Below are 115343 nucleotides of genomic sequence, written 5' to 3'. Positions count from 1 at the left end.
AATTCTAGCTCGCACCCAATAGGCGCTAACACCGTTTACCGTTGTCTTGGCGGGAGTACCATTTAGGTTCGTAGGTGTCCAGGAAATAATCCTTCTGCCGGTGCCACTGGTAAAAATTCCAGTCGGGTCCATTGACTGCCATTGGCCGCCGTTCAAACGCGTAACTGTCGCTCCCTGCGCTACTGTATATCCGGAAGGAACCGGTTCAGAAAAAGTTAAAGTGGTCGCTGTCGGAGCGGAAGTTCCCAATCGGCGGTAAATCGGATCGGAATCGTTGTCGTCAATCATCACAATTTGATCCAGCCCAAAAACTGTTCCGCCTTCTGCCAGAGTAATCGCAAGAGAATTATTAACCGTATCCACTGACAAAGGAAGCGTCACTCCGGTCCTGGTTTGATAAAGATATGCGTCCCGGGGAGTAAATTCCGTCCAGCCGACTCCGGACTTATAGTATTCCCAGACATAATCGGCGCTGGCTACCATGGCCGTTCCAATATTGAATTCCAAAGCATAAGGCATATTACTTCCCTGATCACCAAAATAAACCGCGTCGTTCACTTCCGTGTTGGCGCCGTCATTAAAAATCGTCAAACTGGACGAATTGTTGTAATTGGAAGAATACAAAGGCGATCCGCCGTTATAATCGCTGTTATAAATATTGGTCATCGGAATCGTGCCGATCTCGGCCACTTCCATATTGGGCGTCGGCAGAGCGTTTCGGCCCCCGGCTCCGGCGTCAACCTTGGTTGTGGCTCCTGTCCAAACCGGCATCTGGTTGGCGTCATCCGTCCCGCCCAACTCAGTTGAGGAATAATTATTGTCCGCCAGCTGATTGGTCCCTCCGGCAACAGCCACCTGATCCAGCGGCTGCCAGTTGCCAACTACATCATCTTCCACATCCACCCAGGTATTGCCGGCATCAGTTGAATTATTTCCTAAATATCCAGTGTCAATATTGCCGTCAACATCCACTGCCAAATCACTTTTGGAAGTTCTGAAATCTTCCGAACCGTCGGCATAAAGCGCCACTCTTCCGGTACGGGTATTGCTTTGCGCCGGCGTGGATGCTCCGTTAAGGCCGGTCATTGTATAAATCCCGGCTCTTCTATCAGAACCAGTTGGCAGTTCAGTGGTCGGACCTTTGGCGATAAATGCGCTCTGTGCCACGGTATAGCCGGTTACCGCCGCCGCGGTTAAAGTTATGGTGGTAGAATTTTCAACCGCCGCGATAATTCTCGTTATCGGAACGGAATTGTTATCGTCCAAGACAATCGTGTCTCCGGGCATAAAATTAGTGGTGGAAGCTACGGTCAAAGTCGTAGTAGCCGCCGAGTCAACAGTCAAAAGCGTTGAAGCCGCGGGACTCACCGTGTCAAAATATATGTCGTGGCCAGAACTTTCCGGAATGGCTGCTCCGGATTTCCCAAGCGCCACCGATGCGTCCGAGTCAACCACAATTTTTCCGGGAATGGTAATCCGGTAATGCTTGTTGGTGCTGTTGTCTATCCCCAATTGCGAACTGGGAGTAACCAGCGCTGATACCCAGCCGCCGTTCTGGCTCCAGGCGGCAAAGTTGGCACGAGAACCGGCGCCGTCGCCCACCGCCGCTGCGTTGGTTCCGCTATATGCCATCGGCGCGTCCCAACTGCGGTCAATCGTCACCACATGCGATTCCTTGGTCGCCCAGTTGATGTCGCTGGTCAAATTGGATGAATCGCCGGAATCAGGATCGGATTTGCCGTTGCCGACGATAACAATATCACCGTCAGCCGGCGCGGTCGTGTCCGCGTCGCCATAAGCCACAAAGAAAATATGGCGGTTGGATAGATAAGGATAGTTGGTGCTGGAAGTGGCCGGCGACTGTGATTTAGCGTAAGCCAAATTAACTGAAGTAGTCCGCGCCAGCAAAGTTGAATTGGTTGGATTTTGCGGATGATTAAAAGTCGTCCAGCGTAAAACCGCTCCATTGGACGGTGCGGCCGAATTGGAAAGATGAGCCGAATATTCCGCCACATAAGCGCTTTGAGCGGTAGTATAAGTTCCGGCAGTAATCGCTGTTGATATTGTAATGCTGTTATTGCTGGTACAGCTTCCATCCGCCTGCGAAGTGGATACGACGCGGTTGGTGTTGATTGTTGTTGTGTTATTGTCCCAAACCACGATGTTATTGGCTGTTCCGGCTGTCGGCGCGCTGAATCTGCTTGAATCGGCCACGCAGATTTTAGTGGTTGAGGGCATATCCTGGGTAAAGACCTGGATTGCTCCCTGAATAATTCTTTGCTTCCAGGTGGTTCTGGCTACGGTGGCGTTTTTGGATTGGGTGTAGTTATTGGTGTTAGTCAGGTTGGCGGTTGTAGTAATGGACGGTCCGCTTAACGGACAACTGCCGTCTGAAGAATTTACTGAAAGAATAGTAAATTGAGCCGAAGCCGTATCGCTGTCCCAAACATCAATATATTGGTTGGCCGCAAAACCGGTGATTGAATCCACGCAAAGTTTGTTGGTTGTGCCGGTAATGTCCGAGGTCAGAGTGGTATAGACAGCGCTGTCATTGAGCCAGCTGGCGCCGGTTCCGCCATTAGTGGATGTAGTTAATTTATTGGTTTGTGTTCCGGAAACCGATCCAGCAACTGTCCAATTTCCATTGGCTGAAGAATAAGTGGCTGTCCAGTGTTCGTTTTCCGTTCTGCGCACTGTCGGCAATCCGATTCCCGGAACCGAATTAGCCGCCACCATCGCGCCGGTTGTCAAAACCGTATTTCCTCCCAAAACCACTGGCATAGTAACGGTTGGGGCGTTAGTTGTATCAAGATCATTGAAGCCGATTGTCCGGATCGTGCCGTTGATTGAAGGGAAGCCGTTGGACTGAGGCGCTTGCGCCCAAGTGCCAAAAACCGGAGTGCTGGCGCCCATGTTGATAATCCGGATGCCGTAATGATCGCCGGCCCCTCCGCCGGTTGTTACTGCTACCGGTGGATCAAAGCGAAAGTCAAAAGTTGCCCGCCCGAACTGACCCGGCGCCGCGTTTTCCCCGGAAAGCTCCTGATTGAACTGCCAGACCGTCCGGCGCAAAACTTGCGTGTCGGAAGGATATGTATAAGCGCCTTGGGTGCCGGTCACATAATTGGTCCAACCCCCGCTATACGTCGCTGAGGGAAAACGAACAAATTCAACCACCAAGTCCACATTGGAAAGATTGGTTGAAGTCAAATTTTCAAAAACCAGCTGGACCCCGTCCAAGTTTCCTGTGGCGCTTGGTTTAAAACCGATGAACTGGGCGGCCGCGTAAGTGGTTGTTGCTCCCATGGCCACATGGCCCATAGCGATTCCGCCAGCTCCCGGCTCGGTTCCCGCTCCCTGGCCCGGATGAATTGGATTGAAAGTGCCCGATTCCGCGTCACCGTTGACTCCGTCGCCGGAATGAGCCATGGAAGTATACCAGTCCCCGCTGGTTGACAAAGTCGTTGTCTGCTTGGAAACTTTGACTTTTCCAGTAAAAGTGGCCGCGTAAGAAGACTGCTTATGTAGTTGCGAATTAACAAAAAGAAAAAGTAGAATAAAAGCCGGAGTCAAAAAAATAATCGCCAAAACCAGCGGGAAGTGGCGCCGGCTAGAATCGCGGACAATGATCGCCCAATTTTTTATTTTACCGTAAATTTTTTCGCATTTTTCCTTGAGCATTGATTTTCATTTTTATTTCTCCAAACACGGCAAAAAATTAGCTGGCTTTAACAGTTTTGGTTGAAATTTCCATAATAAGGATTGGATTTGGCAACATAGCGGCGGATAGTTTCAATATCCGTTTCCGTGTAAAAACGCCAGCCCCGGCTGTCTTTTTGAGGCGGCGGAATTTTTCCTTCCCGCTCCCAGCGTAGAATAGTGTTGCGGTCGCGATCTATTATTTTCTCAATATCTTTTACTCTTACATAACCCATAAAAATTTGGTTTCAATTTAATAGCTATCTGAATAGACTGAATATATTCAAGAAAAAACAAATAAAAAAAACGGCTTTCACCCGTTTTTTTCCTGAAAAGCCGCTTTCGCGCCCCCTTTCAGTTATTTATAGTATATCATACTTTTTTTGTCTTGTCCAGTATTTGATCCTAAGTATTCCTAGCTAAATAGCTCTCATTTTTTAAATATCAAGCAAACTTGAGAATTTATACTTACGTTTTTATTATAATAAATTTGACCTTTTTCTACAACAATGTCTTCGCGCCTTTATTTTAGAAATGAGCCAAAAACGAGAGAGTTGTTTTATTTTGATTTCCTAAGTCCTGAAAACTCTAAAGAAATATTTTTAACTCCGGCTTTTCTGAAAGCTACCGTGGCGATATCATCTTGAACAGAAATCACAATCCCTTCGCCAAATTCATCATGTTTTACCCGGTCACCATCTTTAAATTTAGCTTTTAGTTTATTAGCTTCATTAGTTCCGCTAGAAAAATAATTTTTTATTTCCGCATCTTCAATAAGATGCGGCGGTATGTCGTCCAAAAACCGTGAGGGAAAATTAGCTTGAGTGGAGCCAAAAATTGTTCGTTCTCTGGCGAAAAGAAGATAAACCTTAACTTTTGCGCGGGTGATTCCCACGTACATCAGCCGCCTTTCTTCTTCCATCTCCTCTGCTGATAAAGTGCTTCGTGAATGCGGCAACAATCCCTCTTCCAGCCCGACGATAAAAACAAAAGGGAATTCCAGTCCTTTGGCGCTGTGAAGCGTCATCAGATGCACCGCGTTTTTGCTTTGATCAATATCTTCAGTGCTGGTCACCAGCGCCACTTCCTCAAGAAACCCCTCCAGCGCCGCTTCTCCTTTAAGATCGTCATATTTTTTAGCCACCGACAAAAGTTCCTGAATATTTTCCCAGCGTGTTTCTCCCTCCATTGTTCCATCCAAAAGCATTTTTTCATAACCGCTTTCCTTGATAACTTTCTCTATCAGGTCAGTCAGTTTTACTTTTCTGCTTAATTTCCTCATTCGCTTGATAAAATCACAGAACTTAACTACTGCATCCATTTTGGAATTAATTTGGGATTTGGAATTTGGGATTTGATTAGAAATTAGAAATTTGGAATTAGAAATTTGGAGACCCATTATAATTAAATCTAGACGATTTTTTTTAGCAATCGCTGACCAGTACTCCAGTGTCTTTTCTCCAATGCCCCTTTTTGGTTCATCAATAATCCGCTCTAGCGAAATATAGTCGTTGGGATTTTGAATGAGCCGCAGATAAGCAATAATGTCTTTCACTTCTTTGCGCTGATAGAATTTAATTCCGCCGACGATCCGGTAGGGAATGGATTGGCGCAAAAACATCTCTTCTAGCATCCGGGATTGGGCGTGAGTTCGGTAAAATACGGCAAAATTGGAAAATGAAAATTTTCCATTTTTGTCGTCCCGAGCCCTGTCGAAGGATCCCGAACTTTTTTCTCCGACTAATCTAATTATTTCCTCTGTCACAAACTCCGCCTCCTCCTTTTCGTCTTCCGCTTCATACACCGAAATTAAATGCCCGCCGGATTTTTCAGTCCAGAGTTTTTTGTCAGTGCGATTTATATTTTTTGAGATTACCCCATAAGCGGCGTCAAGGATCACTTGAGTGGACCGGTAGTTCTGCTCCAGAGCAATCACTTTGGCTTCCGGGTAGTCCTTTTCAAAACTCAAGATATTTCTGATATCCGCCTGGCGCCAGCCATAAATTGACTGCCAGTCGTCCCCCACGACGCAAAGATTGCGGTGCTCTTTCGCGAGCATATTCACCAGAACGTATTGAGCATGGTTAGTGTCTTGATATTCGTCTACCAGAACATAGCGAAAAAGTTTTTGATATTTCCTCAAAACATCGAGGAACTTTTGAAAAATTTTCACGGTAAGTGCAATAAGGTCATCAAAATCAACTGAATTGTTTTCCAAAAGCGTTTTCTGATATTCTTTGTAAACTTTCACTACTATTTCTTCGTAGTATCCGCCAATATTTTCTTCGTACCGGTCAACATCAACCAGTTCATTTTTCGCGCGGCTGATTGCATCCAGTAAAGTAAGAGGATTAAACTGATCAGTATTAACTTCCAGTGTTTTGCAAATTTTTTTCGCCAGAGCCAGTTGATCCTGATCGTCAATGATATTAAAAGAACTCTTGTAGCCAAGTTTTCCAATTTCCCGGCGTAAAATCTTAGCGCAAATGGCGTGGAAGGTTCCGACGTGGGGCAAAGCAGTTGTTAGTTGCCCGCTTGCCGGCGAGGCAGGTTGGTTGTCAGTTTTTAGTAATTTAATGATTCTTCCCCTCATCTCATCGGCCGCCTTGTTGGTAAAAGTTACCGCCAAAATGTTTTGGGGATTGATCTTTTTTTCTCTTATCAAATATGCCACCCGATGGGTGAGAGTCCTGGTTTTCCCCGATCCCGCTCCGGCGATAATCAAAATCGGTCCGTCGGTTGTCGCGACTGCCTCTTTCTGCTGGGGGTTGAGATTAGCCAAAATACCCTTCATAACTATGTTACATTAACACAATTTTTTAAATTCATCACTCTTTATTCATTATACATAATACATTATACTTGATACAGAATACTTTTAATGCCAGATTTAAAATTATGGCTAAGTTCTTGCCTAAAATTATTGACCGGATTGAAAACAGCCCCGTTACTTTCTGGTTCTGGCTGGCTTCTTTTTCAGCCATTATAATAATTCGAATTCTCATTGAAAACTGGCTGGAAGGTTTTCGCTCCCGATCCGGACTTTTTATTTTTTACGAGTTCACTCACACCTTCCTCTTCTTCCTGATCGCCTATCTGCTTTTCTTGTGGATTTTAAAAAGAATTTTATCCGCTGATTTTCGAAAAATTTCCAATGTCCTCCTTTGGGGATATTTAATTATTCTTACTCCTCCCATCGCGGACTATATTATTTCCCACGGAAAAGGATTCTGGAGTTTTTATGAATTCGACGGGCTCAAAGGACTGATAACTAGATTCTTTACATTTTTCGGCAGCACGCCGGAAATCGGAGTGACTTACGGAGTGAGAATAGAAGTAGCTATTGCCATACTCTTTATCGGCTTATACAGTTTTCTGAAATCAAAAAATATTCTAAAATCCTTGTTCCTTTTCCTTCTTTCCTATCTTGTCTTTTTTGTTTTAGGGACTTTTCCTTCCTGGATAACTATTGCTGTCAAGGGCTTTTCCAAAGGATTTTTAGCGGTTACGGATGTAGACGTCGCCCAGATGTTTTTGACGCCGGCAAGAATTTTTTCGCGGGAAATCCCTGATATTGTCAGTACCCTTAATATAAAGATGAGCTTGGTTTATTCCTTGGTTTTAATTGGAATTGTCTTGCTGGGGGTGTTCTTTGACTGGAAAAACAGATTTTTAGCTTTTTTGAAAAATGCCAGATTCCCTCAGCTCATCTATCACGGCGGCTTGCTTATGGTGGGAATGGGACTGGCAGTTATTTTTACTGATAGCTGGATCACATTTAATTTTTTTAATGTTTCCAGTTTTTTGGTTCTTTTGTCATCCATTTTCTGCGCCTGGCTAGCATCAGTGGTGATCAATGACATTCAGGATAAAGATATTGATAAAATAACCAACCAGACGAGACCGCTGGCCACAGGAACATTTACGCTGGAAGAATACAAGACCATCGGCTGGATTTTGTTTTTGGTTTCAATTTTGTTTTCCGCCATTGTTAATTTTAAAATCGCCTTGCTACTTCTGGTTTATCAAGCCATCGCCTGGTTGTACTCTTGCTGGCCCCTGCGGCTCAAACGATTTGCCTTTGTTTCGACCTTTGTGAGCGCCATTGCATCACTTCTGATTTTGTTTTCCGGTTTTATACTGGTTTCGCCTGAGCAGAATATAAAAGGCCTTCCCTTTTCCATTGTGGCGCTTCTAGTAATTGGTTATACTTTGGCGCTTCCCATCAAGGATTTCAAGGACGTTGAAGGAGATAAAAAAAACGGGGTGTACACCGTTCCCGTCCTTTTTGGCGAACAGTGGGGAAAAATTATCGTGGGCGCGGGAATTTTTCTTTCGTTCGTTTTGAGTGTGATATTATTTAACGAACCGCGGCTGTTCTGGTGGGCGCTGTTTTTCGGCGGTCTCGCCTTCTGGATAATTATTAATAAAAGTATAAATCCGCGGCGCCTGCCGTGGTGGATTTTGGGAGTAGTGGTTTTGTACGGAATGATAATGATGAAAGTAGTTTTCCTGTAGAGCTTCCTTAGAACAATCCCGCCAATTTCTTCCAATTTTCAACTGAAAGCTCCTGTGCTCGGACATTTGGCAAAAATCCGGTTTTTTTTATTTTTTCTTCCACTTCATATTTCCCCAGATGAAAACTGTTGGTCAAATTATTGGCAAGCGTTTTCCTCTTGGCGCAAAATCCCGCCCGCACTATTCTAAAAAATTCTTTACTCTCTAATTTTGATATTTGATTTTTGATATTTGATATTTTTATTACTGCGCTATCCACCTCCGGCACCGGATCAAAATTTTCCCTCCCGACTGTGAATAATAATTCCGGCTTTGCGTAATATTGAACCGCCACTGATAGAATGCTCATCTTGCCCGGCTGGGCGACAATCCGCTCGGCTACTTCTTTTTGAACCATCAATATCATTTCGCTCGGTGGATTATCAGCTTCCAGAAAAAGCCTAATGATCGGCGACGTAATATAATAAGGTAAATTCGCAATTACTTTGTAATTTATACGTTGTAAGTAGTTAGTTGTAAGTTGTTTAGTTAAATTAATCTTTAAAATATCTCCTTTCACAATTTCAACATTTTTGCAGTTATGTAATTTGTTACGTAACAAATTCACCAGTTTTTTATCAATTTCAACAGCGATAACTTTTCCCTCGTGTTTTGCCAATTCTTCTGTCAATATCCCTTTCCCCGGCCCGATTTCCAGAACAAAATCATCAGGCGTTAGACCTGCCGTTTTAATAATCTTTTTAACGACATCTTTATTAACCAGAAAATTTTGACCTAACTTGGTGGGCATATAATAACAAATGAAGTTCGTGTTACACAATACTGCGGCCGCAGTATTGTGTAATGCAATCTCCACGCGCCTTTTTATTTCTCAAAATTAATTTATGATCTCTTCCACTTTTACGGAAATTACGCCCTGTCCCAGCGGCGCGATTTTGGCAAATGCTACTTTGTCCAGATCAATAATGCGCCCATCTCCAAACGGACCGCGGTCGTTGATTTTTACAATTATTTGTTTCCCATTTTCTTTGTTAGTCACCCGGGCATAACTTCCTATCGGCAGCCAGGGGCTGGCGGCGAAAAGCCCGCCGCGAAAAGAATACCAGGTGGCTGTGCCAGTATGGGATTTGCCCACCTTCACGTATGTTCCTTGCACCACCATTTCCGAAACTGGCTCTTTTGTGATTTGTGTTTCCAAAAGTTTCCGGGAAATTTCCTGCCCATTATGAAACACAACTCGGTAGCGCAGTTCTTTTATTCCTTTCTCCCCTTTTTGGGTCACTTTTCTGGTCCGCCAGCTAAGTTTTTCATCTTCCTGTGTTATTGTTTTAAAGTTAATGTTCTCCTTTTTAACTTCTTCTTTAATAACAACCCGGGTAATTTTTATTTCGCTCCCGTCAGAAATTGGCGATAATCTAGTCGGAGAAGTAACATCATCTTCGCTTATACTTACTCCATTTTCCCAAAGCACTCCTTCAACATTTGCCAGTAAGGTATGACTTTCTATTTTCTTTTTATCCACGCTTATTACAACTTCTTTTCCCCGCTGAATAATTATTTTCAGTCCGGAAAATATTTTATTGTCCAGAGAAGGAATGATATTATCCCCTTCCTTGATGCTTATTTTTTGTTCCTCTAAAAATTCACCGACCGTGCCGGCTTGGGAAGAAATATTTTCAAAAACCAATCCGTCGTCATTAAACACTATCTTTTTATCAACATCTGAAAAATCCGGATTTTTTCCTTTGGCAAAGGTGCAACTAGCGATAATCCAAGACAATGAAACCGCCAAAAATGCGGCTTCAATTTGCCGTGCTAATTTTCTGTTTTCAATATTTAACATTAGATTTTAAGCAGTTCTTTAATCTTTTTAATCCGCGATTTTTCAGCGCTTCATTCAATAATCCAAGTCATCTTCATCATCTTCAGCTATGTTGGTCTTTTTATCAAGTTCCTCTTTCGGCTTCAACTTTATTTCCGGCAAATTATCCCACAAAAGTTCAAAAATAAGCTTCATAGTATTATAAATCTCCGCGCCTTCAATAATCAAGCCGGTTTCTTCCTTTGAAGACATTAAAGCCACTTTTTGATAGCCATATATATTTATTTCAATGGAAAACGGATATTTTTTAGGATTAATTGTTTTTGTCGTCCGAAGCTGTTCCCGGTCACGGGAAATTATTTCCTTGGTCAGAAATTCGGTGCCCGGCATAATTGCCCTAACACGAATCCCTTTTTTTGTTCGAGTTTTGAGATAATTATTCACCCAGTCCGTTCCTAAAACCTTTGCTACGTCTTCCGAGGCGAAAGCCAGCATTTCACCGGAATATTTTAGAGTATCAGCATAAACTTCTCTTAATCCCTCTTTTCCTTCGTAAAATCTTATTTTTGGCTTTACGCCTTTAATATTATATACCGACTTTAACTGGGGGAGTATTTCAGAAAACAAGCTTTCTTTTTCCTTTAACTTTTTCTGGATATTTTCCGGGTCTTCGCCGATAAAAAATCTTCTTCTGCCTTTCATAGTTTCCGAAATCAAGCCCAGCTTTTCCAGATCCAGCAAAATATCATATCCTGTCGTTCTTTTAATTTCTGCCTTTTTAGCAATTTCAATTACCGTCGCGCTTCCCAACTCCAAAGCCGCCAAATATACATCCGCCTTTTTACCTTCCAGCCCGAATTGTTTTAAAACACTTTTTATCTCCATTTCCTTTACATACTTTATAAACTTTCTACTTAATTATGTCGGCATTATCCGTCAACATTTATATTATATCAAACTGGCATAATTTGTCAATAATGGCTTTACTAAAGGATTATTTATTTAAGATTAGTAATTATTCTGATTTGCTTGACGCTTAATATTGACATTTCCATAATTTAGGAGTATAATGGGCTGTTAAGATGAGGTATCCGAATAGCCCACTACGAATGGGCACATACGAATACAAAAATCTTAACGCAGTTCTTTGATAAATCACCTCAGAAAAATATACCTATAAGTCCTTAACTTGTATAATCCATCTTTGATGGAAATATAAGAAAGGCAGGGATAAGGGGATTAAAATGAAGAAGAATTTGGAAGAAATAGTGAAAGAAATCAGAAATGATAATTGTATTGATCTTTGGGATTTAAATGATGTCTTGGATATTAAATGGAATCGGGAAGGTATTTACGACGAGAAAAAAGGCGATTGCAGAGTCACATTTGTTGATGATGGAATAGGATGTTACGAAGGAGATGTTCCCAATTTAATAAAGACGCTAGATAAAAAAGGCAAGGAATGGAAAGAGGAAGAAGAAGCGAGGGAGATAATTATTTTTCTAAAGAAAAAGTTTGGCATTTGTATTATCTGCAAGCACGGACTTAACTTATATCAAAAAGAGGATTGTGATAAGCATTGTTCCAAAATATTGAAAGGGGTGAAATTATGATAATTTGAGGCAAGAGGATTGAATCTGATTCTCTTGCCTCTCTTTTTAAAATCATTTTGTGAAAAGTGGTTTTGAAAAAGAGAAATAAGATAAAATTTGTTTACTGGATTTCTGCTTTCGCAGGAATGGCATATGAAATAAAGGAGGAATAAAAATGCCACAGTTGAAAACCAGGAAAATCCCGTATAACACTTCCAAAAACCTACCGTGGTATAATAAGAGGTGGAAAGGGATAATAGTCAACTTTCTTAACAATTTGTTAGGAAAGTAATAATAAGGTTTGAGGCAGTTCGCAACCGCGTTCTGCCTCTTTTATTTTGCTGAAACGCGCCTAGGATACCTTCTAAATATTCTAAAACCACCCAGGATTATTTAGCTTTAAAGCCGATCCGTTTATTTGGATTTATCTCTTTTTCCCGGGTGGCTATAAGTTTTTTAATAATATCAAAAATAACCTTGAATTTGCTTTCATTTTTTCTTTCCATTTCTTCAATTTTAATACGAAGTTCGCGGTTACTGATTATTATTTCCCTGAGCCGGGTAAAAGTCCGGATAATTTGTATGTTGGCCTGTATAGCCCTTTTGCTTTTTAAAACGCTGGAAAGCATAGCCACGCCTTGTTCGGTAAAGACAAAAGGAATATAGCGCCTTCCTCCGTAACTTGAGGTGCCAAAATGGAACCTCAAATTGTCAAACTCGTTTTTATTTAAGCGGAACATAAAATCTTCCGGGAAACGGTCAATATTTCTTTTAACAGCCCGGTTAAGAACTTTAGTTTCAACCTGATAAAAAGCGGCTAAATCCTTGTCCAGAATAACTTTCTTACCTCTTATGAGAAGTATTTTATTTTCAATGACTTCCTGTGGGATTATGCTTTTCATTTTTGTTTTATTAAAAATTAATAGTTTTACTCCGTCTTAAACCGATACTGTACCGCTTCGGCAATGTAGGCCGGCTGGATTTTTTCCACTCCGGCGAGATCCGCGATGGTTCTAGCGATCTTAATAATACGATGATATGCCCGGGCGCTCAAGTGCAGCGTGGTGACAGCACTGCGAAGGAGTTCAATACACTGATTGTCCAGAAGACAGAAGTTTTTTATCTGATTGGAACTCATTTCGCTATTAGTAATAATATCCAGATTTTTAAAACGCTTTTTTTGAACTTCTCTGGCTTTTTCTACCCGTTCCCTGATTTGAACACTGGTTTCTCCGCGGCCATCCTCACGCAATTTTTCAAACTTGAGCCGCGGTACTTCTACATGAAGGTCAATACGGTCTAAGATCGGACCGGAAATTTTTCGCTGGTACTTGATGATCTGCGCCGGGCTGCAGGAGCAGAGGCGCTCTGGATCAGTCGCGTTGCCGCACGGGCAGGGGTTCATGGCCGCGATCAAAGTGAAGCGAGCCGGAAATTCAAGCGATCCCTTGGCGCGAGATACTGATATCACTCCGTCTTCCAGCGGCTGGCGGAGATTCTCCATCACGTTTCGGGGGAACTCGGCGAATTCGTCCAAAAATAACACTCCCCGGTGGGCTAAGCTTATTTCACCGGGCTTGGGATAAGTTCCTCCGCCCACCAATGACACAGCACTCGCGCTGTGATGAGGAGAGCGGTAAGGGCGCTCGGTAATCAAACCACTGTTCTTGGACAACTTCCCCGCCACGGAAAATATTTTGGTGATTTCCAGCGATTCGGAAAAATTGAGGCGGGGAAGAATGGAAGGCATTGTCCTGGCCAGGAGCGTTTTTCCTGATCCGGGAGGACCGTTGAGAATCACGTTGTGGGCGCCGGCGGCGGCAATCTCAAGAGCTCGTTTAGCATGTTCCTGACCGTGGATGTGGGACATATCCAGCGGATATTCTTCTTTTTGAAATAATTCCTCAAAATTCACTTCCGGAAAAAAATCAATAATTTGCTCTCCGATAAGATGACTGACCAGAGAATAAAAATTATCCGCCGGAATAATTCTGACTTCCCTGACCACGCTGGCTTCAGGCGCGTTTTCTCGTGGAACATAAAGTTCTTTTATTCCTTTTTCTTTGGCAAGAAGCGCGATGGGAAGAGTTCCGTGAATCGGGCGCACTGTTCCGTCTAGAGCCAGCTCTCCCACAAACATTTTTCCTTTGAAGTCAAAATGGACCTGATTGGTAGCTAAAATGAGTCCAAGGGCAATGGGAAGATCATAAATCGGACTTAGCTTGGGAAGATCAGCCGGAGCCAGATTCACGGTAATCCGGCCGCAGCGATGAGCCGGCTTGAAGCCGCTGTTCTTGAGGGCCGAACTAACCCGGTCGCGTGATTCTTTGATAGCCGTGTCGGGGAGACCAACGATGGTAAAATTATGGAGTCCCTGGCCCAGAACATCCACTTCCACTTCTACAATTTCACTATCAAGGCCAATAGTAGCAGCGGAAAGTATTTTAGAAGGCATAAGCGCTGCGCTAAAATCAAAATGTAAAAATCAAAATTTAAAAAGGATAAAATTTTGCATTTTGATATTTGATTTTTGATTTATTATACATATTCTTCCTCCATTGACGCCTGAGCGGTCCTTGCTTTCTTTTTAACTTCTTCTGCATTTTTCCTAGCTGCTAAAGTAAACAAATAAATTGCAATGACTCCAATTGTCTCCAGTGGTAATACTTCTATCGCTGGGATAGACTCACAAATTGTAACTAGGATCAGGATTAGAAAACGAGTTATGTATCTTATAAGTGTTCGCTGAAAGACAGTGCGGTCTTTTTCTAGCGTATTGGAAAGAATCATCATGAAAAAAATAAAAATTGAAACGAGCCAAGTTATTACTGCTCCAACAGCAGGAATAAAACCAAATATAAGGTCTAAAAAAAAATCTTTAAAAATAGCTGCTGCGAGCGCTGCTGCGTAGACCCAGTCAGCAAATAAATTAAATTGGGAAAGTAAAGAAAACACTCCCCAGGGAGTGGCGGATTTTACCAAGGTCTTGGCTTCAGCCGCAATTTTTTTCGTATCCTGATATTTTTTTCTGGCTTCTGCCAAACGTCTCCTGTGATCATGCTCGGACATAAAGATAATTCAATATCTACATTTTTTCCTCGCCAAATTCTTTTTTGGCTTGCTCTATTTCCAGCAGCTGGCGTGGATCGGAAGTAATAATCTGATCCTCACTATAGGAAGCGATGATTTTAATCGCCACATGCTTGGTGCCGGCAAAAAATATTCCTTCCCCGACGTTGCTTTCCAAAAGCAGAAATTTCTCCTGATCGGTAAGGTAAAACGTCTCCACTACTGTTTCAATGGCCGCTGGCGACTGGCGGAGAAGCAACTGAATCGAGGAGTTGGTGACAATCGGCTTTCCGTAGCGGGAAGCCAAAAAGTCAGTAATGTCTTGAGTAATAGTGGTAAGTCCCGTGTAGTACTTGCGGCACCTTTTGGCAATGCCAAACATAAAAGAAGCGGCGTCTTCATTTTGCATCATTACCCAGGCCTCATCCACTACTACTAAACGCTTCTTTAGCTCCGAACGCATCTCATTCCAGATGAATTGTAAAACAACGTACATCGCCACTGGGCGAAGTTCCTCTTCCAAATCGCGAATGTTGAACACTACCAGCTGGTTGTCAATATTCACGTTGGTGGGATTATTGAGAAAGCCGGAAAAAATTCCTTCGGTGTATTTTTCAAGACGCATCGCCAGCGATTCCGCTCCCTCCATATTGCGCAGCACTTCATAAAGATCGGACATCGTCGGGAAAGAATTGGAAGTAAACGACTGGAAGTTGCTCTGGGGAGTAATGTCGCGCACCGCGTAGGTCTCTCGAATGGCTCGATCCAAAATTGAATCCTCTTCCGGCGTGACTGATCCGAGCATGAGATGAAGAAGACCGATAATATTAGCGATGGTATTGCGGATAACTCCTTCCGGATCTTCGTCTTCTTTGATTTTAGGAAGATCAAAGGGATTGAGGTGAAAATGGGAGTCCAAAGAAATTTTAACAAAGGTTCCGCCGACCGTTTCGCACAGATATTTATATTCGTTTTCCGGGTCAATAATCATCACGTTTGTCCCCAGCATCATCGAGCGCAGCACCTCCAGTTTCACGGAATAACTTTTCCCGGCTCCGGATTTGGCGAAAATCACCATATTAGCATTCTCCATATTGAACCGGTCAAAAAGAATTAAACTATTGTTGTGCCGGTTGATGCCGTAAAGAATTCCTTCATTGGAGGAAAGGTCGGAAGAAACGAAAGGAAAAGTGGTGGAAAGAGGGGAGGTATTGAGATTATTCCCGACATCCAGCTCGTCGTTAGCCAGCGGCAGCGTGGAAGAAAAGGCCTGTTCGGTTTTAAGTACCGCCGGCTTCACGTAAACCAGTTGCGCTTCTAAAATGGCCTCAATTTGCTGGCAGATCTTGCTTACTTCATCATAACTCTTCCCGTAAACGGTCATGTAAAGACCGAATCGAAAGAATTTTTCAGTCCCTTGCTGAAGCTTGTCGCGCAAGTCCTCAATATCCCGAAGGGCGGTTTCCAAAATCGGGTCGCGAATTTTTCCGGCTTCTTCCTCCAAGTGAATTTCTGACTGCACCCGGGTGGTGGATTTGCGCAAAGTTTTCAGGATTTCGTTGGTATCAACCGGATGAATAAACATGGCGATGTCCAGCGGAAAATCAATGTTGATAATCGGCGAAAACCAGCTAGTGTGAAGATAACGGGGGTAGGTAATGACAAAAAGTGTTCGGGTGTAGGTCTCGCCAATTTGGATATAGTTGGCATTAATCTTCACCGCCGCCGGAGCAATCAAGTCCTTAATAGTTGCCTCTCCTGCTTGATAAAGTTCTTCGCTTTCCAGCAGTGTGTCTTTTTCTTTTTTATTTTTTCCCAGATCAAACATAATTTTATTTTCCTAGTTCAATATTTTCAATCTCCCGGACGATTGAGTTGGTATAGATTGTTGGATTATAGGAATTATACAGCAGCTCAATTACCTCTTCAGTACCCAGAGGAGTAACTTTTACTCCTGTTCCGCTCAGCCCGGCAACCACGTGATCCACTCTTTGCCACAGCTGGTTTTCGTATGTCTCAAAAAGTTCTCGCTTGCGCAGTATTGACTGTCGAGGGTTGAACATTGAAGTGAGTTTCCGGAAAGGCCCTCCTTCTTTTGTTTCCACTGGAGAAAAGGGGATCACGATATAGAAAAACTTGGACATTATATTGGAGACCTCGGTGAGATTTTTAATGAAGTTTATGTATTCGGAAATCTGGAGCCGCAATAATTCATTCGTCTGCTGACTTTCTTTATCCCCTAAAAAATCCAGATAGGGACCAATATTGAGCCGTCGGGAACTGACAATAATCTGAACAGGGAAATCCAGAGAATTAAGGAAGTTTTGATATTGGCCGACGATTGCGTCCTGCTCTTCCGTGGACTTAAGCTCGAAATTTATGGAAGAGACCAAAAGAATGGCCCTCAAAGACCCGTTTTTAAGAACGATAACTCCGTTTTTAATCTCTTCAACGTCCACGTACTTTTGCGTGCTGGCTCCACTCCCGGCGGTTAATTTTTTCGAATGTAGTAACTCCATAGCAATATTAAAAATCAAATATCAAAATGCAAAAAGATAAAAAATTGAAATTAAGAGACCTTAGAACTTAAAAATTTTTTAATTTTGATTTAGAATCTTGATTTTTTCATTTTGATTTTTGATTTCTCTTTATTATCTCCATAATTTTTTCATTCCGTTCCCTGCCCTCGCTGTCCAGCACTCGCGCTAACGCTTCTATATTTTCCGGATTGAGCATTTTCTTTTTTTCTTTTTCCATCGTAGCAGGCGTTTTTTTCTTTCCTGCCTGAGATGCTATTTTATGAGGAATTCTTTTCCACACATACACCTTGGGGCGGAAAAGGAACAGTAAAGAAAAAAGAATAAATCTTATTAGTGGCTGGTTATAGGGGCGATAAAAAGCCAAAGCCATAAAAAGAGCAACTATCGGAACAGCGGAAACAAAAAAAGCCGGTTTTTCAAGTATGTTCCAGAGCACTAGCAGTACCGCGCCCATTCCAAACATCCAAAGAAGCTGCTTGGCCGTGAAGGGACCGGCCACTTTGTCTTCCACATCAATAAATTGGGGAACATTGAATAGCATTGGTCTAAATTCTTTGCGTTAAAAAATATTGATTAAAAAAACAAGGCAATTTGTCTGATAATAACCAGCGATGCCAGCGCCACGGCAATTCCAATTAGGGAAAACTTGAAAATCTTTTTGCCTGCATCAATTCGGTCCTCGTTTCCCGCTGCGGTGAGATACATAATTCCCCCAATTATCATCATAATGAGCGCCAGAGCCCCGACAATTCCCAGAAGAAAATTCAGGACACTAAGAGCTATTTCGGCAATGCTTTTCGCCTGTTGTAACTCCGGTGGCTGATTTGTCCATCCTAAGATGCTTGATATTTCCTTTAGGAATGTCGGTGCCGCAATTCCAATAGCTAGTCCGATCATTGAGGCAAGAATGGCTTTCTTGGCGGTTTTTATCCGATCTTCGCTCCCGCCCGAAGTAATGTAAAACACCGCCCCGATAATTATGAAAATAATAGAGATGACTACAATTACTCCTTGAAGGGAAGCCATTAAGCTCGCTAAAACTTCCTGCACCGTGTTGAACCGGAGAGGATTGCAAAACTCTATTACATTTCCTTCCGCCTTGCATTGGGCTAAAGAAACAAAAGGAAAAATTAAGGCGAGAATAACACTGGCAGTCGCTATTAAATAATATTTTTTAAAATTCATAGGGAATTAGTTGATATTAATAATTATTAGCAATAAAGAAAAATTACTTTCTCATTAGCTGGCTCACTCGCGTTTCGGCCAGCTCCAGCGCGTCGCGGACAGTCATCTTTCCCCGGTTAACCGAATCAATGGCTTCGGCCAGTATTGTTTCAATGGCTTCCGGTTCGGTTTGATACCAGTTTTTGGCGATTAAATTGCCATAAACAAAGGAGCCGAGAATTGGGTCGCTTTTTTGTTTTTCAATAATGTCCCTTCGCGCCGCCGGATTTCCGGTTTCTTTCAGGTATTCAACCACCGGATCAATGCTGACGGGGAATTCCTTGCTGTTTCCGGTGATGCCGTTTACCAGAGTAATTTTTCCGTTGTTTCTTATCGCCAAAAATTTCAAAAATTGCCAGGCCTCATGAATACGCACTTTGTTGTCCGGCACCACTTCTTCACTTCCTGTCAATTGCGGATTAGAAGGAGAAGAAATTATTTTATTTTTAGCCACCGCCAGCCCCCAGTAATTAGCGTAATTGACCGGAGGGGTTCCCTGGAATTGAGGAACGGGAGCAACAGCAAAATTCAGCTTTGAATTTTTGCTTTTGATGGTCGGATAGTGCCAAGAATAGTTGATCATCATCGCGGCTGTTCCTTCAAAAAAAGAATCAATGGAATAATGCATCCGCGAATTCCAGCCGTATTGGGGCGAGCTGGAGCGGGCAAACTGCGTGTAAAAATCAAATGCTTCTTCTCCCGCTTGAATGGATTTTTCGCCAACGGTAACAGGATAGCCAAAGGCAGCTTGAGTTCTGTCTTCATTGATCATTTGGGCACCTTTTTGCATCATTATCAAACCCAGAACATCGGTGGACCGATTGATATTGTAAGCTGTTCCCAGAGCCGCTCCCTGCTGGACGATGTTTCCAAACTGATCGATTTTGGTAAGCCGTTTAACATCTTCTACTAACTCTTTCCAGGTGGCAGGAGGGGAGGTAATTCCTTCCGCATTGAATAAATCTTTATTATAGTAAAGTGCCAGTGAATCAACGCTTAGCGGCACGGCGTATACTTTGCTTTTGTCCAAAAAATCATTAGCGGCTACATCCACAAAATTTTGACGAAATTCCTGCTCTCCCAGAAGCCAATCGGGAGCCGGCTCGACTTTATCAGCAAAAGAAGGAAGCCAAGTATTGTGGAAGAAAAAAATGTCCGGCCCCTGTCCGGAAGCCAGAGCGTCAAGAAGATCTCTCTTGTAATTATCCGCCTCGAACTTGCGGTATTTTATTTCACCGACAAAAGGATTTATTTCCCGGTATGCTTGGGCAATTTTTCCATAGGCATCGGAGTTGTCAAAAACGCCCCAGATTTCCAGATTAACTTTATAAACGGTTTCCTTTTTCTTCAAGCAACCCGAGAAAAAAAACAAAGAAGTAAGGACTATGAAAGCTACCAGTATTTTTATTTTTGATTGCATCGTTTTTAGAACGAAAATGTTAAAGAGTTACTATCCGCATTTGCTAATTTTTTGGATTAGATGCTTTAGTGCTTTGCTAAAACCATCGCGTAATGAAAATTGCCGGCTTCCAGCACTTTCTCAATGGAAAATTTATGCTTTCCTACCGTCTTCGACAATGTCTTCAGTGACACTCTCAATTTTTTATCCGGCCCGATTGAAAAATCTTTATCATTCCATTCCACTATCAGTGTTTTTCCCTGGGGTTTTAGCACCCGATGTACCTCTTCAATAATAGCTTCTTTTTGCTGGTTTTGAAAAAGAATATCTTTCAGCACTACCCAGTCAACGCTTTCTTTATCGAGTTTCGATCCCTGCTTGTTTTCCAGATTCACCCGTCGGGTAATAATATTGGTGATTCCCATTATCTTGGCCCGGCTTTCCACCGCCTCCAGCGCCTGCGGCAATACATCTAGACAGTACACCTTCCCTTCTTTTCCTATTTTTTGAGCGAAAGGTATTGAAAAATATCCGGCTCCGCAACCAAAGTCAGCCACCACATTTCCCGGAACGACATCCAGTTGTCTGATAATAGACAGGGGGTTAATAAATCTCTCAATTGCGGAAGATCCGGTTTGCATAAATTAGCACCACTTAAAAAATAGAGGTAATCATTATTTCCCAGATATTATCAATTTTACAACAAAAAACAAAAATGGCAAAATGATCCCACTAGGCGGGATCATCCTGAATCTGCTATTATATAATTGGAAGAGTGGCCGAGATTCAATAAAGGAAGCGGCCTCGCCCCGTAGAGAAGCGGGGGGTTGGCAGAGTGGTCTAATGCGCCGCACTCGAAATGCGGTTGGGGAGCAATCCCCTCACAGGTTCAACTCTTATACCCTTCGCTTTCTTACGGGGTCGAGAAAAAGCCGTAAGGGAGCAATCCCTTTGTGAGCCCGCCCCGCACCAAAATTTTGGCGGGATGCCAGAGTGGTTGAATCCCGCACCAAAAATTGGTGCGGGACACGTAGGCCTGCTGCGTCCCGCATATAGTGGAAGGATGCCAGAGTGGTTGAATGGGCCGCACTCGAAATGCGGTGTCTCGGAAACGGGACCGTGAGTTCGAATCTCACTCCTTCCGCTTTGTGCGGGAACTCGAAATCAGGTGTATCCGAAAGGGTACCGGGGGTTCGAATCCCTCTCCCGCCGCAAATTTATAAAATTTTTATAGGTGCGGGGTGAAAATCTCACCTCTTTCGCTTATATAACTCGCCAGCCAACGGCTGGTCCACCTTTGGCGGAAAATGCGGTTTCCCGCCTAGCGGATTACGGGTTCAACTCCTGTACCCTCCGCTTTCTTACGGGTTCTAGAAAAACCGCCATTTGCCTTTTTTTCTTTACACAAGGGGAAATAAATGCTAACGTGAAATAAGCTCTAGTTATCAAAAACGTTATGAATGACTGGGTCCAATCCAATATAACAATACTGATAATAAGCACCCTGTCTTTGGGAATTCTTGCCATTGTCTTTGGCATTTTTAACCTATTACAAATAAGATCAATAAACAAAAGAAGTGAATTATTTTTCGCCGGAAAAGACGGTCAAAACCTGGAAGCGCTTATCGCCAGTCACTCAAAATCCCTTAAAGAACTGGACAAAGAAATTCAGGAACTTTTCGAAATATCAAATAAAATCAACGCGCTTTCATTTCGGGGACTGCATAAAATAGGAGTGATTCGTTTTAATCCTTTCAAAGATATAGGCGGAGATCAGAGTTTTGCTATTGCGCTTCTTGATGGAAAAAATTCCGGCATTGTAATTTCTTCTCTTCATACCCGGGAAGGAACTCGGGTATACGCTAAGCCCGTTATCAGGGGAGAGTCCAAAAAATATCCGCTGACGGAAGAAGAAAAACAAGCGATAAAAATCGCCAGCCCGATTAAAGAAGAAAAAGTTTAGAATTATGGAAATTCAAAAATCAACAACTGAAAAGACGGTAAGAATTCCGTCATCGGTTACAGTCAAGCGCTTTAGCGAGTTGCTGGGATTCCCTGTTTCCCGGATTATTATGGAACTTTTGAAAAACAAAATACTGGCGACCATCAATGAGGAAATTGACTTTGAAACAGCCAGTATTATTGCCCAGGATCTGGGGTTTAAAACCGAAGAAGACCTGGAGTCCTCCGCCGCCGATGTAATCACTCTTGAAAAACTGGTTGAAATCTGTCGCAAAGAAAAAGAATCGGGAAAAAATCTCCAGCCGCGCCCGCCGGTGGTTACCATATTAGGACATGTGGATCACGGAAAAACGACTCTGCTTGATACAATCCGAAAAACTAACGTGGTGGCCGGTGAAGCCGGAGGAATTACCCAGCATATCAGCGCTTACCAAGTAAAGAAAAAGGGGATTACCATCACTTTTGTTGATACTCCCGGGCATGAAGCATTCTCTGCCATGCGGGAGCGCGGCGTTAGCATCGCGGATATCGCCGTCCTGGTGGTGGCCGCTGACGACGGAGTCCGCCCTCAAACCAAAGAAGTCATTGAATACCTGAAAGAAAAAAAGATTCCAACAATTGTCGCTGTTAACAAAATTGATAAACCAGGAGCTAATATTGCGAAAGTGAAGCAGGAATTGGCTGACAATGGAATTCTTCTTGAAGAGTGGAGCGGGGAGATTATGAGTGCTGAAATCAGCGCCAAGAAAAATATTGGCATTGACGAACTTCTGGAAAAAATTATTCTCCTGGCTGAAGTTGAGGATTTTAAAGCTGATTCAAAGCGTGATGGCCTAGCTGTTGTCCTTGAAGCTCATCTTGACCCACAAAAGGGTCCCGTTGCAATAGTCCTGATTAAAACAGGAACGCTTAAAATCGGTCAGGACGTTGTGGCTGGAGGAAGTTTTGGACGAATAAGAAAAATGGAGGACTATATCGGAAGAAACATTATGAGCGCCGGACCGTCAACTCCAGTTATGATCATGGGGCTAAATTCCACGCCCCAGACCAACGATATTCTTCAGGTAATGAGCGGGAAATCAGCAGCGCGGCTTAAATCAAAGGAATTGGCCGGAAAATTGATAAGCGATAAAGCCAAATTAAAACAAGAAAGGGAAGAAGCCGGAATAAAAAAACTCAACCTGGTTATTAAGGCCGATGTCCAAGGGTCGCTTGAAGCCGTTGAACAAATTTTGAAAGCAATTAAATCAGAAGAACTGTCAATTGAATATATTGGTACTGGCGTGGGAAATATTACTGAATCGGACGTAAAATTAGCTGAAAGCGCCAGTGCTATAATTTATGGTTTTAACGTAGAAGCCACTCCAGTGGCAAAGCGCCTGGCCGAAACCAGCGGCACGGAGATTAAGTCCTTCAAAATTATTTATGAGCTTGTTCAGGACGTAAAAAACAAAATGGCTGATATGCTTCCGCCGGAAGTTATCCGGGAGGACTTAGGAAGGTTAAATGTTTTAGCAATTTTTAAAACCGGCAAGCGCGACATGATCGTGGGAGGAAGAGTAACTGAAGGGAAATTAATAAAGGGCTCCCTGATTGAAGTAAAAAGAGACGGCGAAATAATTGGAAGAGGAAAATTAGCTAATCTTCAGCAAAATAAAGCGAACACTGATGAAGTCAGTCAGGGCAATGAATGCGGAATCACTTTTGAAGGAGACGTGAAGATTAAAGAGGGAGATGCTTTGATTGTGTATAAGGAAGAGGAGAAGAGAAGAACGCTTTAACCGAAAAAATCAAAATCCAAAGTTTAAATTTCAAATCAAACTCAAATGAAAAAATTTTAAAAATTTGGATTTTTAAATTCATTTGAAATTTGGATTTTGAAATTTGGATTTAATTTTATGTCTCATCGCCTTGAAAAAATAAACAAACTAATTAAGCGCCAGGTGGCTGAAATTATAACCCGGGAACTTGACCTCAAGCCCGGGGTCTTTGTCACTGTGGCTAAAGTTGACACTACTCCTGATCTCCGCTATACTCGGATATTCGTGAGTATTTTCCCCGAGCGCGAAGCTAATTATGTTATGGAAACGCTTAAAAAAGAAATGTACCGCCTTCAGGGCGTTCTTAATAAAAAGCTTTCCACAAAACCGCTTCCACGGATTGAATTCCAACTCGACAAAACCGAATCAAAAGCCGACGAGGTGGAAAAAATACTTATAGAATTAGAATAGTGAATTTTTAATTTAGAATTTTGAATAAATAATATTCTTGATTCATAATTCGTAATTCCCATTCTTGATTCTAAATACTGAATTCCAAATTCTGTAATTTTATGCACAAATTCGCCCGTGAATTTAATGCCTTGCGTTACGTCATTAAAAAATCCAACAAAATTCTATTAGTTGCCCACTCCGGGCCTGATGGAGACACAGTGGGATCTGTCCTGGCGTTAAAAGAATATTTAAAAGACAAAAGGAAGCTGGCTGACATTGCCTGTTTTGACCCGCTTCCTCCTCTTTTGGGATCTGCCTTTCCTTCACAATTTGAATATCCGGACCATCTCGATCTTAAATCCTACGAAACGGTTATCGCTGCAGACAGCGTGGAAAGAGGGTTCGATAAAATCAAAAATCAACTTCTTCCAAACCAAGTTATAGTTCTTCTCGACCACCATCCCGACATTACTCTCAAAGGAGATATTAATATTATTGATTCTTCTTATTCTTCGGTATGTGAAATAGTTTACGATTATCTTGAATTCACCAATGAGCAAATAAGCAAAAACATTGCCGCCTCCCTAATGCTGGGAATCTTATCCGACACGGGAAACTTCCAGCATTCCAATACGACAGCCCGAGTGATGGAAATTGCTTCTTCCCTGATGAGAAAGGGAATTTCTTTATCCAAAATTATTGATGCCGCACTAGCCAACAAGAAAATTTCCACTCTCAAACTATGGGGGAGGGCTTTTGAAAAAGCTAAAATCAACCCTAAAAACGGGATGATAATTACCGCTCTTACCAAAGAAGATATTGAGGGATGTAATGCCTCCACAGATGATATCGCCCAGTTAGCGTCTATTCTTAACACCGTGCCTGGAACAAAATTCTCTCTTATACTTTCTGAACGCGAGAGTGGAGTAATCAAAGGGAGCTTGCGCTCGGAGGATTATAAAGGAGTGGATGTTTCTGCTATTGCCCGGCATTTTGGGGGAGGTGGGCATATCTTAGCCAGCGGATTTGAAGTGAAGGGTCGCATAGTAGAAACCGACAAGGGCTGGGAAATTATTTAAAAATTGTGGAGATTTACCCCGCACCATTTTCAGCACAGATTATCAATTATGAAAAATCAAAGGCGAAGCCGTTTTGTCCAATAAACTTATTATTAAGAAATAACTTTATTGAAAAATGGTGCTGGGGCGGAAAACGGATGGGAAATAGTGTAATCTCTGCGAATTACTAAACTGTACGAACGTACGAATAAATCAGAAATAATGTATAATACAATCATAGTATCTGTAGATTTGTAGCAAAATTTGTAGATTCGCGGGGGAATATTTATGAACATTGGCGCTCATGTTTCAGTAGCAGGAGGAATCCAAAACGCACCAAAAAACGGGCATAATTTGGGTTGCGAAGTTATTCAGATTTTTACTCGCCCGCCACAGGGAGGAAAAGCGCCAATACTCACAAATGAAATTTGTGAACAATTTAAAATTCAAAAATTAAAATTCAAAATTAAGGAAGTTTATATACATACTCCTTATTACATTAACTTAGCTTCACTCAATAATCGCATCCGTTATGGTTCCGTTAAAACTATTCGCGACGAATTGGAAAGAGGAAATATGCTGGGCGCTAAATTCGTAATGACTCATATTGGCACCGCCAAAGAGCTAGGACAAAAAGAAGCAATCAAAAAAACTATTGAGATGTTAAAGAAATCTTTGGAAGGTTATGACGGAAATACAAAATTACTTTTAGAAAACAGCGCTGGAGCAGGAGAAATTATCGGAGATAATTTACAAGAACTGGCAGAAATTATTAAGGGCGTAAATAGTGTTACTATCGCAGGTATATGCTTGGATACTCAACACTCCTTTGCATCAGGATATGATTGGACTGATTTTGAAAACACTCTCAAAAGAATAGACAAAGAACTGGGGATGAAAAATATTAAATTAATCCACGCCAACGATAGCCAATCGGACTGCGGATCCCAAAAAGACCGTCATGAACATATTGGAAAAGGCAAAATTGGCTTGGAAGCATTTAAAAATATAGTTTCTTTCGCCAAGAAAAATAGCATGGATATGCTCTGTGAAACCGAATGGCCGGGAGTGGAAGAAGACATAAAGATTTTGAAAACATTAAGAGATAAATAAAAAATTAGTATATTCGTACAAATTCGTAATTAGTAGAGAATTTCATGAAAATTGCCATTATTTCCGACATTCACAACAACATAACTAACCTTGAAAAAGTTTTGAATTATTGCAGGGATAACAATATTAAAAAAATAATCTGCTGCGGGGATTTGGCTTCAATGGAAACGCTAGATTTTTTGAATGATAATTTTTCGGGAGAAATTTATTATTGCTTCGGGAATATGGATGATGGGCAGCTTAAAAATTATGACTTCGACAAGAAGTATAAAAATACCTGGATTTTTAAAGATTATGGCGAAATAGAAATTGAAAATAACCCCATAAAACCAGGCGGTCACGGGGCAAGAAAAATTGCTTTTACTCATTACACCGAAACTGCCAAAGAGCTTTGCCAAACTGGCAAGTATGATTTTGTTTTTTACGGACATACTCACAAACCGTGGGAAGAAATTATAAACAATTGCAAAATGCTCAATCCTGGAAACGTGGCTGGAGAAATATACCCACCGACGTTTGCAGTGTGGAATACTGACAATGATAAATTTGAATTAATTCGCATTCACGATCTAAATTAGATTGTCATTCCGGACCTGATCCGGAATCTAATTAGATCCTGAAACAAGTTCAGGATGACAAAAAGGAAACAAGAACAACTAAACGAACTCAATGACCGCATGATGAAATGCAACCAGTGTATTTTACGTGAAACCTGCCGGGTGGTTGTTCCCGGCGAGGGAAACGCTGAAGCCGAAATTATGTTTATCGGTGAAGGACCAGGACAAAGGGAAGATGAGTTGGGAAGACCATTTGTCGGAGCAGCCGGCAAATTTCTGGATGAACTATTAGAGACAATAGATATAAAAAGGGAGGATACTTATATTGCTAATATAATCAAGTGTCGCCCGCCGGGAAACCGCGATCCCCTTCCGGAAGAAGTGGAGGCCTGCTGGTCGTGGCTTGTGGAACAAATTAAAATAATTGATCCGAAATTAATTGTGCTTCTAGGAAAACACGCGATGGAAAGATTCTTGCCCAATCAAAAAATTTCCCAGATTCACGGAAAAGCGCTACGAAGAAATATCCCTGAGATTGGCACATGGGTCTTTTATGCCCTCTACCACCCCGCCGCTGCGCTCTATAACGGCGGAATGCGAAGCGTGTTAATCGAGGACTTCAAAAAAATTCCTAAAGTTCTGGAAATGGCAAAGAAACCGGAAGAAAATCCGGCGGTTGAAAATATGAAAATAGAGCCAGAAGAAGATAAGCAGGAAAGATTGTTTTAAATACTCTTCAAAAATTTCTCTATCGTTTTATATCTCTCTTTAAATATCAGATACAAAGTATCTGGTTTTTCTGGTTCGCCTATCAATATAAGCGGTTTGCCTATTCCATAAGCAATGCCAGCTTCAATATGTGCGGAGTTTCCGCCCGGAAGAAGCATAATAACTTTTTCACAATCCTCTAGTCCTTTCATGTCTCTTTTAAAAGTGTATAACAAGTATTACCTTTTTCTTTTAATTTTCGAGTGAGATATTCTACCTGTTCTTTATTTCTGAATTTCGAGATTATTGTATAATTGGTCATAATTTTGGTGCCCGGGGCGAGACTCGAACTCGCACGGATTATTCATCCAAGGGATTTTAAGTCCCTCATGTCTGCCGATTCCATCACCCGGGCTTGGACAAACCATACTATAATTTTGAGGTCCGGAGCAGATTTGCACTGCTGTAAGAGGTTTTGCAGACCTCTGCCTAACTTCTCGGCCACCGGACCTTATAACAAATTTATACCAACAAGCCAAAATTAACAAGGTAATACAAAAACACCCTCGGAAAATCCTTGGGTGTTTTTGCTTGTTAGTATGTCATTCCCGCGAAGGCGGGAATCCAATTTTCTAGATTCCGGGTCAAGCCCGGAATGACATTTGGATGGATTAATCCACCACTTCCGCTTCGAGATGCCTTCTTCCAAAAGCGAAAGCTTGAGATTTAGTTTCCATATAAATGTCAAAATGGTTACTCTTGATCGCTCCCCCGCGATCTTCGCAGACATAAGTTCCGTATCCTTCAATTTTAACTTTTGTTCCGAAAGGATACTGCGGAGGACAGGCAAGGGTTCTTTTTCCTTTAACCTTAAGGCCGCTCGCGGTAATCCCGTCCGATTTTCCACACTCGTCAGCGGCGGCAGTATAAGCCGAGAAGTTTCCAGTAAATTTTTCTTTAGGAAGATTGCTTTTCAGATGAGCTTGCTTTTCTTCCCACTTGGAAAGTTTTTCTTCTCTTTTAATTTCTTCTTCGCCTTTCACTGGTTTATAGCTCTCGGAGTTATATGGAATATTATTTTTGCTTTCAACAAAACCGTTATTAAGTTGTATATTTTTCTCAACCACAAATTCTATTTTTGTATTAGTATTGATTGGTTCCTCTACTATGGTTGGCGTTCCGAAAGTCAGCCCGCCAGCAATCGGCAGAGTGGCGATTATACTAATAAGTTCCATAAGCTATCATTAATTGTTAAGGCACGTTTTTCAGAAACTGCCCTGCCCTGAACCTTCTGTGGTTTAGGGGGCTGGCAAATAGCCCAAACAAAAAAGGCATATTATGCCAACCTACCATGCTAGCAGATTGCAGGCAGAAAGTCAAGCTTGGAAAACCAAAAAATCCCTTAAATAAGGGATTTTGGTCTAAATTTGGCTTATTCTAGGAAAATATTCGGGGTTGAAATAAGCCAATTTTTCAGAGAATCTTTGAGCGGGATATGAGAATCCCCGCCTGCCAAATGCCTGAGCGGATGATGGGAATCGAACCCACGCTTCAACCTTGCCCCGCACTAAAATCTGCACAAATAACGGAGCGAGAAACGGGAATTGAACCCGCGTTTCTTGCTTGGGAAGCAAGTGTAATGCCACTATACTATTCTCGCACAAAGTGCGGTGCAGATTTAGTGCGGGGCTTGGGAAGGTTATGCCTGCCCCGTATTAATTTGTCGTAAGGCAAGTTTAGTACTGGGGCACTACCACTATACTACATCCGCATTTGGAGCAATGGCAGGCAGGGAACCCACGTCTCAACCTTGGGAAGGTCGTATACTGCCACTGTACTACGGTCGCAATTAAAGGTTTAACCGCACTAAGTTACGTTTTGACTCATTTTAACACAAAAAGAAAAATTCCTCACCATTTGAGGAATTTTTCTTTTAGAGCGAGTGAGCGGAATCGCCCGGTACTGCTAAAGAATGCCGGGCGCTTAGCACCCTTCAGCGGTGCTGCAGCGAACCTAAAATTGAGCGGAATACCGGAATCGAACCGGCGCCATCACCTTGGCAAGGTGGCGTACTACCACTATACTAATTCCGCTTTCTTAAGTTTTGCATTTTGATTTTTAAATTTTGAATTTTTTATGTGGGTCCGGCAAGATTCGAACTTGCGACCAACCGGTTATGAGCCGGCCGCTCTAACCGCTGAGCTACGGACCCTAACTACTAATACTTAGTAGTAACATTACTGTAATTAGCATTCCTTAATCATATTAGTTATAGTGGAATGCTTGGCGTTGTGCTTGGGGACAGGATCGCCCCAATCATTCGACGGGGTAAAAACTGCCGACATAAGTTTTCAGCTTGCCCCATACTAAATTTTGCCTATTGTGCCAGGCCCCAGAATCGAACTGGGGACGCAAGGATTTTCAGTCCTTCGCTCTACCACTGAGCTAGCCTGGCAAAATTTTAAAAAACATTATTAGTGGATCCTGTAGGACTCGAACCTACGACATCTTCGGTTTGCCCCGCACCAAATTCTAGTGGGCAATGTAGGACTCGAACCTACGACATCTTCGGTGTAAACGAAGCGCTCTAGCCAACTGAGCTAATTGCCCTTAATTTTGGTGCGGGGTGAATAAGCGAAGCGCTCTACCAACTGAGCTAAGGATCCTTCAAGTGCGGATGAGAGGATTTGCCCCGAACTATGTCGCTTCGCTCCAAATACGGGGTAAAAACCTCTAGGGAGATTACTCCCACATGCACCTCAAGTTTACCCCGTACTAGTCCACCCTGGACTTAGTACTGGGGCATATGCGCCCCGCACCAATTCCTGTGTGGGGACGGAGGGACTTGAACCCTCACGCTCTTGCGAGCATAGGTCCTCAACCTATCGCGTATACCAATTCCGCCACGTCCCCTTTCTTCAGAACACAGAAATTGATGCGGGGTAAATATACCGGGTTCCCTGACCGCCCGCTTCTCCATAGCTTTAGCGAGACAAGCAGGCAGGCACCACATCCGCAAATCTTAGTAAAGTGAACAGTTAATATGCCGCTTTGCGTCTTGGGCGCTAAAAACTATTTTTCTTTGTGCTTCTCTAAAGGAAGTTTGGCTTCTGATTTTTCAGTATTGTCCGGTTTCTTCTCTTCTTCCTCGCCCTTTGCAAACTCTGACAATTCCTTGTATTTCATTCTGAGCGACTTGGCTGACCGCTCCCGCAGATAATACAATTTTGCCCTTCGCACTTTTGCTTGCCTTACCACTTCAATTTTTTTGACTTGCGGAGAATAGACAGGAATGATCAATTCTACTCCCACGCCTTCTGAAACTTTGCGCACCCTTATCATTGGCGAGGAACTTTGCTTTCCTTTAACCGAGATAATGATTCCTTCAAAAACCTGGACTCTTTCTTTCCCTCCTTCAATTATTTTACGATGCACTTTAATAATATCTCCCGCTCGCAGAACCGGCATCTTCTTTTGACGGGAAACTTGATTAAATTCAATTATTTTCTTATCCATATGGTAATTATAGTTAATTTTTACTTAAATTAAAAACAAAGTTTTTTGCCTTTTTGTCCAGTTTTTTCATACTAGCTTTTTATTTTCCCTTCGTCAAGAAAACCCAGAAAATCCGCAAAATCCTTCGGTGGCCTGGCGCTGAATTTATATTTTTTTCCGCCCAAGTCAAAGATGAGCTGCTGGGCGTGAAGCAGTTGCCTAGTCATTTTAAAGCTAAGCTTTGCCGGGAAAAGCTTAGCTTTTTTTAATTTATATAACTTATCTCCCACAATCGGATGGCCGATGGAAAACAAATGCACCCGAATTTGGTGCATCCGGCCGGTTTTGGGAGTAACTTCCAGTAAAGAGTAATTATCAAACTCTTTTAGTACTTTGTATTCAGTTATAGCTTCGCGAATTTTCGTTTTAGTTTTCCTTCCGGCAATTACCTGCTTTCTATAAGTTTTTGCTCGAGCAATCGGTTTTTTGATAACTCCTTTTTTATCCTTTAAGATTCCGCGGACGATTGCTAAATATTTCTTATCGACTTTACGCTCTTTAAAAATTTTCTTTAACCCTTCATACGCTTTCATATTTCTCGCAATAACCATTACGCCCGAAGTGTCTTTATCTAGCCGGTGAATAATTCCGGGGCGCAGATGCGCATTTTTAGAGTCATCATGGATATTTTTTATTTCTGTAAATTTTGCCAGCAATCCGTTTGCTAAAGTATCATTTTCATTTGATTTTACGGGGTGGACACTCAACCCTGCTGGCTTATTGATCATAATAATGTCTTCATTCTTATAAATAACGCTGAATTTTATATTTGAATTGGAAATTAATTTTGATTTTTGATTTTTAATTTTTGATTTAATAATGTCTCCTTCTTTCAAAACATAGCTGGACTTTACTTTTTTGCTGTTCACCAGAATATTTCCGGCTCTGATATTTCTGATAATTTCTCCCCGAGAATACGAAAAAAATTCCCGCTTTAGGAATTTATCAAGGCGCTCTCCGCTGTTTTCTTTTGTGACGGCAATATATTTTACAGTCATTGCTGTTTTTAGTGGCGAAAAATAACAGTCACTTTGGCGCTTTTGGCTTGAAAAAAATCCTTGCAAAACTCCGCTGATTTGTAAGGCGGATATTTCCCGCAGCTGAAAATATCCAGATACACCGCGTTGGACTGGTTGGCAAAATGACCGGAAATAAGTGATGTCTCAATCAGCTGCGTCATTGAAAATCCGGCCACCCGCTGGTTCTCACCGAAATGAACCACTTGTATTTCTCCGAAGCGTTTCATACCGATTAAATCACAGAGTTTGGCGACAAAGTCCTTAATTTTTTCGGCGTTGCGAATAATCTCCGGATTGCATTCTTTAAGATCAATGCTGGTAAGCATGCCCCAGGGATTTTCTTTTTCATATTTTTCCAAAATTTCCTGATCGTTTGCCATTTTTATTTCTTTTAAATATTGATTTCATTATTATAACTTAATTTTTGCATTAGTCCAGCTTATTTCGTGCCTTGGGAGACCCCGCTAAAAATCAACGGGCAGGGATTCGAACTCTCAATTTCTTGCGGGAGTCCCGCCTAGGCGGGATGCGTCTTTTATTTTGTGGGCGAGGTGGGATTTGAACCCACAAGGGATTACTCCCATAAGGTCCTAAACCTTACGTGTATACCATTCCACCACTCGCCCACCAGCTATAATGGGTTAAATCTGCCAACTTGCTCCGCACCAGTCCGCCAGCTGGCGGACTGGTGCGCGGGTTTCACCACATCGGCCTATAAGCCATTAACCAGATTCAATAAATCAACATTACTCGGCTCCAGCCGTAAGGCCTCAGTAAAATATTTTTTTGCCTCTGTCTTATCTCCTTTTTGATAGTAAACAATTCCTAAATTATAATATGTCCTTGATTTATTGGAATCAACCGCTAGTGCCTTCTGCAAAACTCCAGCAGCATTGTCGAAATCATTACAGCCGGCATAAATTCCCGCCAAATTATAATAAGCCGGCAAAAAATAAGGATTGAGTTCAACGGACTTTTGATAAGCCGCTAGCGCTTCATCCAATTTTTGCATATCCCAATAAGCGTTGCCCGTGTCGTACCAGGGCTGAAACAGCCGATTGTCCAGTGCAATGGCTTTTTGATAAGTTCCGATTGCCTCTTCGTGCCTTCCCGCGCCATCGTAAGCCATGCCTAAGTTAGTGTATACCCGGGCAGACAATCCGCCCAGCGAAACATTTTTTTCGTAAAACCTTATCGGATTGTTCCAGTCGCGGTTGCGGACAATTGTTCGAATACCTAAAGCCAGGATTCCGACAGTAAGTAGTGCCACCAGAAATATCCGAAAGGAATTAAATTCAGTATACCGGATCATTGTCGCCAGCGGCAACACGAATACGGCCAGTAATCCAATCATGGGAAAATACAGCCAGTGTTCGTAAAGAAGCCCCTGAATGGGATAAATGTGAAAAGAGGGAGAAAGAGCGACCCAAAACCAAAGCATTCCAAAAGCAAAAATTTTTTTCCTTCTGAAAGAATAAACTATTCCCGCCAATGAGCTAATTACAATAATTAAACCGGATATCACGTAAGAGTTCCAAAAAGATGGCGGAATACTGATTGATTTTTCCATATAAAGTTTAGCCGGCCAAAAGAGAAGTCCGGCATACACTGCTATGCCCTGGCAGTAAGCCAGAAATTTTTCGTACCAATTCTGCGCTCCGATATTGTTGGGCTGTCCCAGATCAAAAACATCCGCGAAGTGCAAAACTGTCATTCTTAAAATAAGATAGAGGACGGCAATTCCGGTGTAGGGTAAAATGTTGATAATTTTTTTCTTCCAATTTTGAAGAAGAGGTTCAGGATAAAGAGTGACGTAATACAAAACCAGAAGAGCCGGCAGTACTATTGCCCGTTCTTTAGTTAGGAGCGCAGCCGAGAAAAAGACAATTGACCAGAAATAAAACTTGAAAGCTGCTTTTTCGGCAACATACTTGTAAAAAAACAAGAATGCCGCCAGCATCAGAGCCGCATGCATCGGATCGGCCCGGCCGGCGACATAAGTAACTGCCTCCGCCTGCAGAGGATGGGCTAAAAAAATCAGCGCGGCGATAAGTGAAGCCAGTTTGTTTTTAAACAATTTAAAAATCAGCCAATACGCCAAAACAGCGGAGAGAATGTGCCAGAATAAACTCTGAAGATGATAAAAAAGGGGAGTAAGTTTTCCTATTTTGTAATCCAGCGAAAAAGAAAAAAGGAGAAGCGGACGCCAGTAATTGTCGCGGATTCCCGATCCGGCGGTAAGATTTTCTGAAAAGTAGTTGGGAAGATAATTCCAGCTTTTGACATAGGCATTGTTGACAATGCTGTCATAATCATCCCAGAAAAGCTGGTTGGTGAAAGTATTAATGTAAAGTATCAGACCGACAGTAGCGAGAATAACGGCTACTTTCCAAAAAGAGAGTCCCTCAATGTAATTTATTAACTTAATCATTTATTTAAAAGCTCGCTAAATTCTAATTTTATTCTACCGGTCTTAATACCGAAGCAATTCGCTCTGCTTCCTCTTTAATAATCGCGCTCTCATATTCTCCGTGATGGCGCTTTGCTTCTCCATAGGTTTCTTTTTTCTGGTCCAGGTGAATATTGATTATCAGATTGCCTCCGACAACGCGGGTGAAGATATGAAACCTCGGGTAGCCCGAAGAAGACAATGGACGGACGAAGCCCATTTCATCCTCTTTACGGCTCTGAAAAATATATCCTGCCCGCCGCAAGAGATCCGCGGGATTGCCTCTAATATTTTTAATTTCAATTTTCACTTTAAAATAGTAAAAGGGATAATTTGTTTTGTAAGCATTTGGTCGGGGCACTGGGAATCGAACCCAGTCTTTACGAACCCGAATCGTACGTACTACCGGTATACTATGCCCCGTCGACTATTTACAGGTTTTAATTTTGCGATTTACACGACTATTTAACCCAATACTTATTTTTTATTTCCTTGTCTTCCTCTTCTTTTTTCTCTTCGATCTTAACCTTTGCCATGTTTCTTAACTTTTCCAAGTCCTTTTTATCCAGCTCTTTGGCACGGGACAGCAAATAATCCCGATTATTTTTAGAAGCGTCCTCAATCACTTCAGAAAGCAAAACGTCAAGAATCGCTCCGATTTTCGGTCCGGGTTTTAGTTTTAATTCTTTCATCAAATCATTGCCGTTGATTTTCAACATTTTCACTGAAATGGCGTCCTGAGAAACTTTCTCAATCATATATTCCAAGTGGCGAAGCTTATACGGCTTGGCTTTCGGCACGCCCGAGCCCAATCTGTCGGAAATTCTAAGATCAATCAGATCTTTCATGTTTTCCAAGCCAACTTTTTGAATTAATTTTCTAACAGAGCTTACTCCGACCTCATCGGGATTATAGTAAAACATGTGATTATCCACGAGAAGTTTTACTTTTTGAATAACTTCATTAGAAAAACGCAGGCGTGTAAGAATTTTTTCGGCTACTTTGGCTCCAACATGATCATGGTTATAAAAAGTTGCGTATTCGCCTTCGCCTCTTTTGGTTTGAGGCTTGGAAATATCGTGAAGAAGCGCCGCCAATCGCACTTCAAGTTTGGCAGAAGGGCAATGTTTTAAGGATAAAATACTGTGTTTATATATGGTATAGATATGATGGCGATTTTGTTTTATCCCCACGCCTTTTTCAAGTTCTGGAATAATATAATTTAATAATCCTGTTTGATGAAGCATGTCAATTCCCTCAGCAGGCCCGCCTGCAACGCTATGCCAGCCTGTAGCAGATGCAACGCTTCTGACGGGCGCAGCATTGCGGGCAGGACTATCAGACAAAATAATTCTTGCCAGTTCGTCTTTAATTCTTTCCAGCGTAATGTGTTTGAGATATTTGGCGTTTTTCTTGATCGCTTTTAGGGTTTTTTCTTCTATCTTATAGCCCAGTTCCGCGTGGAACCTTACTGCTCGCATCATCCGCAACGCGTCCTCGTCAAACCGCTCATTAGGATCGCCCACCGTGCGGATTGTTCTATTTTTTAAATCACTCTTCCCGTCATAGGGATCGATAATTTCATAATCAGTATTTTTGATTTTTGCATTTTGATTTTTTATTTTTAACGCTATCGCGTTAATCGTAAAGTCCCTTCGACTCAAATCTTCCTTTAGCGTCTTGGCAAACCTGATTTTGTCCGGCCGGCGCTTGTCGGAATATTTTGATTCAATGCGGTATGTAGTAACTTCAATAACATCATGATCGCGATCTGGGTTTCCATTCTTAATAAACGGCTTTACTTTTACGCCGACTGTTCCAAATTCATTTTCATAAAAACTGTCCGGAAATGATTTTAAAATTTCTTCTGGTTTCGCATTAGTCGTTACATCCCAATCTTTCGGTTCCTTTTCCACGATCAAATCCCGCACGCACCCGCCTACGATATAGGCCTCAAAATCTGCGGCTTCAAGTTTCCGCAAAACTTCAATTACTTCTTTTGGAATTTTTTTAATCACAGAATTATTTGGTGCCCCCAGCATGAATTGAACACGCATTTATCCCTTAGGACGGGACTGTTCTATCCGTTGAACTATGGGGGCTAATGTTTTAATTTATTAATTTATTTACAGTTTTTTCAATTTCTTCACACCAATTGTGTCCAGCGTTTTCAACTTCAATAACCGTAATATTTTTTGATCGCATAAATTCTACGGCTTTCTGATCACAGAAATAATTATCATTTTTGCCTTTAATCACAACTAACTTGTCTTCTGGTATATTATCTAAAACCTTTGAAAAATCCACAGAGAGCAGTTTTACACATTTTATAATTTCAGTAATAAACCTGAATGGATTTTTTGTAAACTTCTGGCGCTCTAAAAATAAACCTTCTGACAAAATAAATTTAATCCATTTACCAAGCCATACGAAAATATTTCTTTTTGGAAGAGGCGGATTAATCAAAATCAGCTTCCCACTTTTATTCCATTCACGCAAGGCTATCAGAGCACCCAAACTTAGACCAATTATATAATCGATTTTTTCAGATTCGCTGCTTAATTTACTTACTTGGATAGTAAGATCATCATATTTTCTGTATAATTTTAAATCGGTCATCCAGCCGGAAAGTAATAAAATTTTTTTAAGCATATTTTAAGAGTGGACCGTACCGGGTTCGAACCGGTTGCCTCTTCCATGCCATGGAAGCGCTCTACCAATTGAGCTAACGGCCCCTTTAACTTATTCTCTGAATTCATAATATCATACCAAGCGAAAAAAGTTAGTCAATAAAAAAACCGGGTTGCACTATTGAACTCACAGCGCACCCCGGTCAAGCGACTTACAAATCTTCTCCGCTGGAAGCATTTCGATACTCTTCCTTGAGAGTCTCAAATGTTTCCTTAACAGAGATAATTTTTTCCGCTTTCCATGCATTTGATCCGCAGAAGGCGAAACCATGGTTAAGGTTTCCTTTTTTCGCACTTATTAGAGCATAGGAAATGCAATAGGGACTTTTTTCTAATTCGCATGTTTTCAGGCAGTGGAAAAAGCATCTGAAAGGTTTCTTTTTGCCCGCACTGACATCATCAAGAAATTTATTTCTAATTGCTCTTCCTGGCATCCCTACGGGGCTTTTGATAATTGTTATATCGTTTTCCTTGGCATTTATATACGCCTCTTTAAACCTGATATTTGCATCACATTCATGCGTAGTGACAAATCGCGTTGCCATCTGCACACCCGAAGCTCCCAACTGGAAAAATCTATAAATATCTTCTCCTGTGTAGATTCCTCCGGCGGCGATTACTGGAATAGGCCTGCCATATTTTTTTTCATATGGCTTTATCGCCAGAATCACTTCCGGGACAAGTTTTTCTAATGAATATTCAGAGTTGCTAATCATCTGTTCTTTGAAACCGAGATGTCCTCCTGCCAGCGGTCCCTCCACAACAACAGCATCGGGAAGATATTTGTATCTTTCTGACCATCTTCTTATGATAATATCAATTGCCCTACCAGAGGAAACAATCGGTACCAGCTTTGTTTTCGCAGTGTTCTGCAAAAATTCAGGCAGATTTAGCGGCAACCCGGCTCCGGAAAAGATAACATCTATACCCTCCTCAATGGAGGTTCTCACCAGATCGGCGAAATTAGTCAATGCCACCATGATATTGACACCGAGGATTCCTTGTGATAATTCTCTGGCTTTTCTAATCTCTTTTCTTAACGCCCTGACATTGGCTTCCAGGAAATTTTTGAAAAAATCAGGTTCATTCATTCCGATCGCGGGGGTAGCAATAACGCCAATTCCTCCTTCACTGGCAACTGCCGATGCCAGACCAGACAAGGAAATTCCCACACCCATCCCACCCTGGATTATTGGCAAATTGGCGATTATATCGCCAATTTTAAGTGGTTGTGCTTGTGCCAAAATAGATGACATTTTTCACCTCCTTTTTTATTTTTTAAATAACTGTCAAAAACATTCGTGCAAACATTTTTTCTTTTAATTAATATAATACACCTTTAGGCAATATCGTCCAGTATATAGTATAATTAACGGTGATATGAATTTATTGAACTTCATCTGGATTAAATTCAAGACTAATCCAGACATCTGGTTTTTTTATGGTTTCTTAATTACCCTTACACTTTCAGTCAGGAAAGTGATTCTTTTCTATCCGATTAACGGCCAATTTAACGAATATACCGGAATTTACCTTTATTTAAGCGATATTTTTCTTTTCTTTACTTTGGTAAGTTGGGGAATTTTGCTATTATACAACAAAAATGGCAAATTGTCAATAAACTCCACTCTCCCGTCGCCTTTTGAAATAAATGTTCCACGCCCGCCTGCCCCGAAGGATATCGGGACATTTCGGGCAAGTGGAACATTTTTAAATCAATTATTGCTATTTATCCCTCTGGCACTGGTAATTTGGTCTTTCACCTCAATCTTTTGGTCCCAAAATGAGACCATTGCCTTATTTCGATCCTTTAAGTTACTAGAAATGTATTTCCTCTTTTTTTTTATTGCCTTAAGAATTGTTCCACATGGAACAATTATAAATAACAAAAATAGCTCCAACTCTCTCCTTAATTTTTTCAAGATAATAGTAATTATAGCTCTATTTCAGTCAATCATGGCCATTTTGCAGTTTGTTCTTCAACACTCCGTCGGATTATTTTGGCTTAAAGAAAGCATTATATCACCGTACTTGCCAGGAGTAGCCAAAATAATTCTGGGGGGGGAGAAATTCATTCGGGCTTATGGATTATTTCCACATCCCAATATCTTGGGAGGATTCCTAATTTTTTCTATAATTCTTACACTCTTGTACCGAAAAATGTTCCGCGTGGAACAAATTGATATTTGTCATTCTGAGCGGAGTGAAATCAAGTTAGATCTCTCGCCTCGTCCGCCTTTGGCGGACAAGCTCGGGATGACACTATTTTTAGCCACTATTATCCAAATAGCGGCATTAATTCTAACCTTCTCGAAGTCAGCCATTCTTGGGTTATTTATCGCTCTTTTTTACCTTATTTATAAGGGAAAAGACGATCTTATTCCAAGAAAGTGGCTTGAAAGAGCGTTTATTTTTCTAGCAATTGTTTTCCTTGTTTTTCTAATCTTAAAACTGGACATCAACTCCTTCTTCACCCAGAGCTGGGAGGAAAGATTGTTCTTTCTCAATGTTTCACGTGAAACATTTCTTTCTCATCCTCTCTTGGGAGTCGGAATGGGCCAATTCGTTCTCAATTTCCCGGAATTCACTGGCATCCAAACTTGGCAATTTCAGCCGGTGCATAATGTTTTCCTGCTAGTATTAAACGAGCTAGGATTAGTCGGACTGAGCTTATTCGTATGGTTTATTTGGAAATTAATGCGACATCTCAAGAGTGTTCCACGTGGAACGCTATGCGGAGAACTATCTCAGACAGCCAGCGTCTTGTTTCTTGCTTTTATTGTAATTATGCTTTTTGATCATTATCTCTGGGATATCCAGCCGGGGCAGATTTTGTTCTGGTTGGCAGCTGGGTTACTGGCGGGAGCAAGGAGGTATAAGCTTTGACAGAGTATGTAAATTATTGTGTAATATTTAATTCCCCCTGCCAGCCATACTTCTTTTAAAAAGCTAGAGGAATTACTCTTGCTTTTTTTCTTACTTGACTTATTATTGCGCACAGAGGAGGTGGGAATATGATTTCCGAAGAAGAGCACCTTGAAATGTTTAAAAAAACTTATCTTCCGCGAAAGACACTCGTGAGATTCTCTGTTTCTAGCCGGCAGATTGTAGCTCTTTCTACCATGGAAGACTGGAATAAGGCCTATGACAAGATACTAAAAATAGAGGAGCAATTGCAATGGCCGGTGCTTCAGAGATTAAAAGATCCCCAATCAGAGATTTACGAAGATGTAGATAAGAGGCGCCTTAAGCCATTTATTCGTTCCATAAAGGAGGAAGAGGAAATCAGGACAGCTGGCTACCCGAAAATGAAGGATAAAATGAAAGTTCTTATCCGAGACAGAGTCAAAATCTACAAAGAAATTTTTGATTTTTCTGATGAGGACCTGAAGTATTGCGCGCGGATGGCAAAAAGGTACGAAAAGAGAGTTGCCAGAAAGAGAAAAAAAAGGATTTGGAAGATAGGCATCGCGGTGAGCGTTGGTGTTGCCGCTGCTGGAGTAGGAACAGGGATATACTTCCGCAAAAAACACAACAACAAAAAATGATCCCCGCCTAGCACTTATTCAAAAGGCGGGGATTTTCATTTCTTTTTAAAACTTCTTGTTGTATAATTTCACTAGTGATATAATAAAGGCGTGAAATTAAATCACACCAAAATAACGCTTCTGATATTTGCGGGGTTGTGCGTTGCCAGTTTCGCGTTTTTTACCGTGGCTCAGGAAAATTCGGGAAGCGCTAAAAACATTTTTCAGGACTCTGATCAGGATGGATTAAGTGATGAAGAAGAAAAATCCTATGGAACTGATCCTTTTAATCGCGACACTGACGGTGATGGCTATTCCGACGGTACGGAAGTAAAAAGCGGCTATGATCCCTTGAAACCAGCGCCGGGGGATAAAGTAGTGATAAGCGGCAAGCAACAAGCGGTAAGCAGTAAGCAATTGGAAAGCAACAGCAATGAAGAAAGTGGCAACATAACTGCTACTAATGAGGAAAAAAATTTGACCGAGGAACTTTCCCAGCAGATCGCTGCTTCAGTGAATAATCTTACCCCCGAAAATCAGGAAATTACTCTTGAAAATATTGACGCTATCATTAATAATGCTCTTCAGCAAAATACAAACGAGTTAGATCTTCCGGAAATTGATAAAAGCACAATTAAAATAAAAAAACAAAACTATTCAAAGCTTTCTGAATCGGCGCGTTTGGAAAAGGAGCGTCAAGACGCTCTTGAATACCTGACGGCACTTTCTTATATTCTCGTTAACAACTCTCCGGAGGAAATAAAATCACCAGACGATCTAAATGAAGCATCTAGTGCGTTTTCTTCCAAAGTTACTTCTGCTATTTCATCTGGCAACTTTTCCTATCTTGACTCCTTGGTTAAAAAGGAATCAGAAGTCCTGGAACAACTCGAGGAGGTTGAAGTCCCGGCCAATCTTATTGAAATTCACAAACGCGGCCTGCAACTAGCGCTTCTAGCGCCTCAATTGGAACAAGAAGTGAAACCAGAACAGGATGACCCCGTGGCCAATATCGTTTCTCTTTCTAAGATAGGCGGATTTATGGAATTTGTTAGCCAACTTTCCGGAGATGTTCAGCAAAAATTAAAAGATTACGGGATTAGCGAAATTCCTATTGAATTATAAAAAATTCTCTGCTTATGCAGCCAACGAACAAAAAAGTAAAAGGAGCAGCTGTTGTTTTTGTCCTAGTCCTCGCTTCTTTTTTCTTTGCTTTTAATAATGTTCCTCGAGCACAAGCTGGCGTTTGGGGAGAAGATATAGCAGCCGCTGTTTTGAAGCAAACTATGGAGGTAATCCAGCGCGAGATTGAAGGGGCAATCTTGGGATCTTTAAAAATGACAGCTCTTCAGATGATGAATACCCAAGTGGGAAATCTGATTGGGGGAACCGGAATGGGAAACGCGATGTTTATCACTGACTGGCAGCAGTTTCTCTATACTAACCCCGCGAGAAATACCGAGTTTTATCTTAACGACTTTTTCACACTTACTACCGGCGGTAGGTCATCAACATCCAACTACTGTCCCGCCAATTATACTTGGGATGCAGAGGGAAATGAGTGTATATCAAACCAATCAATGTGTAAGAATGAAGGTGATAGCTGCTCTGCTTCCAGTGAATGTTGTAGTAATAATTGTTCATTTGATCAAGTTACGGGAGCGGGAGAATGCATCGGTACGGGTTCGGGAGGAGGAATAGGGGGCGGTTCTGCTACCGGAAGCTATTTCACTTATCTCGAGAATCAAGCCAGGCAAGCCACGATGGGAGGCGGAATTCCACAGGTCACTTTGCAAGAGTACACGTCTGATCCATCTCAAATGTTTGCCCAAGGCAACTGGCGGGCCTTCAGTGCCTTTATCTCTAACCCCGCCAATAATCCCTTCGGATATTCTTTAATGGCTCAAGCTGAATACCAAAGAAAACTGGAGGAGGAAAGAAAAAAAGCGGAAATTCAAGCGATTGCTTATCAGGGATATCTGGCTAGGACCTCCGGAGGAATGGTAATTACTCCCGGAAGCACCATAAAAGATATTCAATCCAACGTCCAAGACTTGGGGAATAAAATTATTGCCGGTACTACTAATCCGGCTGAACTTTTAGGGGCAATAGTGATGTCAACTATCAATCGAGTCATAACTACCACTATCCGCAGCGGGGTGGGTATGGTCCAGACCCAAATTAACCGGGAAATTCGCAACGTTGACGCTAATATGATGAATCAAGTTAGAAATACAATGAACCAACAGGGACCGGGGTCGTTGTTTAAACCGAGATATTAATTGATTTGTTACATTGCTAAATTGCCAATACAAAAAATCGCCAAAGGTGGCGATTTTTATTTTGAGTGGGCAATGCTGGAATCGAACCAGCGACCTCCCCGATGTTACATCGGGGCACTCTAAAATTGCCTATATATAAACAAGTGGGCTTGTGCAGACTCGAACTGCAGACCTCTTCGATGTCAACGAAGCGCTCCCCGCCCGTACCGAACGACGGTACGTTCGGGCGGGTAACCAACTGAACTAAGTGGGCGACACAGGACTTGAACCTGTGACCTTCACAATGTCAATGTGACGCTCTAACCAGCTGAGCTAGTCGCCCTTTTATTTAATATTTTCTTTAAAAATCTTCTTCCTGCTGCAGTTTTAAAATAAACTTCTCTTCTTCTCACTTCTTTAAAGTTTTTGTATTTTTCTGTGTAAACAATTTTTAACTCGTCCATCTTTCTTGTAGTTTTTGTTTTGCCCTGTTTATGTTCATAGAGTCGGCGCTTAATATTATTTGTAACACCTTTGTAAAATTTTCCTTCTTTGTCTTGTAACACGTATACGGTATACATAAATATAGCACTCCCCGCCCGTACCGAACGACGGTACGTTCGGGCGGGTAACCAACTGAGCTAATTGCCCGATTTACTTAAACTTTTCATCGCTCTTAATATGAATTTCTTTACTAATCTACCAATTCCTGTTTTGTAAAATCTTTCCCTGTTAATGTTACATGTTTCATGCTATATGTTCCATGATCTCACGCTTCTCCCGCGTCCAAGACCTTTTCTGCGGTTTTTACTGTTTCTTTTTCAGTTACTTCTTCCTCAACTTTTACTGAAGCAATTTCTTTGAAAAACAGCACCCAGGCGACCTGGCGGAAGGTCTCAAAGATCGACTGCAGGAGCAAAACGAGAGCCAGAAAAACCAAAGACCCCAGAATAACGGTCAAAATAACGCCAATTTTAGCCAGAATTAGATAAGCCGCAAGTCCGATTATCAGGAAAACCAAGACCAGCGTCAGAAGAAGAAGCATCGCAGCAATACCTATCGCGAGTCCGATAGGGATGAAAATCAGCATCATAATAACACTCGGCCAGATATTGCGGCGAAAAAGCTGGTAGGCGTTTTCCAGTGAAGACCTAACGCTAAGATTGGAAAGGACTAAGTAAATATATGCGTATTCCTTGATAAAAGAGACCAAAATTGCCAGCGCGATAATCAGAAGAACTGCCAGAAATCCTAAAATCACAGCTAAGATATAGGACTTAAGATAGATAAGAAAAGCCACTGGAGAAAAAAGAGTGATTATTATCCCGATCAGAAAGAAGGCAATCAGAAAACCAGTAAGGAATATCTTCCAAAAATATTTTTTTCCTTGAAGAAATCCCTCTTTAAAACTAAATGCTTTCCCTTTTTCAATTTCCGCCGCTCCCTTAATTAGTCCCGCCCGGCTGATGATTTTTAAGACAACTATCACGAGCATTAGAACTATCATAAAAAGCAGGCCCGCCAGCAGCCATTCCCAGTATCCAGCCATAAAATCGTTAAAAACACGGATAAATTCCTCTTCCTTTTTGCTTTCCTGATTGTTCCAGTTTAAAGGAAGATTAAAATTCACTCCGCCTTTTCCCAGAGCCAAAAAAAATCCAAACCACCAGAGATACCTGTTGCTCCAGGTAATTTTCCAGGACTTTTTAAGTATTTCCAGATAGTTTATTTTCTTCATGGTCCTGCTTTTAAATTTTTCTAATTCATTTTGATTTTTTGTCCTTCCGGTGGCTGTGCTTTTACTTCTTCAACTTTTTCAGGACTCTTTTTGCTAACTAATTCGGAAAATTCATCCTTCTCAATTGTCTCTTTCTCAAGCAGAACTTTCACGATTTTTTCCAAAACATCTTTCTTTTCTTTGATAATTCTGTCGGCGGTTTTTTGGGCATCATCAATCAGCCGGGAAACCTCCTTGTCGATTTCCTGGGCTGTGAATTCGGAGTAGTCCCTTTCCTCGCCCAGTTCTTTTCCGAGAAACACCAATTCTTCTTTTTTGCCAAAGGTTCTTGGTCCCAGCCGACTCATTCCATAGCGAGTTACTAAGTTTCTGGCCAGATGCGTTGCCCGTTCCAAATCATTGGCCGCTCCGGTGGTCACATCCCCGAAAGTCAACTGCTCACTAACATATCCTCCCAGAAGGGTTGCTAGTTCATCGGCAAAGTAGGCGCGGGAATAAAGCCGCTTATCTTCTACCGGAACTGCGAGAGTATAGCCCCCGGCCTGGCCGCGCGAAATTATGGACACTTTTTGTACCGGGTCAGCATTGGGAAGATTGGAGGCAACCAAAGCATGTCCGGCTTCATGATAGGCGATAATTTCTTTCTCTTTTTTGTTGATGACTCTACTGCGGCGCTCCGGCCCCAGAATTACTTTTTCAATTGATTCAGCCAGTTCCTCCATTCCGATTTGTTTTTTTCCACGACGAACAGAAAGAATGGCCGCTTCATTCACCAAATTAGATAAATCCGCCCCGGAAAAGCCCGGTGTGCGCTCGGCTAAAATGCGCAGATTTGCTCCTTTTTCCAGAGTTTTATTAGCCGTGTGGATTTTGAGTATTTCCTCTCGTTCGGAAATATCGGGAAGGTCCAGAATTACCCGCCGGTCAAAACGCCCAGGCCGCAGGAGTGCCGGATCCAGAACATCCGGTCGGTTGGTGGCCGCCACAACGATGACGCTGGTGTCGGTCTCAAATCCGTCCATCTCCACCAAAATTTGATTGAGCGTTTGCTCTCGCTCATCATGGCCTCCGCCCAGTCCGGCTCCTCGGTGTCTTCCTACCGCGTCAATTTCATCGATAAACACGATGGAGGGAGCATTTTTCTTGGCTTGCTTGAAAAGATCTCTTACCCTGCTTGCCCCTACTCCCACGAACATTTCTACGAACTCCGAACCGCTGATATTGAAAAATGGCACTCCGGCTTCCCCGGCCACGGCTTTAGCCATTAGGGTTTTGCCTGTTCCCGGCGGTCCTAAAAGCAGCACGCCTTTAGGAATCCGTGCTCCGATGGTCAAGAACCTTTTGGGATTTTTAAGAAAGTCAACGATTTCCTTTAGTTCTTCCTTGGCTTCCTGGGCGCCAGCTACATCAGCAAAGGTCACCCGTTTCTTTTTGTCTTTGGGATCAATCATCCGCGCTCGGCTCATTCCAAAAGAAAGGGCCTGGGTATTTCCCCTTTGTGCCTGGCGCATCATAAACCAGATAAAAGCGCCGATAAGAATAAAAGGGAGGATAAAAGGCAAAATGGCACCAGCCCAGAAGGCCAATGAAGAGACCTCCTTCACTTTTATTTCCACTCCCTTGAGCTTTTCTTTATCGACTCCGTAGTTAGCCAGCGATTCCGTGAGCGATGCTTCTGATTCCTTGGTAGCTTGTTCTTTGGTCCCGTCCTGAAGTTCGATATTCAGTTTGCTTCCGTCAACAGTAATGCTTTTTACTTTACCGTCATTGATCTGGTTAACCAGATCGCTCAAAGCGACATTGGCCGGTTTTTGGGCCGGAGTGCTATAAAGAATCAAGAGTCCCGAAACAAAAAGGAAGACAAGAATAATAGAGATAATGTTTTTGAGTAATTTATTCACACTCGTATAAGAATTACAAATTTCGTGACGCTCGCCAAAGATGGATTCTCTTTGGCGGAAATGTACGAATTAGGAATTCTCAAGTTAAACGATTAATGGTTAGCTTATCACCAATTCTAGTAATTTTCAAGCCCTTAAGTAATACTATTTGGGATTTACTTTTATTGCTCTTGGCAACTTTAATAATTTCGTCCAAGTGGGTTTTTTCTATGTCTTTTAAGCTTTTTTTTTCTTTTTTGATAGCTTCCAGAATTACTCTTTTTTGCAGGGCGGGATGAAGTTTCAAGATTTCGCTGATTTTTAAATTTCTATGCTTTTTATAATATCCTTCCGCCATTTGAGAAATCAAATCATAATCCTCGGCAATGTTGAGAGAAGATTTATACAAAGTTTCTTTTATACTGGGATTATACTTTTTTTCCAGAAGCGGGATTAATTCGTTTCTGATTTTATTTCGCAAAAATGGGATTTCTTTGTTGGTTTTGTCGGTTCGGTAGTTTAACTTATTTCCCTTAAGATATTCTAAAATTTCCTTCTTGGTAATTCCTAAAAGCGGGCGGATAATGTTGCCTTTCTTAAATTTCATAGAAGCTAATCCCGCCAGTCCCGAGCCTCTGATAATTCTCATAAGATAAGTTTCCGCCTGATCGTCGAGCGTATGACCAACAGCAACTAAGTCAAAATTATTATCCTTCCGGATTTTCTCAAAGAAGTTATACCGGATATTCCTAAATATTTCTTCACTGTGTTTTCCCTTAATAACCGGCTTATAAACAACTAATCTTAACTCATTCCGCAAAGCATATTTCTCTACCAATTTCTGGTCTAAATCACTATCTTTCCCCCTCAAACCATAATTCACATGGGCAATAATTAATTTAAGATTATATTTCGGCGCTAACTTCGCAAAAATATCAAACATCGCCACCGAATCCGGCCCGCCTGAAACACCCAAGACAATCTTTGATCCTTTTTGCCAAAGATCATATTGATGGGAGATATTTTGGAATTTTTTAATTAGATTCTTGCTCATTAATTTCGGTTATAAGAAATGATTTCCAGTTTAAATTTCTAGCGATCGCTAGAAAAGTAAGCTGAATTGTTACCGACTAATAAGGAGGATGGTTTATTTGACATGATTTTTGATAATCTCGGCGGTTTGAGCAATGGCTTCGTCCAGTTTTCCTTCTTCATTTACCACTTTGTAATCATAAATATCTTTGTGCTTCATCCACTGCTTAGTATATTCCATCCGTTCCTTAATATATTCCTCCGAAACCCCGTCGCGGCGGCGGATGCGGTCTTCGAGGATTTTGAGATTGGAAACTGTAATAAAAATCACCGGGATTTCCGGGAAAAGATTTTTGGCGGTAATTACTCCTTGATATTCAATTTTCCAGATTCCAACTCTTCCGGAATTTTTGACCCTTTCCAGCTCCTTTTTTTCTGTCCCATAAAAATTATTGTTATACTCCTTGGCATATTCAATAAAGTCCCCTTTTCCTATTTTTTTCTGAAACTCATCCCGGGAAATGAAATAATAAGGTTTACTCTGGGATTCGCCGGGACGCATCAAGCGCGTGGCGGTAGTTATTACCCGCTCAATGGGAAAATATTTCTTGAGTCCGGAAATTATAGAGTCCTCGCCGGCACCGGAGGGACCGGAGATGATGAAAAGGTTGAGTTTTTTACCGGTTGTTGACATATTTTTATACCCGTGCTAAATTATGAACTCGCACAACGACTGCGAAAGGAGGGAAAATGTCCAAAAATAAAAATAACAGAGAAGTAACTAAAGAAGAGGTTATTAGTTACCTTTTAAAAAGCCCGAAAATTATTTCTGTTGAATATAAGGATGGAGAGTTTCATGTTCTTACAATTAAGGGTTCTGCAGTATTTACTTTAAATTTCGTAAGAGAAAAAGGGCTGGCTGGTGTTGCATAGAGCTGGAGAATAATAATCTTCAGCTCTTTTGTTTTTTATAAAGAATTTTCAAACTCTTTCAAAAAATTTAAAAGCATTGTCTTTTTGGGAGGATTTGTTTTTCCTAGCCCATTTAGAATTTGTAAAAAAATATCAATTACAAATTTTTTTCCTAAAACACTTGTTAGGGTTGTATTTGAATTTTCTTTTTTCTTCTCCAGATATTCATTCCATTTTCTTCCCAGATAAATCTTGTCGCAATGAACAAAAACCAGATCGGCTTTTTTATCAAATTTGATCTGAGCATCGTTTCTGTATTCTTTTTTTGCAAAAGGTGGTAATTTTTCTCTTTTACTTGATACTTTTTCGGGGTTGCTTGATGTGGTAAGCTGAAGCGCTGTTGGATCTGTTATTTCGTCTCCCCTAAAATTGAACCAGACGTCCGACTTACCCTTTTTATCCTCATTGTCTGTTCCTAATTCTGCCGACTTGATAAATGGAGCTTCCTTCAATAGTTCCGCAATAATCATTTCTGCTTCGTTACCAAAGCTTTTCTCATATTTTTTGAGCCTTGCTTTTTCTTCATCTTCCTTTTCTACAAGTCTCTCGGCATCATAATAATTTCTCGCTTCGTCTTTCTTTATTTTTTCCTGCATTTTCGCGGCTTCTTCATAAGCTTTTTCGTAAGAATATTTTTCCATAATGGTTTTGTGGCTTAGGTTTAGCTATTTACTATATTATAACCAAAAATGGACGCCGGCGTCCATTTTTGCAGAATTTTTACTCTTTTTTGTCCTTATCCTTTTCTTTCTTTTCCTTTTTCTCTTTACTTTTCTTTTCTGCTTTTTTAGTTAATTCTTCTGATTTTTTATCAACCGGCTTTTTTTCTTCATCCTTTATAAACATCAACCCCATTCGATGCTCTTTGGGTTCAATAGAAAGAATTTTCCAGCTGTAGCTCTCGCCGGTTTTGAGGACTTCCTCCATTTTTTTGTCGGGGACGGCTTCCCGGAATTCACTGATGTGAGCCAAGCCATGGATGTCCTTGTCAAGATAAACAAATGCCCCGAAAGGATTTATTTTGTCCACTTTGCCCTTAACCACATCTCCCGCTTTGTATTTCTTTTCGATCTCGCTCCAGGGATCTTTTTTGAGCGCTTTGAGGGAAAGAGAAATCCGGGTATTGTCAATTCCGATAATCTGGGCTTCTACCTGATCGCTGGTTTTGACAATTTCCCGGGGATTGTCAATAAGCTGCCAGGCCAGCTCCGAAATATGAACCAGCCCTTCTAATTTATCTTTTTCATTTTCAGAGTCCTTTTTAGAGGGGGGAAGAAATTTCACAAAAGCACCGAAATCAACCACGCCACTGACTTCTCCGGAAATTACATCGCCTACTTTGAGTTGAGAAATTACCTCATGCTCTTTTTCGCTTAATGCCGCTTTTTCGCTTACAATTAATTTTTCCGCCTCGCGATCGGCATCAATAATCCTCACTTGCATTTCTTCTCCTATAAGTTTTTTGAGCAATTCCAGTATTTTATTTTTGTCGCCATCCTCAACTCGAGGATAGTGCTCGCTGGAAAGCTGTGACACCGGAAGAAACCCGGCAATGCCGTTTACCTCCGCCATCAATCCTCCTTTATTGGCATCGAGTATTTTCGTAATGATAATTTCCTGGGTGTCACGCTTGGATTCAAGATCATCCCAAGCCCGTTCATAAGAGGCCTCCCGGATGGAAAGCTCAAGAAACCCGTCTTCATTCTCAAGATCCGTAAGCGTCGCGCTAACAACATTCCCTTTTTTCAGTTTAGAGGTCACGCTTAAGCCATCCTTAACTTCTTTTCCCAGCACAATCCCAGTCCCCAGCGGTCCAAGATCAAGCAAAATGTGATTGGACGATACCTCAATTACTTTTCCCTCAAGAACATCGCTAATTTTGGGAATTCTTATGGGATACTTTTCCAAAAGATCGCCCATCGGTGAGCCGCTTGCTTCAGACACCTCAGCTGTTTTGCTCTCCTTTTGCTCCGGCAAGGCGGATTTTTCTTCTGGAATTCTGTCAACTTCTTCCGCCAGTTTGTCTAAAATATCTTTGCTTTTTTTATTGTCTTTTTTCATAAATCTAAAAAATATCAACGCCGACACTAACTATTAAGTCAATAATTAAGAGGGCGAGATATAAAACAAAAATTTCCCTTAAAATAAAGGAAATTATTAAGAAAAATGAGGATCTTAATTTATCCTCTATTCAATTTTCTTAATAATTACTACTAGAGAGAATCATATATTAATTACCTATTTTTGGCAAGAGCCGTTTCGACAAAACAGTTTTTTTGTGATAAACTGCTTATGTATATTAATTAAGAATAAATTAATAATTCGTATATTTGTACGTTATTCGCCTGCCTGCCGGCAGGCAGGTAATTCGTAAAGAAATCGTGAATATCCAATATTACGGCCATTCTTGTTTTAAAATAACAACCAAACCAGCAGGAAGAGCCACTGAAGATGTGGTCATTTTTACCGACCCTTTTGATCGCTCCATTGGACTGCGGTCACCTCAGGGGCACGCGGATATTGTTTTTGTATCCCATGATCATTACGATCATAACAATACTTCTGCACTTAAGAATGGCCCGCTTGTTATTGATCTTCCGGGGGAGTATTCAGCCAGAGGCATAAACGCTGTTGGGATAGACACATTTCATGATGAAAAGGGAGGAGAGGAAAGAGGACACAGTACTGTTTTTGTTATTGAATCGGAAGAAATGAAAATCTGCCACTTGGGGGACTTGGGAACCGATCTTACTTCGGAACAGCTTGAAGAAATTGACGGAATAGATGTCTTGTTTATTCCAGTGGGTGGCAAAATCACTCTTGATGGCAAAAAAGCGGCAGAGTTGGTAAGAAAAATTGAGCCAGCAATTGTTATTCCGATGCACTACAAAATCAAGGGTTCGGCCATTGATATCGCTGACGAAAAGAAATTCTGCGCTGAAATGGGAAATTGCCCCAGCCAAAAATCAAATAAACTGTCTTTTAAGAAAAGGGATTTGGAAGAGAAAAGTATGGAAGTGGTGATAATGAGTGTGGAGTAATCTTTACTAATTACTAATTTAATACGAATATACCAATATCCAAAGATAAGTTTAATTGCTTCACTTAATTTTTGGTTAAAAAAATTCGTATATTAGTACTAGATTCGTAATTCGTAAAGATTTTATTCTAATGTCTATTTCTGACAAAATTGAAAATATCCGCCGTCAACCTGAGCATATTCGGATGCGCTATGTCCTGGGCGGCGTGGTGATTGTTATGGTTTTTATTATTATCATCTGGATTTTTTCCCTCCAGGAATCCTTCAAAAACGCGATGCCTGAAGAAAAAAATTCTTCCGGTCTCCAGAGCGACTGGAATAATGTCCGGGAGGAGCTGCCTTCGCTTCAAGATTTTATCGGAGAATCCGAAGGTGACCTTCAGCAAAATGCCTCAGAGGAAGGAACAATTACTCAGCCAGAATTGGCGCCTGAAAATTAAGACGCCAATACTTTTTCCTAATTAAAGTTTATGGAACAGAAGAAAAAGGAAACCATCCATCCCAGAGAGATAACTGAAGAAATTCAGCAATCATATTTGGATTACGCCATGAGCGTAATTGTTTCGCGCGCCCTGCCGGATGTCCGCGATGGGATGAAACCGGTTCATCGCCGCATTCTTTATTCCATGTGGAACAGCGGCCTCCGGCCGGGAGCTAAATTCCGAAAATCCGCTACCGTTGTGGGAGAAGTTATTGGGAAATACCACCCTCACGGAGACGTGGCCGTTTACGATTCAATGGTCCGCCTGTCCCAGGATTTCAATATGCGCTACCCGCTAGTCTGGGGACAGGGAAACTTTGGGTCTCTGGACGGAGACAGCGCCGCCGCCTACCGCTACACTGAAGCAAAGCTTGCGCCCATTGCCGAGGAAATACTTTCTGACATTGAAAGAGAGACAGTTGATTTTGTCCCCAATTTTGACGGCGTTCATCAGGAGCCGGTAGTTCTTCCGGCTAAAATTCCCCAGCTCATTCTTAATGGAACGATGGGAATCGCGGTGGGAATGGCAACCAGCATTCCTCCCCACAATCTTTCTGAAGTCGTAAGCGCTTTGATTTACCTTATTGATAATCCGGAAGCCGGCACCGAGGAACTGATGAAATTCATTCAGGGACCTGATTTCCCCACCGGGGGAATAATTTACAACGCTAAAGATATTAAAGAGGCCTATTCTACTGGAAGAGGAAAAATCATTACCCGGGCCAAGGCTGAAATTACCGAAACAAAAGTAGGGAGTTTCCAGATCATTGTCAGTGAAATAACTTATGCTACTAATAAATCAGTCCTAATAGAAAAAATTGCCCAGTTAACAAAAGACGGAAAAATTCAGGGAATTAAAGACATTCGCGACGAGTCCGGCAAAGAAGGAGTGAGAATCGTGGTTGATCTGAAAAAAGATGCTTATCCTCAAAAAGTGCTGAATTCGCTTTATTCAAACACTGATCTTCAGAAAAATTTTAACGTCAATATGCTGGCGCTGGTTGAGGGAATTGAACCAAGAGTGATTAACCTGAAATCGATTCTCTCCTTTTTCATTGATCACCGCCGGATTGTAATAACCCGTCGAGTCAAATTTGACCTGACTCGAGCCAAGGAACGCGCTCACATTTTAGAAGGACTAAAAAAGGCGCTGGATCATATTGATGCTATTATTAGCACCATCAAAAAATCAGCTACCCGGGAAATAGCCCACCAGAATTTGATTAAGCGATTCCGTTTTTCTGATCAGCAAGCAACGGCCATTTTGGAAATGAAACTTCAAACACTGGCTGGGCTGGAGCGTCGCAAAATAGACGATGAGCTCAAAGAAAAGAAACAGCTCATTGTCCAATTGGAGGCACTTCTTAAAAGCCCGAAAAAAATCTCGGAGACCATAAAAAAGGAGCTAGGGGAAATTCAGGAAAAATACGGCGACGAGCGAAAAACAAAGGTGGTTCGCTCGGGAATCGGCGAGTTCAAGCAGGAAGATCTGATAGCCAATGATGAAGCGATTATTACTTTGAGCCAGGATGGCTATATCAAGCGAATGAATCCGGGCGCGTACCGGGTGCAAAAACGCGGCGGAAAAGGAGTGATTGGAGCCACCACCAAAGAAGGAGATGTCATCGAACAGGTTACCAGTGTGATGACTCACGATAACTTAATGTTTTTTACCAATACCGGAAAAGTGTATCAAACCAAAGCATACGAGATTCCGGAATCAACACGAACAGCCAAGGGCCAGGCGATCGTGAACTTTTTGCAGCTTGCTTCGGATGAAAAAATAACCGAAATGATCCCCTATAGCAAAAGCGACAATTACAAATATTTCTTTATGACCACCGAGCACGGCATTGTTAAAAAGATCCACCTCTCCGATTTTGACAATGTACGCCGCAGTGGGCTTATTGCTATCAAACTCGAAAAACAAGACACGCTGGGGTGGGTAAAGGCAACGACCGGAACGGATGAAATTGTCATTACCACCTCTCACGGCCAAGCTATTCACTTTAAAGAATCGGATGTGCGGCCAATGGGGCGAAATGCTTCCGGAGTACGGGGAATTAAATTAAGAAAGGATGATTTAGTCGTCGGCATGAACGCGGTACTTAAAGGGCAAAAAGGGAATCAACTTCTGATAATCAGTGAGAACGGATTTGGCAAAAGAACAGATCTCAGATCTTATAAGGTCCAGCGCCGGGGCGGCTCGGGAATCAAAACCGCTAAAGTTACTACCAAGACCGGAAAACTAGTCGGGGCTAACATAGCTAACGTAGATGACATTGAAGGAGATATGATTATTACTTCGGAAAAAGGCCAGATAATCAGAATTCCTCTCAAAAGCATATCGGTGCTGGGAAGAGCCACTCAGGGAGTGCGGATTATGCGCCCAGAGGCGGGAGACAAAATATCGGCGGCGGCAGTGCTGTAATTTCTCTACGAATTACGAATTAGGTACGAATATACGAATAATTATCAACTAAAAAACTATGAATGAATCAAAATTTTTTGAAGGCCAAAAAGAAAACAAAGAAATTGAGGTTTTAAAGGAGGATATGATAAGATACATTAGGGGATTGAAAACTCTGGAAGAATTACTAGACGCCCAAGAAAAGATAGGAGTGGCAATTGGCGATGAGGGTGAAGCTGATTATGCCGAAAAATTAAGGGAGGCACTGGTTGGTTTTATAAAAGAAACCGAATCGCTTTCAGAAGTAGAAAAACAGCATATGAAATTGTTCGCAGCAGAAAGAACTGAAGAAGGTGGATAATAAGATTTTTTTGAAACTAATAATTTACTAGCAAACACTGGTTTCGGGAAACCCAAGCGAGTGTTTAGCCAAAAACTATGGCGTTAACGCATAAGCAAAAAGAAAGAGTGACTAAAGAGGTAAAAAGGCACGAGAAAGATTCCGGCTCGCCGGAATACCAAATTGCGCTTTTTACCGCAAGAATCAAGCGCCTGACTGAACATCTCAAGAAAAATAAGAAGGATTTCCATTCCCGCCGGGGACTTTTGAAAATGGTGGCCAAAAGAAGAAAATTAATGGAGTATTTAAAAAAGACGAATGAAAAATCATATAAGAAGTTAATTAAAAAACTAGAATTAAAATAAATGTCCAAATTTAAAGAACAAAGGGTTGGAGTTCTCGTTGACATTCAAAATATGTACTATAGCGCCCGGGTGCTTCACGGGAAAAAAGTGAACTTCAAAAAAGTACTGGAGGAAGCGGTTGGTGAGCGCAAACTGATTCGGGCAATTGCCTACGGAATAAAAACTGTCGAGGGTCAGGAAGAGAAATTTTTCGAAGCGTTAACAAAACAGGGATTTGAAGTAAAAACAAAAGACCTTCAAATTTTCCCCGGAGGCCAAAAGAAGGGCGACTGGGACGTTGGCATCGCGGTGGACGCGATTAAGCTTTCTAAAAATCTGGATGTTATTATTCTAGTTTCTGGAGACGGAGATTATCTTCCGGTAGTAGAATACATTCAAAATACTCTCAGTTGCCGAGTTGAAGTCATAGCTTTTAAAGAATCTGCTAGCACCAAACTCATCGAAAAAGCGGATGAGTTTACCAATCTTTCGGAAAGTAAAAAGAAGTTTTTGATATAGATTTTATGAAAATAATCGGCTTTAATTCCGGTGTTCTTCATCACACTTTCCACCCGATATCCAAAGAAATGCTGGATATTATCAGAAATACAGGGGCAAACGCGGTCGAGTTAGGATCAGACCAGGCAGAACAACTCAAAGACCTTGAAGTTTCGGACTTTCAAGGCTTTTCTTATATTTCAATTCACGCTCCCAGTAATGTCATATATGGTCAAAACCAGGAAGCCGTCAAAGTACTTGATTCCATTCAGGAAGCGCATGAGAGGTTTTCTTTCAAATGTGTGGTTATCCATCCGGACCGAGTTGATAACTGGGATATTTTTGACAACTATAATTTTCCGATTGCAGTTGAAAATATGGATTTTCGCAAAAATTTCGGAAAAACAGTCAAAGATGTAAAACAAGTCCTTGAAAATAACGATTATGGCTTCGTTCTTGACTTAAATCATTGCTATTCAAACGACAAATCGCTGAGATTGGCTTGGGATTTTTATAAGGCCTTCAAAAACAGACTATGTGAGATCCATATAAGCGGCTTTCAAAAATATCACGAACCGCTCTTCAAAACTAGGCAGAATAAAATTATCAAGATGCTTCCGAAAAAAGAAGTACCGATAATAATTGAAAGTGTTTGTGACGATATGAAGGAGATAAAGAAAGAATTGGAATATGTCAATTTATTTTTTGACAAAATTATCAAAATAAGCTAATGTTTTAATACTTAACAAATTTATTAAATAGTCCTTTGCTGGTGCGTTAGGTAAGCTCAAAAATGAGAGTTTAATTAGCATAAATGTCACGCTGAACTTGATTCAGCATCTAATTAGATTAGATCCCGGATCAAGTCCGGGATGACAAATATATTAAACCTTCATTTTTGACTTTACTTCAAGCGTCATCAGCAGAAGAGCTGATACGTTCTATATGGAGCATAAAAAATGGTCTCTCCAGATCGGAGGGCGAATCTTGGAAATTGAAACCGGATTGCTGGCTAAACAAGCTAACGGCGCGGTAACTGTTCGCTATGGCGACACGATGGTGCTGGCCACGGCTGTAATGAGCAAGGACGCCGCCAAAGCCAGTGATCACTTTCCGCTGATGGTTGACTACGAAGAGCGTTATTACGCCGCCGGAAAAATAAAGGGCTCAAAATTCATCAAACGCGACGGAAAGCCATCAGACGAGGGAATTCTCACCGGTCGCGTAGTAGACCGGACTATCCGCCCGCTTTTTGATATGCGAATGCGAAACGAAGTTCAAGTAATAGTGACTGTTCTTTCCATTGATGGTGAGAACGATCCGGATATTGTTGCCGTCATTGCCGCTTCGGTCGCTCTTTCTATTTCTAACATTCCCTGGAATGGTCCGCTAGCTGCCGTGCGAATCGGGAGAATAAATGGAGAATTTGTCCTTAACCCGGTCAACGGGGAATTAGCCGAAAGCGACCTGGATCTCGTTCTTTCCGGAACTAAAGAAAAAATAAACATGATTGAAGCAGGCGCCAAGGAAGTTCCCGAGGAAGAGATTGTCAAGGCCTTCCAGTTTGGTCATGAAGCCATTCGCAAGATCGCTACCTTTATTGAAAACATAGCCAAAGAAGCGGGAGCGCCAAAAGCCAAACTAGTGCGGCTGACTGGAACTCCTGAATTTGAGGGTAAAGTCCGAGATATTCTTTTCAAAGAAGGAATTGCCGAAGCGCTTTACGAAAAAGATAAAAAAGTGATGGAGGAAAAAGTAAGCGCTATCCGGGAAAAAGTATTCACCTACATTAAAGAAAGCAGTTCAGCCAAAGGCGGGGAAAACAGCGAAAAACTAGGAGAAATTGCCGACTGGGTTTTTGAAGAAGCAGCCGACGAAATTGTGCACCAAAATATCCTGGAAAAAGAACTGCGGCCTGACGGCAGGAAACTGGATGAAATCAGGCCGATTGACTGTCAAGTCGGGATTTTGCCCCGCACTCACGGATCGGCGCTTTTTTCCCGGGGAGAGACCCAGGCGCTTACTGTCACCACTCTTGGCTCTCCCGGCGACGAGCAGCTTATTGATTCAATGGAGGCCGACACTAAAAAAAGCTACATTCACCATTACAACTTTCCGCCCTATTCCACCGGCGAAATCAAAAAGATGCGGGGAGTAGGAAGACGGGAAATTGGACATGGGTTCCTGGCTGAAAGAGCGCTCTTGCCAGTGATCCCTTCCAAAGAAGAGTTTCCTTACACTATTCTTCTGGTTTCTGAAATACTCTCTTCCAACGGATCTTCCTCAATGGCCGCCACTTGCGGATCCACTTTGTCCCTGATGGATGCCGGCGTACCGATCAAACGGCCGGTGAGCGGCATTGCGATGGGAATTATTGTTGGCCATGACGGCAATTTCAAAATACTGACCGACATTCAGGGTCTGGAGGATCATTTTGGCGATATGGATTTTAAAGCAACTGGAACAGAAAAAGGCATCACCGCGCTCCAGATGGATGTTAAGGTGGATGGCTTGACAGTGGAAATGCTCGAAGCTGCACTGAATCAGTCCCATAAAAACCGAATGGAAATACTTAAAAAAATCACCGAGACAATTTCAGCTCCCCGCAACGAAATGTCCCAGTACGCCCCGCGCATCATTATTATGAAGATTAATCCGGAAAAAATACGAAACGTCATTGGCGCTGGCGGCAAAATCATTAACGAAATTATTGAACAAACTGGAGTGGAAATCGACATTGAGGACGACGGGTCGGTTTTTATCACTTCACCTGACGAATCATCTTCTAAAAAAGCCCAAAAATGGATTGATAATCTCACTCATGAAGTCAAGCCTGGAGAACTCTTTAATGCCCGGATTACCCGAATCATAAATTTTGGAGCTTTCGCTGAGATTTTACCGGGCCAGGAAGGGTTGATTCACATTTCCGAACTAGCTGATTATCGGGTAAACCGCGTGGAGGACATAGTTCAGATAGGTGATGTTGTTCCAGTAAAAGTAAAAAATATCGACGAGCAAGGAAGAATCAATCTTTCACTCAAAGACGCTACCCATACTATGAGATAGTTGACAATGTCTTGGCAATAAAACATTCTTGTTGTAAAATAGAAGCGGAGATGCTTCTATTTTTATTTTTAACAGCATAGCAAATTTTATGTTCGGTTTTAAAAATAACAAAAACAATTATCAGCCCGTCAGTCCCGACATTCCAAAAAGGGGATCTGGCACGGCCGGCGAGGACTTTCCGCTTCATACAATGCAGGATGATCTTAATGCTATTGAAGGATTGACTGCTCCACCAGAAGAAGCAAGGCAATATAGCGACCCGGAAAGAAAAAAAGATTTTTTCGCCCCTCCCAAGCGTCACAACTCGGCAGAGTACAGGCCTGATACTTCTCAATCCTCCAGCCCTTTTTTAAATGTTCCTCCCTCTCCCAAATTCTACTCTCCGGCTTCTCGTCCAGACGATCTTTCTAAAAAAAGCGGTCCGTCTCTTCCGCGCCGGGAATCTAAAACACCGGTTGAGCAATATCCAAAACGCGGTTTTAATTGGAAAAAAATACTTTTGGTTAGCGCTTTAATTATTTCCTTTCTTGCTTTGGCTGCCGGAGGATACTATTTCTGGTTGACCAGAAACGCGTCTGCCCCAGCTCCTACTCCCGAAGCAGTTATTCCTTCTCCCGCTGAAGAGCCGATAGCGGTTGAAAAAATCGAAGAAAAATTTTCAGCGGAGAAACCTAACTATCTTTCCATCGACACTGAAATAGCCACTCCTGAAACACTTAAGCAAACACTTGCTCAAACTGCTTCTGAAATTAAAAAATCAGAAACAACTTCTCCCATCGAGTTTATCATTACTGACAGCAACAATAACCCCATAGTGTTTCATATCTTTGCTGTTCTTTCGGGACTCAAGCTCTCTCCGGTATTAAGTAACTTAGGAGAAGAATTTTCTCTTTTCTTTTATCCCGATTCGGAAAATGTTAGAATAGGAATAGCAGCAGATCTTAAAGACAAGGGAAGAGCCACTGCCGCGATGAAGAACCAGGAAAAAACACTTATCAATGATCTCTCTTTCCTTTTTCTCGATGCTGTCCCGCAGGAAAAAGACAAATTATTCCAAAGCAGCACATACAAGGACTTCTCGATTCGTTACGCCAATCTTAATCCAGAAGAGTCACTTTCTATTGACTACGCTGTTACCGCCGACCAATTAGTTATTGGAACAAGCAAAAATACCATCCGGGCGATACTGGACAAAATAGCTCTTTAGAGCCCTTCGGAAAAGTCCAAGAAAAAGGCTCAGAAAAACAATAGTTGCTTAAAATTCTTAATAACCTGTTGATAACTTGTCAGGAATGCGGCTTATTTTCCACACTTTACCTAACTAAGCCGGAAAAAGTAAATCACTTTTCTGAATGCCGTATTTATTTCTTAGGACAATTTGGGATAATACCGAGATGTTTTCTTTCCGATTAAACGCTAAGATTAGCCAAAAATTTCTTAGGGAGAATTGACTCTTAGTTTATTTTCTGCTATAATAAGGACAGGTTGTACCTTAAAAAGCCCTAAAAACGAATGGTGGAAGCATTTCCAATCACAATTTCCCCCTATTTGTGATTGGAATTCTTCTACTGTTCAAGTCCTAGTCCCCAACGAGTGACTGTCTCTTAAGGTAGTTACCCGTCGGGACTAGGCGCTTGCTATCTGACAGCAAGACCCTAAAACAAAAACAAAAAAACTTTTTTAAACAAATACAAAAAATAAAAAAGTTTGTTCTTTGATAAAAGGCTAAAAGCCAGAGAATAGTAGAGGAAAGACATTACTAAGTCAGAAGTGGATGTCATGGGGTATTGTACAAAATACACACCCAAAGAATGCCATTTTATGCCTCTCACCCGGCTAAAAGTGCTCTTGGTGTGTTGACAATACAACAAACACCGGGCGCTCTCGCTAAAAAATTATATTTTTATGGGCGTTAGTAGCGCCCGGTTCCCAATATCTATCAGTCAATAACTAAAGTTATTGTTTGATAAATATTGGGAAAAAGAACACCAGCCAAGGGTGTTTTTTGTTTTTTCTGCTATAATCTGATTATGAAGCTTTTATTCTGGAAAAAAGAGAAATTAAATACCGGGCAGCTGGGCGAAAAAATTGCGGCAGAATATTTAAAAAACAAAGGATACAAGGTTCTGGAAAAAAATTTTAAAAATCCTCTCGGGCGAAGACTTGGTGAAATTGATATTATTGCCAAAAAAAACGGCGAGATCGTTTTTGTGGAAGTAAAAACGCGGGAGCTTTCCGCTGGCGATAAGTCGCTTCCCGAGGAAAATATTACCAAAGCCAAGCTTCACAAATTAAACAAAATCGCCTTGTTTTATATTAAGCAGGAAAACGCCTGGGATAAGCCGTATCATTTTGACGCTCTTTCCGTTTGGATCGGAGAAAACCGAAAAGCATTTAAAATAAGCCATCTTGAAAACATTTTTATCTAGACAATATCACTGTTTACCAGTACAATAAAAACAAGACGGAATAATTTTCCATCTTTTAATTTTCTAACAATCTTTTGCTATGGCCATTGACCCTCAAATTCAAACGGAACTGAAAGAAAAGCTTCTCAAAGAAAAAAATCGTCTTGAAAACGAGCTGAAAAACTTTGCCGCCCCTACCGAAGTTCCTGGGGACTATAAAACCAAATTTAGCGATCTTGGCACCGATGTGGATGAAAACGCGTCAGAAGTTGAGGAATACACTGATAATTTAGCCCTGGAGAGCACTCTTGAAAAGCGCCTGAAAGATGTAGGCGACGCTCTGGCACGAATGGAAGAGGGAACTTACGGAACCTGCGGCAATTGCGGTCAAGAGATAAACATCGAGCGACTGCGGGCTTATCCCGCCGCCAAGACATGCATCCGGTGCAAGTAGGCATTATGGACCCTGAAATAAAAACCAAAAAAATACTTTTTGCGCTGTTGTTTTTTGCTCTAGTCCCTCTCGACCAGTTTTCTAAGTATCTAATCCGCCAAGGGGGCGGATTTTATATTTGCAACATAAATATTGCCTGGGGAATAAAAGTACCCGAGATTTTATTTTGGCTTTTTTGGCTTTTAGCAATTACTATTTTAATATTTGCCTTTATTAGCAAAAAATCTGTGATTCATAATTCATTATTCATAATTCCTGTTCTGGCCGGAGCAACTTCTAATATCATTGATCGCATAATGTTTGGCTGCGTTATCGACTTCATTGACCTTAAGTTTTGGCCGGCGTTCAACCTGGCCGACAGCTTCATCGTCCTCGGCGGTATTTTGCTGCTAGTAAAATACTTGAAATTATAGTATGATAATAACAGGATTGATTTTTTCTCGATTAACTTACATTAGATTTAATGAGAATCATCGTAAATAACAAGAATTTACTGATAACTATCGCCGTGGCTTTAATTTGCCTGATTTTATACAGTGTTTTCCCCACTCAAAATATCTTCCAGCAGATTGTCTCGACCATGGCATTTCTCTTGGTAATTCCGGTATTATATATTAAAATAATACTAAAAGGGTCGCTTAAAAAGTTTGGTCTTCAGACAGGAGACAGGCAAAGAGGTATTTTGTGGATGGGAATAATGCTACTGGGCTCACTTTTGACTTTTTACATTCTCTTCCACTACACTAATCTCCCACAACATTACCATCCGCCTCGCTTGATAGCCGAACGATTTGTGTTTTTTATCTCGTATGAACTTCTCCTGGTTGGGTTGTTCGCAGCGCTTTACGAATTTTTTTTCCGGGGGTTTATTATGCTGAGATTGTCGCGGGCAATAGGATACTGGTCGATTGCGGTGCAATTTGCCGTGTTTCTGACTTTTTTCCTCCTGGTTGGCGGACTTGACTGGTCAACCACCCTTTATGTTATCGTTTCTCCTTTTGCTGGAATTGTCGCTTATCAGAGCCGTTCAATTTTTTACTCCTTCGGAACCAGCTTATTTTTTATCATCATCGCCGATGCTTTAGTTATTGGCCTCGCAAAATAATGAAAAAACAAATATTAAAGATCATAAAGAGAATTCTTTTAGTCCTCACGGTTGCCGCTGAAGCAGTTTTTCTTAGCGCTTTTCCCGCTTTTGCTTTGTCTATTCCTTCTCCCTCCTCGGTGGCTGCCGAATTAGAAAGGCGTTATCATCTAAACCTTGAAAGCATTCAGAATCAGGGAGAAAATTTTAACGTGTCCGACCAGAAAAAGAATGTTCCGGAAGTAATGCTTTTTTTTAATCCTGCTGATCCCAGGCCGGGGGAAAAAATAACCGCCGAAGCGCTTCCCCAGTATTTCAACATTGCCAAAGAACAACTTTACTACACTTGGTATTTGCGCCACAGCGGCTGCGGCCCCACCGACTCGCCCAGCTCTGAAACAAAGAAGAAATGCGATGCTGACGGGAATGGAAAGATAACTGTCAATGACTGGAAGGTGGAAGCGATGCGCTATATCACCAATAACGGCTATGATACAACAAGGGCCGACTACAGCTCCGATGATGATAAAGACGGCTATCTTGCCCGCTGGGGAGGTGCCAATAAAAACGAAGAAGAGCAGGAAGATGAAACAGCTTACTGCTACATTCACGATTTCGTAAGTGGTATAAACTATGAGTTAGCCGAAACCTCCAATACCAGCTTTACTTGCCCTAGTGGCACAGTCGCCAAATGCGTAAAAACTGAAACTCTTAATTGCGATGATGGGGCAGGCAACTACATTGAATACAAAACCTGCAATGATACTGAAACAGCTATGACTTGCGATCCCTCCACTCAAATCCCCGTCTGTTCTTCCGGCGACCCATTATGTATCGACACTGACAATCTTGAAGGAGAGTGCAATGATATGCCCGACCCTAATCTTGACGCTTGCAGTTCTTTTGGGTTTGAAACACCAACTTGCTCTACTGGAGAATCATCCAGTGTATCTAACAAGTGCTATGATCTTCTTCCTCATCATCTTTTTCCCGACTATAAGGGAGATTTAAACGATGAGAAAGTAGGAGATAATGATTTCAAAGAAGAGGAAGAGGAATTCTGGTGGACTAATCCTCACGATCCGGACACGGCCGACAACGGCAACCGCGACGAAGCCAATGCTGTCGGAGTGGGCCAGTTTACTTTCACCTGGAATTATGACGACAGAGATAAGGTCGGAGTATTGGTAGAAGGGACTTCGATGATTCCCGCCAAACACGACGATTCGTCTTTTATGATTATGTGGGCGATGCCTAAAAACGACTGCTCCATTCCGGACTCAAGCAAATCGTACTATTACGAGAGCATAAAAGGATACAACGTGAAAATTCCGGCTTTTGATCACGATGACTATGAGGATTTTTTCAATGACTGCCTAGAAGATAATCTTGTTGATCCCAAAGAAGGGCTCCAGCCGAAAAAATTGGATGTTTCCCTGTCCTATTCTCCGGAAAATCCGATAAATGACTCGAGCGGTGACGAAATGGGAGACGTAGTAAATACTCAAGCAACCATTGCCAATGCTGATCAGGAAAGCCAGCAACTACTTTATACCTGGAAGATAGCTATTAGCAAGACAGGATTTCCTTCTTCCAATCCCGCCGACTGGCAAACTATCTGCGAAGGTGGGGATGAAGAAGAGTGTATTTTAAAAACTACTCCTCTTAAGGGAATTAATATTCCTTCATTAAAGTTTAAACTTGATCTTACTGATGACAATGTCTTTTCTGGCGACGGCTATGGATACTTGAAGGTCTCCGTCGTAGTTAATGAAAATTATCCTTCTTCGAAAGAAAGCTTGGATGAAAACACAACCCGGGAAGGAAGAAGCGATGTTATCATTAAGGTCTTCACTACCGATCAAAAGATTCGGGCTTTTTCCCCGGTGGATACGAATTTTTCCGCTACTGGCGGACCCTTAATACTAAACGAGGGTAATGAAATTTGCACCAGCCGCGAAGAAGCGGCCGTCTGCTACGTCCTGAAAAACGAGATTATCGGACTTAAAGTTGATAAAGAAAATCTTAAAAACTTTTCCTGGACAATTAACGGTCAGACGCTTTTCTGCGACTCCACTAATATTTCAGAAAAGAATTGTCTTGCTTCTGAACAGCAAGAAATTAATTTCTTCCCGGCCACTGGCGACCCGGGCGACAAATATACTATTGACGTTACCGCCAATGACGTGGAAACCGGCCAGACAATTCATTTGACTCGGGTTTTTCAAGTTATCGACCCTTTCGTGAAAATAATCTCTACTAATGAGCAATTCTGCTGGCCAAAATACTTAGGAATGTATATTGACCTGGATGGTAATCAATTTCCTGATTCCAGTGAATCAGTTTTCCAAACACTCACGGGAAACGAAGTAGGACTTGAAGCCGAGTTCCATCCTGCCTGGTTGAAAAACTATATTGGGAAAGGGGTAAAGACCGAATGGACAATTGACGGAGCACTTTTTAGCGATTTAACAAACTCGGCTGGATTAAACCTCACGGCGGAAAAAGAGGCCGGAGATGTTTATAACATCGGACTGAATACTTTATATAAGACATCAAACGACATAAGAAAAGCGCTCAACAAAATCTGGAATATTTCCCAGTTTGAGTCCACGGAAAAATATATGCCGGTTTCGCTTCAGGTTGAAGTTGCTTTATCCAGTGAAGAAGAAGCACTGACTTTAAAAAATAGCGGTAAGTTTCTCGCTGGCCTTCTTTCCCATCTGCCAACCCAGATTATGTTTCTGCTAAGAATTATTCTTACCATCGCCATTATTCTAATTACCACGGGAGTTGTCTTTGCTTTCATTCCTGAGACCTATCGGCCTAAAGAAACTTCTTATGAAAAAAGCTAATTCTTACTTACCTTTTTTTATCGCTGGTTTCTTACTATTGGCTGTTTTTTGTATTTCTTTTGTTTATCAGACAGCAGCATATGAATATACCCCGATGGAAAAAATCCCAGGATTTGAGACCGCAGCCACTACTTTTCCCAGCTACATTCTTTCCATTACCAAATTTGCCATCTGGACGGTCGGGATCGCCGCGCTTCTAATGATTACTATCGGCGGGTTTATGTATATGACCAGCGCCGGTAACACCTCCCGGATGGAATCGGCCAAAAAGGTGATTTTTGATGCTCTTTTTGGTTTGCTTATTGCTCTGGCTGCTTGGCTCTTACTTTATGTCATTAATCCGGATTTGGTTAAGATAAATCTCACCTTGAAAGCAGTAGAATTGCCAAAGCCAGCTCCGCCCGCACGACCGCCCGGTGTTTATCCTCCTCCGGTACGTTGTGCGCCCCTATCTACTGGCCCTTGTTCAGTAGAAAATTTAAGAAATACTTGTTTTGCTTCTGTAGCCGAGCAAGCCTCTGGTATCTGCAATGCAGAGAGTGGTGGAATAGAACGGAGGGCTAGTGGAGTAGATAGATGCCAGCCGGGCAACGAGGTAGTTTCTTGGGGACTGTTTCAAATAAATATTAGTGCTAATCCTGTCGCTGGCCTGAATTGCCCTTCAGCTTTTAGTAACCCATATACAGGTCGTAATCATAACTGCACTGTCACGAATCAAACTTTATACCAGCAGTGCGTCGCCGCCGCTCAAACAGCCAGCACAAATATTCAAGCAGCCTGTTCAATTTATCAGTCAAGCGGCTGGAGAGCCTGGGGCGCTAATAGTGTTTGTAATTTCTAAAATTCTTTTATATATGCTTACAAAAAAAACAATGCTCATTACAATTATAGTGATTTTGACGGTAGGAATATTTGCTTTTTTTATTCTTAGGGAAAGATATGGCCCGGAAAAGATAACAATAAAAACTGAACAAGGCGAAGTCAAAATAACTGATATAACCGAAAATCCTGTTGAAAAACTTTCAATGGGCGGTGTCACTTTTCAATCAACTGAAGATTTTTTAATTGAATATTATCCCGGGGATCAAGGTTTTATTATAGCTCTGCTTAACAAAGATACTGAAAAAGCCCAGATTGCGGCAGAGCAGGAATTTTTAAGAGCTCTTAAAATTAATAAAGAAGACGCATGTAAGCTCAAAGTTTCTATTACTGTACCATATACGGTCAACGAAAAATTTGGAGGCGGTATTTATAAGCTAAGTTTTTGCGAAGGAGGACAACTTCTTAAAAACTAGTTAAGCTTTAAATATAAGATGGCTAAAAAGGTTTTTATAATTTCTTTCGTCGCTCTTCTTGTCATCCTCCTCTTCTGGGGGGTTTATAATTTTGCTTTTAAAGAGAAAAAAGCCGGCTCTCCAGAGATTGTTAAAAAGGAAGAAAAAGCCGCTCCGGAGAAAAAACAAGAAAAGTCAAAGGAAAAAATCTATCCTCTCACTGACGAAGCGGTTATTTCCCCGACGATAAGCAAAGATGGTGAGCATATCACTTATTACACCCGCTCTAATGGAAACGTTTATGAAGTTACATTAAAAGGAACTAATAAAAGAATGACCTCAAGCGAAGATCTCAAGGGACTGGAAAATGTTTTTTGGTCACCGGATAAGAATAAAGTGATTTCGGTGTTTAACAAAGAAGGAAAAACTATCTTTTATCTCTACGACTACACTACCCAGGAAGGAAAACGGCTTAAAGATGGAATTGACAGTATTGCTTGGACTAATCTGGGCGATAAAATTATCTACAAGCATTTCAATTCTCAAACAAAAAAGCGGAGTATTAATATTGCCAATCCTGACGGAAGCAACTGGGAAAAATTGGCAGACACTACACTTCGCTTTATTTCTCTAACACCTGTTCTCCAGACCTCCCTAATTTCTTTCTGGAATGCTCCCAATGGTTTTGAAGAAACATCTCTTCAGATTGTGGGAGTGACTGGTGGAGAAACAAAAACAATCTTTTCGAAAAAATTCGGAGCGGATTACCTTTGGTCCCCCAATGGAGAAAAGGCCCTAGTTAGCTCCGCTGAAGCGAAAGGAAGCTCAAAAATAATGCTCGCTGTAATTAATAGCAACGGCGGAGGATATCAAAACCTTAGTATTCCAACACTCACGTCCAAACGACTATCAAGAAAAAAAGGTTACAACTAAAGATACTTTCTGGAAAGTAGACATGTCCACCGGGAAAAAGGATCGAATTGTTGAACTGGAAGATATGAAAGGAAGCCTTGATGCTAGCCATCTTTTTCTTTCTCCTTCGGAAGAAGAACTTTTTTTCATCAACCGGATTGACGGGAAGCTATACGGAATCAATCTTTAAGAAGTTTGGGCTAATAGCTTCGGATTTTTCAGTTGGCTTGCTACTATTCTCAGAGAAAATATTATCCAAAAAATAACAGCCAGATCATTTTTCCAGTAGGGCGTGTCAATGAAACCGTGAATTAATATATAAAGCATTATTCCCAATAAAACAGCTTCTATTAAAAATAAGCTGTTTTTTTCATTTTTTAATGTTTCATGCATCCACTTAATAATTAAAATTAAAAACCCGATAAATCCAAAAATCCCGCTCTGAAGCCAAAAAGCAAGATATAGGTTAAGGGGTTGGGGAACCGCCCATTCAAGATAGGGTGGAAAATATTTTTGATATTCCAGATAAATATTTTGAAAATTTCCCGGTCCGATCCCCCAGATAACATTATCTTTAAGAATCTTCGTCGCTGATTGCCAGATGATGACCCTTGATTCCAGAGAAGATCGGGAAAAGTTTTTGAGATTTTCCATTTTTTCAGTGTTCCACTGGCTCATAATAATAAGTAAAATAATTATTGCTCCAATCAAAACAAATTTTTTGCTTAATTTTCTTTTGCCAAAAAGCGCCGTGATAATTAAACTCAAAATCACCGCTACCCACGCCGCATAGGAATAGGTGAGGTACAAGCTAGACAGAATAATTAAAAAGGAGATTGTATTAAAAAACAGCGAGTGGTAGCTTTTGCCTGTATATGCAAGTAAGCGCATCTCTTTGTAAGATTCACCCGTTAGTTGAGAAATTGTATTTTGAATTAAGTAGATTCCAATTATTATTCCCGGCGTCAGATACATCGCCAGATGATTAGGCGAAAGATAAAGGGCCTTGAGCCGGCTGTCGTAAGTTACATTTCCTTGAAAATAATAAATTAAACTGATTGCAGCTACTCCAAAAATGCCTAAATAAAGCCATTTTAAAATATTTTCTAAATCTTCTTTCTTCTTTATTTCCTTGATTAAAACCCAAGAAAAAACAAGTGGGATAATAAACCATCCCTTGATTATTCCGAATCCGATTCGGTAATGTCCACTCACCACCGTTGATATAAAAAGTCCGGCAATTACCAGCAGTATTCCAAAAAAATAAACTTTGTTTTGCTTGTAAAATTCTTTGTAATCAATTTTTTGCTTGCTCAAAAACGCCGAAATAAAAACCACCAAAACCAAAATTTCCAGCAAATTAGTCGGGATGCCAAAAACAGAAAACCTGATCAGATAAGCCGGAATTAAAAGTATTGTCAGCGGAATCAATATTTTATTTACTTTTGCAGCCATATTTTAATCCGGTCATCCGGTAACACTATGCCGCGGCCGCAGTATAGTGTTACCGGAATTATTCGAAGCAGATAAAGCTATTATTACTAAAAGCAGGGGCAGAACTTGCACTGAATAAAGCGCGGTGTCAAAAACTGAATGGATTGAAAAAATCACAAGTCCCGCCGCACTCCCTAGATATAAAATATTATCTTTTGATTTTTTCACAAAATCTTTAATTGAAAAAACGACCAGCAATATAAAGATTATGGCATTGATAATTCCTGTTTCCGCCGCGATGTCAAGATATAAATTATGAGCGTAAATCGGCTTCCGGTAGGGAGCGCTGGGCTCAATTTCATAGGAATAATTGCCGATTCCCACTCCCAGCGGATTATTTTTGATTACTTTAACCGCTTGATTCCAGTTTTCAAATCTTACCTTGTTTGAGCCCTCAACAGTGCTGAAGCTGGTAATGGCCCGCTTCCCGATTGGCGTGAGCGCCAGAGACGCCAAAACAATCAGTGTCAGCACAAGAGAAGCTAAAAGTTTTTTAGCCGATATTTTTTTATTGACAGCAAAATATAAAACTATAAAAATCAGGCCGGCAGCCAAGCCGATATACCCTCCACGGGAAAAGGTAAGGAGATTCGCGATTAAAATTATTAAAGAAAAAAATAAATAAATATTTTTTTTAAAAGCATAGTATAATCCTATTGCCAAAGGTAGCGAAAGCCCTAAATAAAAAGAAAGCATATGCGGATCGGGAAATGTCGAAAAGGCCCTTAAAAAATCTTTCCCGGAAACATTAACCAGCCAGCTGGGATATTCTAAAACAGCATGAGTAAATGATTTTCCTAAAAACAGAGGTGTTACGTAATTTCTCCAAATTGCAGCAGTATTATCCAGCCCAATCATAAATTGCAGAAGAAATTGAATTATGCCAATTACAGATGTAACTCCCGCGCCCCAGACGAGAAATTTGATAATTTTGACATTCAGATATGTCATTCCGGCCCCTGAGCCGGAATCTACGCCATTTATTTCTGGATTCCCGCTTTCGCGGGAATGACATTGAATAATACTGGTTACTACAAAATAAACCGGAAAGATTGAAAGCAAGAACAAAAGTTTCCGGAATCCCCAATCCTGATTATCTGCCCAAAATAGTGAAAGGCCAGCTATGAACAAAAAAAATATGATTAAAACCGTCTGTATTTTCGCTGGAATAAAAATCCGCCGGTTTTTGAGACCTGAAATAATCCATAATAAAGCCAGGATTGGGATTATTACCCTTACTGAAGCAAGGTCAATTCCTTCGCTGGGATTTAAGGCGATTTGAAAGGGAAGATAGAGGCAGAACAATAAAAGCAGTTTATAAACCATGTAATAATCCTCGCATACTTCGGGCTTTGTTGCAAAAAGAAAGAGGCAAATTTACATAAATTTGCCTCTTATTGACTAATGAGCCATTTTCTCAAAAAATATTTTTGAGATTTATAATAATAGCATTTCTGTGCCTTTCTGTCAAGTGAAAAACTCCTGCCGCCAAAATGCTTTATGGCAAAATTTGGATAGTATAAAACTTTATATCCAGCTATTCGCACCTTTTTGCAAAGATCAATATCTTCAAAATACATAAAAAATTTTTCATCGAATCCGCCGAGTTTTTCAAAAACTTCCCGCCGGATAAACATCGCCGCGCCGCTCACCCAGGCACATTTGATTTTTTTAGAACTTTCCCAAATTTTTTTGTCGCGCCTATAGCCCAAGTTATTTAATATAATGCTCCAAACGGTTACTTCTTTCCCGGCGCACCACCATTGAACTTCATTTTTATCGCTTAATAATTTCGGCCCAATGATTGCCAATTTGTCATTTTTATCAAATTCGTCCAGCAGACTCTTAATATCTTCTGAAATAACTTTCGTATCTGGATTTAAAAAACATAATATTTCACCTTTTGCTTCCCTCGCACCAATATTATTTGCTGCTCCAAAACCAATATTTTCCTCGCTTTTTATAACTTTTATTTCATTTGCAAGCTTAGCTTCTAAGTTGCCATTGTCATTATTCACAACAATTATTTCATAATCCACACTTAAAACTTTTTCTTTAATTGAAGAAATACAATTTTCTAAATATTTTTCACTTTGATAGTTGACGATAATGAAAGATAAAACCATATAATATGTCATTCCGGCCTCCGAGCCGGAATCTAGAAAATTCTCTAGATTCCCGCTTTCGCGGGAATGACATTTTTAACTAACATTTTTATAATCACCGTACGCCCTTTGAACAACTTCAGCCAAATTATTTTTCCTGAATTTTACATCCAGCTGATTTTTTATTCTTCTTAATGCCGTGTAAAAACTTATCCACGGCTTTAAAATCACCGGCGCATTTTTTTTGAAGAAAATTATTCCGGAAATCACCAGCCAGTAAATTTTATTTTCTAGGTTTCCTTCACTTTTCTCATAGTGGTAGACCTGGACCTGAGGAATCACCATAATTTTAAATCCTTCTTTTCTTGCGCGCAGGCAAAAATCAGCGTCTTCGTAATATAGAAAAAATCTCTCGTCCAGAAGCCCGATTTGGCGAAAAATCTCTTTTTTAACAAACATGGTACAGCCAGAGATATACTGGGTCTCATAGGGCTTATTTGAAAGGGGCTCGAAAATATGAACCGTTTTCATTGTCAGCCACTTTATTTTTCCTCCCGCAAACCAGACTGAATAATGGTCTTCTTTAATAATAAGAGGGCTAAAAATTCCGGCATTAGCACTTTGTTCAGCTTCTTTAACTAGTATGCGCAGAGTGTCTTTTTCCACTATCGCATCGGGATTGATAAGAAAAATATAGTCCGCCATTTTTTCCAGCGCATAGCGGATTCCGACATTGCTTCCTGCCGCAAAGCCGAGATTGGCGCCGTTTTTAATAATGTGGGCGCGCGGAAAAAATGTTTTTGCCGCTTCCAGCGATCCGTCAGTTGAATTATTATCAACCAAAACTACTTCAAAATTCTCGTATTCAAGCTGAAAAATGCTCGCTAGGCATCCTTTGAGGGTAGAGCGAGCATTGTAATTAAGAATTATAATAAATACCTTCGGCTGTGCCATAAATTTACACTACTACTTCCTTGGAGGGAATTTGCGGTTCCCGGCTAATAATACTGCTAATCTCCCGGATGGTAATCGTTCGCGTGATCCAAAGCGCGACTGCATAAACAAGAACGCTTAGTACCGCTCGAATAATAAAAGTCATGTCCTGAAGTAAAAACAAAACCGCTCCCATCGCCAGTCCAGCAACAATAATTCTTCCCAGATGTTCACCCCGGGGACGATAGTCCAATCTTCGCACCACTGTGTAAGACGTAAGAACCACTACCAGAATTTCCGTCATCGCCGAAGTGACAGCCGCTCCGGTATAGGAGTAAAGGGGAATAAGTATCAGGTTTGTTCCTACATTTACCACCGCGCACAGTATCAGAATCTTCATAAGCGCTTTTTGCAAATTCCCCGCGATAAGAATGGTATTAAAAAAGTTACCGAAAAAGATGCAGGCCAGCGCTATAATGAGAATGCGAAGTGTCAAAGCCGACTCGGAAAATCCTGCTCCGCCGATAAGCTCAATAATGTCATCGGCCAAAAAAAAGGTTCCAATAACCAACGGCACGACCAGCAAAATAAATAATTTAAAGGTTTTATTGGACACATCTTCAAAACGCCGGCGGTTGGAAAAAATAGAGTGTGACATAATGGGTAGAATTAGTCCGATAATCATACCGGGAAAATAGCTTATGTTTTCAATAATTTTATAAGCGGCATTATAGATTCCAACGTCGGCGCTATTTCTAAGTATCGACAGTAGAATTGTATCGGCTTTGAAATAAACAAATGCGACGAAAACAGAAATTCCAACTGGAAGTGACTCGCGAAGAAATTTTTTCCAATAGGTAAAATCGAAAGAAAGACGAAAAGTCAGATAGCGGCGACTCAAAAGAAAAACCAGCGTAGAATTTACGATCATGCAAAAAAGGATTGACGCGATCACAACCAGAAATCCCAGTCGGTAGTGAACTGCCAAAACAACCACGCCTAATTGTACCATTTTTCCGATTAGTTCCGCCGTTGCCACTTTGTCCATCGCCAGGTTTTTCTGAAATATCCCGTTGAGCACCATGTAACTTGAGGAAAAGAAAAAGGCCGACGCGACTAGAAGTATTCCCATCTTCACTTCCTGAGGATAGGGGAGCAGCAGTACAATCAGCGGGGAGAGGAGCGCTATAAAAAATGAGCTCGCAATGCGCAACGTCACCACATTACCCATAATTCCTCGCTCATCAGCATCAGAACGGGAAATCTCCCTAGTAGCCACTGCGTACATTCCCAGATCCGCTAAAGCCCCAAAAAAAGCGAAAAACGCGAGCACTGTCGCGTAATTTCCAAATCCTTCTTTCCCTAGATAGCGGGTAATGAATCCTATTCCTACCAAAGCCAGTCCGGTTGAGATGATTTTAGCTACAACATTAAAGAGAATATTGTAAGCAATTTTTCGCGCGATAGCCATAGGACCTTTTACTTGTTTTTCTAAAAGGATGTTTTTGCCGGTTTTATTGCCACTTTCCGGTTTTCTCCTTCCCCGATGCTCTCGGTAATAACCTTTTCGTTGTTGGCCAGTTCCAAATGAATAATTCTTCTTTCGTAAGCCGACATTGGCCTCATAATTACAACCCTTCCTTCCGTCACAGCTTGTTCTGCCGCTGCATGCGCCTGTTCAATAACCGATTGATTTTTCTGCTGGCGGTACGAATTAACGTCTAGAATAAACCTTATCTTCTCATCTGTTTTCTTTCTCACTAACAGCCGGATGATATGCTGAAGCGCCTGAAGATTAACCCCGTACTGCCCGATAAGAAGATGGGAGTCCTTATCAACAATGATATTACAGATCAGATTTTCTTCATCGTCCTTTCCTATTTTTTCAATTTCCACTTTAGGATTAAATCCCATTTCTTTTACCAGCTTCTCTGCTGTTTGTTTGATAATTTCTTGAACTTTTTTTTCCATTGAATTGTTATATTTAAGCGTTAGGATTGTTTTTTCTCCTCACGGGAAATAAACACTTGCTGAATAATCATAAAAATCGTTGAAACAAGCCAATAAAGGGCAAGTCCAGCCGCAAATTTAATTCCAATAAATAGCGTCAAAAGAGGGCCAAGATAGAGCATTTGTTTGTTCATCATTTGAGTAAAATCCGGCCGGGAAGAATCGCTTTTTTCTTTTTCCGGTTGTTTTTTCATCAGCATTTTTGTTTGATAAAATTGGGCGGCCGCTGCCAGAATCGCCAAAATTATGCTGGGCCTTGTTAAATCCACGATTCCCAAAAAGAAATGCTTGATTGCCCCGGGGTTATTGACAAAAGAATACAATTCTTTTTCTTCTACGGCAAAAGCGGAATTGGAAATAGTTATAAGAATCCGGTAAATGGCAATCAAAAAAACCAGCTGGATTATCAATGGCAAACATCCGGAGAAAGGATTGGTTTTATTCTTTTTGTAAAATTCCATTACTTCTTTGGTTTGCTTTTCTTTGTCGTTTTTATGCTTTTGCTGAATTTCTTTAATTTTTGGCTGAAGTTCTTGGAGGCGTTTTTGTGATTCGATCTGCTTTTTATAAATAGGAATAAGAAGCGTCCGAAGTATTAGAGTGAAAGCTATTATAGCCACTCCAAAATCCTGTCCGGGAAGAACATTATAAAGAGTAATCAGAATATTATACAGAGGTTGATAAAAAATGTCGTGAAAAATTGCGCTCATTGTTTTTTATTTTGCCTTTATTAAGCCACTTTTTTCCAATAATTTTTTTACTGCCAAATCGACTTGTTGAAATTTGCCGATCCTTTCTTTTCCTTTATAAAACACTACAACATCAAATCCGGGTTTTATTCTTTTTAATTGTCGGGAAAAGGCTTCTCGCAGTAATCTTTTTATTTTATTTCTTTTAGCCGCTTTTTTCGTTGTTTTTTTTTCTATTAAAAAACCTACTCTTGTCTCTTTCTGGCTGTTTTCAGTCGCTTTCAGAGTAATGTCTCCAAAAGAAAAAAAGGTTCCTTTTTGGTACACCCTTTGAAAATCATCTTTTCTGGTCAATCTGTTTTTGGCCGGGAGCATTCTTTTTTGGGGACTATAATTTAATTCACATTTCCAAATTTTAGTTGCGCTAAGGAGTCAACTTCTTTCTTTTTTTTCTTCTTCTGTTTTTTAGAACTTTTTTTCCCTGTTTAGATTTCATCCTTTTCAAAAACCCGTGTCTTTTTTTTCTTCGCCTTTTTTTGGGCTGATATGTTCGCTTCATCGAGATTTTACCCTTGAAAAATTATAAACGACAGCTATAGGAAAGTTTATCAGCAGACCCGGAAAAGTCAATACATCATTAAGTGATTACGAGAACCCGGAATCTGATATCTTATTCACATATTATAAACAAGTTTATGAACTAATTTGACTGGTGTGAACAACTTGACCGTGATATACTTTCTTGTGCATAATACAATCGTGTTTTCTAAAACATATGACTAATGAAGAGTTATGGCAAGCTGCCTTAGGTGAAATAGAGCTTTCTATTTCTAAAGCAAATTTTGTCACTTGGTTTAAAAATACCACTATTCTTTCTAATGAAGGCGGCCGGGTGATCATTGGCGTTCCTAATGGGTTTGCTAAAGAATGGCTGGAAAATAAGTATTACGCTTACGTTCTCCGCTCTCTTCGCAATTTGCAGCAAGATATAAAAGAAGTCAGTTGCGCTGTTTATAATTTCCAGGGAACTTCTCAGAGTCCTGTAAAAAATGTAGATGCCGTCCAGATACCAAAGCAGAGCAAAAGAATGTCCGCCTCTTTGTCAGATTCTTATGATATCCACCAAGATAGCAGCTTAAATCCTAGATATTTATTTGAAAATTTCATTATTGGAGAAAGTAACGAGCTGGCGCGTGCTGCTTGTTACGCAGTTTCCCAAAACCTAGGAAGGGCTTACAATCCTCTTTTTATTTACGGCGGGGTGGGCCTGGGAAAAACCCATCTTCTTCAATCAATTGGAAATGAGATTATAAAAAAAGACGACCACAAAAAAATAAAATACATAACTTCTGAAAGATTTGCCAATGAACTTATTGAATCAATAAAAAACCAAAGTATTGCCCAGTTTAAAGCCGATTACCAGAAAATTGACTTGCTAATTATCGATGACATTCAGTTTCTTTCTGGGAAAGAAAAAACCCAAAATGAATTTTTCCATATTTTTAACGTTTTATACCAGATTAACAAACAGATTGTGATCAGCAGCGACCGACCCCCCAAGGCCATACCCACCATTGAAGAGCGTTTGCGGTCCCGCTTTGAAGGAGGTATGATAGCCGATATCGGAAAGCCAGATTTAGAGACAAGAATGGCTATTTTAAAGGCAAAATCAGCCGAGCGTGACATTTACCTGGATGACGAGACAATCAGGTTTGTCGCCGAGAACATTAAAAGCAATATCCGGGAGCTTGAGGGAGCACTAAACAGAATTATTGCTATCAGTGAGTTCAATAAAAAACCCCCTTCTTTGAAATTTGTTCGGCAGTCCCTTTCAGAAATAATCACCAGCGGCAAAAAGAAGGGTGTACAACACAAACATATTATTGACGCCGTTTCAGAATTTTATGGCATTGACGACAAAAAGCTCATTATCAAAGGAAGAAAAAAGGAAATTGCCCGCGCCCGCCAAGTTGCTATGTATCTGATGCGAAGCGAGCTTAATACTTCTTATCCTAGCATCGGAGAGCGGTTTGGTGGCCGCAACCATACCACTGCCCTTCACGCGTTTGATAAAATATCCAGAGAGGTAGAGGAGAATGAAAAGCTCAAAGAGGAAATAGAAATTATAAAAGAAAGGATTTATAATATCTAGCTGTGGATATTATGTGTACTAATACGGATATTCCTTTGTATTTCCCTTGAATATCTATTCAATTAACCTGTGAAGAAGGAATGTCGTAAATTGTTTATTTAAATTAAGAAATTATTTTCTCCTAATTTATAAACTTTTTCCCACAAAAAATAATTCTATTAATAACCTATTTATCCACAATTTAAATATTAAAAAATTGTTTTTACTAAAGCAAAAAATAATAAACATCTAATTTTATTCTTTTTATAGTAATAAATATAATCTAATTTATATAATATAATAATTTTATAAACATATGAAATTAATTTGCACTCAGGAAAATTTTAAAAAAGCGATATACAACACAGAGCGAGTAGTGGGAAGGCAAATAACCCTTCCAATTCTGGAAAATATTTTATTGGAGACGGAAAAAGGCATGTTGAAAGCTTCAGCTACTAATTTAGAAATTGGAGTATCATTAAAAATAGGAGCAAAAATAGAAAAAGAAGGAAAAATAACAGTCCCAGCTAAACTTATTAGTGGGTTTGTCAGTAATTTGCCGATTAGTGACACTATTTCCTTGGAAGTTAAAAATTCTATTTTAAAAATATCTAGCGGAGAGTATGACGCTCAAATTAAAGGACTGGGCGCCCAAGAATTTCCCATTATTCCTGAATTAGAAGGAGATTTTCTATTTTCTCTCCCTGCCCAGAAATTAAGGGATATAATTTCAAAACTGCTTGTGTGCGTTTCAATCGACAATGCCAGGCCGGAACTTACCGGAGTGAACGTGCTATTTTTTGAGAAGGAGATTCATTTAGCCGGCACTGACAGTTTTCGCCTGGCCGAAGCTATTCTTCCCGTAAAGCAGGAAAAAGACGGAAAATATCCGGTATTTATGTCCAAGGTGAATTCACTCATTATTCCGGCTCAGGCCTTTGCGGAAGTATTGCGGATCATTGGCAACGAAACCCAGGAAGTAAAAATTGCTATCGGAGAGAACCAGATTTTCTTCCAGGTTGATTCCATTAAGGTTGTGTCCCGTCTTATTAACGGGAAATATCCGGAATACAAACACATAATTCCAAAAGAATTCGCTACTCGGGCGTATCTTGGTAAAGAAGAATTATCCCGGGCGGTAAAAGTAGCCAGTATTTTCACTCACGGCAAATCCGGAGAGGTAAATTTTAAAATTGATTCCAAAAACAAAAAAGTCGTTATTCAGGCGCAATCAGAAGAAGCGGGAGAAAATAAAAGTCAGTTGCGCGCGGAAGTATCCGGCCCGGATCAAGAAATTGTATTTAATCCCCGTTACATCCTGGACGGAATTAATTCCATTAACACCTATTCTTTGGCGCTTTCCGTTAATAATAATTCTTCACCTGCTCTTCTTCAAATGATGGGTGATGAAACAAAAAAAGCCGTGAAAGAATACGCCTATGTAGTTATGCCAATAAAAAGCTAGCGCTATGAAGAGAATAAAGCTTTTATTGAAAGGTAAAAAAACCTCGGCCAAAGTAAATTTAGATGACAAAAGCATTTTCTATATTTTCCGACAAGTGGTTCAAAAAGAATATGGTAGCCGAGGCGTTGAAAATGTAACTCCCCAATTTTTTAAGAAAAAAACACTTTTTCTCCAAGCCAAAAACTCAAATTGGGCCAATGAAATCTGGATGAACCGGCGCGACATAATCAGGAAAATAAATAAAGAAATAGGAACAGAAGAAGTCGAAGAAATCAAAATAAAAAATTAAAGGAGCCTAAATAATTAAAACTGTAATTTTTTGCAAGTGTATATTAAGCTATAAATTTTAATTTTCAAATTCGATTTTTACTTTTAAATCTTGAATTTGAGGGAAATGTTATGCCTATTAAAAAATCAGCTAAAAAATATATGCGGGTTACTGGCCGGAAAACTGAAAAAAATAAAAAAATAAAAGGGATTTTAAAAAATGCCATAAAAAGAACAAAGGAAGCTGCCGAAAGCGGAAATAGTGAAGAAGCAAAGAAATGGTTAAAAATTGCCGTCAAAGCCCTTGATAAGGCAGTACAAAAAAAAGTTATTAAAAAAAATACAGCCGCCCGCAAGAAAACGCGGCTTAATAAACTGGTAAAAAATATGGGGGAAAAGTAAATAATTAACTGTATTAAAAAAAATTGGCTCCAGGGTCAATTTTTATTTTTCATGTTCTCGCGTGGCAGTCAAATCTCCATTATTAACCTGTCCAGTTCTACTTGGATATCTTCAGCTCTACCTGTCTTTAATTCCTCGTCTGTTTTTTGAAGTTTTTGATAAATATTTTTAAGTTTCTGGAGAGTAAAATTTTTGAGCTGGGGCAGGGTTTTTTGGACGACAAAAGGGTGGAGTTTAGTAATTTTAGCCAGTTTGTGTTTTTCTGCCACTCCTTGCCAATGCAGCTCACCGATTTTCAGCAGATTCCTAAACTGATAAATATACATAGAAAAGACATAAAAAGGATCCTCTCCGCTCTGAAGCTGTTGGTGAAGGAGCTTCAAGGCCTTTTTTTTATTTCCCTCTGAAGCCGCCTCTATAGTATCAAATATGTTAATATTAATCTTTGAGGTTACTAGAAAATCCACGTCTTCCTCAGTTATTTTTCCTTTTTCTCTGAAGCTCGCTAGTTTTTTGAATTCACTGCTGATTTGGAAAAGGTCGTTTCCGGTATAAGCGGCGATTTTTTCCAGGACTTTTCGGGAGATTTCCAGCGCCGGATTCAGTTCTTTCAGCTGATCAAGCATCCAGCGGGCAAGAGAAGCACCTTCTAATTTAGCGAACTTTTGCGTCTGCGCATTTTTTTTCAGAAACTGAAATAAAACACTTTTGGCATTGGGAATTTCTTTTTCCCAGAAAATTAAAACAATGTCTTTGCTCCCGAGAAGGGATTTTTTTGACCGCAGAAGATTGAGTATCTCTACCTGCTGATCTTTTCCCAGTTCAGAAATAAGATTTTTTATTATAACTAAATAAATAGAGGAAAAAAGCCCTGGGGAATTAATCAGGTCGGCCAATCTAACTTCCCTGTTCTCTTCAGCATCAACCACGCTAAGGCTGGCCTGGGCTCCGTACTTTGTAAGAAACCTGTTTTTTAACTCATCTAGTTTTTGGCGGGAACGAAAGGCATCCTCGCCGTAAAGAAAAATTATCATGAAATATGAAACCAAAACATGAAACCAATTATTGTGTTACATGTTATATGTTGCGTGTTATATGATTACTGAACTGGTTCCCATTTCAGTCGCTGCCCCGGCTCTAAAATTTCCACCCAAATTTGGCCGGGAACAAATTTTATTTCCTGGCCAGAAGTGTCATAGAAGAATAATTTACTGGCAATGTTTCCCTTGTCTTTTTTCCAAGTTCCCCGGTATTCTTTTCCGTTGAAATAATAATAAGCGTCTCCGGAGTCGGAAGTGTCCATCCAAGGATCACCCAGCTGGACATTATTATATTGGCCTTCAATCTGGGATGATTGGGCAAATAAAACCGCCACATTTTTAGGAACTATTCTTTTTCCATTATTACGATCAGTATCAAGAACATTCCCCCAGGTCCTCAAATAACTGTTTGCGCTTCTATCATAGTCATATTCAACGGCGAAAGGACCGGCAAAGGCCACTCTCAAGTGCCCGCCGCTTGGCCTCTGATCTATCGGGGGCTCAGCCTGGTGAGGATAACCGGAAAATTTATTCTCCAGGCGGTATTGGTAATATTTTACCCCTTCAATAAGCTTTGAAAATTTTGCGTACCCAGTATCCACTCCCCGCATCGTTCCATTAGCTTCTTTTCGATAGCAGAATCCGAGCCGAAGACCTGGTTTGCCGGCGTCATCGTTGCAATTAATCTGATCAATAACCCCATTGTTTAGTTGTTCCTTAAACCACTCCAAATCCGATCTTCCCCAATGGACAAAAATAGCATCCAGTCCTTTAGCCAGATGGACAAAATCGTGCCGGGCGCTTCTCATTGAACCAACGTCATCCGGGTCGTTGCAGACGTAAACTCCCATAAGGCGGGTTATTGTCGCTGTAATAACCGGCATTTCAATGACCATGTCCGCATCGGATAAGCCGGCAGCCGGGCGGGCGGGAACATCAGCTGGCTGCATTACGGCGATCGGCCGGCGATTCCAATTGTCGCAGGAAAGTCCGGAAATAGGGCTAACCGGACCCTGATTGGCAGAGCCGGCGTCCGCTTCTTGCTGATCTACTTTAATTTGTTTTACCTTGCTGGAACGAATCATTTTCCGCCCCACTGTGGCGTAAGTAATTAATCCAGCGACCAGAATGGCGATGAGAGCGATAACTATTTTTTGCTTTTTACTCATGATTTTCTTTACGAATTACCTGCCCGAAATGCTTCATTGTTGAGTTGCCATCGTTAGTTATTTTTTCGGAGCAAATAATTTCATTAATCCCGCCATATAATTAATTTTGAAGCAGGCGGGCGAATTTTATACGAATATACGAATTTAATCTCTTAATTTTCTTTCTAAAAAGAAAGAGAGGATAAAATATTCGTATATTTGTATATTAGTAAATAATTCGTAATTAGTAACCAGTTAATGTTGACACCGGGGACAGTAAAAGGCACTTCTTTGCCCCATTCTTATCCGTTTTACCATTGTACCACATTTCCGGCAGGGCTGTCCTTCGCACCGGTACACCCGGAGAACTTTTTGGAAACTTCCCGGCGCCCCGGAAGTGTCTCGATAATCAGAATCAGAAGTTCCCCTTAGTTTTATAGCTTTTTCAAGCACTTCTTTAATGGAATTATAGAGCTTTGTTCTTTCTTGAGAGTTTATATTTTTTGCTAATATTACCGGCAGCATCCCGGCCTCATAGAGAATTTCTGAAGCGTAAATATTTCCAATCCCAGAAATTAAACGCTGATCCATTAAAATATCACGGATTTTCTTGTTCTGTTTTTTATCCAGTAAAGCATTAAAAAATTTTTGAGTAAAGCCTGGACTTATAATATCAACTCCCAGTTCTTTGATTTCTTTAATTTCCCTAAGTTTTCCGGTATCAACTAATAAAATTTTCCCGAATTTTCTAAGATCCGAGAATTCCAAAGTTTTAAGTTTTGCGTTTTGGGCTTTGAGTTTCCAAACGTGGTGAATATACAGGTTTACTTTTTCCCTAAAATATTTTTGATTTTTGATTTTTGATTTTTGATTTTTAACCAGTAGGTGCCCTGTCATTTTTAGGTGAATGTAAATTGTCTTTCCGCCGGAAAGATCAATAAAGATATTTTTCCCGATTCTTCGCGCCCCTAAAATTTTTCTTCCTTTAATTTCTCTTGTAAAATTCTTAACCGATTTATTTTTAATTGCCTTCGGCCAGTCAGTCCAAAAGCCGACGATCATATCGCCTTTAATTTTCTTATTAAGATCAGTAATTATTGTTTGGACTTCAGGCAGCTCCGGCATATGCGAATTTATATACGAATTAAATTCGAATTACAATCCAAATTCGTATCTTAATTTGAATATAATTCGAATCATAATTTGCATCAGATTTCTCCCCAATTATCTCCTATTTTCACTTCAGCAACTAAAGGAACTTTCAACTGATAAACATTTTCCATAATCTCTTTTAATCTTTCGGCTACCTTTTCGGCTATTTCTTCCTTGACTTCCAGCAGTATTTCATCGTGAATCTGGAGAACCATTTTTACCCCCGGATCGTTTTGGTATTCCTTGTATATATTGATCATTGCCAGCTTCATAATGTCGGCGGCGAGCCCCTGAATCGGCATATTAATAGCCATACGTTCGGCGGCCTGTGCCACTTGAAAATTGGGAGAGTTAATTTCCGGGATATAGCGCCGGCGTCCCAGCTGCGTTTCCACATATTCATTTTTCTTGGCAAATTCTTTCGTCTCTCTTATGTAGGCAGCCACGCCGGGGAATTTTTCCATATAATCATCAATGAACTTTTTGGCCTCATCTCGATCAATTCCCGCTGCCTCCGAAAATCCAAAGATGCTCATCCCATAAATAATGCCGAAATTAAGGGCTTTAGCGCTGCGGCGCATCGTTTCGGTTACCTGGGAAGGAGAAGTTTTAAAAATTTCGGAAGCTGTCGCGCGATGGATATCTTCTCCCCGGGCAAATGTCTCAATCAGCTTTTTATCGCCGCTGACATGAGCGACCACGCGAAGATCGATTTGGGAATAATCGCCGCTTATCAATCGGAAGCCATGTTCAGTGACAAACGCGGTGCGAAGAATCTGTCCCAAATCTGTTCGGATGGGAATATTTTGCAGATTAGGATCTGATGATGAAAGACGGCCAGTCGCCGTTACCGCTTGGTTAAAAGTGGTATGAAGGCGGGAATTTTTATCAACGAGGTCCGGCAGAGTGTCGAGATAAGTAGTTTTCAGCTTAAAAAGTTCCCGGTATTCTTCAATTTTTTCGATTATTTTGTGCTTGGCGCGGAGCTTTTCCAGTTCCGCGGAAGCAGTAGAGTAACCAGTTTTGGTTTTTTTGATATCTTCGGCCGGAAGCTTTAATTTGGAAAATAATACTTCAGACAACTGTTGGGGAGAGTTGATATTAAATTCACCCTCGGCCAGCTTATAAATGCTTTTTTGCAGATTTTCGATTTTCTGCTCGATGTTTTTGGATATGCCTTTAAAAATTATGGTGTTTAACTTTACGCCGTTCATTTCCATGTGGGCTAAAATTTCAACGAGCGGCATTTCAATATTTTGGAAGATGTTTTTGAGATTGTTTTCGTTTCTCTGGGCAGTGCTTATTTTTTCCAGTTTTGGCTCGTAAATTTGCTTGAGCTTGAAAATGTAATCGGCAGCCTGGCAGATTTTCTCGGCTATTTCTTCCTTTGAATCTATTTCTAGTCCCAACTGGCCCTTTTTGCCGCGAGCCGTTATTTCTTCCCCTAATTCCTCCAGAACCAGATTTTTAAATTCAATTTTTCCTCCGGGAGCAAGAACGTAAGCCGCCAGCATAATGTCAGATAATTCGCCCTTAAGTTTAATGTCATATTTTTTTAAAACCTCAATGACATATTTTAAGTCATATCCAATTTTTTCTATATTCTCATCTTCAATAACATTTTTTATTTTTGATATTTGATTTTTAATATTGTCTACGTATCCCGCCCGCCCAGCTTCATAGGCAAAGGCAATTCCTTTCAAGTCGCTGTTATAGTATTTATCCCCGGTGGTTCTAAGATACAGTGCAATTTCTTTTTGCTCTTTTAATTTTTTTACGAATTCGTCCAGTTTGTCCGGGCTTATGTATTCAAATTTAAAGTCCTTAACTCCTCCGCTTTCAGCACTCGCGGATTCAAATTCCATTGGCTGTTTCGTGCCGGGTATCCTTTTGATCAAGCTAAAAAAATTAAGTTCCTGAAAAAGGTTTAAAATTTTTCCGCGGTCAAATTCTTGGGTGACAGAAATCTTCAGGTTAAATTCCACCGGAACGTCTTTATGAATAGTTGCCAGCCGTTTAGAAAGTATGGCCTGGGCTTTGTCCCGCTCTAGTTTTTCGCGAAGGGTGTCTCTGATTTCAGACAGATTCGCGTAAATATTTTCAATTGAATGATATTTTTGCAAAAGCTCAATGGCTGTTTTTTCGCCGATGCCCTTCACTCCGGGAATGTTGTCGGAAGGATCACCGCGCAGGCCCTTGTAATCAATCATCTGATTCGGCGCCAGTCCATAACGCTCTTTCACCGCCTGATCATCGTAAACAGTCGTGTCGCTCATTCCCCGTCGCAGGGCGTATACTTTTGTTTTTAGATCTACCAATTGCAGGGTATCCAAATCGCCGGTAACAATAATATTTTCAATTCCTCCATCCTCTTTGCTCTCCTCGGCTTGTCTTGCCAGTGTGCCAATAACGTCATCGGCTTCGAACCCTTTTTTTTCATAAACAGGAATATTAAAAGCGCGGACTACCTCCTTTACCCTTTCAATTTGATTGATCAGTTCATCTGGGGCCTTGGGACGAGTGGCCTTGTATTCTTTGTATTCTTCATGGCGGAAAGTCGGTCCTTTCAAGTCAAAAGTGGCCAGAATATAATCCGGCTTGAGTTCACTGATAACCTTAAGAAGGACACTAGTAAAGCCGTACACGGCGTTGACCAGTTCCCCTTTTTTGGTCGTAAGCGGCGGCAGGGCATGATAAGCCCGGTGAATAATAGCGTTACCGTCGATGAGGACGAGTTTTTTTGGCTTATTATCTGTCATTATTTTAAGTATATAGCTTGTTATAAATATTACAATAGCTAAAAATATATTGTTTTTTGGCTTTAAAAAGCCACTTTTTATTCTAGCTAAATTTCCATTTTTTTGCTTTAATTAAGGCATTAAGTAGTAATATAAAAAGCGAAGCAAATTAAAATAGTTTATTTAAGCAAAAATTATTAATAAGCTATTGACAACGCCTGATTTTTTTGCTACAATAAAGCGTTACAGTTCATTAATATTTTCCAGAGGGCATTTTGGCGGTTATTTGGTCATCTGAGTAATTGCCAAAATGTCCTTTGGACAGAGTAAAAAACTTGTTTCCTAATCAATAGGATTACCGACCAGTTTGGCGGGACAGCAAAAATTTAAGGAGGCCATATTATGGACCAGAAGAAGACGCTTAGTTATGAAGAACTTGTGGAAGGGATACTTACCCTTCCAACAGAAGAAGCAAAGAGAACATTAGCCAGTGTTCTCAAGGGTTTGGAAAATTTGGCACGGTCAGGAAAAATCAAAACTGTGCCGATAAAAGAATTCAGGCATGCCAAGACGGATGCAGTTAACGACATAACCGTTATCAGATCGAGGCATGTAGCGATCACGCACGACATCAACAGTTATTGGTTCTTTGCGTATCCAAACCGTTTCGAAAACAGAAGCGGTTGGAAGCACAATGAGTCGTGGAAGTTTACCACAGCTGATCTCGAAAAGGAAGTTAAAAAAATCAGGAGAGGAGCGGTTGTTATGAACTACACAAGCAGTTATGATGACCGTTGCGGACTGCAAATCGCTTTTTCTGAAGAGATAAGGACAAAAGATGAAGCGGAAACTCTTCTTCCAGCTATTGCAGTAGTAGTAGAAAGACTCCAGCGGGATTAATTTTTCGGGAATGCTTGCGAGAATCTTCGCGAGCATCCCCAATCCAAATTTTAGGCAGTTTGTAATTCATCTGTCTTTTTTATTTTCCAAAAATTCCGGTTTAAATTTCCAGCCATGGTTAAAAAAGTCAACTGGTAATTTAATGTGTTGGTATTAGATCCTGAAATGAATTCAGGATGACATGAGGGTAATTTTTCTTTTATTTTCACTTACCCACTCAAACTTAATCCGAGTGGCCCCTTTGGGAATTATTTTTCTTATCCGGTCGGCCCATTCTACGATTATTATATTACTTTTATCTTTTATAATTTCCCCCCAACCAAGATTTAAGATATCTTTAGCAGTAACACGATAGGCGTCGATATGGTAGATGTCACATAACACATAGCACATATCACGTAACAACTCTGATTTCTTATTTGTTATGTGTTTAGTGTTACGTGCTACGTGATATTGTTTTATTATCACAAACGTAGGGCTCGTGTGCGGTCCTTTTATTTTTAGTCCCTTGAGAAGCCCTTGCGCAAATGTGGTCTTGCCGGAACCCAGTTCACCGGAAAGACAAATTATTTCCCCGCCGTAAAGCTCGCGGGCGAGTAATTCGCCCAGTTTTTTGGTTTCCGCGGAGCTGTTGGTGATATAAGATTTCATACTGTTTTTATGTTAACAAGAAATGTAAAAAAGATAAAAGGCAGACTGAAACTCAATCTGCCTTTAGTTTTTGATAGAGTATTACCATCTTCGAATGTAAACAGGGTTAGGGTAACACTCTTCATATTCACGAACCAGGTAACCATACCGGTCCACTACCATTATCCTCCGGCAATCCGAAGACGTGGTGTAGACTGGTGCTGGAGTGTAATAGTACGGAGAATAGTACGGAGAAGTAAGTGCACCTGCAACAGCTCCTCCGATAATTCCTACAGCAACCCCGCCCCAGAAATTACCACCATAATGACCACCACCATGATAGTAATGACCGCCACCGTAATAACCGCCACCATGTCCGCCGCGATGTCCCCGGTCCCAGGCAAATGATGCCGTGGGAACCAACAATACTGCGACAATGAAAATAACTAAAAGAACTAAAGTTAACCTTTTCACCTCATCCTCCTTTCCCTTTATTTAAGGGATTTATAGATGTTATTTCAAATCTGTCTTTACCAAATCTTCCAGCAATTATACACCCAAACAAGGGAAAAGTCAAGCGCCGGCTTGACACCCAAATGCGACCCTGCTATCTTGTAATATCAACCCAGAAACAGTTTTCTTTCGTTAATAAGCTAACAAGTCATCATTATGGCCCTAGAGCCAATTCAGCAATTGAAAAATCTTTTAGGTCAGGCCAAACAGGTCTTGATATTTCTTCCTCAAAACCCGACTGGAGACGCTATCGGCTCCGGCTGGGCTTTTTATTTTTTTCTCAAAAGAAAAGGAATTGAAGCAACTCTCGCTTTTTCCGATGATACGGGAAGCGTTCAAAAATTCCATTTTCTTCCCCAGCCCAAAGAAATTACCCATCGTATTTCCGGCGCGCGGGATTTCATGCTGTCTTTTAACACCCGTTTGAACAAAATAACAAATGTGCGGACTGCCACTGAAGGGGAAGAATTCAAAATCTATATTACTCCCGAACGCGGCGCGATTGATCCCCAGGATTTTTCTTTTATTCCGGCAAAGTTCAAATATGATCTCGTGGTGGTGCTTGACTGCCCTGACAAGGAATCAGTCGGAAAATTATACGAAGAAAACTCAGACATATTTTACGAAGTTCCAATTGTAAACATTGATCATCATAGCACTAATGATAATTTCGGGCAGATTAATTTTGTAGATATGACCGCTTCATCAACTGCCGAAATTCTCGCAGGACTGATTGAGTCACTGGATCCTTTCTCCCTGGATGAGACGATAGTCAATTGCCTTTTGGCCGGAATCATCAGTGCCACTAATAGTTTTCAAAAAAGAAATACCACTCCCAAGGCCTTAACCATTGCGGCTAAACTGATGGAAAAAGGAGCCGATCAGAAGAGAATCGTAAGATACTTGTATAAGACCCAGCCGCTTCATATTTTGAAGCTCTGGGGACGGGTAATGGCCCGGCTTAAGTGGGATGAAAATCTGGGGCTGGTCTGGGCTCCGGTGTATCTAGAGGACTTTGTTCAGAGCCGAAGCAATCCTAAGGACCTTCCTTTAATTTTAGAGAAAATTAAAGATAATTATTCAACGGGAAGAATATTTCTAGTATTTTACAATGAAACAACTGACACTTTAGCCGGAATAGCCAAATGCGCCAAAGCGGAGGACCTGGGTAAAATTTCTTCTCTTTTTGGCGGGAGTGTCTTTCAGGACTCTGTTACTTTTCGCCTGCGCGGAAAAGACATGATCGAAGCCGAGCAGGAAATCGTGAATAAACTTTCAAAAATAACAGAGCAAAGCTCCCCGACTCCGTTTTAAATTTTTTTAACTGCCTTCGGAAAAAGAAATTAAAGAAAGCCAGAATATATTCTGACTTTTTATTTTTGCTCGCCAGTGTAAAATGCGGTACAATAGTCGTAACTCTATGGTTAAAGTTTTCCGCAAAACACTGCCGGCTGATAAAGAAAAAGATATCAGGGCGTCTCAAGTCCTGCGGCGAATGCGTAAGGAATCGGAAGAAGAACAAGCCGCGGCGCTGGCCAAAAAACACAATCTTTTTTACGTTGATCTCAATCTCTTTCCTTTGAGCGGCGATGAGCTTCGCTCTCTTCCCGAAGAGGAGGCGCGCCGTTTTCAAGTGGCCGTCTTTCAGAAAGCTGGGAAAAACATCCGGCTGGCGCTGACCAATCCCGGAAGCCGTGAAACACTGGATTACGTCAAAAAACTTCAGCAAGAAAATGGTTGGAACATCCGCCTTTATGTCGTTTCGCTTTCTTCGCTTAGCAAAGCCCTGAATAAGTATAAAGAGACACCGCTTTTGGAAAATCTGGACGCTCTCCGCCTGTCTCTTAGCGGAAAAGACCTTGAAGAATTTGAAAGGGAATTCAAGGATCTGCTGGAACTCAAAAAAAGGATCCGGGAAATTCCCACCACCCAGATTATCACTACCATTATGGCCGGGGCGGTGAAGATGAAAGCCAGCGACATTCATTTTGAGCCGCAGGAAGAAGAAGTGCGTCTGCGCTATCGCCTGGACGGAGTTCTGCAGGATGTCGGATATCTGCCTCTGGATATTTACCGCTTCATCATATCGCGGGTGAAAATGATGGGAGGAATGAAACTCAACATCCGTGATATTGCCCAGGACGGGCACTTCAATGTCAATCTGGAAAACGGGCTAATCAATATCCGCGTCAGCATCATTCCCGGAAACCGCGGAGAGAGCATCGTGATGCGTCTTCTCAATCAAGCCGATGTCCTCTTGAGAGTTGAGGAACTGGGATTGCGGGGACTAGCTTATGAGCAAGTGCAAAAACAGACAGAAAAGCCCCATGGGATGATTCTCAACACCGGCCCCACCGGATCCGGGAAAACCACAACGCTTTACGCCGTTCTTAACCGGATCAATGTACCGGGAGTGAAAATAATAACTATTGAAGACCCGGTGGAATATGAAATAAAAGGAATCTCCCAGACGCAGGTGTCCAAGAGCCGGGGGTACACTTTCGAAAAGGGATTGCGGGCGATAGTGCGACAGGATCCGGACGTGATTCTGGTTGGCGAGATCCGCGACGAAGAAACGGCCGACATTGCCCTTAACGCCGCACTAACTGGGCATCTGGTGCTTTCCACGATTCACACCAACAGCGCGGCTGGCGCTGTTCCGCGCCTGATAGAATTGGGAGTCAAACCCAACCTTATTGCTCCAGCGGTGAGCGCTCTTATCGCCCAGCGCCTGGTGCGAAAAATTTGTCCTCACTGCCGGGAGGTCTATCAGCCCGCCAAGGAAACAGCCAACTCAATCAAAAAGATTCTGGCGATAATCTCCCCGAAGTCAAAAATGGAAATCCCCAAAGATATCCTTCAATTATATCGGCCAAAAGGTTGCCCCCGTTGCCATAATCTGGGATATCGGGGGAGAATCGGAGTTTTCGAGGTTCTCACCATGAGCGAATCAATCGAAAAACTTATTTTAAACATGGCCAGCGAAGGAGAAATAACTCAAGCCGCTTTGGAAGAAGGCATGATAACTATGGCGCAAGATGGGATCATGAAAGCCATTGAGGGAATCACTTCACTGGAAGAGGTATGGCGGGTGACGGGGCAAACCGAATTCCTTGAAGAGATTTATGAAAAATTAATGGAGCAGTCGCTTTCCCGGGCGATCGAAATACCTCAAGAAGATTTGGAAAAGGTTTCTAAAAATACATCCTCCTTCGAAAAATTCGCCGAGTTTTTGAAAGGCGCTAATCAAAAAGACGCTCTGCGCTACGTTATCGCGGCGGCGCTTTTGCTTTCCGCCGGCGATATTCATATCGAGCCGGAAGAGAAAGAGGTCTTGGTGCGCCTTCGCATTGACGGGATTTTGCAAACCATCGGGCGGATTCCCCTCAATGAATACCCGACATTTTTAGGAGAGATAAAAATACTTTCCGGGCTTAAAGCTGAACTTCGCCAAGGAGTAAAAGACAGCCGTTTTTCCATAGCCATAGACCGGCCGTTTAAAAATATAACTGAAATAAAAGTGGACGTGCGCGTTTCCATAATTTTAGGCGGCTACGGAGAAACAGTCGTGATGCGCCTTCTCAATCGGGGAGCGGTGGCGCTGGATGTTGATAAACTGGGGATCAGAAAACAAAATCTGGATAAAATCCTTCATGAAATCAAAAAGCCCAATGGATTTTTTCTCAATACCGGTCCCACCGGATCCGGAAAAACAACGACGCTTTACAGTTTGCTGCGGGTGCTCAATAAACCCGAAGTTAAAGTAATCACCGTGGAGGATCCGATTGAATACCAGCTGACGGGGATTTTACAAACACAGGTTAGTGACAAAGAAGGATACACTTTTCCCACGGCCCTGCGCTCGCTTCTTCGCCAAAACCCCGACATTATGATGATTGGTGAAATCCGCGATGAGGAAACAGCCGGCATCGCTGTTCAATCGGCGCTCACTGGACATTTGGTTTTATCAACTTTGCATACCAATGACGCGCCCGGCGCTATTCCCCGCCTTCTCAATATGGGAGTGAGAACCGATGATTTAGCCACCGCCGCCAATGGATTTATGGCGCAGCGGCTGGTGCGAAAACTTTGTGAGTGCCGGGAAAAAATTAAGCCCACCGCGGAAGAAAAAGAAAAGATAAAAAATATTATTAAGTCAATTTCACCCAAAGCGGGAGTAAAAATTCCCCCCGGAAGTTACATTTACAAGCCCAAAGGGTGCGCCAAATGCAACGGCATCGGCTACAAAGGCCGTACCACTGTGAGTGAGGTCTTAGTAATTGACAAAGCCGTCCAGGAAATGATTTATGCTAACGAACTTTCCACCCACATCCGCGACAAAGCCATTGAAAACGGAATGCTCACTATGCAGCAGGACGGGATCCTTAAGGTTTTGGAAGGCGAGACGACATTGGAGGAAGTGGAGAGAGTAACGGAAGAATAAATAAAAAATCAAAATGCAAAAATCAAAAGTTTTGCTTTAATGTCATCCCGGGCTTGACCCGGGATCTAATTTTTATGAAACAATATTGTGTTTACATTTTGACCAATAAAATTAATACAGTAATTTATACCGGAGTTACTGGTAATTTATCTAAAAGAATTTATGAGCATAAAAATAAACTGGTTGATGGTTTTACTAAAAGATACAATTTGAAAAAATTAGTATATTTTGAGCAGACTGAAGATGTCAGAAGCGCCTTAACCAGAGAAAAACAGCTTAAAAATTGGAAACGTGAATGGAAAATTGATTTAATCAATAAAAGTAATCCCAAATGGAAAGATTTAAGTGAAACATTGCTTGGATAAGTATTTGTCATTCCGGCCTTCGAGCCGGAATCTAATTAGATGCTGAATCGAGTTCAGCATGACAATTCATTTGGGTTTAATAAAAAAATAAAGGGCATGGATTTCTCCGTGTCCCTTTATAGTTTTTTTGAGCAATAGCACAATTATTCTCCGGGTTGATATTTCTTTGTCGCCTCGACCGTCGTTCCTTTAACCAGGAAAACCTTTTCAATCTCACCATCCTTGTAAACAATCGTTATTTTAGCATTAGACGAATGGTATCCTTTAATGGGAACTTTGTTGAGGTCAACTTCTTTTGTCAACTCATTTTGTAATGTCAAATAACCGTCTTGCTTACCTAGTGCTAAAAAACCAAAGGATGTTGCAGCAGCTCCTATAATCATAAGAATTAATAACACTAGCCCGAGTTTGTCTTTCCTGAATTTGATCGCTGCTCCAATAGCTCCTACTGCTAATATTGAAAGTCCCACAAGAATAACAATTTTCATTGTCTTCTCCTCCTTCCTCAAAACTTTTGTTCAGAAAATAGGAATAACAATAAAACCAACAAATCCCCCAATTGCCATCGCGCTAGCAAAAACCCAAGGGTTATTTGGATGCCAAATCCCTGTGATAGCCGAAAAGCCAACAACAGTCGCTCCAACCAAGAAAGTTATCATTATTTGAATTAAATACCTCGTTTCCATCTTTCTTCCCTCCTTTGTTAAAAAACTTTTTTAATTTGTTTCATGTTGCATGTTTCATGCTTCATGAATATATCACTAATCTGTAGACAATCCTGGAAATGTGATCCCCAGGGAGAGAACAATGTCGAGGAGAACAAGAGCCGAAACCCCTGCACCCATATCTGGACAAGAAAGTTCCCTGAATTGATGGCAAAAGATAGTCACCACCAATTGTCTACAGCTTACTGCTAGTCATCGGAAATTGCACCCAAAAGCGCATATTTACAGATGACAGACCAGTTTAGCACGACTTTCAAAGTTTGTCAAATCGTAGTATACTCTCTAATATGGGGTCAAATAACGGGTAATTAAGGAACAAATCTACATCAGCTTATGATCACCAATTCCAGTGAGAAAATTGAGGATGTTAAACTGGACACTACGCTTCGGCCCAATAGCTTTTTTGAATACGTCGGGCAGGAAAAAGTAAAGAAAAATTTGCGAATTGTCATTGAAGCAGCCAAAAAACGCGGCGAGCCAATCGAACACGTTCTCCTTTACGGCCCGGCAGGACTAGGGAAAACAACCCTGGCCTACATTATTGCCAAGGAAATGGGAGCGAGCATCAAGATCACTTCCGGTCCGGCGATTGAGCGGGTAGGAGATCTGGGATCAATTCTTACCAATCTTCAGGATGGAGATATTTTTTTTATTGATGAAATACACCGGCTTAATAAATTAATTGAAGAAGTGCTTTACCCAGCAATGGAGGATCACAAGCTTGATATAATCATCGGCAAGGGCCCATCAGCGCGCACACTTCAGCTGGAACTTCCCCATTTTACTTTGATTGGCGCCACTACCCGATTAGGCGCTATTTCCAATCCATTGCGCAACCGGTTCGGCATCATCCACCGTCTAGACTTTTATGGTGAGGAGGAAATTCAAAAAATAATTAATCGCTCCAGCAAGATATTGGACGTGAATGTGGAAAATGACGCAGCCAGGGAAATGGCGGTCCGCAGCCGGCAGACCCCCCGGGTGGCTAACAGGATTCTAAAGCGCGTGCGCGACTTTGCTCAAATTAGCAACCACGATGTGATAACAGCCGAAGTTACCTGCCAGGCGTTAAAAATGTTGGACATTGATGATGTGGGCTTGGAACTGATTGACCGGCATATTCTGGAAACAATAATTCTAAAATTCAACGGAGGCCCGGTGGGAGTGCAGACCATCGCGGCGGCGACATCCGAGGAAATTCAAACAATTGAAGATGTATTTGAGCCGTATCTCATTCAGATTGGCTTTTTAGCCAGGACTCCCCGCGGGCGCGTTGTCACCGAAAACGCTTTTCGGCATTTGGGGCATAAGTTGCCCAGTAATCATCAGCAAAAACTGATGTAATCTCTACGAACTACGAATCATATACGAATATACTAATTATCAAAACCCTTCTTAGGCATAATTGAAATTCGTATATTAGTACTTGATTCGCCACCGCCTCAGCGGGGTCCCGCTTTAGCGGGATAATTAGTAGACAAACTAGTATGATCGCTATTTTTGGAATTTTCTATCTCATCCTTTTTTTATTTTTCACTATCGCCGCGCTTTTTATTGTTTATCACGTTATCAAGTATTCTTTTAGCAAAAGCGTGATGGTTTTAACATTGACTATTTTCCTTTCCGTGTTCGGCGCGCTTCTTTTTTCCAACCTGATGCTGTTTTTATCCCTGCGGTGGGATGAAATATTTTCCAACTTAAATCTCTAAAGCACGACAATGAAAAGATTGCACGCGTTTCATTTTAAAGAGATAGGCGAGCAGGAGAGGATAATTAAAGTTATCCATCGCCACTGGTTTGACATTCTTCAGCAGTTTTTTATTGTTATTTTTCTGGTCGCGGCTCTGGCGTCAGGATTTTTTGTCTTGCCGGCGCTGTTTTCTGTTTTTCAGCAGAATAACTTTTATGCTCTAATGCTTTTTTTAGAGACCATTTTTGTCCTCTTTATCTGGATCTATGCGTTTTTTGTCTGGATTGATTACTATTTTGACGTCTGGATCATTACCTCTGAGCGGGTAGTGAATATTGAGCAAAAAGGGCTTTTTATGCGTCAGGTAAGCGAACTAAAATTCGCCAAAATTCAGGATGTAACAGCCGAGGTGGAAGGATTTTTTCCAACTATTCTTAACTATGGAGACGTTCATATTCAGACAGCTGGAGAAGAGGAGCGATTTATTTTCCGCCAGATTCCCGATCCTTACGGCATAAAAAGCATCGTTATGGACTTGCAGAAACAGCAGGAAGCAAAGAGGGTGAATGAACTGGGAGAAATAATGGAAAAAATAAAACAATAGAAAAAAATATAAATTCGGGTGAAAAACAAAAATACAAAAGTAAATTTATTTTTGTTTTCAATCCTGCTTACAGCGGGATTTTTTGGTTTTTCCCAACCTATTCTGGCGAAAAATTTTAATCAATTAATTATCTCTGAAGTTTTAATCGGCACCAATTCAGCCAACGAGGAATTTATTGAACTGTTCAATCCAACCGATGACGATATTAATCTGCAGACCCTACCCTTAAAACTGCATATTGTTAATTCCGCTGGAACCGATACTAATAAAACGCTTTCTTTCAAAAATTCTATTATTGAAGCGGGGAACTATTATCTGATCTCCTCCGTTGATTATTATGAAAAATATAAACAAGAAACGACGATCGGTACGGTTTATTCCGCTTCACTTGTTTCAAACGGAGCGGTATATATCAGTACCTCGGCGACTAAAAACGTTGATGTTATTGATTTAATTTGTTGGGGAAATTCCCAAAAATGTTCATATAATCTCTCAAATCCAATAAAAAATTACAGTATTGAAAGAATGGAAAATAGTTATAACTGGCAGGAAAGCTATGATCCTGGAGGAACACCGGGAAAGAAAGCTTCAAAACCAAAAGTATACACGGAAAAAATCAGTATAAATGAGATATATCCTCATCCGAATGATCCTCTGACGCAAGACGAATTTGTTGAACTGTATAATTCCAGTGATAAGCTTGAAAAATTAACTAATTGGCGGATTGAAGACCGAGCCGGCAAGAAATGCGATCTTTCCGGAAAAGAAATTTCAGGCAATGGTTTTTTACTAATCGGAAAAGGCAATACAAATTGTGAGCTTGCTCTTAATGATACTAGTGGAGAGATCTTAAAACTTTATAATCCACAGGACAAAATCCCAGTTTCCTCAGTTGAATATAAGGGAAGTGCCAAAGAAGGTGTTTCTTACAATTTCGACGGCGCGTCTTGGCGCTGGAGCCGGTTTTTGACTCCCGGGGAAGAAAATAAATTTAATCAATTGCCTGATTCCAAGTCCAAGAATGACAAAAAAATTTATGTCGGGGTCTATGCCGAATTTTCCGCCAAAGCCAAGGACAAGGATAAAGATAAGTTAAAATACACCTGGGATTTTGGGGATGGCCACAAGAGTTACAAAAAGGAAACGAAGCACAAATACGAAAAGGCCGGGAAATACAAAGTGACTCTCAAGATATTTGATGGTAGTGAAGAAAAAATTGAAACTTTTAAGATTAAAGTCAAAAAATTTCCCCGCGATAAAGTAAAGATAAAATCAATCTGCCCAAATCCCGTCGGCAATGATAGCAAGAATGAATGGGTATCAGTTAAAAACTATTCGGATGACGAAATCAATCTCAAAAGCTGGAGCATCGCCACCGGGTCCAAAAAACTTTACAATCATTGGATCAAGGACGATTTTAGTATTAGTCCGGGAGAAGAAAGAATAATCACCAGAAAATACGTGAGCTTTGCTCTTAATAATGAAAAAGGAAAAGTAGAATTGCGCTATCCGGATGGCAAAAAAGCTTATCAAGTTAAATATGACAAGGACGGGAAAAAAGCGGAGGAAAACGAGGTTTACAAAAAGATGGAAAGCGGATGGCAGTGGATCAAATCACCAAAAAACATAAAAACAGAAGAACAAGAAAACGTAGAAACAGAAACACAGGAAAATGAAGTCATTGAAGAAGAAGATTTTGAAGAATTTATGGACGGGCAGTCGGAGGATTTATCCGGCGAGGAAAAACAAAACGAGCTATTCAATTATGGGACGAATATTAAACTGGCCAGCTATGTTCAGGGTAACCAAGGCAGAGTTTTGGGTGCCAAAACGGTCAGAAGCGAGGAAAATATTTACACCTTCACTTCTCCGATTTTGGAAGAAGAACACTACGCAGTAAAATTTTTCAAAAACTTAGGAACAGAGATAAACTTCTTTATTAATAAAGCAATTCTATTAATTTCCAGTTGGTGATCATTCCTTTGTCATTAGTCTGTTAACTTTCGTTGTATATGCAGCAAAAGTTAACAGTATTAAAAACAAAAAGGAGAGGCGACTTTTTCTTGAAATTAGGCCTTTAAAATGCTATCATTGTATCATATAACATACAACATGAGACATGTAACAAATTAAGAAATCAGGCCTGCCGCATGTTATATGTTTTATGCTTCATGATCATATGTCAGGTCACTCCCATTGGGCGGGAATAAAACATAAAAAGGCGATAACGGATGCCAAGCGAGCGAATGTTTTTACCAAATTCGGACGGGCAATTTCCATTGCTTCTCGGGAAGGCGGGAGCAATCCGGAAACAAACTGGAAATTAAAGTTAGCCATTGACCAAGCCAAAAGTGTTAACATGCCGAAGGAAAATATTGAGCGGGCTATCAAGCGAGGAACCGGCGAGCTTAAAGGCGAAACAGTGGAAGAAGTAATTTATGAGGCCTACCTGCCCGTACAGCAGGCGGGTGGTTCCGGGCAGGTGGCAATGCTCATTAAAACCGCGACGGATAATAAAAATCGGACACTCGGAGAGTTAAAAAATATTTTAACTAAAGCCGGAGGCAAATTAGTCCCCGCTGGTTCAGTAAGTTATCTTTTTAAGCAAGTGGGAAATATTAATATTCCAGTAGGAGCTGATGAAGACCCATATGAGCTGGAATTGAAAGCCATTGAAGCAGGCGCAGAAGACATAATTTATTCCGGCGGAACTTTAACGGTTTTTACGAAATCAGAAGAGTTACAGAAAGTAAAAGAACATTTAGAAAAGCATAAAGTATCAATTGAAAACGCCGGTCTTGTATTTGCCCCGCTTCAGAAAATTTCTTTAGATCAGGATACAAAGCTGGACTATGAAAAACTTTTGGAAGCGCTTGATAACCAAGACGATGTTCAAGAAATCTTTGATAATTTATAAATAGTCGACTTTGTATGAAAATACTGGGGATAGATCCGGGTACGGCAACAGTGGGGTGGGCTGTTATTTCTGAAAATAAAGGGAGATTGACTCCTGACGCCTGGGGGCACATTAGCACATCCTCGAAAAAACAAACGGCCGAACGGCTTAAAGAAATAAGCAAAGACATTGAAAAAATTATAAAAAAATATAATCCTCAGGAGTCGGCCGTTGAAGATATTTTCTTTTTTAAAAATCTGAAGACCGCAGTGAAAGTCAGCCAAGCCAGAGGCGCCATTCTCTTGACTTTGGAAAAGCAAGAAATTAGAATTGCTGAATACACGCCGCTCCAGGTGAAACAAGCGATTACTGGTTACGGCCGGGCGGAAAAGAGGCAGGTTCAATTAATGGTGAAAAATATTTTGAAGCTGAAACAAATTCCCAAACCGGATGATGTTGCTGACGCGCTGGCGATTGCCATATGCCATATACATAGTAGAAAGTTCAAGAATCTAGATAGATAGTCATTAGTTGTCAGTTTTAGCTTCTGGTTTAGTAATTAATCATGGTCTGCTGATCAAAATTGTCCAATAACCTTAAACTTTAGACCAAAACAACCGCTTTTAACTAATAACCAATAACTAAAAAATATGAATAATATCAGCCCAATTACTCAATATTTTATCTCCCAAGGTGTTCCGCTTGATACCGTGATTCTTCTGCTGATGTTTCCGATCATCGCCACCCTCATTGCCTTTCTCCGCCAGGTAGTGGGAATTAAGGCCTTCGGCATTTATACTCCTTCGATCGTGATTTTTGCTTTTTTAGCAACCGGACTGAAATACGGAATTGCTATTTTCGTGAGCGTCATTTTAGTCGGAATGCTGGTTCGTTACCTGCTAAAAAAATTAAGAATACTTTATCTGCCTCGAGTAGCAATAACATTAAGCATCGTTGCCTTGGCAATCTTGGGAATTTTAGTCGTTGGAGGATCGCAGCATCGGACGGGTCTCGCCGCCGTTTCCATTTTTCCCTTACTTATTATGATCACCATTGTAGAAAAATTCGTAGCGGCCCAGATTGAAAAAGGAAACAGAACAGCTTTTATTCTGGCGCTGGAAACACTCCTTATTTCTCTGGGAGGGTATTATCTGGCAAAGTGGGAGCTTTTAAGAATCCTAATTATCTCTTTCCCTTGGATTGTTTTGCTTGTAATTTTAATTAATATATTTTTGGGGAAATGGACTGGACTACGCTTGATTGAATACCTGCGTTTTCGGGAAGTGTTTAAAAAACTATAAATTATGTTCAAGTTTTTTCGAAAAACCGGCCAGATCTTGGGAATGAATTCCCGCAATCTTCAGTACATCCGCCCTTTTAACCTCAAAAAAGCCAAGCGGATAGCTGATAACAAGATTCTAAGTAAGAGAATTTTAAAAAAGAATGAAATTCCTGTTCCCCGACTGATTGCCAGAATAACAACTCTTGAGGATCTGGAAAAATTTGACTGGAGCATCCTACCGACGAGTTTCGCTTTGAAGCCCAACCGCGGATTTGGCGGCGAGGGAATTCTGGTTGTTTATGGAAAGAAAAAGCCTGCCCGCGATGCTTCCTACCCCGGACAGGATGCAGGCGGGGAACTGGAAGATACCTGGATTAAAGCAGATGGATCGTTAGTTACCATTGAGGACCTGAAAAATCACATTCGTAATATCATTGATGGTTCATTTTCTCTTTCCAATATTCCCGACACGGCTTTTTTTGAAGAGCGTCTTCAGCTTCTCAAACTATTCAAGCCCTACGCTTATCGGGGAATTCCCGATATCCGGGTAATTGTCTATAACAAAGTTCCGGTAATGGCAATGCTCCGGCTTCCTACTAAGGAATCGCAAGGTAAGGCCAATCTCCAACAAGGGGCAATTGGCGTCGGGATTGACTTAGCTTCCGGCGTAACTACCACTGCCGTTTTAGGAAAAGGGAAAATCATTGAGTATGTTCCGGACACTCGCCTGCTTTTATCAGGAATCAAAATTCCCTACTGGAATGATATTCTGAAGTTGGCAGTCCGTACTCAAGAGATTTCAGGATTAGGATTTTTAGGAGCCGATATTGCTATTGATCGCGAGCGCGGTCCGGTTTTTCTGGAACTCAACGCCCGACCGGGTCTTTCCATTCAAATCGCCAATCTCGCGGGCTTGAAAAGGAGATTGGAAAGAATCGCAGATATAAAAATTAAAACCGCCGAGCGGGGAATCCGGGTCGGAATGAACCTTTTCGGAGGAGAAATTGAAGGCGAGATCGAGGATATTTCCGGAAGAAAAGTTATTGGCACGGTTGAAAAAGTAAAATTAATTGGAAAAGAGGAAAAGGAAGTTGAAGTGGAAGCGCGAATTGATACTGGAGCCGGATTTTCTTCCATTGATAAGGATATTGCAGAACAATTAGGATTTAAAGAAGTAATGGAAAAGTTTCAAAGGAAAAACTTTCCTGATCTGTTAACTCCTGAAAAAGCAAGAGAAATTGACAATCAAAATAAAGAGCAGCTTCTTAAAGAAATACCGGATTTAGCTGACACGGCCATTATCCATTCATCACACGGAACAACTTATCGTCCAATGGTGAAAATAGATATTATGATAGGCGAGAAGGTTATTCCTGCTAAAATTTCCATAATTGAACGGTCTCATTTAAAATATCCCGTAATCATAGGAAAGAGAAATTTAGGAAAATTTTTAGTTGATGTGAATAAATAAAATTTATAAACAGCCAGATGATTAAAAAAGAAATAGCTCATGGAGGATTTGCTTCTCTTGTCAAAAGAGCGCTGGAATTAGGAATTAAGGTAAAATTTTATCCTGGCCGATTTTCTTTAGTAAAATTTTATTTGGGAGAGGACGTTATTTTTTCTCGCATGGGAATTATCCCATTGTCGGTCCATCCGGCCAGATTGGTTGTTAATAAAGATCTAACTAAAACAATTCTTGGTCTTATGGACATACGAACTCCCAAAGGGATTGTAGCCAGTTCCTATGGCGAGGCAATAAATTTAATCCGAAAAGAAAAAATAAAATATCCGTTCATTGCCAAGCCGATTGACGGAACATGTGCCAAGGGGGTAACTTGGAATGTACGATCAAAAAAAGAGCTAAAAACAGCCGTTCGTCTTATTAATAGTCGTGAGATTAGAAAGTGGTTGCGATCCGACAAATTTCTAATCGAAGAGATGTATATCGGGGATGAATATCGAGTCTTAGTTTTTGATGGAGAGGTTATTTCCTGTGTGAAAAAAATCCCAGCAACCATTGTGGGTGATGGTATTTCTACAATTCAAGAGCTCGTAAACATTTTTAATAAAAAGAGAAAAAAAGGATTTGAGATAAAAATAGACAAGGTAGCTAAGAAAACGCTCTCTAAAAATAACCTTACTTTAAACAGCATACTAATAAAAAATACCAAGCTTAAGCTAAGAGATAATCTCAATATGTCTGATGGCGGAAGAGCCATTGAAAGCACCAATAAAATGAGCGCATTTCTTAAAAAAACTTGCGTAAAATCTATCCAGGCATCCGGACTTTCGTGGGGAGGCGTGGATTTGATGACCAATAATCTTTCTTCGAAAAAAAATTATGTCATTTTGGAAATAAACTCTAATCCATTTTACAATATGAGCGAGAGTCCCTTAGTAGAAGGAGCCGGAATTGATGTCTCAGGAAAAATATTGAAAAATCTTTTCCCCAAGCTAAAGATTAAATAACTAATTTTGTTATATATAGACCTTTACGTTGTTGGTCTAAGTCGTAGTTAATATAAATAGACGACAGAAAAGTATGAAAAAAGTTTTAATATTATTCGGCAAAAGTGATTGGCGATCTGCTAAACCATTTAAAAACAAGCAATATCAATATTCTTACGAGTATTTTTATAATCTTTGCAGAATAAATGGGATTCAGATATATCGCGCCTCCTACGAGTGGTATGATTACCAAAAGAATATTTTTAGGTACGCCTGGGTTTTCGAGGGTGAAGGAGCAAAATGGAAAAAGGTAAAAAATTTGAAACCGGATTTGATTTATGACAAAACAAAAGCTCGCCTCGAAGTCTATTATAAAAAAGAACTAATCGAAGAAAATTATCCATTCATTAATGATTTGCAATTTACCCAGCTCGTTGACGACAAATTTATCACCAGTCTTTTTTTCGAAAAATGGAGCAAAAAATGCTGGCTGGTGAATAACAAGGAAGAATTAAGGAAGGTTTTGCCAAAAATAAAAACTAATAAAGTCGTTCTAAAGCCCCTTTTGGAAAGTGGCGGTAAGGATATACAAATACTAAATAAAAAAGAAGCAATTTCCAAAGCTCTTTTAGACAAAGTTTATCTTGCCCAGGAGTTTATTGATTCTTCTTTTGGCGTTCCCGGTGTAAGTAATTATTATCATGATCTTCGATTAGTTTTTGTAAATAATAAAGTGATTTATGCTTACATTCGCGAGCCCAAGAAAGGAAATTTGCTGGCTAATCTCGCCCAGGGCGGAACACTGAAAATTATACCGTTTAAAAAGATTCCCAAATCAGTTTTTGCGGCGGTAAACTACGCCAATAAAATTTTTGAAACTTTTGAACCGAGAGTGTTTTCCATTGATTTTATGTTTGACAAAAAGAGAAAGCCCTGGGTAGTGGAATTGAATTCAATGCCGGGTCTATTTTTTACCCCAAATGAAAAACCGTACATGGTTAAATTGTATAAAGAATTATTAAGAATATTCAAAAGCAGACTTAATGTTTAATTTTCCTTAATGAAAAGAAGGCTAATTATAAACGCTGATGATTTATGAAACCCACCTTCATTTTCGTAAAAAATTTCAAAAACCTTTCCGCCCGAGAGCACTGGAAAATGGCGGGAAGAGCGGCTGGTTATCTGGCTGGCCTTGTTTTTCTCGTTGTCGCCGGAACCTTCATCTATTTTGCCAAGGACCTGCCTAGTCCTGGAAAAGTAAACAGAAGAGTCATCATTGAATCCACTAAAATTTATGACCGCACTGGCGAGCATCTTCTTTATGAAGTTCATGGAGAAGAAAAAAGGACTCTTATTTCTTTTTCTGAAATTCCGGATACGGTGAAATACGCAACCATTGTTCTTGAGGACCAGGATTTTTATTCCCATCGCGGTATTAAACTTTCCTCCATTATTCGGGCGGCCATGAAAGATATTTTGCGCCAGGACGTGATGCAGGGAGGGTCAACTATAACCCAGCAATTTGTGAAAAACTCCATTCTTTCCCCCGAGCGGACTTTGACTCGCAAAGTCAAAGAAGTGATTTTAGCCATTGAGATAGAGCAAAAATTTTCCAAGGATGAGATTTTGGGAATGTATTTAAATGAAATTCCTTTCGGTTCCAACGCTTATGGCATTGAAGCGGCAGCGCAAACTTATTTCGGAAAACCCGCTCGGGAGCTGACTCTTGATGAAGCAGCGCTCCTGGCGGCTCTTCCCAAGGCGCCGACCTATTACTCGCCATACGGATCTCATTTTGAGGAACTGAAAAAAAGGCAGGAAGCGGCACTGAAAAGAATGGTGGATTTGGGATACATCACCCAGGATCAATCTGAGGAGGCCAAAAAAACCGATGTGCTTGGCAAAGTTTTTCCCTATCGCGAGCGAATTGATGCCCCCCATTTTGTTATGTACGTGAAAGAATATCTGGAGTCAAAATACGGACAGCAGGTAGTAGAACAAGGAGGACTCAAGGTTTATACCACTTTGGACTGGGAAAAGCAGTCGATTGCCGAAAAAGCAGTGAGAGATGGAGCCGAAAAAAACCAAAAAGCATGGGGCGCGGAGAACGCGGCCTTGGTGGCTCTTGATACTAAAACCGGCCAAATTCTGGCCATGGTGGGTTCAAAGGATTATTTTGACAAGTCAATTGACGGGCAGGTAAACGTGGCTATTCGCGATCGCCAGCCGGGATCATCGTTTAAGCCCTATGTTTATCTTACTGCCTTTGCCAAGGGTTATACTCCAGAAACGATGATTTTTGACATGGAAACGGAATTTGAGACCCAGGACGGAAAAGAATATAAGCCGCGAAATTACGATGGGAAATTCCGAGGACCGGTCAAAATGAAAGAGGCACTGGGAATGTCGCTCAACATTCCGGCAGTAGAGACGTTGTACCTGGCTGGAGTTAAGGACTCAATTGCTACTGCCAAACGAATGGGAATTACCGGGCTGAACCAGCCGGAACGCTATGGTCTTTCACTGGTGCTGGGCGGAGGGGAAGTAAAGCTCATTGATCACGCCAGCGCCTTTGGAACATTAGCCACCAAAGGTGTTCGGTATCCCCGGACTGCGGTTTTAAAAATAGAGGATAGCCACAGCGAGGTATTGGAAGAATTTAAGCAGGAAGAAGGAGAAAAAGTGGTTGAAGAAAAATACGTGGCGATGATTGACCATATTCTTTCCACCAATGATTACCGCTCCCCCGTTTTCGGCTCAAACAGCCCTCTCCGTTTTGATGACCGCCCGGTGGCAGTTAAAACCGGCACGACCAATGAGTTTCGGGACGGCTGGACGGTAGGATATACGCCGTCATTGGTAGTCGGCGTGTGGGCCGGTAACAATGACAATACTCCGATGAGAGAAGGAGCTGACGGAGTGAATGTGGCAGCTCCGATTTGGAGAAGCTTTCTCGATCAGGTGCTGGGAAATTATGCCATTGAGCAATTCCCCGAATACAAAAAGGAAGAAACAGGAAAGCCGATTTTGGACGGCAAACTAGATATTGAGAAAAATGTGAAGGTCTGCGAGATTCCGGGGGAAGACAATGAATACTGTTTGGCTAATAAATATTGCAAAGATACTAAAGAAAGAGATTTTATTGATGCGCACACTATTTTATGGTATGTGGACAAAGATAATCCGCGCGGTGACTATCCCAAGGAACCGCAAAAAGATCCTCAATTCAAAAATTGGGAAAAAGCGGTGGAAAAATGGTATGATAAAAAAGACAACGACTATGTCATTGGAAAACCGCCGGAAAAAGAGTGTGAAGAAGATAATTTTTCCAAATACAAACCAAGCATCTCTATTTCTGTTCCAGGGAACGTTTCTTCCGATGAAATGACAATTAAAGCCAGCGCGGATGCTCCTTACGGCATAGATAAAGTGGAATTTTTCGTGGACGGCGATAAAATTGCTTCTCGCAGCAGCAAGCCCTATGAAACCAGTTATTCCATTCCGGTCGGGAAGAAAGGGTCAACAGTTGAAGTGAAGGTTAAAGTTACCGATGATAACGGAAACACCGACAGCGACAGCAAGGATGTTTCAATCGCCCCCTGACTCAACTTTTTGAGTTATCAAATTTAAATGATTGCAAAAATCAGAGGGAAAATAGAATATTTAAAAGATAGCTATGCCGTGGTGGATGTTGATGGCATTGGCTATAAGATTTTTTTAACGTCTCACACCCTGGGAAAAATTGCCTCGGTGGGAGAAGTTGAATTTTTCGTTCATACCCATGTGCGCGAAGATATCCTGGCGCTTTACGGATTTTTAACGATGGAGGAACTGGAAATGTTTGAACTGCTTATTGCCGTTTCCGGAGTTGGTCCCAAAGCAGGGTTGGGAATTCTTTCCATTGCCAGCCCCAAAACGATTCGAACAGCCATTCTCAATGACGATCCCTCGATTCTCACTAAGGTCTCCGGGGTGGGCAAAAAAACAGCCGAGAGAGTTATTTTGGAACTCAAAAATAAAGTAGCAGATCTTTCAATAGCTGATAGAAAAGAAGTTATGGCTGACAGTGATGCTTTGGAGGCACTGACCTCGATGGGATACACTGTCTCTGAATCAAGAGAAGCCCTGAAGCACATCCCGGCGGAAATTAAAGACGTGGGAGAAAGAGTAAAAATGGCGCTTAAGAATTTGGGGAAGAGATAATCTTTTATGATGGGAATAAAAAGTACTAGAGATGATTTTATTCAGAAAAGCTCTCCCGACGGAGGGTTTTTGCAATCGGAGCATTGGAGTATGTTCCAGGAAAGTTTCGGCCGGAAAACGTTTCACATAGAACAAGGCGAGTTTTGGGCAAATATTATTGAACATAAACTTCCGGTGGTAGGGAGTTATTTTTATATTCCCCGGGGACCAATAATTGGAATTACGAATTATGAATCAGGAATAAGGAATAAGTTAAATAGTTTAGTAGGTCTGGCAAAAGAAAATAAAGCCGGGTGGATTAGGATTGAACCGGCGAATAAGGAAGTATTAGAAAGTATTGAGGACAGTGTTAATTATAAGATTACTAAAACTCCGCACGACATGCAGCCGAAAGAAATATTAATTTTGGATGTTACTAAAAGTGAAGAAGAACTGCTGACGGGAATGAAGCCAAAAACTAGATATAACATTCGACTGGCGGAGAAAAAGAGTGTCTCTTTACGAATTACTAATCCGTACGAATATACGAATAGTAAAGCTATGAAGGAATTTCTAAGATTAGTTAAAATTACCGCCAAGCGGGACAAGATTACTTCCCATCCGGAGGGTTATTATAGGAAAATGTTCGAAACGATTCCAGGAGGTATTTTGAAATTGTATATTGCTGAATATGAAGGAAAAATAATCGCTGCTAACATCGTTATATTTTTTGGAAAAACTGCGACTTATCTTCATGGAGCGTCGGACTATGAATATCGAAACATCATGGCGCCGTATCTTTTACAGTGGCGGGCGATTTTGGACGCGAAGAAAGCCGGGTGCGAGAAATATGATCTAGGGGGAATTAGATCATGTAACATGCAACATGAAACATGTAACAAGGATTGGCAAGGAATTACCAGATTTAAAACCGGCTTTGCACCAACTACTCACCCATTGCAGTTTTTAGGCAGTTATGATATTATAATCAATCCAATGAAATATTGGGCATATCGTTCTTTACAAAAAATTAAATCACTGACGCGATAAGGGAGGGAAGAAAGGATGAAAACAAAGGAGCAATACGTACTCGGTTATTTTAAAACAGAGCCCGATCATCTATTTTGGAAAGCGTATAGTTTTCAAGCGCGTATTCATGCAAATCATGCACGGAAAGACGGAATGATTTACTCGGTACATCAAATTGAAATGAGCTATTTTGCTCTTCTTGCGGGTATTGATGATCCATTAACACATGCACTTATCCAATGTCATGATGTGATTGAAGAAGCAAGAGATAATGATGGCATTGAAATTACTCAAGCTGAAATTGCTGAAGCTGTTGATCCTGTAGTAGCACTCGAAACAGTAGTTTTAACGAAAAAGAAGGGATTAACACTTCCGGAATTCATTGAACATCTTGAAAAAATTGTGGAAACAGGAATCCGTCCTGTTTATGTAAAAACCCTGGATCGATATAGTAATATACGGCGAAGCATGTTTGGAGTACTTGAAGTGCCGCGTATAAGGAAATACATGGCAGAAACTTATCAAATTCTTGCCATAGCAGAACAAGCGATCTATATGATTGAGTCGGGTTGTACCAATAATAAACCTCAAGAAAATATTTTTTTATATGCCAAAGGACTTAGAAGCCTGCGTGGATCAATGAAAGCCGTTATGCGAGGAATAGAGTTTGCTTTGAGGCATGAAAAATATGAGAAAGAGTACACTCGGCTTTATAAGGAACATGAAGATCTGAAAAGAGAAATGGAGGCATTAAAAAGGAAATAATTATAGAAAAAAGGCCTATAACTGAATAAGTTTTAGGCCTTGTTTTCTTTTCCTAATTTTTTGCTTTTTGCCGAGAGAGATAGTAGGATATAATGACGTTATATGAAGGAATTAATCCCCCAAAAAATGAAGAACATTTATCATCTTTTTCAGGCCGTCTTAGCCAATATTTGGTATGAATTTCCCTCCCGGAAGCTTAAAATTATTGGCGTCACCGGCACCAACGGAAAAACGACGACCTGCCAGATGATCACCAGAATTTTAGAAGAAGCTGGGCACAAAGTGGCGATGATTTCCACCATTAATTTTAAGCTGGGAAAAAAAGAATGGGTTAACAAAACTAAGTTCACCACTCTCTCTTCCTTTGCCACCCAAAAGTTTATTCGAAAAGCGGTTGAAGAAAACTGCGATTATCTGGTTCTGGAAACGTCATCCCATTCCTTGGATCAAAACAGAGTATGGGGAATAAAATATGATGTGGCCGTGGTTACTAACGTGACCAGAGAACATTTTGATTATCACAGGACAATCGAAAAATATCGAAAAGCCAAAATGAAACTATTCCGGATGGTTTCAAAAAGCAAGGGAATATTGATTGCCAATTTGAATATGGAAAATCCGGAGGAATTTTTGAAATATAAAGCTAAAGAAAAATATGGCTATGCGGCAAAGCTTCCGATTCCTCATTTTTCTTTTCCAATAAAGTCCCAGTTGCGTTTGATTATTGCTAAAGAAATAGAGCTGGGAATCAATTTTTCAAAATTTAAAGTTCACGATTTAAAGTTTAAAATTAATCTGCCGGGGGATTTTAATATTGAAAATGCATTGGCAGCTCTCTCGGTAGGAATTTCACAGGAAATAAGTTTGGAAGCAATTGCTAAGGCACTGGAAAAAATAAAAGGCGTTCCGGGAAGATTTGAATATATTCCCAACAGCAGAGGATTTAACATCATTATTGATTACGCTGTCACTCCCGATTCTTTGGAGAAGTTTTATGCCCTGATTTCAAAGACAAAACAATTGGGCGCGCGGATTATCGCTGTTTTAGGGTCCTGCGGGGAGCGCGACCGCGGAAAAAGGCCAATAATGGGAAAAATTGTTTCCCGATTCGCGGATTACGCTATTGTTACCAATGAGGATCCTTACGGCGAAAATCCGCAAAAGATAATCAATGAAGTTTTCAAAGGTGTTATTTCAACTGACAAATCAAAAATCACAAATCCCGGAATTTATGAAAAACACAAGCAGGAAGGAGTGAGTTGTTGGAGAATTCCAAGCAGGCGGGAAGCAATTAAAAAGGCCTTGCGGCTGGCAGGGCCCGGAGACATTGTGGCGATAACAGGAAAGGGAGCCGAGGTTACAATGGCGGTAGGAAAAAAGCGAATTTTATGGAATGATAGAAGAGTGATAGAAGAAGAACTAGAAAAAATATAAGAATTAGTTTTTAAGAACTACTTTTCTTAAAAAATTTGAATAAGAGCGGCAGTCAGCAGCAACCCCAAAACCCCGCCAATAATTACTTCGCTCACCTGATGCCCAATTCGTTCTTTAAGACGGGGAAATTGAGATTCATCAGCGTTGAGTTGACGAACAAGCATATTTAAATATCTTCCCTGATCTCCCAAATAGACCCTGATTCTGACCGCGTCGTCAATTACCAGTACCGCTAGAATGACTGCTACGGCAAAAGCGCCAGTAGTAAATCCTTCATAAATTCCCAGTGTAGTTACCAGTGAAACAATAAAAGCCGTATGGGCCGAGGGCATATGTCCGTGTGTCATTGCATAGCGGATATTCCAGCCATGTTTGAGGGAAAAGACAACGAATTTAATAAACTGCGTTACTGCGCCGACAATTATGGGGATAATGAAGATATTATATTGAGTCCAGTTGTCCATACATTTATTATAACAGATTTTTTCCCAAATTTAAAATCCAGATTTATTGGCTTGTTTTAAGCATTTTTAGGTCTTGACTTTCCTAATCGCCGTCCTCTTTTTATTTTGTCGAAATTGTAATATAGTAATATAAGAGTCATCTAAATTTTAATTAGATTGCCACGTCGCTGCGCTTCTCGCAATGACATGGGAATTAAAAGGGTATGGGTATAGGGCTAATTTTATTAATCATCATTGCAGTTGTCGTGGTCTGGATAATCGCGGTTTACAATGGGCTTATTCGCCTCAAAAATAGGGTCGACGAGGCGTGGAGCGATATTGACGTGCAACTTAAAAGAAGATACGATTTAATTCCGAATTTAGTTAACATTGTCAAGGGTTATGCGGCGCATGAAAGGGAACTCTTTGAAAAAGTGACTGAAGCCAGAACGCGGGCGATGGGAGCGGGGACGATGGCGGACAAATCCCAAGCGGAGAATATGCTGACTCAGACCCTCAAAAGTTTACAGGCCTCACGAAGAGTCTATAATGGCACCGTGCGAGACTTCAACACTAAAATCCAAGTTTTTCCCAACAACATCATCGCCGGAATGCTGAAGCTTACCGCCCGGGAATTTTTTGAAGCGGAAGGGGAAGAAAAGGAACCGGTGAAAGTAGAGTTTTGAATTTTCTTTTGTCATCCTGAACTCCATATGTCATCCTGAACTTGTTTCAGGATCTAATAAATAAGACATTCTTTTTCAAAATAGATTCCGGATCAAGTCCGGAATGACATTTAAGTTGTATGTCTACTCTGTATAATCAAGCTGACAAAAATGTCCGTTTAACCTGGATCTATATCACCGGGTTTTTGGTTTTTGTCATTTTGGTTGGCTATGTCTTTGCCGGAGCTACCGGCAACAGCGGCATTTTATATGGCGCGGTGATATTTTCAATTATCATGAGCTTTGGGTCTTACTGGTGGAGCGATAAAATTGTTTTGGCGATGAGTAGAGCAAAATTGGTGACGCATGATGATACTCGCGAAATATACCACCTTGTCGAAAATCTTTGCATCACGGCTGGACTGCCAGTACCGAAAATATATATTATTGAGGATAGTGCTCCCAATGCTTTTGCGACAGGGAGAAATCCGGAACATGGAGTCATAGTTTTAACTTCTGGCATTATCCAAAAGTTAGAGAAGACAGAACTGGAAGGCGTGATCGCTCACGAACTTTCGCATATCGGAAATAGAGATATTCTGCTTTCAACCGTGGTTGTGGTTCTGGTCGGATTCGTGACGCTTCTGGCTGACTGGTTTCGCCACTGGGCTTTTTATCGCAAGCGCGACAGCGAAGGAGGAAGTCAATTACAAATGATATTATTTATCGCGGCAATAATTCTTTCAATTCTCGCTCCCATCGCGGCGGTCTTGATGCAATTGGCCATTTCCCGGAAACGTGAATTTTTGGCTGACGCTTCCGGAGCACTGCTTACCCGCTATCCGGACGGCCTCGCCCGGGCGCTTGAAAAGATATCGGCTGACACCGAACCACTTGAAGCCGCCAACCGGGCCACCGCTCATTTATATATTGTCAATCCTTTCAAAGGAAAAAAAATTTCCAAACTTTTTTTAACCCACCCACCAATAGAAGATAGAATCAGAGCTTTGCGTGATATGTCAGTGTAGTTTATTTTTTATTCAGATTATTTATTATAGAATTGGTGGGCGGGCAAGCTCATCCTTCTATTAAAGAACGCATAGCTGCATTACGGGGAATGAATACTAATAAGTAACTATGCAATTCAAACTTCCCAAAAACGATAAATACCAATGGACGCAGCATTCGGCCTATAAGATGCGTCAGTACGGTTTAAGCGCACAAAGAGTCATAAGAGTGATAAGAAATCCACAACGTATTGAAGAAGGAATTGTGGAAAAGACAATTGCGGTGATGCAGCCCGCCTCTATTAAGTATAAAAATTTTAAAAAAACCTGGAGCCAGGAGATTTGGGTGATGTACCAGCTTCATGAAACACGCAACATGAAACATGAAACAAGAAAAGCCAATAAGCTAACGAAGCTAATTCCTAAAAAGCTAAAAATTATCAGTGCTTGGCGTTATCCCGGTGTGAGTCCTCAAAAGAATCCGATTCCGGAAGAGATTCTGAGGGAAATTGAGGGCTTAGTAAGATGGTAATTGTCAACTTTTTCGTGGTATGGTAAAATACAGATATAGTGAATAATAAATAAAAATAGAAAGGGAGGTGAAAAAATGGACGGACAACAAATGCAACAACCACAAGCTCCCCAGACCGGCCAGTCGGACGCTGAGAAAAACAAAGCCCTGGCAATCGTCGGCTATATTTTCCCTATCCTGTTTTTTATTCCGTTGGTGACAGAAGAAGGGAAAAAGAGTCCTTTCGCGAAATTTCACGCTAACCAGCAATTAAATCTTTTGCTTTTTGAAGTAGTCGGATATATCGTTTCCACAATCCTTACTTTTATCCTGATTGGATTCCTGCTTTGGTTTGTGGTCATCATCGGCGGTTTGGTATTTATGATTTTGGGAATCATTAACGCGGCTAAGGGAGAAATGAAACCGCTTCCCATCATTGGTGGAATCAATATCATTAAATAACTCTTCTGTTGAAGAAAATAAAAACAGGCATGCTTCTTTTAAAGTTGCCTGTTTTGGTTTATAATAAAAGCAGTTTACAAATTACGAATCTTTTATGAATATACGAATTTTTCAGTCATACATTCGTATATTCGTATGAAATTAGTAATTCGTAAAAGATATTATGAAAAATACAAAAATTGTTGCTACTATCGGACCGGTGTCAGAACGCCGGGAAATACTTGAGCAAATGATTAAAGAAGGAATGAATGTGGCCCGCCTTAATTTTTCCCACGGGGACTTTTTGTGGCACAAAAAAGTTATCCGGAGAATAAGGGATCTAAGTGAGAATTTAGCGGTGCCGGTTGGAATTATGGTGGATCTCCAAGGTCCCAGGATACGGATCGGAAACGAGAAGGAACTGGCGGTGAGAAAAAAGGAAATCGTCTGGGTTACTGGTCCTTCCAGGAAGAAAAATAGAAGAGAAGGATTAAAGAACAGGCCTAAAGTGCTTCATATTGACTTGGATAACATTGTTCAACTGGTGAGAAAAGGAGACGAAATTTTGATTGAGGACGGACTTATTAAATTAAAAGTAAGAGAAAAACACCCCGGGGTGTTGAAATGCGAAGCTGTTAATGGGGGTGTTATCAAGCCGCGAAAAGGCGTGAATATTCCAGGGATTTCTTCGAAGCTGGCGGCGCTTACCAGGCAGGACAAAGAAGTTCTTGATTTTGCACTTGACCAAGGCGTAGATTTTGTGGCTATGTCTTTCGTGAGAACAGCCAAAGAAATTCAGTATCTTAAAAAACTCATTCGTCAGAAATCAAAGAAGAAACAAAATCCTGCTCAAATAGTAGCTAAAATTGAGCGAAGAGAAGCAATTAAAAATTTCAGTGAAATTTTAAGATCCACGGACGCAGTGATGGTTGCCCGGGGAGACCTGGGAATCGAAATGCCTCAAGCTGATCTTCCTATCTTACAGAAAGAAATTGTTACTAAATGTCTGCGCTCTGGCAAGCCCTCCATCGTCGCTACCCAAATGCTTGATTCGATGATCCATAATCCCCGGCCAACGCGGGCGGAGATAAGCGATGTTTCCAACGCGGTGGTTGATCATGCTGACGCGGTGATGCTTAGCGGCGAGACGGCAGACGGGAAATACCCGGTGGAATCGGTGCGGACAATGAGGGAAATAATCGAAAAAACCGAAGAGTCGCCTTTTGATGACTTGTCTCACGGTTTCTTGGGAGATCAGCGCTCCTCGGTTTCGGCGGCGGTGGCTCAATCGGCTCATGAACTTCTGAAAGACAGCGGAGCGTCCGCCATTGTGGTTGCCAGCTTGAGCGGATTTACGGCCCGAATGGTGGCCCGCCATCGGCCGGAACAAAAAATACTGGTAATGACCAACAATGAAAAAACCCACAATCAGCTTACTTTGGTGTGGGGAGTAGAAAGTTTTGTTCTTCCCGATTGCCCGACATTGGAGAAACTTATTGACAGCGCCCTGCGCCTTATTAAAAAAGAGCGTCTAGCAGAAAAAGGAGAAAAAGTAGTAGTAGTTACCGGCCGGCCTCATGTGAAAAAAGAGCATATGAGCTTGATAAAAGTGGAGGAGATAAAATGATTTCTCTACTAATTACGAATTTATTACGAATATACGAATAAAGTTCATATATTTATAGGAATTAGAAAAATGCAAAACAAAAAATATATCCTTTGGTTTAAAGAGATCGGAATAGAAGATATCTCTCTAGCGGGCGGGAAAAATGCCTCCTTGGGCGAAATGTATGCGAAGCTCCGGGTAAAAGGAATAAGAATTCCCAATGGTTTTGCGATAACCTCCGCGGCTTATCGCTATTTTATTTCGGAAAACAACCTGGATGAGAAAATAAGAAAGATTCTCAAAGGACTCAACACCGCCAATTTGCGCAATCTCTCCGAGCGCGGCTACCGCATCCGCGAAGCGATGCTGGCCTCTGAATTCCCGGCTGATCTTAGAAATGAAATCGTGAAGTCCTATGCCCGGCTTTCCAAAGAATATCAGCCGCACAAAAGTTTTCGGCTTACTTTGGATAAAGAAGACCACACCAATCACTTTGCCGGCGGAGTAGATGTCGCCGTGCGTTCCAGCGCCACCGCTGAAGATCTGATTGATGCGTCTTTTGCCGGCCAACAGGAATCGTATTTGAACGTGAGCGGCGAGTATCAGCTTATGGAGTCAGTCAAAAAATGTTTTGCCTCCCTTTTTACCGATCGGGCGATTTCTTATCGGGAAGACAAGGGCTTTGGCCATTTTAAAATCGCTCTTTCGGTGGGAGTGCAAAAAATGATTCGCTCGGATGAGGCCGCTAGCGGCGTGATGTTCACCATTGATACCGAATCCGGATTTTCTGATGCCATAGTCATTAATGCCTCCTGGGGACTAGGAGAAAATATTGTCAAAGGGAAAGTCAATCCCGATGAGTTTATTGTCCACAAACCGACACTGGCAAAAGGTTTTCGGCCTATCATTGGGAGAAAATTGGGAAGCAAGGAATACAAACTGGTCTACAGCGTAGGAGGAACATCGGCTACCCAAAATGTGGCCGTTCCCCAGGAAGACCGCCGCCGGTTTTGTCTTACTGACGAAGAAATTCTGCTACTGGCCCGCTGGGGTAAAATTATCGAAGACCACTACCGCAAGCCGATGGATATTGAATGGGCCAAAGACGGACGGGCAAAGGAACTTTTTATTGTCCAGGCCCGTCCCGAGACCGTCCAATCGCAGAAAAATAAGAATGTGCTGGAAACCTACCAACTCAAAAAGAAAGGGGAAATTTTAGCGGTTGGGGCGGCGGTCGGAGAAAAAATCGGCCAAGGAAAAGCACGGGTAATTAAGGATGTTTCCAAAATTTCCGAATTTCGAAAAGGAGAAGTGCTGGTTACCGAAATGACCGATCCCGACTGGGAGCCGATTATGAAAATCGCCAGCGCCATTGTCACCAACAGCGGGGGCCGCACTTCCCACGCCGCCATCGTCAGCCGGG

General features: G+C 41.0%; 110 protein-coding genes, 16 tRNA genes and 1 pseudogene (1 of these 127 running past the window's edge). 63 read left to right on the top strand and 64 right to left on the bottom strand.

The genetic code is table 11. The annotated features are described in order from the left end of the window. From NT136_00705 to NT136_00695, 3 genes are all read right to left on the bottom strand, one after another. On the bottom strand, nt 1-3681 hold the beginning of the coding sequence (locus NT136_00705) for an SH3 domain-containing protein (protein MCX6765469.1). Its footprint begins 8778 nt before the window's first position; 3681 of the gene's 12459 nt are visible here — the first part of the coding sequence; the start codon lies at nt 3679-3681; the stop codon falls past the left edge of the window. A 47-nt stretch (nt 3682-3728) separates the two neighbouring features. Beyond that, a complete protein-coding gene (locus NT136_00700) occupies nt 3729-3935 on the bottom strand; it encodes a MerR family transcriptional regulator (GenBank protein MCX6765468.1) in 207 nt (68 codons plus the stop codon). Nucleotides 3936-4258: 323 nt separating this feature from the next. Further along, nucleotides 4259-6493, bottom strand: a complete 2235-nt coding sequence (locus NT136_00695; protein MCX6765467.1) for a UvrD-helicase domain-containing protein — start codon at nt 6491-6493, stop codon at nt 4259-4261. 104 nt (nt 6494-6597) lie between these two features. On the opposite strand from NT136_00695, the gene NT136_00690 reads away from it, so the two are divergent. Beyond that, nucleotides 6598-8217, top strand: a complete 1620-nt coding sequence (locus tag NT136_00690) for a UbiA family prenyltransferase (GenBank protein MCX6765466.1) — start codon at nt 6598-6600, stop codon at nt 8215-8217. Nucleotides 8218-8224: 7 nt separating this feature from the next. Here NT136_00690 and rsmA read toward each other — a convergent pair whose 3' ends face one another. From rsmA to NT136_00670, 4 genes and pseudogenes are all read right to left on the bottom strand, one after another. Further along, on the bottom strand, nt 8225-9007 hold the full coding sequence (rsmA, locus tag NT136_00685) for a 16S rRNA (adenine(1518)-N(6)/adenine(1519)-N(6))-dimethyltransferase RsmA (GenBank protein MCX6765465.1): 783 nt from the start codon (nt 9005-9007) through the stop codon (nt 8225-8227). Between the two features lie 87 nt (nt 9008-9094). Continuing rightward, a complete protein-coding gene (locus NT136_00680; GenBank protein ID MCX6765464.1) occupies nt 9095-9379 on the bottom strand; it encodes a septal ring lytic transglycosylase RlpA family protein in 285 nt (94 codons plus the stop codon). Then, a pseudogene (locus tag NT136_00675) lies at nt 9374-10060 on the bottom strand (G5 domain-containing protein). The gene NT136_00680 and the pseudogene NT136_00675 overlap by 6 nt, the downstream one beginning before the upstream one ends. Before the next feature lie 54 nt (nt 10061-10114). Further along, nucleotides 10115-10924 carry a hypothetical protein gene (locus tag NT136_00670; protein ID MCX6765463.1) on the bottom strand — a complete coding sequence of 270 codons (810 nt, stop codon included), beginning with the start codon at nt 10922-10924 and terminating at the stop codon, nt 10115-10117. Nucleotides 10925-11283: 359 nt separating this feature from the next. On the opposite strand from NT136_00670, the gene NT136_00665 reads away from it, so the two are divergent. Then, nucleotides 11284-11652, top strand: a complete 369-nt coding sequence (locus NT136_00665; GenBank protein ID MCX6765462.1) for a hypothetical protein — start codon at nt 11284-11286, stop codon at nt 11650-11652. A gap of 368 nt (nt 11653-12020) precedes the next feature. Here the strand turns inward: NT136_00665 and NT136_00660 are convergent, their stop codons facing one another. The 9 genes from NT136_00660 to NT136_00620 form a co-directional block, all read right to left on the bottom strand. Further along, nucleotides 12021-12533, bottom strand: coding sequence for an ORF6N domain-containing protein (locus NT136_00660; protein MCX6765461.1), 513 nt, complete (start codon nt 12531-12533; stop codon nt 12021-12023). Between the two features lie 26 nt (nt 12534-12559). Further along, on the bottom strand, nt 12560-14086 hold the full coding sequence (locus tag NT136_00655; protein MCX6765460.1) for a YifB family Mg chelatase-like AAA ATPase: 1527 nt from the start codon (nt 14084-14086) through the stop codon (nt 12560-12562). Between the two features lie 83 nt (nt 14087-14169). Continuing rightward, entirely contained in the window at nt 14170-14700 is a 531-nt protein-coding gene (locus tag NT136_00650; protein ID MCX6765459.1) for a hypothetical protein, read from the bottom strand. A 16-nt stretch (nt 14701-14716) separates the two neighbouring features. Continuing rightward, nucleotides 14717-16528: an ATP-binding protein gene (locus tag NT136_00645; protein ID MCX6765458.1), complete on the bottom strand. Its 1812-nt coding sequence runs from the start codon at nt 16526-16528 to the stop codon at nt 14717-14719. Between the two features lie 4 nt (nt 16529-16532). Beyond that, nucleotides 16533-17219 carry a hypothetical protein gene (locus NT136_00640; GenBank protein MCX6765457.1) on the bottom strand — a complete coding sequence of 229 codons (687 nt, stop codon included), beginning with the start codon at nt 17217-17219 and terminating at the stop codon, nt 16533-16535. Between the two features lie 106 nt (nt 17220-17325). After that, nucleotides 17326-17781 (bottom strand): PrgI family protein, encoded by a 456-nt coding sequence (locus NT136_00635; GenBank protein MCX6765456.1) that lies wholly within the window; start codon nt 17779-17781, stop codon nt 17326-17328. Between the two features lie 32 nt (nt 17782-17813). Further along, complete coding sequence (locus NT136_00630) at nt 17814-18425, bottom strand: hypothetical protein (GenBank protein MCX6765455.1); 612 nt, start codon at nt 18423-18425, stop codon at nt 17814-17816. Between the two features lie 43 nt (nt 18426-18468). Then, entirely contained in the window at nt 18469-19884 is a 1416-nt protein-coding gene (locus tag NT136_00625) for an extracellular solute-binding protein (protein MCX6765454.1), read from the bottom strand. 65 nt (nt 19885-19949) lie between these two features. Continuing rightward, on the bottom strand, nt 19950-20504 hold the full coding sequence (locus NT136_00620) for a class I SAM-dependent methyltransferase (protein ID MCX6765453.1): 555 nt from the start codon (nt 20502-20504) through the stop codon (nt 19950-19952). Between the two features lie 180 nt (nt 20505-20684). Here NT136_00620 and NT136_00615 point away from each other — a divergent pair. From NT136_00615 to NT136_00575, 9 genes are all read left to right on the top strand, one after another. Continuing rightward, a tRNA-Ser gene (locus tag NT136_00615) sits at nt 20685-20771 on the top strand. A 149-nt stretch (nt 20772-20920) separates the two neighbouring features. Further along, nucleotides 20921-21007 (top strand) — tRNA-Ser (locus NT136_00610). Nucleotides 21008-21319: 312 nt separating this feature from the next. Continuing rightward, nucleotides 21320-21826 carry a DUF4446 family protein gene (locus NT136_00605; GenBank protein ID MCX6765452.1) on the top strand — a complete coding sequence of 169 codons (507 nt, stop codon included), beginning with the start codon at nt 21320-21322 and terminating at the stop codon, nt 21824-21826. A 4-nt stretch (nt 21827-21830) separates the two neighbouring features. Continuing rightward, nucleotides 21831-23606 carry a translation initiation factor IF-2 gene (infB, locus tag NT136_00600; protein ID MCX6765451.1) on the top strand — a complete coding sequence of 592 codons (1776 nt, stop codon included), beginning with the start codon at nt 21831-21833 and terminating at the stop codon, nt 23604-23606. Between the two features lie 117 nt (nt 23607-23723). Then, on the top strand, nt 23724-24056 hold the full coding sequence (locus NT136_00595; GenBank protein MCX6765450.1) for a ribosome-binding factor A: 333 nt from the start codon (nt 23724-23726) through the stop codon (nt 24054-24056). A 101-nt stretch (nt 24057-24157) separates the two neighbouring features. Beyond that, the gene (locus NT136_00590) at nt 24158-25117 is read left to right on the top strand and encodes a bifunctional oligoribonuclease/PAP phosphatase NrnA (GenBank protein MCX6765449.1); all 960 of its coding nucleotides are present in this window, start codon (nt 24158-24160) and stop codon (nt 25115-25117) included. Between the two features lie 267 nt (nt 25118-25384). Continuing rightward, nucleotides 25385-26209, top strand: a complete 825-nt coding sequence (locus NT136_00585; GenBank protein MCX6765448.1) for a deoxyribonuclease IV — start codon at nt 25385-25387, stop codon at nt 26207-26209. A gap of 44 nt (nt 26210-26253) precedes the next feature. After that, a complete protein-coding gene (locus tag NT136_00580; GenBank protein ID MCX6765447.1) occupies nt 26254-26787 on the top strand; it encodes a YfcE family phosphodiesterase in 534 nt (177 codons plus the stop codon). A 54-nt stretch (nt 26788-26841) separates the two neighbouring features. Next, nucleotides 26842-27495, top strand: a complete 654-nt coding sequence (locus NT136_00575; protein ID MCX6765446.1) for a uracil-DNA glycosylase — start codon at nt 26842-26844, stop codon at nt 27493-27495. On the opposite strand, the gene NT136_00570 is transcribed toward NT136_00575, so the two are convergent. From NT136_00570 to NT136_00470, 21 genes are all read right to left on the bottom strand, one after another. Next, a complete protein-coding gene (locus tag NT136_00570) occupies nt 27492-27686 on the bottom strand; it encodes a hypothetical protein (protein ID MCX6765445.1) in 195 nt (64 codons plus the stop codon). The two genes, NT136_00575 and NT136_00570, sit on opposite strands and share 4 nt — an antisense overlap. 115 nt (nt 27687-27801) lie before the next feature. Then, a tRNA-Leu gene (locus NT136_00565) sits at nt 27802-27889 on the bottom strand. 256 nt (nt 27890-28145) lie between these two features. Beyond that, on the bottom strand, nt 28146-28709 hold the full coding sequence (locus NT136_00560) for a 3D domain-containing protein (protein ID MCX6765444.1): 564 nt from the start codon (nt 28707-28709) through the stop codon (nt 28146-28148). Nucleotides 28710-29063: 354 nt separating this feature from the next. Further along, nucleotides 29064-29134: transfer RNA gene (locus NT136_00555), tRNA-Gly, on the bottom strand. A gap of 362 nt (nt 29135-29496) precedes the next feature. Continuing rightward, a tRNA-Gly gene (locus NT136_00550) sits at nt 29497-29567 on the bottom strand. Between the two features lie 46 nt (nt 29568-29613). Then, nucleotides 29614-29686, bottom strand: a tRNA-Ile gene (locus tag NT136_00545). Nucleotides 29687-29857: 171 nt separating this feature from the next. Beyond that, nucleotides 29858-29929, bottom strand: a tRNA-Phe gene (locus NT136_00540). An 81-nt stretch (nt 29930-30010) separates the two neighbouring features. Continuing rightward, nucleotides 30011-30084 (bottom strand) — tRNA-Val (locus NT136_00535). Nucleotides 30085-30304: 220 nt separating this feature from the next. After that, a tRNA-Leu gene (locus NT136_00530) sits at nt 30305-30387 on the bottom strand. A gap of 159 nt (nt 30388-30546) precedes the next feature. Then, nucleotides 30547-30990 (bottom strand): 50S ribosomal protein L19, encoded by a 444-nt coding sequence (gene rplS / locus NT136_00525; GenBank protein MCX6765443.1) that lies wholly within the window; start codon nt 30988-30990, stop codon nt 30547-30549. Nucleotides 30991-31061: 71 nt separating this feature from the next. Further along, a complete protein-coding gene (locus NT136_00520) occupies nt 31062-32027 on the bottom strand; it encodes an RluA family pseudouridine synthase (GenBank protein ID MCX6765442.1) in 966 nt (321 codons plus the stop codon). Nucleotides 32028-32035: 8 nt separating this feature from the next. After that, on the bottom strand, nt 32036-32428 hold the full coding sequence (locus NT136_00515; GenBank protein MCX6765441.1) for an S-adenosylmethionine decarboxylase: 393 nt from the start codon (nt 32426-32428) through the stop codon (nt 32036-32038). Between the two features lie 163 nt (nt 32429-32591). Then, nucleotides 32592-32674: transfer RNA gene (locus tag NT136_00510), tRNA-Leu, on the bottom strand. Nucleotides 32675-32760: 86 nt separating this feature from the next. Then, nucleotides 32761-34479: a tetratricopeptide repeat protein gene (locus tag NT136_00505; GenBank protein ID MCX6765440.1), complete on the bottom strand. Its 1719-nt coding sequence runs from the start codon at nt 34477-34479 to the stop codon at nt 32761-32763. 28 nt (nt 34480-34507) lie between these two features. After that, nucleotides 34508-34807, bottom strand: coding sequence for a hypothetical protein (locus tag NT136_00500; protein MCX6765439.1), 300 nt, complete (start codon nt 34805-34807; stop codon nt 34508-34510). A gap of 39 nt (nt 34808-34846) precedes the next feature. Then, a tRNA-Pro gene (locus tag NT136_00495) sits at nt 34847-34920 on the bottom strand. Between the two features lie 38 nt (nt 34921-34958). After that, nucleotides 34959-36515: an HDIG domain-containing protein gene (locus NT136_00490; protein MCX6765438.1), complete on the bottom strand. Its 1557-nt coding sequence runs from the start codon at nt 36513-36515 to the stop codon at nt 34959-34961. 9 nt (nt 36516-36524) lie between these two features. Further along, nucleotides 36525-36599, bottom strand: a tRNA-Arg gene (locus tag NT136_00485). A gap of 7 nt (nt 36600-36606) precedes the next feature. Beyond that, nucleotides 36607-37149, bottom strand: coding sequence for a hypothetical protein (locus tag NT136_00480; protein ID MCX6765437.1), 543 nt, complete (start codon nt 37147-37149; stop codon nt 36607-36609). Between the two features lie 10 nt (nt 37150-37159). Then, nucleotides 37160-37232: transfer RNA gene (locus tag NT136_00475), tRNA-Ala, on the bottom strand. Nucleotides 37233-37339: 107 nt separating this feature from the next. Further along, complete coding sequence (locus NT136_00470) at nt 37340-38443, bottom strand: nitronate monooxygenase family protein (protein MCX6765436.1); 1104 nt, start codon at nt 38441-38443, stop codon at nt 37340-37342. Nucleotides 38444-38567: 124 nt separating this feature from the next. On the opposite strand from NT136_00470, the gene NT136_00465 reads away from it, so the two are divergent. The 4 genes from NT136_00465 (at nt 38568) to NT136_00450 (ending at nt 42996) form a co-directional block, all read left to right on the top strand. After that, complete coding sequence (locus tag NT136_00465) at nt 38568-40073, top strand: O-antigen ligase family protein (protein MCX6765435.1); 1506 nt, start codon at nt 38568-38570, stop codon at nt 40071-40073. 128 nt (nt 40074-40201) lie between these two features. After that, nucleotides 40202-40735: a hypothetical protein gene (locus tag NT136_00460; protein MCX6765434.1), complete on the top strand. Its 534-nt coding sequence runs from the start codon at nt 40202-40204 to the stop codon at nt 40733-40735. A gap of 90 nt (nt 40736-40825) precedes the next feature. Continuing rightward, the gene (locus tag NT136_00455; protein MCX6765433.1) at nt 40826-41839 is read left to right on the top strand and encodes a hypothetical protein; all 1014 of its coding nucleotides are present in this window, start codon (nt 40826-40828) and stop codon (nt 41837-41839) included. A 14-nt stretch (nt 41840-41853) separates the two neighbouring features. Continuing rightward, nucleotides 41854-42996 carry a hypothetical protein gene (locus NT136_00450; GenBank protein MCX6765432.1) on the top strand — a complete coding sequence of 381 codons (1143 nt, stop codon included), beginning with the start codon at nt 41854-41856 and terminating at the stop codon, nt 42994-42996. A 66-nt stretch (nt 42997-43062) separates the two neighbouring features. Here the strand turns inward: NT136_00450 and NT136_00445 are convergent. The 8 genes from NT136_00445 to gmk all read right to left on the bottom strand — a co-directional run bounded on the left by NT136_00445 (nt 43063) and on the right by gmk (nt 48319). After that, a tRNA-OTHER gene (locus NT136_00445) sits at nt 43063-43126 on the bottom strand. A 14-nt stretch (nt 43127-43140) separates the two neighbouring features. Beyond that, nucleotides 43141-43241: transfer RNA gene (locus NT136_00440), tRNA-Val, on the bottom strand. Nucleotides 43242-43244: 3 nt separating this feature from the next. Then, a tRNA-Val gene (locus NT136_00435) sits at nt 43245-43318 on the bottom strand. Further along, the gene (locus NT136_00430; protein MCX6765431.1) at nt 43296-43556 is read right to left on the bottom strand and encodes a GIY-YIG nuclease family protein; all 261 of its coding nucleotides are present in this window, start codon (nt 43554-43556) and stop codon (nt 43296-43298) included. The genes NT136_00435 and NT136_00430 overlap by 23 nt, the downstream gene beginning before the upstream one ends. 188 nt (nt 43557-43744) lie before the next feature. Next, nucleotides 43745-44713: a hypothetical protein gene (locus NT136_00425; protein ID MCX6765430.1), complete on the bottom strand. Its 969-nt coding sequence runs from the start codon at nt 44711-44713 to the stop codon at nt 43745-43747. Between the two features lie 20 nt (nt 44714-44733). Continuing rightward, a complete protein-coding gene (gene ftsH, locus NT136_00420) occupies nt 44734-46614 on the bottom strand; it encodes an ATP-dependent zinc metalloprotease FtsH (protein MCX6765429.1) in 1881 nt (626 codons plus the stop codon). Nucleotides 46615-46693: 79 nt separating this feature from the next. Next, a complete protein-coding gene (gene tilS / locus NT136_00415) occupies nt 46694-47647 on the bottom strand; it encodes a tRNA lysidine(34) synthetase TilS (protein ID MCX6765428.1) in 954 nt (317 codons plus the stop codon). A gap of 93 nt (nt 47648-47740) precedes the next feature. Beyond that, nucleotides 47741-48319 carry a guanylate kinase gene (gmk, locus tag NT136_00410; GenBank protein MCX6765427.1) on the bottom strand — a complete coding sequence of 193 codons (579 nt, stop codon included), beginning with the start codon at nt 48317-48319 and terminating at the stop codon, nt 47741-47743. A gap of 56 nt (nt 48320-48375) precedes the next feature. Between gmk and NT136_00405 the strand changes: the two genes are divergently transcribed. Further along, nucleotides 48376-48558 carry a hypothetical protein gene (locus tag NT136_00405; GenBank protein MCX6765426.1) on the top strand — a complete coding sequence of 61 codons (183 nt, stop codon included), beginning with the start codon at nt 48376-48378 and terminating at the stop codon, nt 48556-48558. A 35-nt stretch (nt 48559-48593) separates the two neighbouring features. Here the strand turns inward: NT136_00405 and NT136_00400 are convergent, their stop codons facing one another. Continuing rightward, on the bottom strand, nt 48594-49238 hold the full coding sequence (locus NT136_00400; protein MCX6765425.1) for a hypothetical protein: 645 nt from the start codon (nt 49236-49238) through the stop codon (nt 48594-48596). 79 nt (nt 49239-49317) lie between these two features. Beyond that, nucleotides 49318-50658 carry a S1 RNA-binding domain-containing protein gene (locus NT136_00395; protein ID MCX6765424.1) on the bottom strand — a complete coding sequence of 447 codons (1341 nt, stop codon included), beginning with the start codon at nt 50656-50658 and terminating at the stop codon, nt 49318-49320. A gap of 269 nt (nt 50659-50927) precedes the next feature. On the opposite strand from NT136_00395, the gene NT136_00390 reads away from it, so the two are divergent. From NT136_00390 to NT136_00305, 18 genes are all read left to right on the top strand, one after another. Next, entirely contained in the window at nt 50928-51638 is a 711-nt protein-coding gene (locus NT136_00390) for an MBL fold metallo-hydrolase (GenBank protein MCX6765423.1), read from the top strand. Between the two features lie 130 nt (nt 51639-51768). Beyond that, a complete protein-coding gene (locus NT136_00385; GenBank protein MCX6765422.1) occupies nt 51769-52077 on the top strand; it encodes a hypothetical protein in 309 nt (102 codons plus the stop codon). 30 nt (nt 52078-52107) lie between these two features. Next, nucleotides 52108-54549 carry a DNA gyrase subunit A gene (gene gyrA, locus NT136_00380; protein MCX6765421.1) on the top strand — a complete coding sequence of 814 codons (2442 nt, stop codon included), beginning with the start codon at nt 52108-52110 and terminating at the stop codon, nt 54547-54549. A gap of 58 nt (nt 54550-54607) precedes the next feature. After that, nucleotides 54608-54889 carry a hypothetical protein gene (locus NT136_00375; protein MCX6765420.1) on the top strand — a complete coding sequence of 94 codons (282 nt, stop codon included), beginning with the start codon at nt 54608-54610 and terminating at the stop codon, nt 54887-54889. Nucleotides 54890-54966: 77 nt separating this feature from the next. Next, on the top strand, nt 54967-55233 hold the full coding sequence (rpsO, locus tag NT136_00370) for a 30S ribosomal protein S15 (GenBank protein ID MCX6765419.1): 267 nt from the start codon (nt 54967-54969) through the stop codon (nt 55231-55233). Next, the gene (locus tag NT136_00365; protein ID MCX6765418.1) at nt 55234-55731 is read left to right on the top strand and encodes an NYN domain-containing protein; all 498 of its coding nucleotides are present in this window, start codon (nt 55234-55236) and stop codon (nt 55729-55731) included. Between the two features lie 5 nt (nt 55732-55736). Next, the gene (locus tag NT136_00360; protein ID MCX6765417.1) at nt 55737-56441 is read left to right on the top strand and encodes a hypothetical protein; all 705 of its coding nucleotides are present in this window, start codon (nt 55737-55739) and stop codon (nt 56439-56441) included. Nucleotides 56442-56655: 214 nt separating this feature from the next. Further along, the gene (gene pnp / locus NT136_00355; GenBank protein MCX6765416.1) at nt 56656-58776 is read left to right on the top strand and encodes a polyribonucleotide nucleotidyltransferase; all 2121 of its coding nucleotides are present in this window, start codon (nt 56656-56658) and stop codon (nt 58774-58776) included. 88 nt (nt 58777-58864) lie between these two features. Then, nucleotides 58865-59983, top strand: coding sequence for a hypothetical protein (locus NT136_00350; protein ID MCX6765415.1), 1119 nt, complete (start codon nt 58865-58867; stop codon nt 59981-59983). An 823-nt stretch (nt 59984-60806) separates the two neighbouring features. Continuing rightward, nucleotides 60807-61205, top strand: coding sequence for a YraN family protein (locus NT136_00345; GenBank protein ID MCX6765414.1), 399 nt, complete (start codon nt 60807-60809; stop codon nt 61203-61205). Nucleotides 61206-61284: 79 nt separating this feature from the next. Continuing rightward, nucleotides 61285-61638, top strand: coding sequence for a TraR/DksA C4-type zinc finger protein (locus NT136_00340; protein MCX6765413.1), 354 nt, complete (start codon nt 61285-61287; stop codon nt 61636-61638). Continuing rightward, nucleotides 61620-62051, top strand: coding sequence for a signal peptidase II (locus tag NT136_00335; protein MCX6765412.1), 432 nt, complete (start codon nt 61620-61622; stop codon nt 62049-62051). The genes NT136_00340 and NT136_00335 overlap by 19 nt, the downstream gene beginning before the upstream one ends. Nucleotides 62052-62101: 50 nt before the next feature. Continuing rightward, nucleotides 62102-62743: a hypothetical protein gene (locus NT136_00330; GenBank protein ID MCX6765411.1), complete on the top strand. Its 642-nt coding sequence runs from the start codon at nt 62102-62104 to the stop codon at nt 62741-62743. Further along, nucleotides 62743-65577, top strand: a complete 2835-nt coding sequence (locus NT136_00325; protein ID MCX6765410.1) for a hypothetical protein — start codon at nt 62743-62745, stop codon at nt 65575-65577. Before NT136_00330 ends, NT136_00325 begins: the two co-directional genes overlap by 1 nt. Before the next feature lie 94 nt (nt 65578-65671). After that, a complete protein-coding gene (locus tag NT136_00320; GenBank protein MCX6765409.1) occupies nt 65672-66418 on the top strand; it encodes a hypothetical protein in 747 nt (248 codons plus the stop codon). 13 nt (nt 66419-66431) lie between these two features. After that, nucleotides 66432-66872: a hypothetical protein gene (locus NT136_00315; protein ID MCX6765408.1), complete on the top strand. Its 441-nt coding sequence runs from the start codon at nt 66432-66434 to the stop codon at nt 66870-66872. 18 nt (nt 66873-66890) lie between these two features. Further along, nucleotides 66891-67784 carry a hypothetical protein gene (locus NT136_00310; GenBank protein ID MCX6765407.1) on the top strand — a complete coding sequence of 298 codons (894 nt, stop codon included), beginning with the start codon at nt 66891-66893 and terminating at the stop codon, nt 67782-67784. A 22-nt stretch (nt 67785-67806) separates the two neighbouring features. Then, nucleotides 67807-67953, top strand: a complete 147-nt coding sequence (locus NT136_00305; protein MCX6765406.1) for a hypothetical protein — start codon at nt 67807-67809, stop codon at nt 67951-67953. On the opposite strand, the gene NT136_00300 is transcribed toward NT136_00305, so the two are convergent. The 9 genes from NT136_00300 to rpmH all read right to left on the bottom strand — a co-directional run bounded on the left by NT136_00300 (nt 67950) and on the right by rpmH (nt 75553). Beyond that, nucleotides 67950-69218: an O-antigen ligase family protein gene (locus NT136_00300; GenBank protein MCX6765405.1), complete on the bottom strand. Its 1269-nt coding sequence runs from the start codon at nt 69216-69218 to the stop codon at nt 67950-67952. The two genes, NT136_00305 and NT136_00300, sit on opposite strands and share 4 nt — an antisense overlap. Before the next feature lie 12 nt (nt 69219-69230). Then, the gene (locus tag NT136_00295; GenBank protein ID MCX6765404.1) at nt 69231-70583 is read right to left on the bottom strand and encodes an O-antigen ligase family protein; all 1353 of its coding nucleotides are present in this window, start codon (nt 70581-70583) and stop codon (nt 69231-69233) included. Between the two features lie 68 nt (nt 70584-70651). Beyond that, on the bottom strand, nt 70652-71383 hold the full coding sequence (locus NT136_00290) for a glycosyltransferase family 2 protein (GenBank protein ID MCX6765403.1): 732 nt from the start codon (nt 71381-71383) through the stop codon (nt 70652-70654). Between the two features lie 75 nt (nt 71384-71458). Further along, entirely contained in the window at nt 71459-72316 is an 858-nt protein-coding gene (locus NT136_00285) for a glycosyltransferase family 2 protein (protein MCX6765402.1), read from the bottom strand. Between the two features lie 4 nt (nt 72317-72320). Beyond that, nucleotides 72321-73766: a flippase gene (locus tag NT136_00280; protein ID MCX6765401.1), complete on the bottom strand. Its 1446-nt coding sequence runs from the start codon at nt 73764-73766 to the stop codon at nt 72321-72323. Between the two features lie 20 nt (nt 73767-73786). Beyond that, nucleotides 73787-74266, bottom strand: coding sequence for a hypothetical protein (locus NT136_00275; protein ID MCX6765400.1), 480 nt, complete (start codon nt 74264-74266; stop codon nt 73787-73789). Nucleotides 74267-74286: 20 nt separating this feature from the next. Continuing rightward, nucleotides 74287-75015, bottom strand: coding sequence for a YidC/Oxa1 family membrane protein insertase (locus NT136_00270; GenBank protein ID MCX6765399.1), 729 nt, complete (start codon nt 75013-75015; stop codon nt 74287-74289). A 6-nt stretch (nt 75016-75021) separates the two neighbouring features. Continuing rightward, nucleotides 75022-75369: a ribonuclease P protein component gene (gene rnpA / locus NT136_00265; GenBank protein ID MCX6765398.1), complete on the bottom strand. Its 348-nt coding sequence runs from the start codon at nt 75367-75369 to the stop codon at nt 75022-75024. A 49-nt stretch (nt 75370-75418) separates the two neighbouring features. Next, nucleotides 75419-75553: a 50S ribosomal protein L34 gene (gene rpmH, locus NT136_00260; protein ID MCX6765397.1), complete on the bottom strand. Its 135-nt coding sequence runs from the start codon at nt 75551-75553 to the stop codon at nt 75419-75421. 216 nt (nt 75554-75769) lie between these two features. Between rpmH and dnaA the strand changes: the two genes are divergently transcribed. The 4 genes from dnaA (at nt 75770) to rpsT (ending at nt 79259) form a co-directional block, all read left to right on the top strand. Further along, the gene (gene dnaA, locus NT136_00255) at nt 75770-77146 is read left to right on the top strand and encodes a chromosomal replication initiator protein DnaA (protein ID MCX6765396.1); all 1377 of its coding nucleotides are present in this window, start codon (nt 75770-75772) and stop codon (nt 77144-77146) included. A 295-nt stretch (nt 77147-77441) separates the two neighbouring features. Next, nucleotides 77442-78590: a DNA polymerase III subunit beta gene (gene dnaN, locus NT136_00250; GenBank protein ID MCX6765395.1), complete on the top strand. Its 1149-nt coding sequence runs from the start codon at nt 77442-77444 to the stop codon at nt 78588-78590. A gap of 4 nt (nt 78591-78594) precedes the next feature. Then, the gene (locus NT136_00245) at nt 78595-78879 is read left to right on the top strand and encodes a DciA family protein (protein ID MCX6765394.1); all 285 of its coding nucleotides are present in this window, start codon (nt 78595-78597) and stop codon (nt 78877-78879) included. Nucleotides 78880-78989: 110 nt separating this feature from the next. Further along, nucleotides 78990-79259, top strand: a complete 270-nt coding sequence (gene rpsT / locus NT136_00240; protein ID MCX6765393.1) for a 30S ribosomal protein S20 — start codon at nt 78990-78992, stop codon at nt 79257-79259. 68 nt (nt 79260-79327) lie between these two features. Here the strand turns inward: rpsT and holA are convergent, their stop codons facing one another. The 4 genes from holA to polA form a co-directional block, all read right to left on the bottom strand. Beyond that, complete coding sequence (gene holA, locus NT136_00235) at nt 79328-80293, bottom strand: DNA polymerase III subunit delta (GenBank protein ID MCX6765392.1); 966 nt, start codon at nt 80291-80293, stop codon at nt 79328-79330. 65 nt (nt 80294-80358) lie between these two features. Further along, entirely contained in the window at nt 80359-81468 is a 1110-nt protein-coding gene (locus NT136_00230; GenBank protein MCX6765391.1) for a DUF3048 domain-containing protein, read from the bottom strand. 234 nt (nt 81469-81702) lie between these two features. Beyond that, nucleotides 81703-82572 (bottom strand): bifunctional DNA-formamidopyrimidine glycosylase/DNA-(apurinic or apyrimidinic site) lyase, encoded by an 870-nt coding sequence (gene mutM, locus NT136_00225; protein ID MCX6765390.1) that lies wholly within the window; start codon nt 82570-82572, stop codon nt 81703-81705. An 83-nt stretch (nt 82573-82655) separates the two neighbouring features. Then, nucleotides 82656-85358, bottom strand: a complete 2703-nt coding sequence (gene polA, locus NT136_00220; protein ID MCX6765389.1) for a DNA polymerase I — start codon at nt 85356-85358, stop codon at nt 82656-82658. A 381-nt stretch (nt 85359-85739) separates the two neighbouring features. On the opposite strand from polA, the gene NT136_00215 reads away from it, so the two are divergent. Beyond that, on the top strand, nt 85740-86237 hold the full coding sequence (locus NT136_00215) for a hypothetical protein (GenBank protein MCX6765388.1): 498 nt from the start codon (nt 85740-85742) through the stop codon (nt 86235-86237). Nucleotides 86238-86408: 171 nt separating this feature from the next. Here the strand turns inward: NT136_00215 and NT136_00210 are convergent, their stop codons facing one another. Next, nucleotides 86409-86888: a tRNA (adenosine(37)-N6)-threonylcarbamoyltransferase complex ATPase subunit type 1 TsaE gene (locus NT136_00210; GenBank protein ID MCX6765387.1), complete on the bottom strand. Its 480-nt coding sequence runs from the start codon at nt 86886-86888 to the stop codon at nt 86409-86411. A gap of 648 nt (nt 86889-87536) precedes the next feature. Here NT136_00210 and NT136_00205 point away from each other — a divergent pair. From NT136_00205 to NT136_00195, 3 genes are all read left to right on the top strand, one after another. Beyond that, nucleotides 87537-88694 carry a DHH family phosphoesterase gene (locus tag NT136_00205; GenBank protein ID MCX6765386.1) on the top strand — a complete coding sequence of 386 codons (1158 nt, stop codon included), beginning with the start codon at nt 87537-87539 and terminating at the stop codon, nt 88692-88694. 106 nt (nt 88695-88800) lie between these two features. Then, entirely contained in the window at nt 88801-91824 is a 3024-nt protein-coding gene (locus tag NT136_00200) for a GspE/PulE family protein (protein MCX6765385.1), read from the top strand. A 74-nt stretch (nt 91825-91898) separates the two neighbouring features. Further along, nucleotides 91899-92189, top strand: a complete 291-nt coding sequence (locus NT136_00195) for a GIY-YIG nuclease family protein (protein MCX6765384.1) — start codon at nt 91899-91901, stop codon at nt 92187-92189. A gap of 143 nt (nt 92190-92332) precedes the next feature. Here NT136_00195 and NT136_00190 read toward each other — a convergent pair whose 3' ends face one another. Together NT136_00190 and NT136_00185 are read right to left on the bottom strand one after the other, a co-directional pair. Continuing rightward, complete coding sequence (locus NT136_00190; GenBank protein MCX6765383.1) at nt 92333-92677, bottom strand: hypothetical protein; 345 nt, start codon at nt 92675-92677, stop codon at nt 92333-92335. Nucleotides 92678-92707: 30 nt separating this feature from the next. After that, the gene (locus NT136_00185; protein ID MCX6765382.1) at nt 92708-92875 is read right to left on the bottom strand and encodes a hypothetical protein; all 168 of its coding nucleotides are present in this window, start codon (nt 92873-92875) and stop codon (nt 92708-92710) included. A gap of 372 nt (nt 92876-93247) precedes the next feature. Between NT136_00185 and ruvB the strand changes: the two genes are divergently transcribed. The 15 genes from ruvB to NT136_00110 all read left to right on the top strand — a co-directional run bounded on the left by ruvB (nt 93248) and on the right by NT136_00110 (nt 109247). Further along, nucleotides 93248-94258, top strand: coding sequence for a Holliday junction branch migration DNA helicase RuvB (ruvB, locus tag NT136_00180; protein ID MCX6765381.1), 1011 nt, complete (start codon nt 93248-93250; stop codon nt 94256-94258). A 143-nt stretch (nt 94259-94401) separates the two neighbouring features. After that, nucleotides 94402-94623, top strand: a complete 222-nt coding sequence (locus NT136_00175) for a hypothetical protein (GenBank protein ID MCX6765380.1) — start codon at nt 94402-94404, stop codon at nt 94621-94623. 9 nt (nt 94624-94632) lie between these two features. Continuing rightward, nucleotides 94633-95208, top strand: a complete 576-nt coding sequence (locus NT136_00170; protein ID MCX6765379.1) for a PH domain-containing protein — start codon at nt 94633-94635, stop codon at nt 95206-95208. Nucleotides 95209-95226: 18 nt separating this feature from the next. After that, nucleotides 95227-97182 carry a lamin tail domain-containing protein gene (locus tag NT136_00165; protein ID MCX6765378.1) on the top strand — a complete coding sequence of 652 codons (1956 nt, stop codon included), beginning with the start codon at nt 95227-95229 and terminating at the stop codon, nt 97180-97182. Between the two features lie 190 nt (nt 97183-97372). Beyond that, nucleotides 97373-98125, top strand: a complete 753-nt coding sequence (locus NT136_00160; protein MCX6765377.1) for a YebC/PmpR family DNA-binding transcriptional regulator — start codon at nt 97373-97375, stop codon at nt 98123-98125. Nucleotides 98126-98139: 14 nt separating this feature from the next. Further along, nucleotides 98140-98628 carry a crossover junction endodeoxyribonuclease RuvC gene (ruvC, locus tag NT136_00155; protein MCX6765376.1) on the top strand — a complete coding sequence of 163 codons (489 nt, stop codon included), beginning with the start codon at nt 98140-98142 and terminating at the stop codon, nt 98626-98628. Between the two features lie 126 nt (nt 98629-98754). After that, nucleotides 98755-99405: a hypothetical protein gene (locus NT136_00150; GenBank protein MCX6765375.1), complete on the top strand. Its 651-nt coding sequence runs from the start codon at nt 98755-98757 to the stop codon at nt 99403-99405. Nucleotides 99406-99408: 3 nt separating this feature from the next. Further along, the gene (locus tag NT136_00145) at nt 99409-100857 is read left to right on the top strand and encodes a RimK/LysX family protein (GenBank protein MCX6765374.1); all 1449 of its coding nucleotides are present in this window, start codon (nt 99409-99411) and stop codon (nt 100855-100857) included. 17 nt (nt 100858-100874) lie between these two features. Beyond that, nucleotides 100875-101858 carry a hypothetical protein gene (locus tag NT136_00140; GenBank protein MCX6765373.1) on the top strand — a complete coding sequence of 328 codons (984 nt, stop codon included), beginning with the start codon at nt 100875-100877 and terminating at the stop codon, nt 101856-101858. 73 nt (nt 101859-101931) lie between these two features. Next, nucleotides 101932-102888 (top strand): hypothetical protein, encoded by a 957-nt coding sequence (locus NT136_00135; GenBank protein MCX6765372.1) that lies wholly within the window; start codon nt 101932-101934, stop codon nt 102886-102888. Between the two features lie 44 nt (nt 102889-102932). Then, nucleotides 102933-105440, top strand: a complete 2508-nt coding sequence (locus NT136_00130) for a PBP1A family penicillin-binding protein (GenBank protein MCX6765371.1) — start codon at nt 102933-102935, stop codon at nt 105438-105440. Nucleotides 105441-105467: 27 nt separating this feature from the next. Further along, on the top strand, nt 105468-106040 hold the full coding sequence (ruvA, locus tag NT136_00125) for a Holliday junction branch migration protein RuvA (protein ID MCX6765370.1): 573 nt from the start codon (nt 105468-105470) through the stop codon (nt 106038-106040). A 6-nt stretch (nt 106041-106046) separates the two neighbouring features. Further along, complete coding sequence (locus tag NT136_00120; GenBank protein ID MCX6765369.1) at nt 106047-107069, top strand: peptidoglycan bridge formation glycyltransferase FemA/FemB family protein; 1023 nt, start codon at nt 106047-106049, stop codon at nt 107067-107069. Nucleotides 107070-107084: 15 nt separating this feature from the next. Continuing rightward, complete coding sequence (locus NT136_00115) at nt 107085-107813, top strand: hypothetical protein (GenBank protein ID MCX6765368.1); 729 nt, start codon at nt 107085-107087, stop codon at nt 107811-107813. Nucleotides 107814-107915: 102 nt separating this feature from the next. Beyond that, on the top strand, nt 107916-109247 hold the full coding sequence (locus NT136_00110) for a UDP-N-acetylmuramoyl-L-alanyl-D-glutamate--2,6-diaminopimelate ligase (protein ID MCX6765367.1): 1332 nt from the start codon (nt 107916-107918) through the stop codon (nt 109245-109247). Nucleotides 109248-109273: 26 nt separating this feature from the next. On the opposite strand, the gene NT136_00105 is transcribed toward NT136_00110, so the two are convergent. Continuing rightward, nucleotides 109274-109711, bottom strand: a complete 438-nt coding sequence (locus NT136_00105; protein MCX6765366.1) for a divergent PAP2 family protein — start codon at nt 109709-109711, stop codon at nt 109274-109276. Between the two features lie 203 nt (nt 109712-109914). Here NT136_00105 and NT136_00100 point away from each other — a divergent pair, with 203 nt between their 5' ends. The 6 genes from NT136_00100 to ppsA all read left to right on the top strand — a co-directional run. Beyond that, a complete protein-coding gene (locus NT136_00100) occupies nt 109915-110376 on the top strand; it encodes a LemA family protein (GenBank protein MCX6765365.1) in 462 nt (153 codons plus the stop codon). A 119-nt stretch (nt 110377-110495) separates the two neighbouring features. Then, nucleotides 110496-111383 (top strand): M48 family metallopeptidase, encoded by an 888-nt coding sequence (locus NT136_00095; protein MCX6765364.1) that lies wholly within the window; start codon nt 110496-110498, stop codon nt 111381-111383. A gap of 109 nt (nt 111384-111492) precedes the next feature. Then, nucleotides 111493-111894 (top strand): hypothetical protein, encoded by a 402-nt coding sequence (locus NT136_00090; GenBank protein ID MCX6765363.1) that lies wholly within the window; start codon nt 111493-111495, stop codon nt 111892-111894. Nucleotides 111895-111969: 75 nt separating this feature from the next. Further along, entirely contained in the window at nt 111970-112335 is a 366-nt protein-coding gene (locus tag NT136_00085) for a DUF4870 domain-containing protein (GenBank protein MCX6765362.1), read from the top strand. A gap of 163 nt (nt 112336-112498) precedes the next feature. After that, the gene (pyk, locus tag NT136_00080; protein MCX6765361.1) at nt 112499-113941 is read left to right on the top strand and encodes a pyruvate kinase; all 1443 of its coding nucleotides are present in this window, start codon (nt 112499-112501) and stop codon (nt 113939-113941) included. Between the two features lie 69 nt (nt 113942-114010). Further along, the coding region (gene ppsA / locus NT136_00075) for a phosphoenolpyruvate synthase (GenBank protein ID MCX6765360.1) at nt 114011-115343 on the top strand (1333 nt) is incomplete at its 3' end.

The sequence above is a fragment of the Candidatus Moraniibacteriota bacterium genome (assembly GCA_026396275.1).
Taxonomy (GTDB): domain Bacteria; phylum Patescibacteriota; class Minisyncoccia; order Moranbacterales; family JAPLXC01; genus JAPLXC01.
This window is presented reverse-complemented; position numbering and strand designations above follow the sequence as displayed.

Coding starts and splice junctions, on each gene's coding strand:
- NT136_00700 (MCX6765468.1), bottom strand. CDS start 3,935: ATGGGTTATGTAAGAGTAAAAGATATTGAGAAAATAATAGATCGCGAC.
- NT136_00695 (MCX6765467.1), bottom strand. CDS start 6,493: ATGAAGGGTATTTTGGCTAATCTCAACCCCCAGCAGAAAGAGGCAGTC.
- NT136_00690 (MCX6765466.1), top strand. CDS start 6,598: ATGGCTAAGTTCTTGCCTAAAATTATTGACCGGATTGAAAACAGCCCC.
- rsmA (MCX6765465.1), bottom strand. CDS start 9,007: ATGCCCACCAAGTTAGGTCAAAATTTTCTGGTTAATAAAGATGTCGTT.
- NT136_00680 (MCX6765464.1), bottom strand. CDS start 9,379: ATGGTGGTGCAAGGAACATACGTGAAGGTGGGCAAATCCCATACTGGC.
- NT136_00670 (MCX6765463.1), bottom strand. CDS start 10,924: ATGGAGATAAAAAGTGTTTTAAAACAATTCGGGCTGGAAGGTAAAAAG.
- NT136_00665 (MCX6765462.1), top strand. CDS start 11,284: ATGAAGAAGAATTTGGAAGAAATAGTGAAAGAAATCAGAAATGATAAT.
- NT136_00660 (MCX6765461.1), bottom strand. CDS start 12,533: ATGAAAAGCATAATCCCACAGGAAGTCATTGAAAATAAAATACTTCTC.
- NT136_00655 (MCX6765460.1), bottom strand. CDS start 14,086: ATGCCTTCTAAAATACTTTCCGCTGCTACTATTGGCCTTGATAGTGAA.
- NT136_00650 (MCX6765459.1), bottom strand. CDS start 14,700: ATGTCCGAGCATGATCACAGGAGACGTTTGGCAGAAGCCAGAAAAAAA.
- NT136_00645 (MCX6765458.1), bottom strand. CDS start 16,528: ATGTTTGATCTGGGAAAAAATAAAAAAGAAAAAGACACACTGCTGGAA.
- NT136_00640 (MCX6765457.1), bottom strand. CDS start 17,219: ATGGAGTTACTACATTCGAAAAAATTAACCGCCGGGAGTGGAGCCAGC.
- NT136_00635 (MCX6765456.1), bottom strand. CDS start 17,781: ATGCTATTCAATGTTCCCCAATTTATTGATGTGGAAGACAAAGTGGCC.
- NT136_00630 (MCX6765455.1), bottom strand. CDS start 18,425: ATGAATTTTAAAAAATATTATTTAATAGCGACTGCCAGTGTTATTCTC.
- NT136_00625 (MCX6765454.1), bottom strand. CDS start 19,884: ATGCAATCAAAAATAAAAATACTGGTAGCTTTCATAGTCCTTACTTCT.
- NT136_00620 (MCX6765453.1), bottom strand. CDS start 20,504: ATGCAAACCGGATCTTCCGCAATTGAGAGATTTATTAACCCCCTGTCT.
- NT136_00605 (MCX6765452.1), top strand. CDS start 21,320: ATGAATGACTGGGTCCAATCCAATATAACAATACTGATAATAAGCACC.
- infB (MCX6765451.1), top strand. CDS start 21,831: ATGGAAATTCAAAAATCAACAACTGAAAAGACGGTAAGAATTCCGTCA.
- NT136_00595 (MCX6765450.1), top strand. CDS start 23,724: ATGTCTCATCGCCTTGAAAAAATAAACAAACTAATTAAGCGCCAGGTG.
- NT136_00590 (MCX6765449.1), top strand. CDS start 24,158: ATGCACAAATTCGCCCGTGAATTTAATGCCTTGCGTTACGTCATTAAA.
- NT136_00585 (MCX6765448.1), top strand. CDS start 25,385: ATGAACATTGGCGCTCATGTTTCAGTAGCAGGAGGAATCCAAAACGCA.
- NT136_00580 (MCX6765447.1), top strand. CDS start 26,254: ATGAAAATTGCCATTATTTCCGACATTCACAACAACATAACTAACCTT.
- NT136_00575 (MCX6765446.1), top strand. CDS start 26,842: ATGACAAAAAGGAAACAAGAACAACTAAACGAACTCAATGACCGCATG.
- NT136_00570 (MCX6765445.1), bottom strand. CDS start 27,686: ATGAAAGGACTAGAGGATTGTGAAAAAGTTATTATGCTTCTTCCGGGC.
- NT136_00560 (MCX6765444.1), bottom strand. CDS start 28,709: ATGGAACTTATTAGTATAATCGCCACTCTGCCGATTGCTGGCGGGCTG.
- rplS (MCX6765443.1), bottom strand. CDS start 30,990: ATGGATAAGAAAATAATTGAATTTAATCAAGTTTCCCGTCAAAAGAAG.
- NT136_00520 (MCX6765442.1), bottom strand. CDS start 32,027: ATGACTGTAAAATATATTGCCGTCACAAAAGAAAACAGCGGAGAGCGC.
- NT136_00515 (MCX6765441.1), bottom strand. CDS start 32,428: ATGGCAAACGATCAGGAAATTTTGGAAAAATATGAAAAAGAAAATCCC.
- NT136_00505 (MCX6765440.1), bottom strand. CDS start 34,479: ATGATTAAGTTAATAAATTACATTGAGGGACTCTCTTTTTGGAAAGTA.
- NT136_00480 (MCX6765437.1), bottom strand. CDS start 37,149: ATGCTTAAAAAAATTTTATTACTTTCCGGCTGGATGACCGATTTAAAA.
- NT136_00470 (MCX6765436.1), bottom strand. CDS start 38,443: ATGTCATCTATTTTGGCACAAGCACAACCACTTAAAATTGGCGATATA.
- NT136_00465 (MCX6765435.1), top strand. CDS start 38,568: ATGAATTTATTGAACTTCATCTGGATTAAATTCAAGACTAATCCAGAC.
- NT136_00460 (MCX6765434.1), top strand. CDS start 40,202: ATGATTTCCGAAGAAGAGCACCTTGAAATGTTTAAAAAAACTTATCTT.
- NT136_00450 (MCX6765432.1), top strand. CDS start 41,854: ATGCAGCCAACGAACAAAAAAGTAAAAGGAGCAGCTGTTGTTTTTGTC.
- NT136_00430 (MCX6765431.1), bottom strand. CDS start 43,556: ATGTATACCGTATACGTGTTACAAGACAAAGAAGGAAAATTTTACAAA.
- NT136_00425 (MCX6765430.1), bottom strand. CDS start 44,713: ATGAAGAAAATAAACTATCTGGAAATACTTAAAAAGTCCTGGAAAATT.
- tilS (MCX6765428.1), bottom strand. CDS start 47,647: ATGAGCAAGAATCTAATTAAAAAATTCCAAAATATCTCCCATCAATAT.
- gmk (MCX6765427.1), bottom strand. CDS start 48,319: ATGTCAACAACCGGTAAAAAACTCAACCTTTTCATCATCTCCGGTCCC.
- NT136_00405 (MCX6765426.1), top strand. CDS start 48,376: ATGTCCAAAAATAAAAATAACAGAGAAGTAACTAAAGAAGAGGTTATT.
- NT136_00400 (MCX6765425.1), bottom strand. CDS start 49,238: ATGGAAAAATATTCTTACGAAAAAGCTTATGAAGAAGCCGCGAAAATG.
- NT136_00395 (MCX6765424.1), bottom strand. CDS start 50,658: ATGAAAAAAGACAATAAAAAAAGCAAAGATATTTTAGACAAACTGGCG.
- NT136_00385 (MCX6765422.1), top strand. CDS start 51,769: ATGTCTATTTCTGACAAAATTGAAAATATCCGCCGTCAACCTGAGCAT.
- gyrA (MCX6765421.1), top strand. CDS start 52,108: ATGGAACAGAAGAAAAAGGAAACCATCCATCCCAGAGAGATAACTGAA.
- NT136_00375 (MCX6765420.1), top strand. CDS start 54,608: ATGAATGAATCAAAATTTTTTGAAGGCCAAAAAGAAAACAAAGAAATT.
- rpsO (MCX6765419.1), top strand. CDS start 54,967: ATGGCGTTAACGCATAAGCAAAAAGAAAGAGTGACTAAAGAGGTAAAA.
- NT136_00365 (MCX6765418.1), top strand. CDS start 55,234: ATGTCCAAATTTAAAGAACAAAGGGTTGGAGTTCTCGTTGACATTCAA.
- NT136_00360 (MCX6765417.1), top strand. CDS start 55,737: ATGAAAATAATCGGCTTTAATTCCGGTGTTCTTCATCACACTTTCCAC.
- pnp (MCX6765416.1), top strand. CDS start 56,656: ATGGAGCATAAAAAATGGTCTCTCCAGATCGGAGGGCGAATCTTGGAA.
- NT136_00350 (MCX6765415.1), top strand. CDS start 58,865: ATGTTCGGTTTTAAAAATAACAAAAACAATTATCAGCCCGTCAGTCCC.
- NT136_00345 (MCX6765414.1), top strand. CDS start 60,807: ATGAAGCTTTTATTCTGGAAAAAAGAGAAATTAAATACCGGGCAGCTG.
- NT136_00340 (MCX6765413.1), top strand. CDS start 61,285: ATGGCCATTGACCCTCAAATTCAAACGGAACTGAAAGAAAAGCTTCTC.
- NT136_00335 (MCX6765412.1), top strand. CDS start 61,620: ATGCATCCGGTGCAAGTAGGCATTATGGACCCTGAAATAAAAACCAAA.
- NT136_00330 (MCX6765411.1), top strand. CDS start 62,102: ATGAGAATCATCGTAAATAACAAGAATTTACTGATAACTATCGCCGTG.
- NT136_00325 (MCX6765410.1), top strand. CDS start 62,743: ATGAAAAAACAAATATTAAAGATCATAAAGAGAATTCTTTTAGTCCTC.
- NT136_00320 (MCX6765409.1), top strand. CDS start 65,672: ATGGAAAAAATCCCAGGATTTGAGACCGCAGCCACTACTTTTCCCAGC.
- NT136_00315 (MCX6765408.1), top strand. CDS start 66,432: ATGCTTACAAAAAAAACAATGCTCATTACAATTATAGTGATTTTGACG.
- NT136_00310 (MCX6765407.1), top strand. CDS start 66,891: ATGGCTAAAAAGGTTTTTATAATTTCTTTCGTCGCTCTTCTTGTCATC.
- NT136_00305 (MCX6765406.1), top strand. CDS start 67,807: ATGTCCACCGGGAAAAAGGATCGAATTGTTGAACTGGAAGATATGAAA.
- NT136_00300 (MCX6765405.1), bottom strand. CDS start 69,218: ATGGCTGCAAAAGTAAATAAAATATTGATTCCGCTGACAATACTTTTA.
- NT136_00295 (MCX6765404.1), bottom strand. CDS start 70,583: ATGGTTTATAAACTGCTTTTATTGTTCTGCCTCTATCTTCCCTTTCAA.
- NT136_00290 (MCX6765403.1), bottom strand. CDS start 71,383: ATGGTTTTATCTTTCATTATCGTCAACTATCAAAGTGAAAAATATTTA.
- NT136_00285 (MCX6765402.1), bottom strand. CDS start 72,316: ATGGCACAGCCGAAGGTATTTATTATAATTCTTAATTACAATGCTCGC.
- NT136_00280 (MCX6765401.1), bottom strand. CDS start 73,766: ATGGCTATCGCGCGAAAAATTGCTTACAATATTCTCTTTAATGTTGTA.
- NT136_00275 (MCX6765400.1), bottom strand. CDS start 74,266: ATGGAAAAAAAAGTTCAAGAAATTATCAAACAAACAGCAGAGAAGCTG.
- NT136_00270 (MCX6765399.1), bottom strand. CDS start 75,015: ATGAGCGCAATTTTTCACGACATTTTTTATCAACCTCTGTATAATATT.
- rnpA (MCX6765398.1), bottom strand. CDS start 75,369: ATGCTCCCGGCCAAAAACAGATTGACCAGAAAAGATGATTTTCAAAGG.
- rpmH (MCX6765397.1), bottom strand. CDS start 75,553: ATGAAGCGAACATATCAGCCCAAAAAAAGGCGAAGAAAAAAAAGACAC.
- dnaA (MCX6765396.1), top strand. CDS start 75,770: ATGACTAATGAAGAGTTATGGCAAGCTGCCTTAGGTGAAATAGAGCTT.
- dnaN (MCX6765395.1), top strand. CDS start 77,442: ATGAAATTAATTTGCACTCAGGAAAATTTTAAAAAAGCGATATACAAC.
- NT136_00245 (MCX6765394.1), top strand. CDS start 78,595: ATGAAGAGAATAAAGCTTTTATTGAAAGGTAAAAAAACCTCGGCCAAA.
- rpsT (MCX6765393.1), top strand. CDS start 78,990: ATGCCTATTAAAAAATCAGCTAAAAAATATATGCGGGTTACTGGCCGG.
- holA (MCX6765392.1), bottom strand. CDS start 80,293: ATGATAATTTTTCTTTACGGCGAGGATGCCTTTCGTTCCCGCCAAAAA.
- NT136_00230 (MCX6765391.1), bottom strand. CDS start 81,468: ATGAGTAAAAAGCAAAAAATAGTTATCGCTCTCATCGCCATTCTGGTC.
- mutM (MCX6765390.1), bottom strand. CDS start 82,572: ATGCCGGAGCTGCCTGAAGTCCAAACAATAATTACTGATCTTAATAAG.
- polA (MCX6765389.1), bottom strand. CDS start 85,358: ATGACAGATAATAAGCCAAAAAAACTCGTCCTCATCGACGGTAACGCT.
- NT136_00215 (MCX6765388.1), top strand. CDS start 85,740: ATGGACCAGAAGAAGACGCTTAGTTATGAAGAACTTGTGGAAGGGATA.
- NT136_00210 (MCX6765387.1), bottom strand. CDS start 86,888: ATGAAATCTTATATCACCAACAGCTCCGCGGAAACCAAAAAACTGGGC.
- NT136_00205 (MCX6765386.1), top strand. CDS start 87,537: ATGGCCCTAGAGCCAATTCAGCAATTGAAAAATCTTTTAGGTCAGGCC.
- NT136_00200 (MCX6765385.1), top strand. CDS start 88,801: ATGGTTAAAGTTTTCCGCAAAACACTGCCGGCTGATAAAGAAAAAGAT.
- NT136_00195 (MCX6765384.1), top strand. CDS start 91,899: ATGAAACAATATTGTGTTTACATTTTGACCAATAAAATTAATACAGTA.
- NT136_00190 (MCX6765383.1), bottom strand. CDS start 92,677: ATGAAAATTGTTATTCTTGTGGGACTTTCAATATTAGCAGTAGGAGCT.
- NT136_00185 (MCX6765382.1), bottom strand. CDS start 92,875: ATGGAAACGAGGTATTTAATTCAAATAATGATAACTTTCTTGGTTGGA.
- ruvB (MCX6765381.1), top strand. CDS start 93,248: ATGATCACCAATTCCAGTGAGAAAATTGAGGATGTTAAACTGGACACT.
- NT136_00175 (MCX6765380.1), top strand. CDS start 94,402: ATGATCGCTATTTTTGGAATTTTCTATCTCATCCTTTTTTTATTTTTC.
- NT136_00170 (MCX6765379.1), top strand. CDS start 94,633: ATGAAAAGATTGCACGCGTTTCATTTTAAAGAGATAGGCGAGCAGGAG.
- NT136_00160 (MCX6765377.1), top strand. CDS start 97,373: ATGCTTCATGATCATATGTCAGGTCACTCCCATTGGGCGGGAATAAAA.
- ruvC (MCX6765376.1), top strand. CDS start 98,140: ATGAAAATACTGGGGATAGATCCGGGTACGGCAACAGTGGGGTGGGCT.
- NT136_00150 (MCX6765375.1), top strand. CDS start 98,755: ATGAATAATATCAGCCCAATTACTCAATATTTTATCTCCCAAGGTGTT.
- NT136_00145 (MCX6765374.1), top strand. CDS start 99,409: ATGTTCAAGTTTTTTCGAAAAACCGGCCAGATCTTGGGAATGAATTCC.
- NT136_00140 (MCX6765373.1), top strand. CDS start 100,875: ATGATTAAAAAAGAAATAGCTCATGGAGGATTTGCTTCTCTTGTCAAA.
- NT136_00135 (MCX6765372.1), top strand. CDS start 101,932: ATGAAAAAAGTTTTAATATTATTCGGCAAAAGTGATTGGCGATCTGCT.
- NT136_00130 (MCX6765371.1), top strand. CDS start 102,933: ATGAAACCCACCTTCATTTTCGTAAAAAATTTCAAAAACCTTTCCGCC.
- ruvA (MCX6765370.1), top strand. CDS start 105,468: ATGATTGCAAAAATCAGAGGGAAAATAGAATATTTAAAAGATAGCTAT.
- NT136_00120 (MCX6765369.1), top strand. CDS start 106,047: ATGATGGGAATAAAAAGTACTAGAGATGATTTTATTCAGAAAAGCTCT.
- NT136_00115 (MCX6765368.1), top strand. CDS start 107,085: ATGAAAACAAAGGAGCAATACGTACTCGGTTATTTTAAAACAGAGCCC.
- NT136_00110 (MCX6765367.1), top strand. CDS start 107,916: ATGAAGGAATTAATCCCCCAAAAAATGAAGAACATTTATCATCTTTTT.
- NT136_00105 (MCX6765366.1), bottom strand. CDS start 109,711: ATGGACAACTGGACTCAATATAATATCTTCATTATCCCCATAATTGTC.
- NT136_00100 (MCX6765365.1), top strand. CDS start 109,915: ATGGGTATAGGGCTAATTTTATTAATCATCATTGCAGTTGTCGTGGTC.
- NT136_00095 (MCX6765364.1), top strand. CDS start 110,496: ATGTCTACTCTGTATAATCAAGCTGACAAAAATGTCCGTTTAACCTGG.
- NT136_00090 (MCX6765363.1), top strand. CDS start 111,493: ATGCAATTCAAACTTCCCAAAAACGATAAATACCAATGGACGCAGCAT.
- NT136_00085 (MCX6765362.1), top strand. CDS start 111,970: ATGGACGGACAACAAATGCAACAACCACAAGCTCCCCAGACCGGCCAG.
- pyk (MCX6765361.1), top strand. CDS start 112,499: ATGAAAAATACAAAAATTGTTGCTACTATCGGACCGGTGTCAGAACGC.